The organism is Amycolatopsis sp. ATCC 39116 (assembly GCF_000231075.2).
Lineage (GTDB): Bacteria > Actinomycetota > Actinomycetes > Mycobacteriales > Pseudonocardiaceae > Amycolatopsis_E > Amycolatopsis_E tucumanensis.
The window spans coordinates 165887-281229 of the sequence record NZ_AFWY03000003.1; the positions used below are offsets into that span (position 1 = coordinate 165887).

Consider the following 115343-nt stretch of genomic DNA (forward strand, 5'->3'; position numbering starts at 1 on the left):
TCGTCGACGAACTTCCCCGCACGCCCACCGGCAAATTGGTGAAGCGGCGGCTCAAGGAACGTTACGCGGCTCCGGCCGCGGCCAAGTAGGAGGAGGAGCCGTGCGAGACGCGGTGATCGTGGAAGCGGTGCGCACCCCCGTGGGCAAGCGTGAGGGCGGCCTGTCCGGCGTGCACCCGGTGGACTTGTCGGCGCACGTGCTGCGCGGCCTCGCCGAGCGGGCCGGGATCGACCCGGCCGCCGTCGACGACGTCGTGTGGGGGTGCGTGAGCCAAGCCGGTGAGCAGACCGGCGACATCGGCCGCAACGCCGTGCTGGCGGCGGGCTGGCCGGAGAGCGTGACCGGCGTGACCGTCGACCGGCAGTGCGGCTCGTCCCAGCAGAGCGTGCACTTCGCCGCCGCAGGGCTGATCGCGGGCCACTACGACGTGGTGGTGGCCGGTGGCGTCGAGTCGATGAGCCGGGTGCCGATGGGTTTCTCGGCGCAGGGCAAGAACCCGCTGGGCGACCAGGTGCTGGCCCGCTACGGCGGGGTGCGGCCCAACCAGGGCATCGGCGCGGAGATGATCGTCGAGCGGTGGGGCTTCAGCCGCACCCAGGTCGACGAGTTCTCCCTCGCCTCGCACGAAAAGGCCGCCGCCGCGCAGGACGCGGGCGCGTTCGACGAGCAGCTGCTGCCGGTCGCGGACGTCACCGCGGACGAGGGCGTGCGGCGGGGCGGGTCGCTGGAGAAGCTGGCCGGACTCAAGCCCGCGTTCCGCGAGGACGGCGTCATCACCGCGGGCAACAGCTCGCAGATCAGCGACGGCGCCGCCGCCCTGCTGATGACGACCAGCGAGAAGGCCGCCGAGCTCGGCCTGCGGCCGATCGCACGCGTGCACACCGCGGTGCTCGCGGGCGACGATCCGGTGATCATGCTGACCGCGCCCATCCCGGCCACGCGGAAAGCCTTGCAGCGCAGCGGGTTGTCGATCTCCGACATCGGCGTGTTCGAGGTCAACGAGGCGTTCGCCCCGGTGCCGATGGCCTGGCTGGCCGAGACCGGCGCCGACGCCAAGACCCTCAACCCGCACGGCGGCGCGATCGCGCTCGGCCACCCGCTCGGCGCGAGCGGCGCGCGCATCATGACCACCCTCGTGCACCACATGCGCGCCACGGGCATCCGCTACGGCCTGCAGACCATGTGCGAGGGCGGCGGGCAGGCCAACGCCACGATCCTGGAGCTGATCGCATGACCGAGTTCCGCGAGAAGGTCCGCGCCTGGCTCGCCGAGAACGTGCCGGGCGACGAGGAGCTGGCGACCGCCAAGCGGTTCCAGGCCGCGTTGTACGACGCCGGGCTGGCCGGAATCACCTGGCCGAACGAGTTCGGCGGGCAGGGCCTCACCGCGGCCGAGCAGCAGGTCTTCGACCAGGAGTCGGCCCGCTACGACCTGCCCAACTCGGTGTTCCGGATCGGCATGGGCATGTGCGGGCCGACGATCCTCGACCTGGGCACGCCGGAGCAGAAGGCCCGCTACATCCCGCCGCTGCTGCGTGGCGACGAGATCTGGTGCCAGCTGTTCTCCGAGCCGGGCGCCGGGTCCGACGTCGCGAGCCTGCAGACCCGCGCGGTGCGCGACGGGGACCAGTGGGTGATCAACGGGCAGAAGGTGTGGACGACGGTCGCGCACCTGGCCGACTTCGGCGCGCTGCTCGCCCGCACCGACCCGGACGTGCCCAAGCACCAGGGCCTGACCATGTTCCTCATCGACATGCACGACCCGGCGGTCACCGTGCGGCCGCTGAAGGACATGACCGGGCGGGCGCCGTTCAACGAGGTGTACTTCGAGAACCTGCGCCTGCCCGCGGACGCGGTGCTCGGCCAGGTCGGCCAGGGCTGGCTCGCCGCGGTCACCATGCTCGGCCACGAGCGCGTGTCGATCGGCGGGTTCGTGCGCAAGCGGCACGACCCGCTGGCGCACGCGAACCTCGCCGAGACCGCCCGCCGCCACGGCCGCGACGCCGATCCCGTGGTGCGCGCCGAACTCGCGAAGCTCTACGCGGCGGAACGGGCGCTGGCCCTGTTCAACGTGCGGCTGCGGCAAGAGGCCGAGGCCGGGTCGCCGCCGGGCGCGCGCGGGTCGGTCGCCAAGCTCGCCGGCGCCCAGCTGCAGCAGCAGGCCGTCGCCGTCGCCGGGCTGATCGCCGGGCCGCGCGCGACGGCGTGGGAACCGGGCGACCCGGCAGGCGAGGAACTGGCGCTGGCGATCAACCAGACGCCGTCGTCGAGCATCGCGGGCGGCACCGACCAGATCCAGCGCACCATCATCGGGGACCGGATCCTCGGACTGCCCCGCGAACCCGTCGTCGACCGCGACGTGCCCTTCCGCGAGCTGCGGGTGGGCACGCAGCGACCCGCCTGAGAGGAGAGGGATCGTGCAGCTGGTGCTCGACACCGAACAGCAGCAACTGCGGTCGACGGTGCGCAAACTGCTCGCCGACCACAACAACGTCCGGTCCGTCGTGGACGGTGACGACGCTTACGACGCCGCGCTGTGGCGGCACCTGGCGGAGCTCGGCCTGACCGGGCTCGTCGTGCCCGAGGAGCTCGGCGGCGCGGGTGCGGGTCACGTGGAACGGGCCGTGGTGCTCGAAGAGCTGGGCCGCGCGCTCGCGCCGGTGCCGTTCTTCGCCTCCGCGGTGCTGGCGGTCGACGCGCTGGTGGCGCTGGGGGACACCGAGGTGCTGCCCGCGCTGGCGGCGGGGGAGAAGATCGGCGCGCTGGCGGTTTCGACGGAGTGGGGGCCCGCCCCGGTGAGCGCCACCGAACGTGACGGCGGCTGGGTGCTCGACGGGCACGCGCCGTTCGTCATCTCCGGTGACGTCGCCGACGTCTTCGTCGTCTACACCGCCGACGGGTGGTTCGTGGCCAAGGACGCGCAGCGGACGGCACTGACCACTTTGGACCCCACGCGCGGGCAGGCGAAGCTGGAGTTCGCCGCGACCCCGGCCCGCAGGCTGGACACCGCGGACCCGGCCGCCGTGCTGGAGGAGGTGCGGGACCTCGCGTCCGTGGCGCTGGCCGCCGAGCAGGTCGGCGGCATCGCGAAGGTGCTGGAAACCACGGTCGAGTACGCGAAGGTGCGGGTGCAGTTCGGCCGCGCGATCGGCTCGTACCAGGCGGTCAAGCACGCCTGCGCGGACCTCTACAGCACCAGCGAACGCGCGGAATCCCTGCTGCGCCACGCCGCGTGGGCCGCGGACCACGACCGGGAGGCGCTGCCGCTGGCCGCGGCCACCACGCAGGTGTTCACCGGGCCGGCCTACTTCGGGGCGGCGGCGTCCGGCCTGCAGCTGCACGGCGGCATCGGCTACACGTGGGAGCACGACGCGCACCTCTACTACAAGCGGGCCAAGAGCAGCGAGCTGTTGTTCGGCGGCCAGGACGTGCAGCTGGCTCGCCTCGCCGGGCGACTGGACGGTGCTCAGTGACGGACCAGCCGGTGCTGCTCGACCGGGCGGGGGCGGTGCTGACCGTGACCCTGAACCGGCCGCACCGCAAGAACGCGATCGACCAGCCGATGTGGGACGGGTTGTACGACGCGTTCCGCGACGCCGAACGGGACGACGACGTGCGCGTGGTCGTCGTCACCGGCGCGGGCGGCGACTTCTGCGCGGGCGCCGACCTGTCCGCGGCTCGGAAGGACCACCCGCTGACGCGGATGCACCGGGTCAACGACGTCGCGCTGGCCCTGAACGAGATCTCCAAGCCGACGATCGCGAAGGTCGACGGCGTCGCGGTCGGCGCGGGCTGGAACCTCGCGCTCGGCTGCGACCTCGTCGTGGCCACCGAACGGGCGCGGTTCAGTCAGATCTTCGCCAGGCGTGGGCTGTCGCTGGACTTCGGCGGCTCGTGGCTGCTGCCCCGGCTCGTCGGGCTGCAGCAGGCGAAACGGCTCGCGCTGCGCGCCGAGATGATCGGCGCGGCCGAGGCACTCGACCTCGGTCTGGTCACCTGGATCAAGCCGGCCGCCGAGCTGGATTCCTTTGTGGACGAGCTGACCGCCGAGCTGGCCGCGGCGCCGCCGGTCGCGCTGGCGCTGAGCAAGCGGCTGCTCGAAGAGGGCGCGAGCCGGACGCTGCGCGAGGCGCTGGAGGGCGAGGCGCGGGCGCAGACGGTGAACTTCGCGACCGAGGACGCGCCCGCCGCGTTCGAGGCGTTCCTCACCAAGACGGAAGCGGAATACACGGGACGATGGGCGGTGCGGTGAGCTACGACGAAATCACCTACGAGGTCTCCGACGGGATCGCCACGATCACGTTGAACCGGCCGGCGCGGCTGAACGCGTTCACGCTGGAGATGGCGCACGAGCTGGTCGCGGCGTTCGACGAGGTGGACGCCGACGACTCGGTGCGGGTGGTCGTGGTGACCGGCGCCGGGCGCGGGTTCTGCGCGGGCGCGGACCTCGAACGCGGCGCGGGCACGTTCGACAAGAACGCGATCGGCGACGTGAAGGGGTTCGGCGAGATCGACGGCGTGCCGCGCGACGCCGGCGGCGCGGTGGCGCTGCGGATCGCGGCGTGCAAGAAGGTCGTCATCGGCGCGTTCAACGGGCCCGCGGTCGGCGTCGGCGTGACCATGTCGCTGCCGATGGACATCCGGATCGCCAGTGAGAACGCCAAGTTCGGGTTCGTGTTCGCGCGGCGCGGGATCCTGCTGGAGGCCGCCTCCTCGTGGTTCCTGCCGCGGGTCGTCGGCATCTCGCAGGCGATGGAGTGGGTCGCGACCGGGCGGGTGTTCGACGCCGCCGAGGCCCGCGCGGGCGGGCTGGTCTCGCGGGTCGTGCCGCCGGACGAGCTGATCCCCGCGGCGACGGCGATCGCCCGTGAGGTCGCGGACAACACGTCGGCGGTGTCGGTCGCGGTGTCCCGGCAGCTGCTGTGGGGCATGCTCGGCTCGCCGACGCCGTGGGACGCCCACCGCGCGGACTCCAGCGTGCTGCTGCAGCTCGGTGCGGGCAAGGACGCGATGGAGGGCGTGATGGCGTTCCTGGAGAAGCGGGCGCCGGACTTCCCCGGCCGCGTCAGCACCGACTACCCGGACGGGGTCCCGCCCTTCCCCGGGACCCCGTGAGCCGGTGGCCCGGTCAGAAGCTGAGGTAACCGCCGTCGACGGTGATCGTGTCGGCGGTGTGGAACGCGCTGGCCGGGCTCGCCAGGTACACGGCGAGCGCGCCGAAGTCGTCGGGTTTGCCCCAGCGGCCGACCGGCATCCGCGGCAGCACCCGGCGCTGGAACCCTTCCGAGTCGAGCGCCGGGGCCGCCAGCGGCGTGTGCACCCAGCCGGGCAGGACCGCGTTGGCGCGGATGCCATGCCGGGCCAGCTCGACCGCGATCGACTTGATCATCGCGGTGAGCCCGGCCTTGCTCGCCGCGTACGCCTGCCCGCGCGGCTGGCCCTGCACCGCCGCGACGCTCGACGTGCCGACCAGGCTCCCGCCGGTGCCCTGCGCCAGCATCACCCTTGCCGCGGCGCGCAGGGTCAGGAACGCGCCGTCCAGGTCGACGCGGGTGACGCGGCGGAACTCCGCCAGCGACGTCTCGGTGAACCGGCTGCCGACCCCGCCGACACCGGCGTTGACGAAGCAGGAATCCAGGCGCCCCAGCGCTTCCACGCTGCGCGCCATAGCGGACTCCACCTGGTCCTCGTCGCCGACGTCGCAGCGCACGGCGAGGACCTTGATGCCGTGCCGGGACAGCTCGGCGACGGCTTCCTCGTTGCGCTCGGTGTTGGTGCCCCAGATCGCGACGTCGGCCCCGGCGGCGGCGAGCGCGCCGGCCATCGCGAGGCCGATCCCCGAATTGCCGCCGGTGATGACGGATGCGTGCCCGGTGAGGTCGAACGGGTTGGTCATCCGCGGATAGTGCCCCAGTTTTCCCCCGCCACGCAAGGAGTTGCCCCATGGACTTCGAGTTGCCCGCGGCGTTGCGGCAGCTGCTCGCCGACCTGGACCGGTTCCTCGAAGACGAGATCTGGCCGCTGCAACGGGAAGACGACAACGAGCGCTTCTTCGACCACCGCCGCGAGTTCGCCCGCACCGACTTCGAGGCGGGCGGCACCCCGCGCCGCGAATGGGAGGAGCTGCTGAGGGAGATGTTCCGGCGCGCCGACCGCGCGGGCTGGCTCCGGTATGGGCTGCCGAAGTCCGTCGGCGGCAGCGACGGCAGCAACCTCGACATGGCCGTGATCCGCGAGCACCTTGCCGCGAAGGGCCTCGGCCTGCACAACGACCTGCAGAACGAGTCCTCGGTCGTCGGCAACTTCCCGTTCGTGCACATGTTCCTCGCCGCGGGCACGCCGGAGCAGCAGAGCGAGTTCGTCGAGGACATGATCACCGGCCGCAAACGGGTCGCGTTCGGACTGACCGAACCGGACCACGGCAGCGACGCGACCTGGCTGGAGACCACTGCCGTGCCGGACGGCGACGGCTGGATCCTCAACGGCGCCAAGCGGTTCAACTCCGGCCTGCACTCGGCGACCCACGACGTGATCTTCGCCCGCACCTCCGGCGACGGCGGCGATCCCCGCGGCATCACCGCGTTCATCGTGCCCACCGACACGCCCGGATTCTCCGTCGACTTCCACTGGTGGACGTTCAACATGCCCACCGACCACGCCGAGGTCACGCTGTCCGACGTCCGCGTGCCCGCCACCGCGGTGTTCGGCGAGGTGGGCAAGGGCCTCGCGCTGGCACAGCACTTCGTGCACGAGAACCGGATCCGGCAGGCCGCCTCCGGCGTCGGCGCGGCGCAGTACTGCATCGACCGCAGCGTGGCGTACGCGCGGGAACGGCGGACGTTCGGCCGCCCGCTCGCCGAACGGCAGGCCATCCAGTGGCCCCTGGTCGAGCTGCAGACCGAGGCCGAGCTGGTGCGCACCCTCGTGCGCAAGACGGCGTGGGAGCTCGACCGCACCGACCACATGCTGATCAGCGACAAGGTGTCGATGTGCAACTACCGCGCGAACCGGCTGGTGTGCGACGCCGCCGACCGCGCGATGCAGGTGCACGGCGGGCTCGGCTACACGCGGCACACGCCGTTCGAGCACATCTACCGGCACCACCGCCGCTATCGGATCACCGAGGGCGCCGAGGAGATCCAGATGCGCAAGATCGCCGGCTACCTGTTCGGGTTCGCGGGGCCGGACAAGCGATGAGCGAGCTGGCGGAGGCGCTCGGACGGCGGCTGGGCGCGGCGATCACCGGACTGCGGCGGCTGAGCGGCGGGGCGAGCCGGGAGACCTGGGCGTTCACCGCCGAGCCGGGCGGGCGGCTGGTGCTGCGGCGGGACCCGCCGGGGGAGTGCCGCCCGGCGGAGATGGCGCGGGAGGCCGCGTTGATCCGGGCCGCGCGCGAGGCCGGGGTGCCGGTGCCGCGGCTGGTGGACCACGGGCCGGACGTGCTCGGCTCGCCGTACCTGATCACCGAGCACGTCGACGGCGAGACGATCCCCCGGCGGTTGCTGCGGGACCCGGAGTTCGCGGACGTGCGACCGAAGCTCGCCGCGGAGCTGGGGCGGGTCGCGGCGCGCATCCACACCATGCCCGACGTGCCCGGGCTGCCCGCGGCGGACCCGCTGGAGTCGCTGGTGGAGCTCTACGACGAGCTGGACCAGCCGTTGCCGTCGCTGGAGATCGGGTTGCGCTGGTTGCGGGACCACCGCCCGGAGCCGGCGGGGGACACCGTGGTGCACGGCGACTTCCGCACCGGCAATCTGATCATCGGCCCGGACGGGCTCGCCGCGGTGCTGGACTGGGAACTGGCGCACCGCGGCGACCCGCTGGAGGACCTCGGCTGGTTGTGCGTCAAGGCGTGGCGGTTCTCCTCGCCGCTGCCCGCGGGCGGGTTCGGCACGCGGGAGGAGCTGCTCGACGGGTACGCCGAGGTCGCCGGGTTCCGCCCGGATCCCGCGGCGGTGCACTGGTGGGAGGTGTTCGGGACGTTCCGGTGGGCGGTGCTCTGCCTGCGGCAGGCCGAGCGGCACCTGAGCGGGCGGATCCGGTCGGTGGAGCTGGCGGCGGTCGGGCGGCGGGTGTGCGAGCAGGAGCACGACCTGCTGACGGCGCTCGGCACGCCTGCCGTCCCGGTGGACGCGGTGCCGGATACGGCGCCGGACCTGCACGGCAGGCCGACCGCGGCGGAGCTGGTGGAGGCGGTGGCGGAGTTCCTGCGGGCCGACGTCATGCCGGGCACCGAGGGGCGGGTGTCGTTCCAGGCGCGGGTGGCGGCGAACGTGCTGGGCATCGTGTCGCGCGAGTTGCGCTTGGGCGCTGGGCAGGAGCGGCGGCACGTGGACCGGCTCGCGGCGCTGGGGTTCGCGACGCACGCGGAGCTGGCGCGGGCGGTGCGGTCGGGCGTCGTGGCGGTGGCGGACGTGGTCGCCGCGGTGCGGGCCGACGTGACGGACCGGTTGCTGGTGGCGAACCCGAAGTACCTGGAGACGGCGTGAAGGAGATCGCGAGCGGGCTGCGGTTCCCGGAGGGGCCGGTCGCGCTGGACGACGGTTCGGTGCTCGTGGTGGAGGTCGAGCGCGGCACGGTGTCGCGGGTGTGGCCGGACGGGTCGGTCACGGTGGTCGCCGACTGCGGTGGCGGTCCGAACGGCGCGGCGATCGGGCCGGACGGGGTGATCTATGTCTGCAACAACGGCGGCTTCACCTGGCACCGGCGCGACGGGCTGACGATGCCCGGCGGTCAGCCGCCGGACTACCGCGGCGGGAGCATCCAGCGCGTGTCCTGGGACGGCTCGGTGACGGTGCTGTACAAGTCGGTGGACGGCAGGCCGTTGCGCGGGCCGAACGACCTGGTGTTCGACGCGCACGGCGGGTTCTACTTCACCGACCTGGGCAAACAGCGGGAGCGGGACAGCGACCGCGGCGGGCTGTACTACGCGCGGGCGGACGGCTCGCTGGTCGAGGAGATCGCGTATGGCTTCACCGGGCTCAACGGGGTGGGCCTGTCACCGGACGGTTCGCGGGTGTACGCGGCGGAGACCGTGACCGGCCGGGTGTGGTTCTGGAACGTGGACGGGCCGGGCCGGATCTCGCGTGCGCGGGGCGGGGTGCGCGGTCCGGCGGGTGGGGTGCGCGGCCTGGCGGGTGGGGTGCGCGGCCTGGCGGGTGGGGTGCGCGGTCCGGCGGGTGGGGTGCGCGGTCCGGCGGGCGCCACGCTGCTGCATGGCTTCGGCGGCTACCAGTTGCTGGACTCGCTCGCGGTGGATTCGGCGGGCAACATCTGCGTGGCGACGATCATGACGGGCGGGATCAGCGTGCTCAGCGCGTCGGGTGAGCTGCTGGACGTGGTGCGCCCACCGGAGCCGGACCCGTTCGTGACGAACATCTGCTTCGGCGGCCCCGACCTGCGGACGGCGTACATCACCGCGTCCGGCACCGGCAAGCTCTGGGCCGCGGACTGGCCCCGCCCCGGCCTGCGGCCCAACTACGCGGGCGCCGCGCCGCGGTGACGGCCACGCGCAGCCACTCGCCCGGGTGGCCTTTTCCGAGCACCGGCGCGGGACAGCCGTTCCGGAGCCGCCTGGGGTGCTGTCCCGGAGCCACCTGGCTTGGGTCGCGGCTCGACTGCGTGCGCGTCGGGCGGCGTGGGACGGTGTGAGCCTCGCCGAGGGTGGTCTTTCCGGGTTCACCCACTCGGTTTGCGGCTCGACTACGCCGGTGCCGCGCCGCAGTGACGGCCCGGGACAGTGCGCAAGCCCTTCGCCCGGGGCGGCCTTCCCGGGGTCACCCACTGGGTTGTGTCTCAACAGGCGGGCGCCGCGCCGCGGTGACGGCCCAGGACAGGGCGCATGCGCCTCGCTCGGAGGTGGCCGTTCCGAGCCAGTCGCGCGGGTTGCGGCTCGACTGCGCATGCGTCGCGCTGCGGTGCCGCCGGGACGGTGCGCGCCCCTCGGCGGGGGTGGCCTTTTCCGGGTTCACCCACTCGGTCGCGGCTCAACTACGCGGGCGCCGCGCCGGGGTGACGGCCACGCGCAAGCCACTCGCCCGGGTGGCCTTTTCCGAGCACCGGCGCGGGACAGCCGTTCCGGAGCCACCCGCCTGGGGTGCTGTCCCGGAGCCACCTGGCCTGGGTTGCGGCTCGACTGCGTGCGCGTCGCGCAGCGGTGGCGGCCCGGGACGGCGCGCAAGCCCTCCGCCCGAGGGTGGCCGTTGCGAGGCCACCCGCCCCGGGCTGCGGCTCAACTGCCCTTCGTGAGCTTGTCCAGCTGGGTCTGCAGCTCGTCGAGCCGCGCGTGCAGCAGCGCGACCTCCGCCGACAGCAGCGGCACCAGCTCCGGCGCCGACGTCGTCGCGCCGGTCGTGAAGGCGACCGCCCGGTCGTCCCGGTGCACCGGCACCCCGGCCAGGCGGCTGAAGTGCTCCAGCGTGAGCGGCGGGCGGTTGCCCGCACACGTCGAGCACACCGGCAGCAGCTTGCGCCACCCCACGACCCCGGTGCCGGTCGCCACGAACACCTGCGCCGGCCACCCGCACGCGCACAACCCGGCGTGCACGGCCGTCACCGTCTGCTTCGAGTACCGCACGCCCCGCTCGTACAGGAAGTAGCGCCCCGCGGCGTCCACCTCCAGCAGCACGCTCTGCTGGTACTGCGGATCGCAGGCCAGTGCGCGGGCGTCGGCGAGTTCGTGGAAGCAGTAGAACCCGCAGTCGCACAGGCGGGACGGGCTCTGGTGACGGCTGCTCTGCGCGCACTTCGCCTCGGCTGTCACCCGGTAGGCGTGCGTGCGTCCGAGCGACACCCCGGTGAACCCGGCTTCGGTGCCGTCGGCGGAGAGCATCGGGTAGGCGAGCTTGTAGCCGCGCAGCGGGACGTCGCGCCGTTCCTGGGGCGTGCGGCGCAACGACAGCCTGCCCGCCATGGCTCAGCGGTCGGCGGTGACGGGGGCGGGGCGCTCCGGTTCGGGGGTTTCGGCGGTTTCGCGCGGCTCCTCGACCGGGATGACCTCTTCGGCCTTGGATTCCTCGACGACGCCCACGGCAAGCTTCCGGCCCAGTCTCATCGCAGCCTCCTCGCGGATCACGGGTGCGTTTTTCCAGCGTGACCCGTGAACGCGGCGATGTCCAGAGCTATTCGAACCGCGAGGTGTCTCCAGCACCCTTTCGGACGATCTCCGGCTCGCCGCTGGAGAAGTCGATCACCGTGGTGGGCTCGGTGCCGCAGTCGCCGGAGTCGACCACCCCGTCGACCATGTGGTCCAGCTCGTCCTTGATCTCCCAGCCCTGGGTGAGCGGCTCCTCGTGGTCGGGCAGCAGCAGGGTGCTGGAGACCAGTGGCTCGCCCAGCTCGTCGAGCAGCGCCTGCGCGACGACGTGGTCCGGGATGCGCACGCCGACGGTCTTCTTCTTCGGGTGCAGCAGCCGGCGCGGCACCTCTTTCGTGGCGGGCAGGATGAACGTGTAGCTGCCCGGGGTGGCGGCCTTGATCGCGCGGAAGACGGTGTTGTCGACGTGCGCGAACTGGCCGAGCTGGGCGAAGTCGCGGCAGACGAGCGTGAAGTGGTGCCGGTCGTCGAGGTGCCGGATGGCGCGGATGCGGTCCAGCCCGTCGCGGTTGCCGAGCTGGCAGCCCAGGGCGTAGGCGGAGTCGGTCGGGTAGACGATCAGGCCGTCCTGCCGCAGCAGGTCGACGATCTGGCCGATCGACCGGCGCTGGGGGTTGTCCGGGTGCACGTCGAAGTACTTCGCCATGGGTAGAGCTTAGGATCACGCCGCCGCCGCGGCTGCCTGGGTGCGCTGCGCCCAGGAACGTCGCGGCCTGGTCGCCGTCCGGCCGTCTCCCGAAACTGATTGTGACGGAAGGGAGAACACCATGTCGGTTGTGGTCATCACCGGGGCGAGCAGCGGGATCGGCGCGGCCACCGCGGAGGCGCTGGCGGCGGCGGGGCACCAGGTCGTGCTGGGCGCGCGCCGGGAAGAGCGGTTGAAGGAGCTGGCCGCGCGCATCGGCGGCTCGTACCGGAGGCTGGACGTGACGGATGCGGAGGACGTGCGGTCCTTCGTGGACTGGGCGGTGGCCGAGCACGGCCGGGTCGACGTGATCGTCAACAACGCCGGCGTGATGCCACTGTCCGCTTTGGACCGGCTGAAACTCGACGAGTGGAACCGGATGATCGATGTGAACATCCGGGGCGTGCTGCACGGCATCGCGGCGGGGCTGCCGGTGATGCGGCGGCAGGGTGGCGGCCACTTCGTGAACGTGGCGTCGATCGGGGCGCACGAGGTGGTGCCGACGGCGGCGGTCTACTGCGCGACGAAGTACGCGGTGTGGGCGCTGTCGGAGGGGCTGCGCCAGGAGACGGGCCCGGACATCCGGGTGACGACGATCTCGCCCGGCGTGACGGAGTCGGAGTTGGCGGACAGCATCACGGACGCGGAGGCCGCCGAGGGAATGCGGACGTACCGCGCGGGGGCGATACCGGCCGCGGCGATCGCCCGGGCGATCACGTTCGCGATCGAGCAGCCCGCGGAGGTGGACGTGAACGAGATCATCGTCCGCCCGGCGGCTTAGGCGAGCCGAGTCGCGTCGAGAAGTCGGCGAACTCGGGAACAGTCCGGCGACCGGCCGGGCGGTCATGGAGCGTGCTCGCCGTCCGCGGGGACACCCCACGACCATCGCGGACTTGGTCCGCGCTGTGCACGAAGCTCAGCGTCGGCGCCGAGCCCGCAACGGCGGTAACTGGCCCGCTGCGCCGACGCCGCGGCTTCAACGAATTGAACCAGCCACCGCAGCGCGTCAGCCGCGCCCGGTGGCTGGTTCACGTACCGGCACTTTCCCTACCGCAGCAGGGAACCCAGTCGCTGGGCCGCCTCGACCACCGTGCGGCCCAGCGACTCCTCGTCGGGTGCGGAGAACAGTGACAGGCCGATGCTGACCTCCCGCCCGGGCACCACCGCGGAAATCCCGATGATCGACGGCGCGATTTCCCCGTAGGACACGGCGAAACCACGCTTCCGGGCCAGCGCGACCTCCTCCCGCTCGCCCTCCGCCGCCGGGGCCGCGGCCAGCAGCGCCAAGCCTGCCGAACCGCGGTCGATCGGGTCCACCTGGCCGGGCCGGAAGCTCACGTGCATCCGCGCCTGCCGCGGCTCGACGATCATCAGCATCCGCACCTCGTCCGCGCCCTCCCGCACCACCAGGTGCGCCGTCGCCTGGGTGACGTCCGTCAGCTCCTCCAGCACGGGCCGCGCGAGCGTCCGCAGGTCCTGCTCCACCGGCTCGGCCAGCCGCACCAGGCCCGTCCCCAGCGAGATCCGCTTGAACCGGTCCCGCCGGCACAACCGGTGCGCCTCCAGTGTCCGCACCAGCCGGTGCGCCACCGTCCGGTGCACGCCCACCCCTTCGGCGATCTCCGTCAGCGTCATCCCCTGCGGGTGCGCGACGAGCAGCTCGAGGATCTGCAACCCGTTGTGCAGCGTTTTCGACATCCCCGAGTCGACTTCGGACACGCGGGCACCCCCTTGACGACGAACCGGACCGCGACCTACTGTTTCCGTAGTTCGCACGCTGAGTGCGATAATAGCACGCGAATCGCAGCGCGCAAGCCCCCGGAGGAGGTCGTCGTGGACGTGGAGACGCTCGTTCTCGTGCACCAGCTGTACGGCGCGCAGAGCCACTACATCGACGAGGGCCGGGCCCGCGAGTGGGCGCACACCTTCACCCCGGACGGCGAGTTCCACTCACCGAGCTATCCGGCTCCGGTGACCGGCACCGCCGAGCTCACCAGGTTCGCCGAGGACTTCGCCGCGCACCAAGGCGTCACCCGGCACGTCCTCACCAACCTGCACGTCACGCCCGCGGACGACGGCCTCACCGCGCGCGCCTACCTGCAGATCGTGCGCACCCTCCCGGACAGCCCGCCCGAACTCCTCCGCCTGACCACGATCACCGACCACCTGGTCCGCCACGCGGGCACGTGGCGCATCCGCCGCCGGACGGTGCGCCGCGACGACACGAAGGAGAACCGATGACCGACACACGCGCCCAGCACGAGCCGACGACGGCCGTCTACCCGGAATTCGCGGGCAAGGTCGCGGTCGTCACCGGCGCGGCCCGCGGCATGGGCGCGCGCTTCACCGCCGCCCTGGCCACCCGCGGCGTGCACGTCGTCGGCGCCGACATCAACGAAGAGCAGATGCTGGAGACCGCGAACGAACTCACCGCGGAAGTCGCGAGCAGCGACAAGCCCGGCCAGATCATCGGCGCCCGCATCGACGTCACCAAGCCCGAGGACCACGAAACCGTGGCACAGCTGGCGCTGGAGCGGTTCGGGCGCATCGACTTCTGGGTCAACAACGCCGGCATCTTCCCGTTCGCCCTCGCCGACGAGATCACGCCGGAGCAGATCAACGCGACCCTGTCGGTCAACGTCGAGGGCGTCCTCTACGGTGCGCAGACCGCCGCCCGGCACATGGAGCCCGGCAGCGCGATCGTGAACATGTCGTCGGTGTCCGCCGTGCGCGTCCGCCGCGGCCGGGCCGCCTACTGCACCTCCAAGGCCGCCGTCGCGCACCTCACCGAATCGCTCGCCGTCGAGTTCGGCGACCGCGGCATCCGGGTCAACGCGATCGCCCCCGGCTACATCGACACCGAGATGACCCGCTGGGTCAAGGAGGACCCGGCCGCGCTGCGGCACGCGCTCGACGTCGTGCCGCTGCACCGGCTCGGCTCGCCCGAGGAGGTCGTCGGCCCGCTGCTGTTCCTGCTCTCCGACAGCGCCCGCTACGTGACCGGCCACAGCATCGCCGTCGACGGCGGGTCGCGGCATGTCTGAGTACCCGGACACGGTGCTCGTCACCGGCGCCGCCGCCGGCATGGGCGCCAGCCACGCCCGGGCCCTGGCGAAACACGGCACGCACGTGTGCCTGGCCGACATCGCCGACGCCACCCCGGTCGTCGAGGAGATCGAGAACGACGGCGGCTCGGCGTCCGCGCACGCACTGGACGTCACCGACCCACGGGCGTGGGCCCGCGTCGTCGAGGAAATCCGGAAAACTCGCGGCCGTCTCACCGGCCTCGTCAACAACGCCGGCATCTCGCGCCGCCTGGAGTTCCTGGACACCACCGACGAGGTCTGGGAACAGGTCCTCCACATCAACCTGTCCGGCCCGTTCTACGGCATGAAAGCCGTCGCCGGACTGATGCGCGACTCCGGCGGCGGCTCGATCGTCAACATCTCCTCGATCTCCGGTCAGATCGGCTACTTCTCGCCCGCCTACAGCTCCAGCAAGTGGGGGCTGACCGGACTGTCCAAATCGGCCGCGGGCAACTTCGCCAAGTGGGGCATCCGGGTCAACTCCGTCCACCCCGGACTCGTCGAGACCGCGCTGCTCGCCGGTGCGGACTCGTTCGTCGAATCCGCGGTGGCCAGCATCCCGGCCGGGCGCATGGCGCAGCCCGCGGAGATCACCGAGGCCGTGTTGTTCCTGCTCTCGGACAGGTCCAGCTACATGACCGGCAGCGAGGTCACCGTGGACGGCGGCCTGGTGTCCAACGGCCTGTACCACCGCATTCTCGCCGAGACCGGAGGAGACCTGGCATGAACGACGACTGGGACGTGGTGGTCGTCGGCGGTGGCGGCGCCGGGCTCGCCGCGGCCACCTCCGCAGCCGAGCGGGGTGCGTCGGTGCTGTTGTTCGAGTCCGAGACCGAGCTCGGCGGCTCGACGCAGCTGTCCGCCGGCATGTTCACCGCCGCCGGCACGAGCGTGCAGGCCGCGCTGGGCGTCGAGGACTCCGCCGATCGGTTCTTCCAGCACTACATGGACCTCAACTCCTGGCAGCTCAACCCCGGGCTGATCGAGGCGTTCTGCCGCCACTCGGGCCCGACGCTGGAGTGGCTGATCGGCCTCGGTGTGGAGATCCCGGCGAAGGTTTCCGGCAACGCGCACACGCCGGGCCTGTGCCAGGCCGGGGTCGAGGACGTGTGGCGCGGCCACGTGCCGAAGGACCAGGGCTACGGCGTCGTGCAGGTGCTCGCCAAGGCCGCCCGCGCCCGGGGCGTCGAGATCGTCCTCAACACCCGTGTCGAGCGGCTCGTCGAAGACGACGGCCGGGTCCGCGGCGTCGTCGCCGACGGCATCGAGGTGCGGGCGGGCGCGGTGGTGGTCGCCAGCGGCGGGTTCGCCCGGGACCCGGAGCTGCTGGCCCGCTACTACCCGGCGGCGCTGCGGGCGGGCGAGGACCTGTTCGTCGTCGCCGCTGACGGTAGCCGCGGCGACCACCTGCGCTTCGGTGAGCAGGTCGGCGCGGGGGTCACCGGCGACGGCTGGGGCCTGCTGCTGCCCACCGCCTACTTCCAGCGGCTGCACCACTGGCAGTCCGGGTTCCCGCCGAAGTCGCGGATCTACGTCAACGCCGCAGGCCGCCGGTTCATGGACGAGGACGCCTCCTACGCGGTGTCCAGCGGCATCATCGAGCGGCAGGGCGGCGCCGCGTGGGTGATCTTCGACGAGCGCGCCCGCCGCAGCCTGCCCGCCGGGTACGCGCACTGGGACGCCGGCCACGTGCTGGCCGAGGCGGAAGCCGGGCGCACGCTGCGCGCCGGTAGCCTCGAAGAACTGGCCGGCAAGGCCGGGATCCCCGCCGACGCGCTGGTCGCGACCGTGCGCCGGTGGAACGAGCAGCTGCCGTCCGGCCACGACCCGGAGTTCCTGCGGCACCGCACGCTCGCCAACAAGGGCTCGGCCGGCCACCCGGACCCCATCGGCGAACCTCCGTTCTACGCGGCGCGCCTGCTGCCCGCGGAGCTGGTGTGCACGCACGCCGGACTGGAGATCGACGCGCGCGCCGCGGTGCGCGACGAACGCGGCGAGGCCATCGCGGGCCTGTTCGCCGCGGGCGAGGCCGGAGCCGGCGTACTCGGGCAGCGCTACGTCGGCGGCGGCAACGCGGTCGCCAACGCCCTGACCATGGGCCGCCTCGCCGGCGTCAACGCCGCGGCCTGACTTCGCGAGACACTCAACGAGGAGAGACATGAGCGAAACCACCGCTGCCGGGGAACTCGGCAGCCGGACGATCCGCAAGGTCAGCAAGAGAGTCCTGCCGCTGGTCGCGCTGCTGTACGTGTTCAACTACATGGACCGGTCGAACATCAGCTACGCTCAGCTGGGCATGCAGCACGAGCTGCTGATCACCACGGCCGTGTTCGGCACCGCGTCGGCGATCTTCTTCCTCGCCTACGTGGTGTTCGAGATCCCCAGCAACATGATCATGAAGAAGATCGGCGCGCGGATCTGGCTCGCGCGCATCGCGATCAGCTGGGGCATCGTCACCGCCGTCACCGGGTTCGTGCAGAACATCCCGCAGCTCTACATCGCGCGGATCGTGCTCGGCGTCGCCGAGGCCGGGCTCTACCCGGGCCTGCTGCTGTACCTGACGCTGTGGTTCCGCCCGAAGGAACGCGGCCGCGCCATCGCGACGCTGGCGATCGCGCAGCCGATCGCGATGATCCTCGGCAGCCTCACCGGCGGCCTGATCCTCGACCACATCAGCTGGTTCGGCCTGTCCGGCTGGCGCTGGGTGTTCATCCTGCAGGGCCTGCCCGCGGTGCTGGTCGGCCTGATCGTCCTGGTCTACCTGCCGAACAAGCCCAGCCAGGCGCGTTTCCTCTCGCGCGAGGAGAGCGAGTGGCTGGAGACCGAGATCAACTCCGACTACGCACCCGAGCAGAAGGAGACCTTCCTCGGCCAGCTGCGGGTCATGAAGGACCGCAAGGTGCTCTACATGGCCTTCGCGAACCTGTTCGCCGCGTGCGGCCTGTACGGGTTCACCTTCTTCCTGCCGCAGATCGTCAAGCAGATGGACCCGTCCTACTCGGCGACCAACATCGGGTTCCTCGGCGTGATCCCGTGGATCGTCGGCGCGGCCGGCATGCTGCTGGTGGCCCGCAACTCCGACCGGACGGGGGAGCGGCGCGGGCACGTCGTCGCGATGATGCTGCTGGCCGCGATCGGCCTGTTCGGCACGATCCAGTTCCGGCACACCCCGGTGGCGGCGCTGATCTGCCTGTCGCTGGTCGCGATCGGCGTGCTCGGCTACCTCGCGCCGTACTGGGCGCTGGCGTCGCGGGTGCTGTCCAAGGAGCACACCGCGGTCGGGCTGGCCGCGATCAACTCGATCGCCGCGCTGGGCGGTTTCTTCGGGCCGTACGTGATCGGCAAGAACGCCACCGCCGACGACGTGTCGGTGGGCCTGTACTTCCCGATCGCGTGCCTGGTCGTCTGCGCGGTGATGCTGTCCTTCCTCAAGGTGACGAGGGAACGGCGTGGCGCCGCGGCGGCCCGCGAGGTAGTTTAGATATTAACTACTTCCTCCGGCGATAGGGTTGCGGTCATGGCGGACGGTGGTGTTGGCGAGCTCGACTTCTGGTCCTTCGTCGAGCTCGCCAACCGCAGGCTCGCCGAGGAGTTCGGCTTCCGGCACCAGCTCGCCACCGAGGTGCTGCTGACGCTGAACCGGGCCTCCAACATCGTCACCTACGACCTGGAGGCCAGCGTCCACCGGCCGCGCGGCCAGTCCTGGTCCGGGTTCCGGCTGCTGTTCGTCACCTGGCTGGCCGGCCCGCTGGAGGCGAAGAAGGCCGCCGAGCTGACCGGCATGAGCCGCGCGGCGGTGTCCAACCTGTCGAAGACACTGGTGGCCGACGGGCTGCTGGAGCGCACGCCCGGCGAGCACGACGGCCGCTCGGTGCTGCTGTCGCTGTCCGAGCGCGGCCGCGCCGAGATGGTCGAGGTGTTCCGCGAGCACAACGAGCGCGAGCACGAGTGGACCAGCGTGCTCACCGAGGCCGAGCAGCGCATTCTCGTGATGCTGCTGGACAAGCTGATCACCAACCGCGACCAGTTCGACGTGCGCGGCCGCAACTGACCCTTGCGCGTCGGCGAAGTAGTACATACATTTACTACATCGGACCGGCAAGGAGGCGAGGTCATGGCGTACTACCGGCAGGTCGGTGCGGTTCCGCCGAAGCGGCACACGCAGCACCGCACGCCCGAGGGTGGCCTGTACTACGAGGAGCTGATGGGGGAGGAGGGCTTCTCCAGCGACTCGTCGCTGCTCTACCACCGCAACATCCCGTCGGCGATCGTCGACTCGACGGTCTGGGAGCTCCCGGACCTGACCACCGAGGCCAACCACCCGCTCCGGCCGCGGCACCTCAAGCTGCACGAGCTGTTCCCCGGCGAGGAGTGGAAGTCCAACGACGTCGTCACCGGGCGCCGGCTCGTGCTCGGCAACGGCGACGTGCGCATCTCCTACGTCGTGGCGGGTGAGGCCTCCCCGCTGTACCGCAACTCGATCGGTGACGAGTGCGTCTACATCGAGTCCGGTGAGGGCGTCGTCGAGACCGTGTTCGGCGTGCTGCCGTTCCGCCAGGGCGACTACGTGATCCTGCCGCGCGCCACCACCCACCGCTGGGTGCCGGACGGCCCGGTGCGGGCGTACGCGATCGAGGCGAACTCGCACATCACGCCGCCGAAGCGGTACCTGTCCAAGTACGGGCAGCTGCTGGAGCACTCGCCCTACTGCGAGCGCGACCTGCACGGGCCTACCGAGCCGCTGCTGGTCGAGGGCACCGACGTCGAGGTGCTGATCAAGCACCGCGGCAGCAGTGGGATCGTCGGCACCCGGTTCGTGTACCCGCAGCACCCGTTCGACGTGGTCGGCTGGGACGGCTGCCTGTACCCGTACACGTTCAACGTCAGCGACTTCGAGCCGATCACCGGCCGCGTGCACCAGCCGCCGCCGGTGCACCAGGTGTTCGAGGGCGACAACTTCGTCATCTGCAACTTCGTGCCGCGCAAGGTGGACTACCACCCGCTGTCCATCCCGGTGCCGTACTACCACTCCAATGTGGACTCCGACGAGGTCATGTTCTACTGCGGGGGCGACTACGAGGCGCGCAAGGGCTCGGGCATCGGGCAGGGCTCGATCTCGCTGCACCCGGGCGGGCACTCGCACGGCCCGCAGCCGGGCGCCTACGAGCGCAGCATCGGCGTGGAGTACTTCGACGAGCTCGCCGTCATGGTCGACACGTTCCGCCCGCTGGAGCTGGGTGAGGGCGGCCGCGCGGCCGAGGACCCGAACTACGCGTGGACCTGGGCCGGGCGGGGGCCGAAGTGAGCCTGTTCGCCGGGTTCCTCGACGACGCGGCGGTGTTCCCGCCCGGTCTGAAGCCCCTGCCGCGGGCGGTGCCGGACCACGCCGCGCACCTCGCGTCGGGCTACGGCGACCTGGTCGGCCCGCTGGTCCTGGCCGCGCCCGCGCTCGCGGAGCTCGGCGCGGTCGCTGCGGAGCCGCTCGACCTGTCGGTGACCGCGCCGGGCGGCCCGGCCCAGCTGCCGGACGCTCTGGGCCGGGCCGCCGACCTGCCGGTGCGGCTGGCCGGGTTCGAGGTCGCGGTGCCCGCGGAGTCATCGGTGCCGGAGTTCTTCCGCGCGCTGGAGGTGGCCGGTGACGTGCCGGTGTTCGTCGAGGTGCCGCGGGACTCCCGCCGCGCCGAGGTGATCGCGACCTGCGCGAAGACCGGGCACGCCGCGAAGTTCCGGACCGGCGGGGTGAAAGCGGAGCTGTACCCGGACGAGGCGGAGCTGGCCGCAGCCGTGCACGCCGTGGTGCGGGCGGGGGTGCCGTTCAAGGCGACCGCCGGGCTGCACCACGCGGTGCGGAACACGGACCCGTCGACCGGGTTCGAGCAGCACGGGTTCCTGAACCTGCTGCTGGCGACGGCGGCGGCCCGCTCCGGTGCGGGCGAGGACGAGCTGGTCGCGTTGCTCGCGGAGCGGGACGGCGCGCGGGTGGCCGAACTGGTGTCCGAAGTGGATTTCTCGGCGCGGGAGTCGTTCCGGTCGTTCGGGACCTGCAGCATCGACGAACCGGTGGCCGAGCTGGTGGACCTCGAACTGGTCCCGGCTTCGGTGCTGGAAGGAGGAGTGACGGCATGACCACGATCGACATCCCCGAGGGGTCGCTGTTCGGGCTGCACAACCTGCCCTACGGCGTGTTCTCCACGCCGGGGACGCAGCCCCGGGTCGGCGTGCGGGTGGGCGACTCGGTGGTCGACCTGGCGGTGGCGCTGGGCGACGACGTGTTCGCGCGGCCGTCGTTGAACGCGTTCATGGCGCAGGGCTACGACCGGTGGGTCGAGGTCCGGGCGCGTGTTTCGGACCTCGTGCGGGGAGAGGTGCCCGCCGATGCGGTCTTCCCGGTGTCCGAAGTGGAGCTGCACCTGCCCGTCGAGGTCGCGGACTACGTGGACTTCTACGCCTCCGAGCACCACGCGTCCAACCTGGGACGGCTGTTCCGGCCGGACGCCGAGCCGCTGATGCCGAACTGGAAGCACCTGCCGGTGGGCTACCACGGGCGGTCCGGGACGGTCGTGGTGTCCGGGACGGACATCGTGCGGCCGTGCGGGCAGCGCAAGGCGCCGGACGAGGCCGCGCCGACGTTCGGCGAGTGCCGCAGGCTGGACATCGAGGCCGAGCTGGGGTTCATCGTCGGGGTGCCGTCGCCGCTCGGTTCCCCGGTGTCCACCGAGGACTTCCCGCGGCACGTGTTCGGCGCGGTGCTGGTGAACGACTGGTCGGCGCGGGACATCCAGGCCTGGGAGTACGTGCCGCTGGGCCCGTTCCTCGGCAAGAGCTTCGCGACGTCGATCTCGCCGTGGGTGGTGCCACTGCTGGCGCTGGAGGCCGCGCGGGTCCCGACGCCGGAGCAGTCGCCGGAGCCGTTGCCGTACCTGCGGGAGTCGTCGCCGTGGGGACTGGACATCGCGTTGTCGGTTTCGTGGAACGGGCAGGAGGTCAGCCGCCCGCCGTACCGGGAGATGTACTGGTCGCCGGCGCAGATGCTGGCGCACATGACGGTCAACGGGGCGTCCTCGCGCACGGGCGACCTGTACGCGTCCGGCACGATCTCCGGCCCGGAGAAGAACCAGCGCGGCGCGTTCATCGAGCTGACCTGGGGCGGCAAGGAGCCGATCGAGGTCAACGGCGAGCCACGAACGTTCCTCCTGGACGGCGACGAGGTGGTCATCTCGGCGACCGCCCCGGGCACGGAAGGCCGCATCGGTTTCGGCGAGGTGCGGGGGAGGATCCTGCCGGCCACCGAAGCCAAGCGCTGAGCCCTCCGGCTCCGGCCTGGTGCGGGTCGCCAGGCCGGAGCCGGCGGTGTCACAAGACCCGCCGTCGCACCCGCCACAGGCCCGCCGCCAGGAGCAGAGCGCCCAGCACCACGTGGATCCCGCTCTCGATCCCCTGGAAACGCCAGAACCGGTCGGCCGGGTGGAACGCGGCCCGCTGCGCCGCCACCCCCTGATTCTCCAGGCAACTCCGCGCGGTGTCGGCGGACGTGCAGGCGGACGGTTCGAAGGCGACCTCGTGGCCGCTTGCGTCGTAGTACGCCGCCCCGAGCCGCCACCCGTCGTACGGGACGGGGTTCTCCGCGGTGACGGGGGCCGTGGCCAGGGCGGGCGCGGCGTAATCGGCCCTCGCGAGGTTCGCGACCCCGATCACGACCACCAGGTAGACGAGCAGCGTCGCGGCCATCGCGGCGAGCGTGCTGCGGAAGAACAGCCCAGCCGTCGCGCCGATGGCGAACGCGAGTGCGGTGTAGGCGCCCAGGACCGGTCCCTGCGTTTCGAAACCCGGTGTCATGATCGCTCCGCGGGTCACGTAGTGCAGCGGTTCGAAGGCCCACGCGCTCACCAGGCCGAGCGCGAACATGCCGAGCAGGACCGGCGTGCCCACCACGAGCACCTTGCTCGCCCACCAGCGGAACCGGCTCACCGACTGCGTCAGCCCGAGGATGTGGGTCCCCTGCTCGAACTCGCGCGCGAACAGTGGCGCACCGGTGAACATGCCGAGCAGCACGGGGAGGCCGAGCAGCACCATCGGGAAGTTGCGCGCGAAGCTCTGGAACTCGTCCTCGAACGCCGCCATCGCCGGGGCGGTGCACCGTCCACTGTCGACCACATGGCACCCCTCGATGCCGTGGGCCGCCAGGTAACCGGTCGCTTGCGTGTGCGCGACGACCAGCACCGCCGCGACGGCAGCGATCAGCCCGAGACCGAGCAGCAGCTGGAGGCGGTGCAGCCGCCAGGTCACCCAGGTCACGCGGCCACCTCCCGCGCGCGTGCCGCGGCGCTGCCCGCCCGCAGGTGCGCCATCACCAGTTCCTCCAACGTGGGTTCGTGTGATTCCCAGCCGGGAGCGGGCGAGTGCCCCCGCACCAGGGCCGTGACCTGGCGTGCCGTCGTGCGCCGCTCGACCACCGTGTCCGCGGCGAGGTCGCCGTCCGCGGGGCCGACCAGCAGCCGGTGCCCGGCGAGCAGGTCCGCCACGTCGCCGCACAGCCGTGTCCGCCCGTCGGCGAGCAGCACCAGGTGATCGCACACGTTTTCCAGGTCCGACAGCACGTGCGAGGAGAGCAGCACGGTCATTCCGGTGTCGGCGGCTTCGGCCATCAAGGTCCGCATCACCTCGTCCCTGGCGATCGGGTCCAGATCCGCGAGCGGTTCGTCGAGCATGAGCACGCGCGGCCGCCGGCCGAGTGCCACCGCGAGCGCCACCCGCGTGCGCTGGCCGCCCGACAACGTGCCGATGCGCGCCGTGCGCGGGACACCGGCCTCGGAGACGAGCCGCTCCGCGTACGCCTGGTCCCACGTGGTGTTGAGCGCCCGGCCCGCGCGCAGCATGTCCGCGACCGTGAATCCGCGGTACAACGGCTTGTCCTGAGCCAGGAAGGCCAGGTCCGCGGGAATCCCGCGCCTGTCCGGCGCTCGGCCCATCACCCGCACCTGCCCCTCGGTCGGCTCCAGCAGGCCGGCGGCGAGCGCCATCAACGTCGTCTTGCCCGCGCCGTTGGGGCCGACCAGCGCGCTGATCCGGCCGTGTGGCACGGAAAAGTCGCAGTCCCGTAGCGCCCAGCCCCGGCGGTAGCGCTTGCCGAGGCCGGTCGCCGTCAACGCGTCACTGCTCGCCATGCCCCCTCCTTCACGTCCAGTGGTGTTCGTCGAGTACCGACTTGACCAGCGCTTCGACGTCCTCCCGCTCCAGCCCGGCCGCGCGGGACTCCCGGATCCAGCTCTCCAGCTTCTGGCGCAGCACGGCGCCGTCCACCGCGTCGCCGTGCCCGAGCGAACGCCGGACGAAGGTGCCGAGCCCGCGCCGCGCTTCGACGAGCCCTTCGCGTTCGAGTTCGCGGTACGCCTTGAGCACCGTGTTCGGGTTGATGGCGATGCTGCTCACCACCTCCTTGGCGGTGGGCAACCGGTCGCCCGGCCGGAGCCGGCCGAGCCGCAACGCCTGTTCGACCTGCTGCACCAACTGCAGGTAGGTGGCCACGCCGCTGCGCCGGTCGATCCGGAACTCGATCACAAGAACCCTTTCACTAATCAAGTAGTGAAAGGGTAGTACACGACGGCTCCGCCGAGCCACCGGTGTGCCCGGTCAGCGACCGGTGAACTTCGCTTTCCCCGGACCTTCCTCCAGGAACGACCGCACCGCGTTGCGCAGGTCCTCTGTGCGGTACAGGTCCGCCGCGATGGACGTGATGTGCTTGTTCGCCTCGGCGACGCCGCCGTTCGCGAAGTGTGACAGCACCTTCTTCGTCGCCGCGTGGGCGCGTGTCGGGCCCTCCGCCAACGATGCCGCGAAAGCGCGCGCCGCCTCGTCGAAACCGGCGTCCGGCAGCACCCGGTTCACCACGCCCCACCGCGCCAGCTCCGCCGCAGGGTAGCGGTCGCCCGTCATCACGAACTCCGCGGCCCGCCCGACGCCGGCCCGCGCGGCCAGGCGCTGTGTGCCGCCCATCGTCGGGGTCAGGCCGACGACCTTCTCGACCAGCCCGAACGACGCCCGCTCCGCCGCGAGGATCAGGTCGCACGCCACCGCGACCTCGAACGCCCAGGTCAGGCACAACGCGTGCGCCGCAAACACCGTCGGGATCTCCAGCGCCGCGATCCGATCCGGCAGCGCCAGCATCCGGTCGAACAGCTCCTTCGCCTGCTCGGGCGTCTCCTGCGCGGCGAACAGCGACACGTCGACGCCGCCGCTGACGACCTTGCCCTCGGCGCGGATCAGCAGCGCCCGCGCGTCCCCGAGGCGGTCCAGCGCGGCGTCGAAGTCCGCGTGCAGCTCCAGCGTGTACAGGTTGAGCGGCCCGGCGTCGACCGTCAGGACGGCCAGTCCGGTGGGCTCGAGGTCCAGGCGCACAGTCACAAGGCCGCAGACTAGACGGCCGCGCCCGGACGCACAGTGATCACCGCCGCATTGCCGACCGCCGCGCGCGGCACCGCGGCCCCCGACAGCGGGTCCACCCCGGCCGTCGCCACCCGGATCGGGCCGCCGTGCGTCACCACGACCAGCTCCTCCCCGGCATGCCGCGCCGCCAGCCTGCCCAGCGTCCGCCGCACCCGCAGGTGCAGGTCGGCCACGCTCTCCCCGCCTCCGGGCGGCAGCCGCAGCGGATGCGCCCACAGGCCGTCGATCACCGGCCGCACCTCGGCGAACCGCCTGCCCTCCAGCGCGCCCAGCCGCTGCTCCCGCAACCCGGCGTCGACCAGCACCGGCAGCCCCAGCCGGGCCGCGATGATCTCCGCCGTCTCCCGCGCCCTGGGCAGATCGCTCGACACGAGCACCGTCCCGGTCACGTCCAGCGCGGCCGCCTGCGCCCGCCCCGCCGCGGTCAGCGAACCCGCCCGCGGCGATTGCCCCTGGACGCGGCCGGCGACGTTCCACGCGCTCTGCCCGTGCCGCACCAGGTGCACGGCCATCAGTACTGCAACCGCGGGTCGTCGTAGTTCTTGAACTCCAGCACGTTGTTCGACGGGTCCACCAGGAACAACGTGCGGTGCTGCTCGGCCGTCCCCTCGAACCGCAGCGACGGCCCGGACAGCACCTTCAGCTTCCGGTGCTCGACGACCCGCACCAGCCGGTCGAAGTCCTCGGCCCGCGCGAAGCTCACCCCGAAGTGCCGCGGGTACGCCACCGCTTCCGCCGGCACGTTCTCCGACAGGTGGCAGACGAGCTGGTCGCCGAAGAAGTCGAACGTCACACGGTCTTCGTAGCGGCGGGCCAGTTTCGCGCCGAGGCCGAACACGTAGAACTCGACGGCCTCGTCGAGGTCGCGGGCGGGAATGGCGACGTGGCAGGCGTCCCTGGGGTCACGCATGGACGGTCCTTTCGAGAGTGGGGGTGAGCTGGATCAGGGTGTCGGCGCGCAGCCCGCGCCGCAGGGTTTCCACGCCGAGCACGTCGGTGGTGGCGATGTTGCCGAGGTTCACCGACGGCCCGAGCGCCTGGATCAGTTCGACCTGCAGGTCCTTGGTCGGCGCCTCGAACAGCAGGCGCCGGTGGTCGACCGCGGAGATCACCGCGTGCAGCACGTCCTCGCGCACGTGCCCGTCCGGCCGGGCCAGGCCGCTGCGGCCGCTCTCGCGCGTCTCGGTGATCACGAAGTCCGCGCCCGCGGCGAGGTCCTCGGCGATCGCGGCGACCCAGTCGCCCGGCCCGAGGCTCGCCGAACGGCCCGCGTCCTTGTAACCGACCTCGGCGAGCACCGGCCGGTACCGGGTCATCCGCTCGACGTAGAACGCCTTGTCGTGCTGCGACAACGGGATCGTGCCGTTGGACACCTCGATGTGGGTCGCCCCGGCGTCGTCGACGAACGCCAGGTAGTCGTCCAGCCGGTCGCGCACCAGGTAGTGCTCGAACAGCGTGCCGCCGAAGTAGCAGCCGATCCCGGCTTCGCGCAGCACGGCGATCTTGCGGTGCAGGTCCCTGGTCACCAGCGCGGTGCCCCAGCCGAACTTGAGCAGGCCGATGTGGTCGCCGTGGCTGGCCACCAGGTCGGTGAACGCGCCGGTCGGCAGACCGGGGTCGATCACCATGGTCACACCGGTGTTCATCGGGTTCCTCCTGTGGGGACGAGGGCGGGCGCGGGCACGCGAGCGCGCAGCCGGGGCCGCCCGGTGAGGGCGAGGCTGGCCGGGGTGCGCCGCGCCAGTGCGGTGACCAGGCCGGATGCGGAGTAGACGAGCGGGACGACCACCAGCACCAGCACGGGCAGCAGTACCGCGTCCGGCGGCTGCGCGGGTCCGGCGGCGACGACCGCGAGGAGCAGGCCCTGCAGCAGCAGCGGGTGGACCAGGTAGACGCCGAACGACGCGTCGGAGGCCGCCCGGACCAGACCGCGCCACGGCGTTCCGCGCTCCGCCCACACCAGACCGAGCGCGAGGAACGCCAAGGCCACGGCGAAACTCTCCACCACGACGACGGGCTGGAACACGATGCTGGCCACCAGCGGCGGTGTCCCGGCCGAGTAGACCTGTCCCAAGTAGACACCCACACCGAGCGCCAGCGCCGCCACGCAGCCGCCGAGGACCAGCGGAACGTGCGCGCGGGTCCACGCCACGAGCCGTTCCCGGTGCGTCCCGGCCAGCGCGCCGGCCAGCACGTAGCCGAGGTAGCTGGGCAGCCAGGCGTCCGGCGCGTGCACCCACCCGGACAGCCCGCCGAGGTCCCACTGCTGCTGCACGGCGAGCGAGAACACCAGCTGGAACGCCACCGCGAAGGCCAGCAGCGCCCAGTGGTACCGCCGGGTCACCGCGATCAGCGCCCGGACGAGGGGCCACACCAGGTAGATCTGCATCGACACGAGCAGGAAGTACAGGTGGTAGCGCGCGGTGCCGGTGAGCAGCTCGGGGACGAACGCCGTCGCCGAGTACGGTCCGCCGTTCGCCAGGAAGTAGACGACCGTCCACAGCAGATACGGCACGACCACGAACAGGTAGCGCCGTCGCCAGAACTCGCGCCACCGCGGCTTGCGGACCGTGCTGTAGGTGAGCACGAACGCGGTCAGCAGGAAGAACACCTCGCGGCTGACGTGGAAGACGATGATCAGCCCGCCGATCGGCACCCCCGGCGCGAACGGCGCCAGCGCCAGCACGTGCAGGCCGATCACCAGCCCGACGGTCAGGACCCGCACCAGGTCGACGTAGTGCAGGTGCGCGCCGCCCCGGCTCACCGGCCGCCCGCCGCGGCGCGCAGTTCACGGCGCAGCACCTTCCCGGTCGGGCCGAGCGGCAGGGCCGTCGTCACCTCGATCACCGACGGCCGCTTGTAGCGGGCCAGCCGCTGTTCGCACCAGCCGTGCAAAGCCCGCGCCAGCCCGGGTTCCGGCCGTCCGGTCACGAACGCGACGGGAACCTGGCCGAGGCGCTCGTCCGGCGCGCCGACGACCGCGACCGCGGTGACCGCCGGGTGCGCGAGCAGCACGTCCTCGATCTCGTGCGGGTAGATCTTCTCGCCGCCGCGGTTGATGACGTCGTCCACGCGCCCGGCGAGCGTCAGGTACCCGTGCTCGTCGAGCACGCCCACGTCACCGGTCGGCAGCCACCCGTCCGGCGTCCGGGCCGGGCGGATCCGTTCGCCGAGACCGTCCAGTTCGAGGTACCGGCTCACCACTTGACGACCGCGCAGCCGAACCTCGCCGCGTTCGCCCGGCGGCAGCACCGCGCCGTCCGGCCCGGCCACCACGAGACCGACCCCGACGGGCAGGCCGACCGAGCCGGCGCGGCGCAGCCGGGGTTCGAGCGGGTTCGCGGTGATCTGCCCGGCGGCCTCGGACATCCCGTAGGTCTCCAGCACGCCGATGCCGGTGCGCTCCGTGAAGCGCCGCGCGATCTCCGGTGACAACGGCGCCGACGCCGACCGCGCGAACCGGATGCGGCGGACGACGTGGTCCGGCGGCGCGGGCTGCCCGGCGAGCGAGGCGAGGATCGCGGGGACGGTGTTGAGCCAGGTCGGCGACCAGCGCTCGACGCGGTCCCAGTGGTCGACGGCGCTGAACCTCCGGTCGAGGACCAGCGAGCCGCCGCTGACCACGGTCGCCAGCAGGCCCATCACCTGCGCGTTCACGTGGAAGAGGGGGAGTGGCGTGTACCCGCGCTCGCCGGGGCCGAACCGGTGGTGCCGGGCGACGCGGCGAGCGGCGCGCACGAGCTGCCACTCGCTGAGCGGGATCCCCTTGGGCGCGCCGGTGGTGCCGGAACTGGTGAGCAGCACCGCGGGTCGCAACGCGGTGCCGTCGGCGCGGATGCGACCGGTCCGGACGGGACGCGGGCCGTCGCGGTCGAGTGCCCAGGTCGGGTGTCCGGGCACCAGGTCCGGCTGGTCGGTCGCGACGACCGCGGCGCGCAGCCGGTCGAGGGCGGTGCCCAGTTCGGCGGCGGTGAGCCGGGGATCGACCGGCGCGGCGGTCAGGCCCGCGGCGAGGCAGCCGAGGTAGGCGGCGGTGAACGCCAGCGGATCCGCTGCCACCAGGCCGATCCGGGTGCGGGGCGGCAGATCGCGGGCGAGTTCGCGCCAGCGCCGCGCGGTGGCCGCGACCGAACGCCAGGTCAGCTCGCGCCCGTCCGCGCCGTCGAGGAAGGCCACCTCGTCCGGCCGGTCCTGGGCGCGCACCTCCAGCATCCGGGAAATCACGGCCATCTGCACTCCTCTGGTTCGGCGAACGACCCGGCCGAGTGTCGTCCCCCTTTCTGGGCGGCCGGTGAGAACCGCCTGAGAAAACGCTGTGCTCACCCGCGCCCCACGGAATTCCGGTCAAACTGATTCCGTGCGGTGGTGGAAAGCGTTCCTGGTGAGCGTCCTGTGCGTGCTGCTCGTCGGCGGTTCGGTTTCCGCTGTGGCGCAAGGAGTTTCGATGACGACCCGGGTGGTGGCGGGGCGGACTTATCTGGCGGTGCGGGCGGAATCCGCCCATTCCGGACTGCCGTTGCTGGTGGTGTTGCACGGTCGTGGAATGGATGTCCGGAATATGGCGACCCGGACCGGTTTTCTGCGGTTCGCGGAAAACGGGCTCGCCGATGTCGTGTATCCGGCGGGAATCGGGCAGTCGTGGAACGCGGGCAGCGGTTGCTGTGGTCTGGCCGCCCGTCGGCACGTCGACGACACGGCGTTCGTGCAGGCGGTGGTCGCGGACGCCACGCGGGCGTTCGGCACCGATCCGCGGCGGATCTACCTCGTCGGTTACAGCAACGGCGGGCGGCTCGCGTTCCACCTCGCGTGCGTCTCGCCGGCCACCTTCGCCGCGTTCGCGACCTACGGCGCCGCCCCGCCCACGACGTGCGCGAACCGCGCCGCGGCCGGGTTGTCCGCGCTCGTCGCCGCCGGGACCGCGGACCGGATCCTCCAGCACGGCGCCCAGGTGGTGCAGCACGCGACCACGACCTGGCGGGCACTGAACTCCTGTCCGGCGCACTCCTCGACGCGGCGGACCGGCCCGGCGGTGGTGACGACGTGGCGCGGCTGCCACGGCGGAGCCGCCGTGCAGTCGATCGTGTTCCCCGGCCTCACCCACGCCTGGCCGTCCTCCGTGGCCGGGCTGATGTGGAACTTCCTGTCCCGTCAGGTCGGGCACGGCACCGGTGTCAGCGCGGTGTCAGCGCGGTGACCGGTCGCCCGGCGACGGTGGACGCATCGGATTCCGGGACACGGAACAACACGGAGGAGATGTGTCATGCCTGCTTCCACCTCACCGGAGCACGGGCGCCTGACGCGCCGGACCGTTCTGCAGGGCGCCGGTGGCGCCGCCGCGCTCACCCTCGCCGGGGCCGGAACCGCCTCCGCGGAAAGCCACGAAGGCGACCGCGGTGAGCGTGGCGTCGCCCGCGGCTGGGGGAAGGTCGCCGACGCGTTCCGCGCGAACTTCGACGGCCCTGGCGAGGTCGGCGCGGCGTGCAGCGTCTACGTGGACGGCCGCCTCGTGGTCGACCTCTGGGACGGCCTCGCCGATCGCGAGGCGAACCGGCCGTGGCGCGCGAACACCATCGCGCAGGTCGCCTCGACGACGAAGGGCGCCACCGCGATCTGCGCGCACCTGCTGGTGCAGCGCGGTCTGCTGGACCTGGACGCGCCGGTGGTCCGGTACTGGCCGGAGTTCGGCGCGCGCGGCAAGGACACGATCCCGGTGCGCCGGCTGCTGTCCCACCAGGCCGGCCTGCCGGTTGTGGACGGGCCGCTGACCTTCGCGGACGCGTGCGCCTGGCACCCGGTCATCCGGGCGCTCGAAGCGCAGCCGCCGCTGTGGCAGCCCGGCACCGAGCACATCTACCACGCCCACACCTTCGGGTTCCTGGTCGGCGAGGTGGTGCGCCGGATCACCGGCAAGTCGCTCGGCACCTTCTTCGCCGAGGAGGTGGCCCGCCCGCTCGGGCTCGACGCGTGGATCGGCCTGCCGGAGAAGCACGAACGGCGGGTCGCGCGGATCCACGACGCCGCCCCGTTCACCGTGGACGAGCTGCTCGCCGGGTTGATCAAGGTGACCGGGCTCGACGCCGACACGGTCACCGCGTGGGTGAACGCTCAGTACAGCCCGGGTTCCGTCGCCATCCGCGCGGGCGAGCTCGGCGGCGCCTTCGACAACACGACCAGCTACTTCACCACGCGTGCTTGGCGTGCGGCGGAGTTCCCGGCCGCGAACATGGTCGCCGACGCGCACTCGATCGCCCGGATGTACGCCGCCACCGTCAGCCGCGTCGACGGTGTGCGGCTGCTCAAGCCGTCGACCGTCGGCACGGCGACCGAGATCCAGACCGACCGCACGCGCATGCATGGGCTGCCGCCGGGGCTGAGCCTCCCGGCTGACCGCTCCTTCAACATGTCGCTGGGGTTCTGGCGGGCCTGCCCGCCGTACCCGATGCTCGGACCGCGGTCGTTCGGCCACCCGGGCTCGGGTGGATCGGTGGGTTTCGCCGACCCCGACGCCCGTGTCGGGTTCGGCTACGTCCCCAACCTGTGGAACTACCGCCCGGACGACCCGCGGGCGACGAACCTGGCCGACGCGGTCCGGGCCTGCCTCGGGTGACGCTCCTGCCGTCCGGGTGCTCGGCCGGTCAGGCGCACGGCTGCAGGGCCGGCGCGGGCACCCGGCGGCGCAGCAGTTCGGGCAGCACGGTCAGCAGCCCGAGCGCCGCGAGGCCGGCGCCGAGCCACAGCGGCGCGCGCAGCCCGGACGTCTCGATCACCAGCCCGCCGAGCGACGACCCGAGGATGACGCCGAGCGTGATGAACGACGAGTGCACGGTGTTGACCAGCGGCCGGGCGTTGCCGGCGCGCTGCACGCGGGTCACCATCGCCGGGTTCATCGTGACGCCGACCAGCCCGACGCCGAGCATCGCAATCACCGCGGGCGCGGGCAGGTCGGCGAGCACGGCGAACGCGGCGAGGAAGACCAGGTTCAGCGCGAGGCCGGCCACCAGGACGGGCAGGGTGTGCCGGTCGGCGAGACGCCCGACGACGACGTTGCCCACGACCGTGGCCGCGCCGTAGGCGACGAGCAGCAGCGGCACCGTGCCGCCGTCGAACCCGGTGACCTCGGTGAGGATCGGCGTGAAGTAGCTGAACGCGGAGAACGTGGCGCCGATGATGAGCGTGCTGGTCGACAGCGCCAGCCACAACCGCGGGGCGCGGAACACGCCCAGTTCTTCGCGGAAAGTGCCGCCCTCGGTGGACGTGGCGAGCGCGGGCACGCCGGCGAGCGTGGCCAGCGCCGCGACCACGGCCAGCACGCCGATCACCCAGAACGCCGCGCGCCAGCCGAGGTTCTCGCCGACGACCGTGGCGAGCGGCAGGCCGAGCAGGGTGCCGAGCATCAGGCCGTTCATCACCACGGCGATCGCGCGGCCGCGGACCTCCGGGCGGGTGAGCTGCGCGGTCAGCGAGATGCCGATGCCGAAGAACGCCTGCGCGGCGACGCCGGTGACGACGCGGGCGACCAGCATCGTGCCGTAACCGCTCGCGGTCGCGGCCAGGACGTTGCCCGCCAGGAAGACCGCGAACAACAGCATCAGCGCGGTCTTCGGGGCGAGCCGCATCAGGGCGACGGTGAGCACCGGGCCGCCCGCCGCCATCGCGACCGCGAACGCGGTGATCAGGTAGCCGATCTGCGGCACCGTGACGCCGAGCCCGTCGGCCAGCTGGGGCATGAGCCCGGCGACGACGAACTCGCTCGTGACCATCGCGAACACGCCGAGGCTCAGCACGTAGATCGCGCGTGGCATGCGCACTCCTCTCATAGACAACCGTACGTTCCAAAATCGGGTCAAGCCGCGAGGGCTTTCAGGCGAGCAGCGACAAGGCCTGGTCGACGGCTTCGTCCAGGCGGCGGATGTCGTCGGTCTTGCCGACCACGCGGATGCCCTGGATGAACGTGACGAGGAAGCGGGCCAGCGCCCGCGGGTCCTTGTCCGGCGGGAGGTCGCCCTCCTGCTGGGCACGGGAGAGGGTGCCGGCCAGTGCGGCCTCCAGCTCCCCGAAGGCGATGTCCACCCGTCGGGCCGCCTTCGCGTCCCGTGGTAGCAGTTCGGTCGCGGTGTTGGTGACCAGGCAGCCCTTGCGCTCCGCGTCCTCGCGGCACTCGGTAACGTAGGAGTGGACGAAGTCGCGGACCGCGTCGAGCGCGGGGCCAGGCCGGTTGAGCGCGGTCATCGTCTCGGTGCCGCGCAGTTCGCAGTACCGGTCCAGCGCGCGCAGGTACAGGTCGTGCTTGCTGCCGTAGGTGGCGTACAGGCTGGCGCGGTTGACGCCGACGTGGTCGACCAGGTCCTGCATCGAGGTGGCCTCGTAGCCCTGTCGCCAGAACAGCTCCAGCGCCGCGTGCAACGCGGCGTCCGGATCGAACTCCTTGGTCCTCGCCATGATCGGCAGCGTAGCGCATTGCCAACCGATCGTTCCAATAACCCTGGTCTGTCTGCGCTCCTGCTGCCCGATTATCGAGTTGATCGTCAACCAAGGGAGGCGGGAATGTTGCACAATCGAATGGTGGATCCGCCCGGGTGGGCGGTGACCGGAAGTCATCGGGAGGCGTGAACTGATGAGCCGCACGGGGCAGGCCGCGCGCGAAGCGGTACCGCCCGAAGCGGTGCTGACCCCTGCCGCGGTGGCGAGCAGGCTCGGTGTCGCGGTCGCGACACTGCGCAGCTGGGACCGCAGGCACGGGCTGGGGCCGAGCTCCCGCGAACCGGGGCGGCACCGCCGGTACACGGTCGGCGACCTGCGACGGCTGGAGCGCGTGGTGCACCTGGTGCGCCAGGGCGTGCCGGTGGCGAGCGCGGCCGCGAGCGTGAGCGCGGGTGCGGCGCCGCCGATCGCCCCACCCGGTCAGGTGCCCGACCGGGTGGCGAGCCGCCGGCGGCGGTCACTGCGCGGAGCCGCCGAGAAGCTCGACCCGGACGCGTTCCGCCGCATCGTGGTCGGCTTCCTCGACCGGCACGGCACCGTCGAAACCTGGCAGAAGCTGCTCGTCCCGTTCCTGCAGGAGCTGGGCGAGCGGTGCGCCGAGCCGGGCGGGCCCGTCGAGGTCGAGCACCTCGCCACCGACGGGATCATCGCCGCGCTGCACGCGGTCCCGCCGGGCAACACCGGTTCGGCTTCCGTGCTGCTGGCGTGCGCGCCGGACGAACAGCACTCGCTGCCGCTGGAGGTCCTGCGGCACGCGCTCGCCGAACGCGGCCGCGGCACCATCTCGCTCGGCGCGCGCGTGCCGCCGCGGTCGCTGCTCACGACCGTGACGGTGCGCAAACCGGCGGCGACGGTCGTGTGGGCGCACACGCCCGAGCTGGCCAGCCAGGTCCCGGCGGACGAGCTGACCGGCACGCGGCTGTTCGTGGCCGGCCCCGGCTGGGACGGCCTCGCCCTCCCCGACGGGACGCGACACCTGCGCGATCTGGCCGAGGCGGTCGAGGCCCTGGCCTGAGCGTCAGGGGTTGACGCCGGTCAGCGCGAAGAACTCCTGGCGGGACCGGGCGTCTTCGCGCAGCGTGCCGAGCAGCGTCGAGGTGACGGTGCTCGAACCCGCGGCCTGCACGCCCCGCAGCGTCATGCAGGTGTGCTCGGCCTCGATCACCACCCCCACGCCCTTCGGGTGGACGTGTTCGGCGAGCCAGTCCGCCACCTGCTTGGTGAGCCGTTCCTGCACCTGCGGGCGCCGCGCGAAGTGCTCGACGATGCGGGCCAGTTTGGACAGTCCCAGGATGCGCTCGCCGGGCAGGTACCCGACGTGCGCGACGCCGACGAACGGCAGCAGGTGGTGCTCGCACACCGACCGCACCGGGATTCCCCGCGCCAGCACCAGTTCGTCGTACCCCTCGTCGTTGGGGAACGTGGTCAGGTCGAACGGCCGCGGCGAGAACAGCTCGGCGTAGGCGCGGGCCATCCGGCCGGGCGTCCCGCGGAGGCTTTCCGACTCCAGCGACACCCCCAGTGCTTCGAGGAACTGGGCGGCGTGGAGCTCGGCGGCGGCGAGGTCCACTCCCTCGGCGGGCTCGTGGACGACTCGCAGGGCGGTTTCGGACTGCACGTGCTGCCTTTCGATCGGGTGGGTCAGTGGGCTGGGCGGGTGCGGTGGGCCGGCGGCGAGCGGTACCCCTCGGCCTGCACGTCCTCGGCGGCGACGCGGACGCCGAAGCGGTAGGCGAGCTTGCCGCCGAGGTAGCCGGACACCGCCAGGGCGGCGAGCGCGGCCGCGGACAGCACCAGCGGGCCGATGCCGACCCGCCCGTCGAGCTCGCCCTGCCGCCAGAAGAAACCGGCGGCGAACGCGCCCGTGACGGTGAGGTTGAGCCCCATGTGCGTGAGCCCGGTCCGGAAGGCCCGGGTGCCGCGCGGCACCGCCAGCAGGTCGAGCGCGCCGGTGGCCGCGGCCAGCACCGCGCCGATGACCCCGATGGCGATGAGCCAGACCGATCCCCGCGTCAGGAACCCCGGCCCGGCGACGATCCGGGACCCGATGTCGAACACCAGGCTGCTCACCCACGCCCCGATCGGCACCGTCACCAGGATCGGGTGGAACGGGTGACCGTAGGGCCCGGCGAGCACGGCGCTCGCCGGCCGTTTCGCGTCTGCCATGACGACCTCCGGCTACTCGGTTTTCGCCAATGAAGTTTGGTCTTATCGCTCCGGAACGTCAAGAGTGCGCAATTGCGCATGTGAGATTGGGTGATATCGTGATCCGATGAGCGAGGGGCCGATCCGGGCGCTGGCCGCGCTCGACGACGAGCTGCGGCGCAGCATGTACGCCTTCATCCGCCAGGCCCGGCGCCCGGTCACGCGGGACGAGGCCGCCGCGTCCGCCGGCATCTCCCGCAAGCTCGCCGCGTTCCACCTCGACAAGCTCGTGGCGGCCGGGTTGCTGCGGGCGCGCTACGAGTTCGTCGGCGAGCGCCGGGGCGCGGGCCGCACCCCCAAGGTCTACGAGCCCTCCGGCGAGGAGGTGCGGGTCAGCATCCCACCCCGCCACCACGACCTGCTCGCGGACATCCTCCTCGGCGCGGTGCTGGACGAAGGCGAACACGAGACCGCCCGCGACGCCGCGCTTCGCGTCGCCCGTGAGCGGGGCCGCGCGGTCGGGACCGCCGAGCGCGAGCGGACGCGGCCGGGCCGCCTCGGCGCCGAGCGGGCGCTGACCGTCGCCGCGGAAGTCGTGGAACGGCACGGTTTCGAACCCAGCCGCGAGTCCCCGGTCTGCGTGCGGCTGCGCAACTGCCCGTTCCACCCGCTGGCCGCGCGCGAGCCGGCCGTGGTGTGCGGCATCAACCAGTCCTTCCTCGGCGGCCTGCTGGACGGCCTCGACGCGACGAGCGTGGAGGCGGCTTTGGAACCACGGGCGGGGGAGTGCTGCGTGGAACTGCGCGCCAGGTCCTGAGCACCGAGCCGGCGCCCCGCCGGTGACGAACCACCCGGTGATTCGGCGTGGTGTCCTGTTGGTCATGGCAGTTTGGCGGGCGCTGCGCCGGGTGCTCCACGCCAGGAATCCTGTGTTCACGCGGCGCCGGATGTTGTTCATCGTCGCGGTGCACGCGTGCTTGCTGACCGCGTTCCAGCGGCTGACCCCGGCGAGCGGCCGCTTCCTGCGGCACGTGCCGCTGTGCGGGGCGGGTGGCGCTGGCATGGTGATCGTCGTCGTCGCGGTCGGTCTGCGCCTGGCCCGCGGTGCCCGGCAGGCGCGCGTGACGCTCGGCTGAGTGACAACTCCGGGGTGTTGTGACAGCGTGTCGGCATGGTCGAACCTGCCGTCCGGGTCGAGCGCAGCGGCCCCGTCTGCACCGTGATCCTGTCGCGCCCGCACGCGCGCAACGCCGTCGACGGCCCGACCGCGCAGGCGCTGCTGGAGGCCTTCGAGGCGTTCGACGCCGACGACTCCGCCGCGGTCGCCGTGCTGTGGGGCGAGGGCGGCACGTTCTGCGCGGGCGCCGACCTCAAGGCGATCGGCACCGAGCGCGGCAACCGGCTGGGCGAGGACGGCCCCGGCCCGATGGGACCGACGCGGCTGCGGCTGGGCAAGCCGGTGATCGCCGCGATCGCCGGGCACGCCGTCGCGGGCGGGCTGGAACTCGCGCTGTGGTGCGATCTGCGGGTCGCGGCCGAGGACGCGGTGTTCGGGGTGTTCTGCCGGCGCTGGGGAGTGCCGCTGATCGACGGCGGCACCGTGCGGCTGCCGCGGCTGATCGGGGTCAGCCAGGCGATGGACCTGGTGCTGACCGGCCGCCCGGTGCCCGCGGAGGAGGCGCTGCGGATGGGCCTGGCGAACCGGGTCGTCCCGGCGGGCACTGAACGCGCCGCCGCGGAGGAACTGGCCGCGGCGATCGCCGGTTTCCCGCAGACGTGCCTCCGCGAGGACCGGCTGTCACTGCTGGAGCAGGACGGCATGGACGAGCAGGCCGCGATGGCGAACGAATGGCGGCACGGCCTTACCTCACTGGCCGCCGACGCGGTGCGGGGAGCACAACGCTTCGCGGCGGGCGCCGGGCGGGGTGGCTCGTTCGACTAGCGCTGCCGCCCGGAGCACCACCAGCGCGCCGGCCCCGGCGGCTCGATCGGCTAGCCGTTCTCGTTGTTCTCGTTGATCGCGTTGTTCGTGCCGGTCACGAGCCAGCGCGCGACCTCGTGCAGCTTCCGGTTCGTGTTCTGCGAGGCGCGGACCAGCAGGTCGAACGCCTGGTCGTCGGTCACCTGGTGGCGTTCCATCAGGATGCCCTTGGCCATCGAGATGACGTCGCGCGACTCCAGCGCGCTGCGCAGCTGCGCCTGGGCCCGCGACCCGGCCAGCGCGACGGCCGCGTGCGCGGCGAACAGGCCGCACACGTGCTCGGCGGATTCGTCGAACGCGTCCCGCTGGGTGGAGAACAGGTTGAGCGCGCCGAGCAGCGTCTTGCCGGTGAACAGGCGCACCGCGAGCATCGAGTTGATCCCCAGCTCGGCGGCGGCGTAGCCGAACTTGGGCCAGCGCTCGTCGGCGGCGATGTCGGCGGTGCGGTACACGATGTCGGTGTACACCGCGTCCACGCAGGGGCCCTCGCCCAGCTTGTGCTGCAGCTCGTCGAGGCGCGCGACCCGCTCGCTGGACGGTGCGACGGACTTCAGGCTGCCCGACTCCAGCAGGGAGACGCCGGCGTCCTCGGTGCCCGGGACCGTCGCCGCGACGGCCTGCACGATGTTCGCGACCGTCTGCTCGACGTCCGGCTCCGGTTCGAGCGTGCGCACGACCGCGCTGAGCGCGTCCGCGAGCTCGAGGTCGGCCGGCTTGATGAGTTCGTCCGTCACCTGGACAGTCTTATCCATGGGGCTGGGGCGGCGACAGGGGCTGCCCCCGCGTTTCAGATTCCCGGGTCCCTCGGTCGGCTGACGCGGTCCCGCCGGAAGGCCGCCGCGACGCAGGCCGCGGAGGCGAGCACGAGCAGCCCGGCCAGCACCCACGCCCAGGCCGCGCCCATGGTGACGGCCAGGTAGACCTCGGCGGCGGCGGTGCCCGCGAACGCGAGCGCCACGAGCAGCCAGAACCACCGGATGGCGGATGCGCGCATGGGAACCACTCCTTGCCGGGTTGCTTCGCCTATCGCGCCCGGGCGGTGTGGGGTTACCCGCGTCGCTATTCGCAGTACTTGAGCAGCGGCAGGATCGCCCGTTCCGGCAGCTCCGCCGGTTCCGCGCAGGCCGCCAGCCGTGCCAGCAGGTCGTCCTCGTCGAGACCGGTCCCGATCAGCACCAGCCGCGTCGCCGGGGCCTCCGCACCCCACGGCGACCGGTGGAACCGCAGGTACGGGCCGACGGTCTGCAGCAGGAACCGGTCGTCGTAGCCGGGCACGGCGAACCGCACCGGCCCCTTCATCCGGTACAGCCCGGCCGGCCGCTCGGTCAGGAACGCCAGCAGGCGCCGCGGGTGGAGCGGCGTGTCGGACGAGAACTCGACGCTGCGGTAGGCGTCGTGCAGGTGCTCGTGGACCTCGCTGTCGGAGTGCCGCAGGTCGTCGAACGACAGCTGCCGCGCCACCGGCCCCCGCTCCCGCGCGTCGAACAGCAGCCCGGGGTCGATCGCGCCGAACGCGGACCGCACCACTGGGCGGCCGTCGCTCACCTTGCGCACCAGCTCGACCAGGCCGGGATCGTCGCGCCGGTCGGTCTTGTTCAGCACCACCAGGTCGGCGAAGCGCAGGTGCTCGTCCAGCTCGGGGTGGCGCACCCGGTTGGCCTCGAACTCGACCGCGTCGACCACCTCGACGAGCCCGCCGTAGGCGACGCGCGGGTTCTCGCTGGACAGCAGCATCCGCACCAGGTCGCGCGGCTCGGCGAGGCCGCTGGCCTCGATGACGATCGCGTCGATGCCCAGCTCCGGCTCGGCGAGCCGCTCCAGCATCCGGTCCAGGCCCGCGGTGTCGACCGCGCAGCACAGGCAGCCGTTGCCCATCGGCAGCATGGCGTCGACCTGCCCGGCGACGGCCAGCGCGTCCACGTTGACGCGGCCGAAGTCGTTGACGATCACGCCGATGCGGTGGTCGCGGGCGTGCGTCAGGAGGTGGTTGACCAGTGTCGTCTTGCCCGAGCCCAGGTAACCGGCGACCAGGACCACGGGAATCGCCTCGGAAGTGCTCACCGCGCGACACCCTAGCGCGCGGTGGGCCACGCCAGTGGGAGCGCCGCCCCGGCCGGTCGCGGTGTGGTGGGTGGGCGGTCGTGGGGGTGTGTTGTGGTTGAGCAGGCGGGTGGGGATTGGCCGCGCGGGTGGTGCTGCCGCACCGGAACGGCGCGGCCGAGCAGGCGGGGTGCGGCGGGGGCTCAAACCGCGCCACCGGTCTGCGTCTCCAGGCGGCCCGCCCGCCGTGGCGGGTGTCGTCGGCGGGTTCCCTGGACCTCAACCGCGCCAGTGGTACTGCCTCTCCGGCCGCCCGGTGCCGCCGTAGCGCAGCCGTACCTCGGCCCGTCCGGCGGCCACGAAGTGCTCCAGATACCGCCGCGCGCTCGGCCTCGACAGGTCCGTCACCCCGGCGCACTCGCTCGCCGACAGCCCGTCCGGGTGGGCCTGCAGAGCCTGCCGCACCAGCTCGGCCGTCTGCTCGGTCAGCCCCTTCGGCAGCGCTTTCGGCGTGCGGGCCCCGAAGACCGCGTCCACGTCCTCCTGCCCGGCCGTGCTGCGCTGCGCCAGCCGGTGCAGTTTCCGCCGCAGCGTGGCGAACTCCTCCAGCTGCGCCTGCAGCGCCGACGACGGGAACGGCTTGATCAGGTAGTGCAGCGCGCCACCACGCAGGGCGCCCCGCACGGTCTCAACGTCCCGCGCGGCCGTGATGATCAGGACGTCGATGTCCTGCGTCGCCGGGTCGGCCCGCAGCTGCCGCAGCACCGACAGGCCGTCCACGTCGGGCAGGTAGATGTCCAGCAGCACCAGGTCCGGGTGCAGCTCCCGCGCCGCGCGCAGCGCCTCGGCCCCGGTGTGCGCCACCCCGGCGACGGTGAATCCCGGCGCGCGCGACACGTATCCACTGTGGACCTTCGCGACCATGAAGTCGTCGTCCACCACCAGAACCCGCATCACCGGGACACCTCCGCTCGCGTCGGCAGGACGGCGGTGAACACCGCGCCGTCGGCGTTGTGCACGGCCACCGAACCGCCGCGGCGCAGGCAGGTCTGCCGCGTCAGCGCCAGCCCGAGCCCGCGCCTGCCGCCGTGCTCGGCGGCCTTCGTGGTGAACCCGTGGGTGAACACCTCGGTCGCGATCTCCGGCGCCACCCCCGGCCCGGAGTCCCGGACCACCACCGAAACCGCGTCCGCGTCCTGCCGGATCTCCACCTCGATCCAGTCGCCGTCCCGGCCGGCCAGCGCGTCCAGGGCGTTGTCGACGAGGTTGCCGACCACGGTCACCAGGTCCGCCGACAGCCGGTCGTCCACATCGTCCAGACCGGTCCCGGGCGCGAGCCGCAGGCCGACGCCCCGCTCGGCGGCCAGGCTGGCCTTCGCGATGAGCAGCGCCGCGACCGCCGAGTCGGCGATGTGCGCGGTGACCTCCTCCTGCCACTTCGTCTGGGCCTCGCTGACCAGGTCGACGTAGTGCCGCACCTCGTCGTACTCGCCCAGCTCGATCAGCCCGGCGATGGTGTGCAGGCGGTTGCTGAACTCGTGGGCCTGCGCCCGCAGCGTGTCCGTGGCCCGCGACGTGGCCTCCAGCTCCTCGCGCAACGCGGCCAGCTCGGTGCGGTCCCGCAGCGTCACGACGGCGCCGCGCGCGATCGGCATCCGGTTGAGCGCCAGCACCCGCCCCGCTCGCAGGCCGATCTGGTCGACGCCGTGCGCGCGTCCGGTGAGCACGTCGGTGAGCCGCTCGTTGAGCCCGAGCTCCGCGACCGGCCGCCCGACGCAGTCCGCGGGCAGCGCCAGCAGGTCGCGGGCCTGGTCGTTGACGAGCGTCACCCGGTGCTGGGAGTCCAGGCCGAGCACGCCCTCCTTGATGCCGTGCAGCAGCGCTTCCCGGTGCTCGGCCAGCGCGGTGATCTCCCGCGGCTCCATGCCCAGCGTCTGCCGCTTCACGCGCCAGGTGAGCAGCAGCGACCCGGCGACCCCGACCACGGTCGCGATGCCCAGCATCGTCAGCGCCGCGCCGGGCGAGTTCGCCACGCCCTCGAAGAAACCAGGCGTCTCGGTGCCTGCCGCGACGATCCCGACGATCTGCCCGGCGTCCCCGATCACCGGCACGTGCGCCACCAGCTGCCCGGAGATCTCGCCGACCCAGGCGCGCCCCTGCAGCACGGTGCTCGCGCCCAGCGGCAGCTCCGTGCGCAGCTGGTTCGGGTCGGGGGAGGTGAGCACGATCCCGTCGGGCGCGGCGATGATCACCGAGTCCGCACCGGAGAGGGTCCGCGCGGACTCGGCGAAGGCGGGCAGCGCGTCCCGCCGGATCGGATCGGCCAGGCTCGCCCGCACCCCGGCGGTCGCCGCGACCTGCTCGGCGACGGCGAGCAGCTTGCGGCCCTGCGTGTCGGTGAACGTCCGGTCGGACTGCACGGCGGAGTAGCCGAACACGCACGCGAGCAGGGCGAACACGATGATCAGCTGCCAGCCCAGCAGCTGGCGGGCCAGCGATCCTTGCGCACCCACGCCCCTCACTATCGCATCCGCGACGCCCGATCGTGCCGTGACCACAATGACCACAACGACCGATAGGTGCCTAACGGGTGACAGCGGCGCGGCCCCGGTGCACGATGCCGGGCAACGAAGGTCCACAACGAGGTGCGCTGATGAAGAATCGCAAGGGCTGGCTCGCCGTTCTCGGCGCGGCCGTGGCTCTCCTCCTCGTCCCCCCGCTGGTGTCCGCGGGCGGCGAGGAGACCGGGCCCCAGATCAGGGGCCTGCGGATGATGGTCCCCAACTCGCCCGGCGGCGGCTACGACATCACGGCCCGCACGGCCGTGAAGGCGGTCGAGGACGCCGGGCTCAACGGCAACATCGAAGTGTTCAACCTGCCCGGCGCGGGCGGCACGGTCGGCCTCGGCCGTCTGGTGAACGAGCGCGGCAACGGCAAGCTCGCCATGTCCATGGGGCTCGGCGTGGTCGGGTCGGTCTACACCAACAAGTCGCCGTCGTCGCTGCAGGACACCACCGCGATCGCGAAGCTGACCGAAGAGGCCGACATCGTCGTGGTCAGCAAGGACTCGCCGTACCAGACGATCCAGCAGCTGGTCGAGGCGTGGCGCGCGGACCCGGGCAGCGTCCCGGTCGGCGGCGGCTCGGCGCCCGGCGGGCCGGACCACCTCGCGCCGATGCTGATGGCGCAGGCGGCCGGGATCCCGCCGACGCGGGTCAACTACATCCCGTTCGACGGCGGTGGCGAGCTGATGGCGTCCGTGCTGGGCGGCAAGGTCGGGTTCGGCGTCTCCGGCATCGGCGAGACCCGCGACCAGATCGCCTCCGGCGCGCTGCGGGCGCTGGCGGTGACCAGCCCGCAACGGGTGCCGGGCATCGACGCGCCGACGCTCCAGGAGTCCGGTGTGGACGTGTCGTTCACCAACTGGCGCGGCATCGTCGCGCCGCCGGGCCTGTCCGACAGCGACCGGGAACGGCTCATCGGGTTGTTCACGCGGCTGCAGGACACGCCGCAGTGGCGGGAAGCGTTGCAGCGCAACGGGTGGACTCCGGCGTTCCAGCCGGGTGACGACTTCGCCGCGTTCCTCAAGACGGAGAACGACCGGGTCGCCGCGGTGCTGAAGGAGCTGGGGCTGGCATGAGCGTGATCGAGGAGAAGACGGCGTCCGCGCCGAAGTCCTGGTGGCGCACGCACTCCGAGCTGGGTGTCTGCGTCTTCCTGTTCGCCGTCGGCGTGCTCGTGCTCGTCGACGCGCTGAGCATCCCGACCGACTTCACGCAGCGCGGGCCGGTCGGCCCGAAGGCGGTGCCGATCCTCGTCGGCTCGTTGCTGCTGCTCGTGTCGCTGCTGCTGGCGCGCGACGTGCTGCGCGGCGGCCGCGGCGAGGCGGAGGCGGGGGAGGACGTCGACCTGGACGCCCCCGCGGACTGGCGCACGGTGCTGTTGTTGTCGGGCGCGTTCCTGGCGAACGCCGCGCTGATCGACACGCTCGGGTTCCCGCTGTCGTCGGCGATCATGTTCTGGGGTGCTGCCTACGCGTTGGGCAGCAGGCACCTGGTGCGGGATCCGCTGATCGCGGCCGGCGTCTCGCTGGTCACCTGGTTCGTGTTCACGGTGCTGCTGGGCGTTCCGCTGCCCGGCGGCCCGCTGATGGGGGTGCTGTAGCTCATGGACCTGTCCAACCTGTGGGCGGGCTTCGGCACCGCGCTGACCCCGTCGCACCTGATGTTCGCCGCGATCGGTGTCCTGCTGGGCACCGCGATCGGCGTGCTGCCGGGCATCGGCCCGGCGATGGCGGTGGCACTGCTGCTGCCGGTGACCTACGGTCTCGACCCGACGGCGGCGTTCATCATGTTCGCCGGCATCTACTACGGCGGCATGTTCGGCGGCTCGACGACGTCGATCCTGCTCAACACGCCGGGGGAGAGCGCGGCGGTGGTCACCGCGATCGAGGGCAATCCCATGGCGCGCAAGGGCCGCGGCCCGCAGGCGCTGGCCGCGGCGGCGATCGGGCACTTCACCGGCGGCATCATCGGCACGATCGCGCTGGTGCTGCTCGCGCCGCTGATCGCCGACCTGGCCGTGGACATCGGGGCGCCGGACTACTTCGCGATCATGGTGCTGTCCTTCGTCGCGGTGACCTCGGTGCTGGGCAAGTCCCGCGTCCGCGGCTACGCGTCGCTGCTGATCGGGCTGACGATCGGCCTGGTCGGGCTCGACGAAATGACCGGCCAGTCGCGGCTGACGTTCGGCGCGCTGCACCTGGCGGACGGCATCGACGTGGTGATCGTCGCGGTCGGCCTGTTCGCCGTGGGCGAGTCGCTGTGGGTGGCCGCGCACCTGCGGCACAACCAGTCCGAGGCGATCCCGGTGGGGCGGCCCTGGCTGTCCCGGTCGGACCTGCGGCGGACGTGGAAGCCGTGGCTGCGCGGGCCGGTGATCGGGTTCCCGTTCGGCGCGATCCCCGCCGGTGGCGCGGAAATCCCGACGTTCCTGTCGTACGTGACCGAGAAGCGGTTGTCGCGCAGGCAGGACGAGTTCGGCAAGGGCGCGATCGAGGGCGTCGCCGGCCCGGAGTCGACGGCGAGCGCGTCGGCGGCGGGCACGCTGGTGTCGATGCTGACGCTGGGCCTGCCGACCACGGCGGTCGCCGCGGTGATGCTGGCGGCGTTCCAGCAGTACGGCATCCAGCCGGGGCCGCTGCTGTTCCAGCGCGAGTCCGCGCTGGTGTGGGCGCTGATCGCGAGCCTGTTCATCGGGCTGGTGCTGTTGCTGCTGATCAACCTGCCGATGGCGCCGGTGTGGGCGAAGCTGCTGCGAATCCCGCGGCCGTACCTGTACGCCGGGATCCTGTTCTTCGCCAGCGTCGGGGCCTACGCGGTCAGCGGCTCGGTGATCGACCTGATCCTGCTGTACGTGATCGGTGTGATCGGGTTCGCCATGCGGCGCTTCGGGTTGCCGGTGCTGCCGGCGATTATCGGGGTCATCCTCGGCCCGGCGGCGGAGCAGCAGATGCGGCGGGCGCTGCAGATCAGCGACGGCGACCTCACCGGGCTGGTGAACTCGCCGCTCGCGATCGGCGTGTACGTGCTGGTCGCGGTGCTGCTGGCGTGGCCGCTGGTGCGGAAGCTGGTGCGCCGCCGGGAACCGGCGAAGGTGTGAGTACCGGGAGGGCGGCCGCGGGTGCGGCCGCCCTCCTCTTTTCAGCTGTAGTTTTCACCCGGTGGCGCGCCGGGGATCGGCTTGGCGATGAGCGCGACCGGGACGAAGAAGCAGATCTGGGCGATCACCAGGGTGAGCGTCCACAGTTCCCGCTCGTCGTAGTGCGCGGCGGCCCTGGCGAACAGCTCGTCGGGAACGCGCTCGCCGGACGGGTTCGGGGTGAGCACGGCCTCGGTCAGCTCCAGCGCGACCCGCTCCCCGTCGGTGAAGTACGGCGCGTTCCGCCACGACGCCACCGCGGTGATGCGCTCCTCGGTCTCCCCGGCTTTGCGCAGCTCCTCGGTCTGCCGGACGGTTTGGTAGGTGCTGCCGACCAGCTGACCGGCGCGCAGTTGCACCAGGTGGATGGTGGTGTCCGGGACGGCCCCGTTGTGGATGGCCTGCTGGGTGGCGCCGGCGATCGTGCCCACTTCGGGGATGTAGCGGGCGGGGTCGGGCAGGCGCGAGCGAAGAGTGGTCATCGGCTTCCTTTCTCGATGGTTGCTGGAAGTCCGACGACGCGGTGGCCGTGGATGTGAGGTGTTACGGGCGCAGGCGGGCCACCTTGCCGTTCTCGAGCGCGACCCACACCTTGCCGTCCAGGACGGTCAGGCCGTGTGGCTCGGAGCCCGGTGTCGGCAGCGGGTAGTGGTCGAACTCGCCGTCGGCGGTGATGTGCCCGACGCGGTTCGCGCCCCATTCGGTGAACCAGCAACCGCTTTCGCCGTCCGGGACGATCGCGTGCGGGCGCGCTTCGCGGTCGGGCAGCGGGAATTCGGTGACCTCGCCGTCGGGCGTGACGCGGCCGACCTGCCCGGCGCCGATCTCGACGAACCAGACCGCCTGGTCGTCCGCGGTGATGCCGACCGGGGCGGCCTTCTCGGTGGGCAGGGCGAAGTGGGTGACCGCGCCCCCGGTGGTGACGCGCGTGATGGTGTCCGCCTGGTTCAGCGTCACCCACAGCGCGCCGTCCGGCCCAGTGACTATTGTGGACGGATAGGAACCCTTGACGCCCAGGGGAAATTCCTCGATGGCGCCGTCGTCGAGGCGGCCGACGCGGTCGGTGTTCATCTCGGTGAACCACATCGCGCCGTCCGGGCCCGCGGTGATCCCGTACGGGCCGCACTCCGGCGGGAGTTCGACGGAGGTCGCCGTGCCGTCGGTGGTGATCCGGCCGATGCGGTGGTCGTGCAGGCGGCTGAACCAGAGCGCGTCGTCCGGCCCCGGGGTGATCACGGCCGGGCCGCAGCCCGGGTCGAGGTCGAAAACCGTTGTGCCGCCGGAGATCCGCGCGATCTGGCCACTGTGGACGAGGGTGACCCACGCGGCGCCGTCCGGGCCCGCGGTGATCCCGTAGGGGCCCTTGCCCGGGACGGTGAGTTCGTCGATCTGCACGTGCTGCCTCCCTAATGCGACGATTGTCGCGCTAAGATGATGGCATGAGCGACTCGGCGCCCGCAACCGGATTGCGCAGGCCCGGCGGCCGCACCGCCCGCACCCGTGCGCTCGTGCTCGACGCCGTCACGTCTCTGCTGGTGGAGGCCGGGTACGACGGGCTGAGCATCGACGCGGTGGCGGAGCGCTCGGGCGTGCACCGGGCCACGGTCTACCGGCGGTGGCGGGATGTCGGCGGGCTGCTGGCGGACGTGTTCGACGCGGCCGCGGGGGACGACTGGGTCCCGGCCGACACGGGTTCGCTGGTCGGCGACCTCATCGCGCTCAACCAGGAGGTTTTCGAGTCGTTGCGGGACGAGTCTTCGGTGACGCGGGCGCTGATCGCGGCGTCGTTCCGGTCCGCGCAAGCCGCGGCTGCGTTGCGCGGGTTCTGGCGGGACCGGTACCGGCGGTGCGAAGTGGTGGTCTCGCGGGCCCGTCGGCGCGGCGAAATCGCGGGAGAGGTGGACGCGCACCGGTTGCTGGTGGCCGCGACGGCGCCGCTTTATCACCGGCTCGTCCTGATGGGTGAACCGCCGCACGCGGAAATGGCCGAACAGGCCGCGCGGGACGCGGCCTGTTCGGTTGTGCCGGTTGTCGGTGGGCGCGGTTACCAGGCCCGTCCGACGGAGTAGGAACTGGTCCAGATGTTCTGCAGCCGGACCACGTCGCCGGATTCGGGGGCGGCCCAGATCTTGTTGTTCCCGGCGTAGATCCCCACGTGGTAGACGCTGCCACCGCTGGAGAAGAACACCAGGTCACCGGGTCGCATGTCCGACTTGGACACGCTGCGCACGGCGGCCCGCTGGTCGCGGGCGGTGCGCGGCAGGTCGATCCCGACCTGCTTGTGGGCGTACTGCGTCAGGCCTGAGCAGTCGAAGCCGCTGGGGGTCTCGCCGCCCGATCGGTAGGGCGTCCCGGCCTGCGCAGCGGCCGCGTTCACGATGCGATCGCCGGTGGAGAGCTGGGTCGCGCCGGCCGGCGCGGTGAGCCCCAGCAGGGCGGCGGTCGCGATGGCACAGGTGATCGGAATGGCGATCATCCTGCGTATTCGAGTGGGCACGGTGTGAACCCCTCCTTCAGTCCTTGAAGGCATTTCGGTTCTTCTTTCCGGAACTGACCCACCGGCCGGAGTCAGAACCAGCGACCGAATTCCCAGGGCGCCGATCACGAAACGGTATACACCCGGAATGGTGAATTAGAACACCATCGGCTTGCGTTCTCGTAGCAGGGGTTTCACCGTCGGTCTTGGTGGCCTGCCGACGCTCGCGTCCGCGCTGGCAGTCGCGCACCCGCGCTGGCTTCCGCGTGTGCTCACACCAACAGCCGCTACCCGCCAGCCGAAAACCGGCCCCGGCCGCAAAAACCCACCCCCGCCGCCGAGCGCGGCAGACCTGCTCAAACCCGCGCCGGCTCCGCCAGGTCGAACCGCACCTGCAAGCCCGGCCTCGCCTGTGCCGCTTTGTCGACGTCCTCCGCCACCACCACCGCGATCACCGGGTAGCCGCCGGTCACCGGGTGGTCGGCCAGGAACAGCGTCGGCTTCCCGGACGGCGGCACCTGCAGCGCCCCGGTCACCATGCCCTCGCTCACCAGCTCGCCGTGCCGCGCCCGCGGCAGCACCGGGCCCTCCAAGCGAATGCCGATCCGGTTGCTCTCCGACGTCACCGCGTACGGCTGGGCCAGCAGCGTCCGCAACGCCGACTCCGTGAACCAGTCGTCCCGCGGCCCGGGCAGGATCCGCAGCGCCAACTCGTCCGACGGGGGTGCCGTAACGGGCGTGAAACGCGGCGGCGACACCGGCGCGACAGCCGAGCCCAACGGCAGCAACACCCCGCGTCGCAACGGGTCTGGGCCCAAGCCGGACAACAGGTCAGTCGCCCGGGAGCCGAGCACCGGCTCCACCGCGATGCCGCCCCGCACGGCCACGTAACTGCGCAACCCGGTCGCCGGCCAGCCCAGCCTGAACTCTGAACCAGCCGGGACCCGCACGGCCGCGTTCATCGGCGCGCCCATCCGGTCGATCGTGATCGGGCACGGCGCGCCGGTCACCGCGATCGTCACGTCGGCGGTCGCGCGCGCCGCGAACCCGCCGAAGGTCACCTCGATCCCGGCGGCGCCTTCGTCGTTGCCCGCCAAGCGGTTCGCCAACCGCAGCGAGGCCCGGTCAGCGGCGCCGGACTCCGTCACGCCGATGTCGGCGTACCCGGGCCGGCCCAGGTCCTGCACGGTCGACAACGGCCCGCTGTCGACGACCTCGAGCACGGCGGCCATGACAACTCCGATTCGTTTCGGGTGTCGTGACCGTACAGATTGTTGAACGATCCTGCAAGAGGAATCTGTGACAGATGGACCCGAAACGTCAAAAACCGAAGGGGTCGTCCTGCCTCCGCGAGGCCGGCCGGCACCGGGGGCACGGCGCCTCGCGCGAAGTGATCAGACCGGTCACCGGATCGACGTCGGTCTCCAGGATCCAGCCACCCGAGTCCCCGCACGTCCGGCAGAGGGTGCTCGTGTCAGCCATGGTCAGCCTGCCCATCTTCCCCCTCGATGGTCGTTGCCCGATCGAGTGTGCGCCGCCGCGCTGGCGGATCGAGCGCACCGGCCTGACCGCCCGCGAAGATCGAAACCGCAGGTCAGCCACTCCGGTACGGCGGGACCACGGCGGGACTGCGGTTGTCCACGACGGACTCAGGAGACGTAGGCCTGCAGCCGGGCGGTGCGCGATTCCTCCCGTAGCTTGCCCAGCGTGCGCCGCTCGATCTGGCGGATCCGCTCCCGCGTCACGCCCAGCTCGCGGCCGACCTCCTCGAGCGTGCGCTGACGGCCGTCGTCCAGGCCGCAGCGCAGCCGGATCACCTGCTGCTCCCGCGGTTTCAGCGTCGACAGCAGCTCGTCGATCTCCCGGCGCAGCACGTGGTAGGACGCCGGCACGCCGGGCCGGTCCGGGTGGCACAACAGGTCCGCGAGAACGCTGCTGCCGTCCGTGCCGACGGTCTGGTCGAGGCTGATCGGCTCCTCGTTGTAGGAGAGCAGCTCGATCACCTGGAACGGCGTCAGGCTCAGCTCCGCGGCGATGTCCTCGTGACCCGGCTCCCGGCCCAGCCGCGCGGCCAGTTCCCGGCGCGCGGCCAGCACGCGGTTGACCTGCTCGGCCAGGTGCACCGGGATGCGGATGGTGCGGGACTGGTCGGCCAGCGCGCGGCTGATCGCCTGCCGGATCCACCACGTCGCGTAGGTGGAGAACTTGAAACCGGGCGTGTAGTCGTACTTCTCCACGGCGCGGATCAGCCCGAGGTTGCCCTCCTGGATGAGGTCCAGCAGCGACATGCCGCGGCCGGTGTAGCGCTTGGCGATGCTCACCACCAGGCGCAGGTTCGCCTCCAGCAGCCGGTTCTTCGCCTCCCGGCCCTCCTCGGCGATCGTGAGCAGGTCGGCGCGCCGCTGCGGGTCGAGCACCCGCGTGGTCGCGAGCAGGTGCTGGGCGTAGAGCCCGGCCTCGATCCGTTTGGCGAGCGTGACCTCCTCCTCGATGGTCAGGAGGCCGGCGCGGCTGATGCCGGTGAGGTACGCGCGGACCGGATCGGCCGGCTCGAAGAGCGGTGGAGTCACCTGCCGTTGCCTCCGACAAGCCAGGGGGAGTCTGCTACGCCTGACAGAGTGGCCGAACGCGCTGGCACGGAACCGACAGCCGGTCGACGTGCGTCGAAGCGGAAAAGGCCAGGTCATGGGAAACCCGGTCGCGCCGGAGTGCGGTACGGTGCGGGTCGGCTACGGGACCGCCGTGCGCGCCGCGGATTTTCGCCGGGTGATCACGGCCGGGTCCGGGGATATCGTTGGCTGGTGGAAGGGGCTCCGCAGGTGATCACGACTGGCCAGCAGCCGCAGGCAGCCGCGCAGTTCGACGCGCGCGGCGGCGGCTCCGCCGAGCTGCGCGCCCAGGCCAGGGGGCAGGCGTGGTTCCGGCCGGTCCGTGGCCGTGGGCGGCTCGGTGTGGTGAGCCTCGCCCGGCTGCTGGCGTTCGAGATCGTGCTCATGGTCGTCGCCGCGGTCGGCGTGCAGGAACTGTGGGCGATGATCGCCGCCGGCGTGATCGGGCTCGCGGTGATCATCGGCATGTTCGGCCGCTCGAAGGGCCGCTGGTGGACCGAAAGCCTGATGCTGTGGATGGGTTTCCGGTCGCGCCGAGGCACCTCGGGGGAGAAGCGGGACGACCCGCGGCTGACCGCGTTGTGCGAGCTGGCGCCGGACCTCGTCGTCGAGGACATCGACGGGCCGGGGGAGACCAAGCTCGGCATGGGCAGCGACGAGGCGGGCTGGTTCGCCGTGCTCGAGGTGTCCGGCGGCGCGGACGTGGCGACCCCGCCGGTGCCGCTGGCCGCGCTGGCCCGCACCGCCGCCGACGCCGAGCAGGCCGGTGTCGTGATGCAGGTCGTCACGCACTCCGTGCCGGGCCGCGAACCCGGGACGCGGGACCGCGCACTGTGGGTCGCGGTGCGGCTGGACGCGCGGGCCGTCGCCGAGTCCATGATCGATTCGCCGGGCGGGCGTCTCGACGTGCCCGCCGTGCTGGCCGAGATCACCCGCCGCGCTGAGCGCGTGCTGCGCCGGCGCGGGCTGCGGGCGCGGATGCTCACCGCGGACGAGGTCGTCGACGCGCTCGCCCGCTCCTGCGACCTGCTGCCCGGCGGCGGCCCGGCGCGGGTGCACGAGGCCTGGGAGTCGTGGCACTCCACGCGCCTGACCCACGGGTGCTTCTGGATCCAGTCCTGGCCCGACCCCGACCGCGGCACCGGGCTGCTCGCCGCGCTGGCCGAGCTGCCCGCGGACCTGGTCAGCATCGCGCTGCTGCTGGAGCCGTCGTTCGACGGGACCACGCTGCGCTGCCTGGTCCGGGTCGGCGCGACCGCGCAGCGGTACCCGCAGGTGTGCGACCTGGTCAAGAAGCTGGCCGAGCGCAACGGCGCCCGGGTGTCGCGTTTGGACGGTCAGCACGGCCCGGCCGTGTATGCTTCGGCACCGAGCGGGGGAGGTGCACGATGAACGCGGGACAGTACCCACCGTCGCGGCCGCAGCCGCCGGCGCAGGCGATGCCGCGGCCCATGCCGCCGGCACAGGCCCAGCCCGGGCCGCCGCCCGCGCAGCAGCAACAACAGCACCAGCCCATGCCGCCCGGTCAGGCCGTGCTCGGGGCGCCCGCGATGCCGCAGGCGCCCGCCGTCGTCAACGTCGCGGCGCCCGCGCCGCAGACCCAGCAGGCAGGCTCGGCCGAGGCGGCCGCCGCGACGACGGTCGAGGTCGCCCGTCCCGCGCTCGCCATCGGTGTGCCGACGCCGATGCCGCCGCAACCGCCCGGTCCCGGCCCCGTCGGTCCGGTCGTTGGCGCGCCACGCGAGCACCGCGACTGGCGCACCCGGCGGCACCGCTCGATCCCGCGGCTGCGCATCGGGGCGCACCACGCGTCTGATGCCGCTCTGGAGTTGCTGCAGGTGTCCGCGTCGTCGGTGGGGCTGCCGCTCGGGCGGGACCAGAACGGGTTCCCGGTGGCGCTGACGTTGTTCCGCCCGGAGCCGGTGTCGGTGAGCCTGATCGGCGGCGCCTGGGCGGCGCGGCTGATGGCGTACCGCGCGTTGCGGGCCGGCGCGCGGCTGCTGGTGTTCTCGCAGCACCCGGCCGACTGGGTCCAGCTGGGACAGTCGGCGACCGGCCGCACCGACCGGGTCGCCGTGGTGGCGCCGGGTTCGCCGCCCGCGGTCACCGCCAGCGCCGACGCGCCCGTGCTGTGCCTGCACGACGCGCCCCAGTCGCAGAGCGAGCCCGAGGCGTGGCAGACGCGGGTGCTGCTGCACCGGCGGCTCACGCCCGAGCGGGTGGGCGCCGTGCCGGGCTCGGACCTGGTGCTCATGCAGCGGCTCACGCCCAACGAGGCGTCGCTGCTCGCCCCGGCGCTCCGGCTGGCCCAGCGGACCACCCAGCAGTTGCAGATGCTGCGGGACGACATGCTGGCCGTGCTCGCGGGGGAGACCAACCACTACGTGTGGGTGGACCCGGCGCCGGCCGAGCGAGCGCGCCTGGGACGGCCCGGGCGGTACTGACTCCGGGCGGGGAAGGCCGACCCGCCTGCCGGTCTTCCCCGCCCGGTCCCTTGTAGCTTCGGGTGACGATCTCCCCGGCCCGGTCCCGGTGGCTGGGTCCGACCACCCCCGCCCCCGATGCCTGATTGTGTTTCAGTCGCCGAGCAGCCGTGTCAAGGCGGGAAAGCGTGCCTTGACACGGCTGGTCGGCGACTAAAGATCGGCTGTGGATCGGGGGCGGGGGAGGTCTGGTTGGGATGGTCGGCTTGCTTCCGTTGCCGACTTGCCGATCCCGGGCAAAGCAGCGCGGGCCGCACTCACCCCCAGGAGAGTGCGAACCGCGCTGCCCGGACTGGCTACTTGGTCCAGATCAGCGGGGCGTCGCTGTACTCGTCGTCGTCGAATTCGGCTCCGGCGATCTGCGCGCCGTCCTGGGTGGCGGACAGGTCGCAGGCCTCGTACTTGGCGCCGGCCGTCGTGAAGTCCTCCGGGGCGCCGTCGTCGGTGCAGCTGCCCAGCTCGCCCGTGATCACCACGCCGGTCGGGCCGCCGTCGGCCATGGCGAGGCCGAAGTTCGGCGACGAGGCGAAGGCGTGGTCCGCGCCGTCGACGTTCTCCACGGTGTACCGGATGTAGTACGGCGTCAGCCCCTTGGCGCGGTCGCCGTACTGGCGCTCCATCGCGGCCTTGACACCGGCCTCGACGGCGGTGACGGTGACCGCCGCGGTGCCCTTGTCCCACGAGATGACCGCGCGGTCGCCGACCTTGAGCTTGGTGCCCGGGGCGGTCTTCTCGGCCGCACCGGCGGGAGCCGCCTGCGCCGACGAGCTCGGCGCCGCCGAGGACGACGAAGCCACCGCGGTGGTGGTGGCCGGGCTGCTCGGCTCCTCGTCGCCACCACAGGCCGACAGCGCCAGCACGGCGGCGGCGAGAACGGGCAAGGCGGCGATACGGGTGCTCTTCATGAAGGGGTACAACTCGCTTTCCGGTGCGTCAGTCCACTGAGGACGCGGTCAACGTCTTCTGTGGATCCGACGCACCGGAAAGCGGATCAGTTCCTTCCGTCCAGAGCGGACGGTTCGGCCGGCCGGTACCGCTTGTCCGGCTCCCCGCCCGCGACGACCGGCCCACCAGGGGTTTCCACCTCGAAGACCGACTCGTCGGTGACGGGCGCCTTCTCGTCCTTGCGGGCGACCCGCTTGGCCTGATCGGCGTGCACGACCGGCTTGGCGTGCCGGTCCGGAACCGCGACCACGGGCGCCGGGCCCTGCAGGCCGAGCGGGATCTCCCCGAAGGAGGTGACGACCCGCTCCTCGGCGGACAGCCGCCCGTCGAACACCGGGCTCGTGCCTGCCGGGAGGTTCGCCGCGAACTCGGCTCCCGGCATTCCGGGCAGGACACGGCGCCTGGCGCGCTCACGCTGCTTCTCGGTGAACGTCTTCTCCGGCGGCTTGCGGTGCGGATTGGACAGCACTGGCGGGGCGCCGAGGCCGAGCCCACCAGGCGGGGTTGCCGGCGCCTCGGCACTGCTGCCACCACGCCGGGCTTGCTTGGCGTTGTTGTTCAGCACCGGGGGCGTGGTGGTCGGCGGCGGCGTGAAGGCAGGCGCCTGCTCGGTGTAGCCGCCATCGGCGAACGCCGATGCGGGTGCGGCCTTGTCCACCTCGCGTGTGTTCGGCATGGACGTGCCCGGCGGCAATGGTGGCGGCGGGGTGGCGGCGGCCGCCTCTTGGGCGATGGCCTTCGCCTCCATGTCCAGGTGGTCCGTGAACGACTGCGAGCCGTACGACGGGATCCCTGGCTGGTTCTCGCCAGGGGCCTTCTCCTGCGGGGTCTGCGGCGCCTGCCCGCCGGGCGGCGGCGTGATCGTCCCCGGCGGATAGAGGCTGCTCTGGTTGAACGACGGCGGAAGACCGCCAGGTGGCGCGCCCAGAGCCTTGTTCAGCGACGTGTCGCCCAGCGTCGGCGGTGTCGTGGCCGGCGTCCGTGAGCCGTCGAACAGCCCAGGCGCCAACGTGTTCGCCGAGAACGCGTTCGGCGCGACCTTGCCCCCGCCGCCGTTGAACGCGAACGGCGTCACCATGGGCGGCACCCCGCCAAAGGCGGCCGGCGGCACGCTTGTCGCGTCCGGCGGAGTGGCGCCGGGTGGCGTGGCCGGTGGTGCGCCGGGCGGAGTCCCGGGCGGGGTGACTTCGGGCGCGCCCGGCGGCGTGGCCCCCGGCGGCGTGGCGGTGGTCGTGGGCGGGTTGACCGCGGGATCACCGGGTGGGGTGCCGGGCGGCTGGGTGGTCAGGGCGTTGGGGGTGTTCGGGTTGGGCGCGCCCGGTGGCGTCGCGCCGGGCGGCGTGGCGCCGGGCGCGCCCGGTGGCGTCCCGCCGGGAGCACCCGGCGGAGCCACCGGCGGCATCTTCGGGATGTCCTGGCCCAGCGCGGTGGGGTGGGCGATCGCGTCGAGCGGCGGGCTGAGCGCCTTCGCCCGCCCGGCCTGCAGCTTCGCGAGGTATGGCGCGTACTCCCCGATGTACCGGTTCGCGAGGGCACGCGCCTCCTTGTCGTACTTCTCCTTCTCCTCGTCGACCTTGCGCTGGGGCATGGCCTTCGCCACGCCGACCGGGGTGCCGACCGGCGGCAGGTCGGCCAAGTACTGCAGCCCGCCCACGACGTAGGAGTACTCGAGGTACAGCTTCCTCATCTCGGCCTGGGCCTCGTACATGACGTTCGACAGGCCGTACAACGCGACCGAGTTCTTGATCGCCGCGTCCTGCCACACCCGCAAGTACGCCAGCGTCTCGCCGACCTTGCTCAGGAACACGTCCTTCGCGCCTGGCGACTCCCAGTTCTCCGCGAGGGCCTGGGTCTGCTCGCGCAGGGTGTCGGCGGTGTTCTGCAGCAGCTGTGCGATGTTGGTCCACTGCTGGGAGCGCTCGGCGGTGGTGCCGGGCTGCTCACCCATGATCCACTTGTTGATGACCTCGATGTCGGCCCCGTCGACCTGAGCGCTCGCATCCCCGCCGCCGTCGTCGCCCTGGGCGCCGGTCTGGCCGTTCTGGCTGTTCTCGATGTCGGAGTAGTAGAAGTTGCTGCCGAGGAGCGGGCCCTGCGGTGGCTGGTAGCCGGGGGCGTACGGGACGGGCATGTAGCCCGGCTCGAGCGAGTTCGTGTTGAACCCGAAGTACGGGTCGTTTTCGTCCGCCATCCCGCGTCACATCCCCCCGGTGGCCCGCCGCGTGGCCTCCATCCGCTTCTGTGCCAGCTCCGTCCAGTCCTGGCCGGTGACCGGATCGCCCTGCACCCCGATGTGCCGCGTCTCCGACTTGTTCCCCTTGTCGTCGACCGAGTAGTAGTCCCGCGTGTGCGTCCCGTCCTGGAACGTCGTGGTGACCGCGTGGTCGTACGTGGTGCTCACGACGTCGCCGTCCGCGTCGTACTCGGTGTTCGTCGTGACCTCGTCGGTCATCCCCCGCGCCCGTTGCACCGTCTGCGTGCTGGTCACGGTCTTGCCGACCGGCTTGCCGTCCCGGTAGTTGACGGTGGTCGTCTGCCCGCTCGGCGTGGTCGTCGAGGTGTAGACGGTGTTGTTGTCCTTGTCTGTCACGGTCTCGGTGATGCCGTCGGCCGTCCTCGTGATGCTGCGGGTGCCGCCGTCGCCGGTCCGGTAGAGCTCGACGTGCACGCCGGGCATGTTGTACGAGCCGATCAGCTCGTCCTCGCCCGGTTCGGCGGTCTTCTTGTCCTGCTCGGCGGCGAGGCTCTGGAGGGTGTTCTTCGGATCCAGGTAGGCCGGAGCGTTGTCCGGCCTCTTGGCGCCCGGCATGCCCAGCGCCCACTGGATCGCGTTGAGCATCTCGGCGTTGTCGCCGTCCATGCCCTCGAACACGTCGCCCATGATGCAGGCGACCGAGGAGATCGCCATGCAGTTCTGGCCGATGTTCGGCAGGAACTGCGCCACCTCACCGGCGTTGCGCGCGGCCAGCTGCGCCATCTGGGTGCCAGGGGGGAAGCCACCGGTGCTCATCGACGTGTCCTTGCCGACGCCCTGCAGCGAGGTCGAGGCGGGCAGCATGTCGCTCTGGAGGTTGCTCTGCAGCGTCGCGATGTTCTTGCCGTACCCGCGGAACGAGTTCGGCTCCATCTTCAGCGGCTTGCCCTCGGTGACCCACTTCGCGAGAGGGGTGCCCTCGCCCTCGTCGGGAATAGCCATCGTGTCCCTCCCTGACCTCGTGCTGCCTGACGAGCCTGGCAGCGGGTGCCGACCGGGGGTAGGGGTCGGACGGCACCCGCCTCTCTCAGGTAACCATCCGATGTCAACCCCGGTGGAAAACTGTCCTATTCATCCGCGGGCAGGTGCGCGAGCTGGACCAGCCGGGCGCCCGCGCCGCGGGTGATGAACCAGCCGCGGCCCGGTGGCAGCTTCTGCGGCTTGATGTTGCCCAGCAGCGGCCCCTCCTCGCGGCTGCCCGACATCAGGATCCCCGGCGAGGCCAGGTCCCGGATCCGGGCGATCACCGGGTCGTACATCGCCCGCGCGGCGCCACCGATGCGCCGGGTGACGATCAGGTGGAGCCCGATGTCCCGGCCCTGCGTCATGAACTCCAGCAGCTGGGTCAGCGGGTTGTCGTGCGGGTTCGGTGCGACCAGGTCGTAGTCGTCGACCAGGATGAACAGCTCCGGGCCGCTCCACCAGCTGCGGGAGCGGAGCTGCTCCGGCGTGATGTCACCCCCCGGAAGTCGTTTCTGCATCGCGTCGATGGTCAGACGCGTCATTTCCTGAACGGTTCCGCTCGTCGTCGCGTAACCGATCAAGTACTCGTCCGGAACCAGGCCGAGCATGCTGCGCCGGAAGTCGATCAGCGCGATCTGGGCCTCGTCGGGGGTGTAGCGAGCCATGATGCTCTTGGCCAGCGCCCGCAGGAACGTGCTCTTGCCGGACTCGACGTCGCCGAAGAGGACCAGGTGGGGTTCGGTGACGAAGTCCAGGTGGACCGGCTGCAGGTCGGTCTCGGAGATCCCGATCGGGATTCCCCTCTTCTCGTCCGGCGCGGGCAGCTCGGCGTACGGCAGCACGTCCGGGAGCAGGCGCACCCTGGGGGCGGGCTTGCCGGTCCAGACGCCGCTGATGGTCTCCACCAAGTGCTGGACGCCGTCGGCGAGCCCGTCGGCGGTCTCCTGCCCGTCGATGCGGGGCACCCCGGACAGGAAGTGCATGGCGTCCGGCGACAGGCCGCGTCCCGGGGACTGCTCCGGCACACCGGCGGCCTGGCGGCGGCCGATGACCGAGTCGACCGGGTCGCCGAGGCGCAGCTCGATACGGCTGCCGAACATGTCGCGCACGTTCATCCGCAGGTCCAGCCAGCGGTTGGAGCTGGCGATGACGTGGATGCCGAACGCCAGGCCACGGTTGAGCAGCTCGGTCACGCCCGGTTCCAGGTCCTCGAACTCCGCGCGCACCGTGGCCCAGCCGTCGATGACCAGGAACAGGTCGCCGAACCGGTCCTCGGGGAACCGGCCTTCGCGCAGCAGCTTGCGATAGGTCGCCATGCCGTCGATGCCGTGCTCGGCGAACCGCTGCTCGCGCTCGGCGAGCAGCGTCCTGGCCTCGGCGATGCTGCGCCGGACCCGGTCGACGTCGCGCCGCGTCGCCACCCCGCCGACGTGGGCGAGGTCGCGCATGGCGGTCAATCCACCGCCGCCGAAGTCGAGGCAGAAGAACTGCACCTCCGCGGGGGTGTGGGTGAGCGCGAGGCTGCCGATGATCGTGCGGATCACCGTGCTCTTGCCGCTCTGCGGGCCGCCGACGACGGCGATGTTGCCGCCCGCGCCGGACAGGTCGAGCCAGCACACGTCGCGGCGCTGATCCGCGGGCCGGTCGATGATGCCCGCCGCCGCGTGCAGCGCGCCGCGGTACTGCTCCTGGCCGGTCGTGATCCCGCGCTGCGGGTCGTGCACCAGTGGTTCCAGCAGCTTGTCCAGCGACGGGGGCTCCGCCAGCGGCGGCAGCCACACCTGGTGCGCCGGCACGCCCTGGCCTTCGAGCCGCTCCACCAGCACGTCCATCAGCGTCTCGCCCAGGTCGTCGGACTCGGCGGGCTGCGGCTGCTCCACCGGCTTCTCCGCCAGCCGCGGGCGCAGGTAGGCCGTCGAGTAGTCCTGCACCGGGTCGATCTGGCGGCCCTCGTCGTCGGTGCGCTGGATCGTGCCGCGCCGGTGCACCCCCGACACGTACGCGGCCTTGAACCGGGTCAGCTCGTCGACCCCGGTCTTGAGGAAGCCGTTGCCGGGGGAGCGGGGCAGCTGGAACGCGTCCGGCGTGCCGAGCACGACCCGGCTCTCCATCGCCGAGAACGTCCGCAACGCGATGCGATAGGACAGGTGCGAGTCCAGCCCGCGCAGCCTGCCCTCCTCCAGCCGCTGCGAGGCGAGCAGCAGGTGAACACCGAGCGAACGGCCGACGCGTCCAATCTGGACGAACATGTCGATGAAGTCCGGCCGCGCGGTGAGCAGCTCGGAGAACTCGTCGACGACGATCAGCAGCGCGGGCAGCGGGTCGAGCGGGGCGCCCGCGATGCGCGCCTTTTCGTAGTCGCGTTGCGAACCGTAGTTGCCCGCCTTGCGCAGCAGTTCCTGCCTGCGCACCAGCTCGCCGCCGATCGCGTCGAGCATGCGGTCCACCAGGTGCAGCTCGTCGGCCAGGTTGGTGATCACCGCGCTGGTGTGCGGCAGCCGGTCGAGCTTGGTGAACGTGGCGCCACCCTTGAAGTCCACCAGCACGAAGTTGAGGATCTCCGAGTCGTGGGTGACGGCCAGCGCCAGCACCAGCGTGCGCAGCAGCTCGGACTTGCCCGAGCCGGTGGCGCCGACGAGCAGGCCGTGCGGGCCCATGCCGTCCTGCGCGGATTCCTTGAGGTCCAGCTCCATCGGGCGGCCGTCGGCGGTGATGCCGATCGGCACGCGGAGCCGGTCCCGGTTGGACCGCGTCTCCCAGCTCTTCGCCAGGTCGAACTCGTACGGGTCGCCCAGGCCGAGCAGGTCGGTCAGCTCCAGCGACCCGGACAGCGGCTGCTCGCTCGCGGTCAGCGCGGACAGCCGCAGCGGCGCGAGCGTGCGCACCAGGCCGCGCATCTCCTCGACGCCCAGCCCGTCGGCGGTGCCGATGTTGCCGGCGCCGTCCATGGTGCGGCTGGTCAGGTTGCCGTCGGGCGAGATGTCCAGGACCAGGGTGGCGGCGTCCAGCAGGCGCGGCGGCTCGCCGGAGAGGTCGATGACGGTGACGCCCTCGACGCCGCCCTCGATCATCAGGTGCTCGGACCCGCCGGTGTCGCCGCCGTCGACGAACACGACCACGTGCGTGGAGCCCTCGATCGGCTGTGTGCCCGGGTTGAAGCGCGGCCGGTTGGCCACCACGTCGTCGAGCATCGCCTCCAGCGCCGTCACGCTCGGCGCCACCAGCCGGATCTGGCCGACCGCGTCGGTCTTGGTCGGGTGCAGCGCGTGCGGCAGCCACTTGGCCCAGTCCCACAGCTCGCGCTCGCGCACGCAGAACGCGGTCAGCACGTCGCCCGGCGCGTGGAAGGTGCCCAGCTGCGCGACCAGCGCGCGGGCCATCGCGCGCTTGCGGTCGTCGTCGCCGGTCAGGTAGATCCGGGAGAACCCGCGCAGGGCGACCGCGACCGGCAGGTCGGGCACCGTCGAATAGGTGGTGACGAACTTCCGCAGCGCCATCGCGCACAGCGGTTCCAGCTCGTCGATCGGCTTGGTCTCCGGCGGCACGAGCGGGGTGGCGAGCTCCTGCGAGCCGAGGCCGATCCGGATGACGGTGAAGTCCCAGTCGCCGGGACGGCGTTCCCACACGCGCGCGCTCTGCGCCGTCGACCACAGCCGCGACGGGTCCGGGTGGCGGTAGAACATCGCCTTGCGCTGCTGGTCGATCGTGTCCCGCACCTGCGCGCGCAGCTGCGACAGCCGCCGCATGTACCGGCGGCGGTTCGCGATCATCTCCTGTTTGCTCGGCCCCTGCCCGTTCTGGCTGATGATCTGGAACAGGATCATGCCGAGCACCGCGACGCCGTACAGACCGCCGGCGACGTACATCAGGGGACCGGACCGGCCGGCGCCGATCAGCAGCGCCATGCCGCCGGTGCCGGCGAGCATGGGCAGGATCATCAGCACCCGCGTCCAGCTCTTGCCCGCGGGCGGCGGATTTTCCGGCGGGGGATCGAGCACCACGTCGCCTGAGGGCAGGTCAGGCGCGGGCCGCCGCAGTGGCCGCTTGACTATGATCGTTCCCAAGACCGAAAACCTCCCGAGCGCCCGGGTGCGCCAGCATAGAGCTTTCCGCCAGCCTAGTGTCGCGCTTTAATTGATACTCTCCCAGCCGGTCTCGGGGTCCAATTTGGAGGTAGGGGCAGCATGACGTCGGCGATGGGCACGACCCTCGCGAAGGTGAGCATCACCACGCCCAAGCGCGGGATCGACGTCGCGCTCCCGGAGAACGTGCCGGTCGCGGAACTGCTCCCCTACATCCTGCGCCACGCGGGCGAGGACGCGCCGGACACCGGCGAGCAGCACGGCGGCTGGTCGCTGCGGCGGCCCACCGGCGAGCGCCTCGACGGGCAGCAGACGCTCGCCGCGCAGCAGGTGCGCGACGGCGAGATCCTGCACCTGGTCCCCGGCCCGGTCGACTGGCCCGAGATCGAGTACGACGACCTGGTCGAGGCCATCGCCAGCGGGGCCCGGCGCTACGGCCGCAGCTGGGGTCGCGCGGCCACTCGGCGGGCCGGGCTGGTGATCGCGGCCGTGCTGCTGTGCGCGGGCAGCCTCGCCGCCCTGTTGTTCGAACCACCGTGGCTGAGCGCCGGCCTGATCACGCTGGGGGCCGCGGTGGTCCTGACCGCGCTGGGCATCGTGGTGGCGCGCGCGGTGCCGGACGCCTACGCGGGGGCGGTGTTCGCCGGATCGGCGCTGCCGTACGCCTTCCTCGGCGGTTACCTGCCGACCGCGCCGGACCACCTGGGACTGTTCTCCTTCGGGTCCGCGCAGCTGCTGCTGGGGACCATTTCACTGCTGGTCTTCGGCATCGTCGGCTACCTCGGCGTGGGCGCGATGAGCCGCGTGTTCGTCGCCGCGATCAGCACCGGATTCCTCGGCGCGCTGGGCGCGTTGTTCGGCGGCTGGATGGACCCGGACGCGGCCGGCGCGCTGGTCCTGACCATCGCGATCGGCCTGCTGCCCGGGTACCCGTGGCTGGCGCTGCGGCTGGGCCGGGTCCCGCTGCCCGCGCTGCCGCAGCGCTCGGCCGACCTGCTCAACGACGAACCGCACCCGGCGACCCCGGCCGTGTTCGACGCCGCCGCCCGTGCCGACGAACTGCTCACCGGCTTCCTCACCGGCGCCGCGCTGATCAGCGCGTTGTCGTCGATCCCCCTCGCCGCGCACGGCGGCGGATCGCGGCTGATCATGCTGATCCTCGCGTGCGCGGCGCTGCTCCTGCGGGCCCGGCTGTTCCCGGTGCCGCGCCAGCGGATCCCGCTGCTGGTCGCCGGGCTGTGGGTGTTCGCGCTGCTGGCCGACTGGTGTTTTTCCACCGCCTCCGGCAACGGCGGGATCGGGCTGTTCCTGCTGGCGCTGGTGGTGCTCGCGCTGCTGGTCGCGGCCGCCGGGCTGGTCTATTCCCGCAAGAACCCGTCGCCGTGGTTCGGCCGGATCGCGGACATCGTGGACGTCATGGCTATCGTGGCCCTGATCCCGTTCGCGGGGTTCATCACCGGATTCTTCGCATACGTCCAGGGCCTGATGGCCTCGATCGGCTGAGGGATAGGCGTGCCCACTCGTCGCGACCAGCTGCAGGCCTACCAGTTCATGATGCAGCGGGTCACCTCCGCGCTCATCGTGCACGAGACCGATCCGGAGCTGACCCCGTTGCGGCGCGGAGTGGGCGCGGTGTTCGCCGGGGTGATGATCGCGGTGCTGGTCGCCGCGGGCTTCGGTGTTTACGGGGTGTTCACCGGAGTCGGTGGCACGTCCTGGAAAGCCGACGGCGCGGTGGTGATCGAACGCGAGACGGGCGCGACGTTCGTGTACCAGTCCGGTGAGCTGCAGCCGACCCTGAACTACGCCTCGGCACGGCTGCTGACCAGCGCGGACAAGGCCGGACCGCACCGCGTGTCCGGCAAGGACCTCGCCGGGCTGCCGCGCAGGCCCGCCGTGGGCATCCCCGGCGCGCCTGCCTCGCTGCCGCCCGCGAACCGCGCGACCGCGACGCCGTGGACGATGTGCTCGCTGCTGGGGCAGAACCTGGCCGGCGCCCCGCTGACCACGACGACGCTGATGGTCGGGCAATCGATGCCGGGCGGCGCCCCGCTCGGCCAGCGCGCGATCCTGGCCCGCGACTCCACCGACGGCACCGTCTACCTGGTGTGGAACAACCACCGCTACCGGATCACCGACGCCGCCGTGATCCGCTCGGTGTTCGGCGCGCAGGCCGCCGCGGTGGACGCGGGGACGGCGTGGCTGAACGGGCTGCCGGTGGGGCAGGACATCGGCCGCATCGACGTGCCCGGCCAGGGATCGCCGTCCACAGTGCTGAGTGGGTTCGCCGTCGGCGACGTCGTCTACTACCCGTTGTCCCGCGGCGTGCAGTACTACCTAGTCCGGCAGGAGGGGCTGGCCCCGCTGACCGAGCTGCAGGTGCGGATCATCTCCGGCCAGTACTCCATGCAGCCCAAGGAGATCCCCGCGGCGGCCGCCAACGCGGCCCCGACCAGCAACGCGCTGGCACCCGCGGAGGGTGAGGCGGCCCCGCCGTCGCTGCCGCCGGAGCTCGCCACCGTGCCGGACGAAGGCCGCGCCGCCCTGTGCTCGGAGACCCACGACGCGCGCACCGACCCGGTGATCTCGATCGGCGGTGACCCGAACGCGATGACGGCCGCCATCGACACCACTGTGGAGAGCGGCACCGGCACGAAGCTTGCCGACCGCGTCCTGGTCCCGCCGGGCAGCGTCGCCGTGGTGCGGGTGCTGCCGTCGGCCACGGCGACCACGGGCGCGTACACGCTGGTCACCGACACCGGCCTGCGGTACCCGGTGCCGTCGCAGGACGTGCTGGCCCAGCTCGGGTACTCAACGTCGTCGGCCGTCGACATGCCCGCCGCGCTCGTGCAGCGCATCCCGGAGGGCCCGACGCTGAACCCGTCCGCGGCGATGGTGTCGGCGGTCCCGTAGTCGGCCCGCACCGGGCGTCCGTGAATCTCTGGCAGAAAGTCTTGACCAGCGGTTTTGCTTCGTGCCAGGGTGGTACGGGGCGACGGGGGGATGTCAGCCGCGCCGCCTATTCTGCTGATAAATGTCCCGTGATATGGGGGTGATCAGGCGTGGTCCTGAAACTCGATGAGACACAGACCCAGCACCTGAGGACGCTGCTCAGCGATGCCAAGGACCAGGGTGAGCAGCTCTGCTCGAGCATCCACAGCGACTACGCCGGCGTGGTCGGCGCCAGCTGGCTGGGCGGCGCTTCGACCGCCGCTCTCGGCAAGCAGGACGAGATGCTGAACTTCTGGAAGAGCCAGCTGGCTCCCATCCTCGACAACCTGGTGAACGGCATCCTCAGCACCACCAACCTGCTGACCAACCAGGACCAGGACAGCCAGAACGTCATCAACGCCATCGCGCCGGGCTCCGGCGGCATGAACTTCGGCCGGCTCGGCGGAACCGCCTCCGCCTGACGGCGCAGCAGCTTCGGAAGGGGACAGACATGGTTCTGCGTTACGACGGCACGGTCGGTGACACCGGCACCACGAACATCACGAAATCCGGCGAGCTGATCCAGCTGTTCGAACAGTTCAAGCAGAAGGCCAAGAACATCCTGGCCGAAGACTGGAACGGTGCGGCCGCCACGGCGTTCGACGAGGCCCAGGAGATCTGGAACCAGCGCGTCAACAACTTCGGCAGCACCCACCAGGACATGGGTAACGCCGTCATCAGGGCAGCCGAGAACGCGTTCGACAAGGACATGCAGGCGAGGGGCTACTTCAACATCTGAGAGCTCGACCGCCGAAGCCGGTCCCGGAGCGCGAACACGCTCCGGGACCGGCTTGTCTCACGCTGGGAACACCGGGGAGGGAATCGTTGTGCAGCAGGGGATCAGGACCGCTTGGGGCGGTCGCTGAACAGTTCGACGGGCGGCTCCGGACGCTCGTCCTCGGGCCGGTCCTGCGGAACCGGGGCGAGTCCGGCGCGCCAGCGGCGGCGGCGGCCAAGCGGTCCGAACACGACGATCGCGGTCACCAGCAGCACGAGCGCGAAACCGGCGGCCGCCAGGATGAACGCCCAGTCGTCACTGCGGTTTTCGGCGGCCTGTCGCGCGGCGACCTCGGGGTCGACGGTGACCGGGGTGAGCGGTGGCAGCGTCACCGGGTTGCCGGCGGCGATGTCGTCGGACACGGCCTGGTACGGGTTCACGACACCGAAGCCGTAGTACGCGCTGCCCGTGCCTTCGGGAGCCGGGGACGCGGTGGCGTACAGCCGCTGCACGACGTCCGTGTTGGACAGTTGCGGCCGGTAGGAACGGACGAGCGCGACCGTGGCCGCCACGTACGCGGTGGCGAACTGTGTGCCAGAAGCGGTGCCAAGGCCGGCGTTCGGGAAGGTCGTCACCACGTTCGCGCCCGGCGCCACCAGATCCACGGCCGTGGGGCGCGAGTTCTGGGTCACGACGCCGTTTTCGGCGATCGCGCCCACACCGACGACGCCGTCGTAAGCCGCCGGGTAGGGGACCAGGCCGGGCGGTTCGTTGCTCGCGGTTTCGCCGACGGCAGCCACGACCACGATGCCGCGGGAGAGCGCCCGCTGCACGGCGCCGCGCAGGGCGGCGTTGTCGTCGTAGGTGATGGTCGGGACCGCGATCACCGTCGCGCCGCGGTCGACGGCCCAGTTGATCGCCGCGGTCAGCGTTTCCGGTGCGACGGTCTCGCGCGGGTTTCGGTTGGACGGGTACTGGTCGGCGACGACCTTCGCGGACAGGACCTGCGCTCCCGGCGCAATGCCGTGGAACCCCACCGCGCCGCTCGGCTGTGCGGCGATGATGCCGCTGACCCCGGTGCCGTTGCCCAGGCAGTCGGGCAGGCCGCTGGGCTGACCGGTGCCGGCCGGAGCGAAGTTCGCGCGCTCCGCGATGTGCCCGGCCAGGAGCGGGTTGTCGCTGATGCCGGTGCTGAGGACCGCCACACGTTGCCCGGCCCCCGTGCTCAGCGGCCACACCCGATCGGGTGCGAGCATTTTCTGGGACCACGGAACGGGAACCAGGAGCTCCCCCGAAACGACACAGTTCTGCTGGGCCTGCGCGGCCTGCGGGGTCACCGTGACGACGGCGAGCCCGGTGACCGCGGCGGCCAGTGCCGATCGAAGACGCTTGGCTTGCACGCGCCGAATGCTATCGGAGTGCCCGCCGCATGTGGCAATGTCGCCGCTGTGCCGGGGGGACGAACGGATGGGAGACGGGCTTGAACTTCTCTTCCGACCGGGTGGACCCGGTTTTCGAGGAAATGCTGGACGAACTGCGGCAGGCGACCGCGAACCTCCCGGCGGCGCAGGAGCGGATGCTCGGCATGACCGGGGTCGCCTGGTCGCCGGACCGCACGGTCAAGGTGGTCGTGGGGCTGCGCGGCCAGCTCGTCGACCTGGAGATCGACCCGCGGGTGTTCCGCAAGCCGGACGCCGCCGCGCTTCAGGCCGCGATCCTGGAGGCGTCCGCCGAGGCCGTGGCCCAGGTGCAGGCTCAGATCAAGGAAGTGATGGCCGAGAACTTCTCGCCCGTGTTCACCGAGCTGCAGAACCAGGTGCAGCCCGAACGCGCCGGCGCCATGGACTACCTCCAGCGCACCGACGCCGAAATCTACGCCGAGCGGAAGGCAGAGCAATGAGCGGTGGTTTCGTCTCCATCAACACCAGCGCCCACGAGATCGCGTCCATGGGCGGTCAGCTGAGCGGCATCGGCACCGAGTTCAGCGGACAGGCCGCGGCCGCGAAGGCCGAACACGCGAAACTGGCCACACTCGACACCTTCGGCAACGACCGCATGGGAGAGGGCTTCTTCGCCAAGTACGGCGAGAACGACAACCCCGAAAAGGTCCTCAAGGCGCAGGGCACTCTCGGTGATCAACTGGCCGAGATCGGCGGTATGGTCAAGAAGGCTGCGATGACGCAGTACGAGGGGGAGCTGGAGAACCTCAAGATGGTGAACGACGTTCAGACCTAGTTCTTCCGCGCCAGCAACGTTTTTTTTCGTGTCGTCGAGTCGGGGAGGTGATCGGTGAGCAGTCCCACGGATGACTGGACCGAAGCCTTCGCGAACGCGATGATGGATTTCGCCGGGCAGGTCGACGCCTACATCGACGCCTGGGAGAAGTTCCTCGGGGTCACCCTCGTCCCGGTCAAGACCACCACGCTCATCCGCGGGTTGTTCGGCGAGTACCCGAAGGGCGACCCGGACAAGATCGTCGAGGTCGTCAAGTTCTGGGCGGACCAGCAGCAGGCGACCTACGACTTCCAGATCGACGCGTCGAAGCTCACCGAGCGGATCCAGCAGCAGTACCACGGAGCCGCGCCGGCCGAGTTCGGCATGATGATGTCGCAGTTCAACACCACGGTGCTGCAGCTGGCCGAGGGCAGCCGTCAGATGATGGAGGCCAGCCAGCAGTTCCTGCAGACCGTGGTGCTGACGAAGAACAGCTACCAGCTCAACCTGGCGATGATGGCGTTCGAGCTGGGGCGAGCGCTGTTCCAGGCGCTGGCGACGTGGGGCGTCTCGCTGATCGAGATCCCGATCATCATCACCACGGTGTCGATCACCCTCCGGCGCCTGATCATGGAGGCGCTGGACGCGATCCGCAACATCGCGATCCGGGTCGCCCTCCGCGAGTTCACCTGGGCGGGTGCCCGGAGTGCGGCGATCCACGGGCTGATCGAGGGGCTCGAGCGCCTGGGCAGCGGCCTCGTCCACCTCGGGGCGGCGGCGGGACGGCGCGGGCTGGAAATCGTCACCCATCTCCCGCAGAACCTCAGGTTCACCAACATCGCCGGACGCCAGGCCGCCCGCGAGGTCCAGCAGAAGATCATCCGCCAGGCGCTGGAGAACGCGGCCGGCCGCCAGCTCGGTTTCCAGGAGCTCCGGCAGCTCGGCGGCGGCGCGGTGCAGCGGGAGATCGCCATCCAGCTCGGCCGCGGGTTCCGCGGCGAGGCGATCGCGGCGGGCGCCCGGGTGCCTGCCGCGATGCGCGGCGTGATCGACGACGCCGTCCGGCACACGCTCCGGGTCGAGGGCCTGACGGCCAGGCGGGTCGTCGGCGGCCGGGTGGTCGGTTACGGCCTGCGCAGCGCGGCGATCTACGGCGTCATCCCCGATGTGGTCGGGCAAGCCAAGACTTACTTCCAGCTGAAGGAGTACGGCAAGTTCGACAACGGCAAGCCGGTCAGCGGCGACTTCTCGTACAACGGCATGAGCACCCTGGGGGCGTTCGCCGGTGCCGCTCTCGGTGGTGCGCCACTGGGCCTGTCGACGAAACTGCCCGGCTACCTGGCCGCCGGCGCCCTCGGCGGGGCGGCCGGCCAGTTCGGCTCCGTGGCGTTCACCAACCCGGAAGCCTTCAAGGGGTTCGGCAAGAGCCTCGTGGAGTTCGCGAAGACCGGCGAGTGGAACGAATACGGGGTCGACAGCAAAGGGGACGTGGTGCCCGTCGGCGCGCAGCGCGGTGGCGCCGACAACCCGCTCGGCTGGGAGGCGATCAAACAGGCCGCGTGGGGTGGTGCGGTCGGTGGCGCCTGGGAGAAGTACATCGGCGAGGCGAGCTGGAAGGAAGCGGGGCTCAACCTCCAGGTCCTCAACACGAGTTTCCAGCACCTGACGACCCCCGACTTCACCCGGTTCGTCGCGCCGTCCCCCACGGCGACACCGTCGACGGTCGGCGCCTGGGGCGGGTACAGCGATCCCGGTGGCGCGGGCTCGGCCGGGGGTTCTGGTGGTTCCGGTTCCGCGGGGTCGCAGGGCGGCGGGAACACGGGCGCACGCGGCGGCGACACCGGGACGCGTGCGCAGACGTCGGGCCAGAGCGGCGGCACCACCCGGGGAGATTCCGGCAGTGGTCCGGGACGGCAGACCGACGGCGGCAACACGGCGCAGCGTTCCGGCGGTGCGGGTGCCGATGGCGGGCAACGTTCCGCGGGCGCGGGTGCCGACGGCGGGCGACGTTCCGGAGGCGAGGGTGCCGATGGCGGGCAGCGTTCCGGCGAGGCAGACAGCGGCCGCACCGCCAGTACCGCTGCGGACAACGGTTCCCAGGCGCAGCCAGGACGGCAGGTCGCCGCGGGCGCGGGCCCCGGCACGACGGCGCCCGAAGGCGCTTCCGGCGCGAACGCCAACGGTGACGGCCGTCCGGCGGACGCCGGCAGCCAGGGCGCGGATGCCGGCGGGCGGTCCGCCGACACCGGCGACCAGGCTGCGAACGCCGGCGGCCGGGACGGTGGGTCCGCGGATGCCGGCGGCCAGGGTTCCGGTGGCCGGGACGGCGGGTCAGCCGACAGCGGCAGTCAGGGCGCGAACGCCGGTGGTGAGGGCAGCGGGCCCGCGGGCGCCGGCCGCCAGGGCGCGGACACGGGCGGTCAGAACGACGGCCGGTCCGGCGACAGTCAGGGCGTGAACACCGGCGGCCAGGACGAAACCGGCCGCCAGGGCGACGACCGCACCGCTCCGGATCACGGCCGCACCACTGACGACCACCGCACGGCCGGCGAGGAGGAGACCGGCCTCAAGGTCACCGACCGGCGCGGGGCTGGTGACCACGTCCCCGGTCTGGACGAGCAGCGCCACCGCACGCCGGACGACCAGATCCCGGACAGCGAGCGCGAGCCCACCGGCCCCAAGACCAGCGACACCCGTGCGGCCCCGGACGAGGTTCCTGGCCTCGACGAGCACCGGACCCGGACGCCGGACGACCATATCCCCGACAGCGAACGGGAACCGGCGGCCGGCCTCAGGACCACCGACCACCGGTCCGAAGCGGCGGGCGTCCAGCGCTTCGCGAGTCCGCAGACGCCGGAGTCCACCACGGAGTGGCCCGACGCCGCGAAGTCCGTCGTGGCCCGGTTCCTGGAGGGGTTCCGGCCCGACGGTCACATCGAGCTGGACAAGAACACCGGCGTGTTCACCCTCACGTCGTCCGACGGCCAGGTCGTCCAGGTGCGGGTGGTGCTCGACAGCACCCTGCCCGCCGAGACGGTCGAGGTCCACGCGGGCCGGTTCGAGGGCGCCGTCCAGGTCGCTCCCGCGGTGCTCCACGTCTCTTCGCACGTCTCGCTCGACCGCGGGCAAGTGGTCAAGCGGCGGCTCATCCCGAAGTTCCGCCAGCCGCGCGAGTACGTCGAGGAGGTGTCGACCCTCGGCCGGAATGCCCACTTCGCGCTGAACCAGGCGATGGACCACCTGTTCGCGCAGTCGCCGGTGGTGCGGCCGGACTCGGTGTCCGCCGCGCACGGGCGGTCGGTTCCGCGCGGCGGTATGACTCGGCACCCCGAGGGGACGCACTGGCGCGCGCTGCCCCGCTCGCTGAGCGCCGGTGAGCCCCGGAGCGACGAGGTGACGACCGAGGACACCCTCGCCGGCGCGCTCCGCCACCGCCAGGAAAGCGCGTCCGTCCCCGGCTCCACCGCCTTGCCCGACCGCGGCCGCCTGCACGCCCTCACCGGGGACCCCGGCGAGGGCACCATGCTCGCCCACTTCGACGGCGGCACCCGCGTCGCGTTCGACGTCGGGCTGGACGGGCGTGTCCCGGCCGGCACGGTGCGTGTCGACCCCGGCTCCTGGCTGGTCGGCGCGGACGGCACGGCCCAGCAGGTGACCGAGGGGACCATCCTGATCGGCGAGGGCACCACGGCCGATCAGCTGGATTCCCTGCTGGACAACGGTTTGCGCACGCTCGCGCAGGGCGTGCCCGGGCTGGAGCAGCCGCACCGGGCGGTCGGCCTGCGGCAGATCCAGCAGGTGCCGACCGAACCGGTGCAGCGGACCGTGGGCACCCTACGCTCGGAGACGGCCGACCACAGCGCCGAGGTCGGCAACCGCATCGAGGACTACCTCCGCGGCCTCGGGCAAGCCGCCGCACCGACCACGGTGCTGACCCCGACCGCGCCGTCCCTCGGTGACGCGATGCCGGTGCGGCTCGACGGCGACCAGCCCGTCCTGCCCGGCAGGGCGGAGATCGGCGCCCGCACCGCGCGGGTGTTCTACGACGACGTCAACCTCGACGTCGCTCCGGTGGTGGACTCCCAGTTGCCGCCAGGCACCTACGTCGTCGTCCCGCCGCGCGTGTCCGCCGAAGGCGTGCAGGTGAGCCCCGCGCAGATCCGCATCTCCGGCCAGGCCCCCGGCGACACCGCGCAGCAGCGGTTCGTGGTGAACATGCTGATGCGCCAGGCGCTCGGCACTTTGCACGGCATGGTGCGCGGCCTCGGCGACCTCTCCGACGGCTCCGTCGCCGCGCACATGGATCCCGCGCTACGGCCGGTGGCGCACGCGGTGGCGACCTCGGTGCGGGGTGCGCGGCTCGTGCCGGATCCGCTGGCGCCGGAACCCGGTCCCGGTGAGGCGGTGCGGTATTCGGTGCGGATGCCCGAGCCCGCGACGTTCGCGCACGACACCACGGCGGTGCTGCAAGCGCTTTCCGACACCGGGCTCCGCCTCGACACCACCCGGCTCGCGTGGGACGGCGACGATCCCGGGGTGACGACCGAGTGGACCCGCACCGAGTCGGGGGAGCGGATCGTCCTCCGGTTCGAGACGCCCGATTCCGTGGCCGCGCGCGCCCACCTCGCCCGGCTGGACGACGCCTCGCCGCAGCAGCGGCAGGAGATCCTGGGCGCCGCGATCGCGCCGCACGGCGTCGACGAGATCGCGCTTCCGCAGGGAGCGGGAACCCGGCCCAACGCCTGGGACGCCCCGGACGTGGCCGATCACCCGAAGCGCCCGGACCTGGTCGCGATCAGCCTGTCCGCCGACGTCCGCGACCAGCTCGCGGACGACCACGGCCCGGCGGCGACGGATCCGCGCCGCCTGCGGGTCGCGGCCCGCTGGTTCGCCGAGGGCGCGGATCCGCGGACGGAGCTCGGCGCCCTCGCACGCGACGTGGCGCGACGGCCGGACTGGGTGCGCTGGAACGCCGACGAGAAACGCTGGTTCGTGCGGGGCGAGCGGGACGGCGTCGTTCTCAACCTCATTCTGGACGAGCACGGCAACATCCTGCGTGGCCAGCCCTCGCCGGGCCCGCACACCGAGGCGGGACGCCCGGCTCCCGGTGACGCGGGCCGCTGGCTCTCGCCGCTGGTGGCGGCGGTCGGCGCGGCCGAGGGCGCACTGCTCCTGCCCGAGGCCGCCGCGTCGCTGGCCGACCTGACAGCCGGACGCCCCATCCGGTACGTGGTGCACGTCAACGAGGCCGGCGACAGCCGGACGGTGCTCGACGCCTTGCAGGACAACGGTTTCCGCCGAACGGGGATGACGCCGGACGGCCGCGTCGCGATCACGCACCAGGACTCCGGTCAGGTCCTGCACCTGCGCTTCGAGGAGCCGGCGACCGCTTCCCCCGACGCGCGTGACACGGACGTGCCCGCGGTCGGCGAAGCGGTGCGGGCGGTGCCGGGCGCGGCGGTGACGACGGACGAGCCGCTGAGCTACACGATCACCCTCGCCGAGGACTCCTTCGCCGACGGCGCGCAAACGGTGATCGACGACCTCGCGCGGCGCGGGCTCACCCTGCGGGACGCCGACATCGCGTGGGGCCGCCGCGGTGACCACGGCTGGCGCACCACCTGGCGTACCCTGGGTGGCCGCTCGCTCACGATCCGCTTCACGACGCCCGAGGCGGTGGCGCACGCCGGGCGGGTGGCCGAGATCGACCGCCGGATCGCCGAACTCGGCCGCGCCGACGCCCTCCAGCGCCGGTGGCTCGCCGCGCGCAGGCTGGAGATCCTGCGGACCGCGCCGGTGCCCTCCGGCGCCGACCAGCTGCGTCTGCCGGAGAACCGGAGCGCCGGGGTCGTCGTGCACCAGAACCCCGGTCAGCCGGCGGTCGTCGTCCTCGACGGCGAGGGCAGGTCGGCACCGGACGAGCTGGCGCGGCGGGCCGCGGAACAGTTGCGTGCCGAGGACAGCCCGTGGTCCGGCGAGGACGTGCTCGTCACGGTCGCGGCCGACGTCCCGCGCGACGCGCTGACCGGCGACCCCCGGGTCTTCGCCCGCACGCTCGCCGACGAACTCGGCGCCGTGCTCGACGGGCCGGACGTGGCCGGCTCGCCGCGGATCCACGGGGTGACCCCCGAGGGCTGGTCCGACGTCGCCTATCCCGGAACGGTCTCCGTCGCGGACGACGTGGTCGCCGCCGTGGCGGCGGAAGTGGGTGATGACGCCGCGGACCGGGTGCGGGAGGCGCTGCTGTCGGTCGCCAGGGAGCCCGAAGAGATCCTCGCCACCGCCCGGGGTCTGTTCGGCGCCTTCGAGGTCCGGGGCGCCCACGACGGATTGCCGCTCACCGTCGTCGTCCGCGCCGACGGCTCGATCGAGTCCGCGCGGATGGTCACCGCGGCGCCGGCGCCGTCGTCCGAACTGGCCGGTGTGCTGCGGTGGTCCGCCGGCCTGGACGGTCACGTCGTCCGCGCTGACGCCCTGCGCGATCTCGTCGGCTCGCTGGAGCCGGAGCAGCAGGTCGAAGTGCTGCGCGCCGGGATCACCGGGCAGCAGCTGTTCGAGACCGGCCGTTACCAGCGTCACTGGGAGGGCAAGGGCTGGCCGTACACCGACTCGGCGCTGCTGCGGGTTGCCGAGAACGACGCGAAGGTCCTCAACGCTGCGGTCGCCGGACAGTCGTTGCCCGGGCTCGACGACCTGAACCACGTGGGGGGCAGGCAGGGGTCGTTGCGCGGCGGCGTGTTCGAAGGCCCCGACGGCCGCTGGTACGTGAAGGCGCCGGTCACCGTCGAACAGGCGGAGGTGGAGGTGCTCGCCGCATCCTTCTACCGCATGGTGGCGGACGAGGTGCGCACCGCGACCGGGATCGACGCCCCGGTGCCGGAGACCAGGCTCGTGCGACTGGACGGCCGCTTCGGGGAGAGCCGGCCCGTCGGTGTCGCGAGCCGCTGGGTGGACAACACCGGAGCGCTGACCGACTTCGCCGCCTTGGACGAGCAGCAGCAGCGGGTGTTCTGGGCGCTGTTCGGCGCGGATGCCTGGCTCGGCCACTCCGATCTGCGTGGCTTCGAGGGCAGCAACATCGTGATGACCGCGAAGGGGCCCATGCGGGTCGAGTTCGGCGGCACGATGACGCACGCCAACACCGGTGACCCGAAGAGCTCGATCGCCGGTCACCTCCCGTTCGGCGCAGTGGTGACCGAGGCGGAGCACCTCCGCTCGCCGGTGCGCAGCCCACAGACGGCCGAACTGTTCCGCGACATGCCCGCCGACCTGGAACGCGCCTCGGTGCGTGCGGTCACGTCGATCAGCGACGACGCGATCCGCCGGACCGTCCGTGGCATCATTTCGGACCCCGTCCTGGCCGGGCAGCTGGCCGAGATGGCGATCGCCCGCCGCGACGACCTCGCCGCCAGGTACCCGGACGGCACGACCGAGCCCGCGCGCGCCCCCGACACCGTGCGCGACGACCGGGAACCCGTCGACGTCGGTTTCCTGGAGCGCCTGGTCGTGGCCGAACGGGACGGTGGCGACTCAGCAGGGCCGATGCGCCAGTTCGCCGCCGGGAAGGTCGCCGCGTTCGCGGCCGCTAGCCTGGGCGTGCAGGGGCAGGTGACCCTCGTCCGGGTCGACGGTGAGCAGACCGGTGCGGTGCCCGCGCACTTCACGCTGCGGCGGGCCGACGGCACCGATGTCGCGGTGGTGCGGCTGCACGGCGACCTCGCGGCACTGCGTGCCGAGCTCGAAGTCGTGGGCCCCACCCTGCCGGTCGCACTCGTCGGGAAGGCGGCGCTGGGCGACGCCGTCGTCGGCATGGCCGTCGCGCCGCTCGTGGACGGCCGCACCGTGGCGGAGACGGTGGCCGCCTTCGCCGACGGCACCCGCCCGAACGGCTGGAACTCGCCCGAGGTGGCCAAGCATCCGCAGCGCCCTGACCTGTCCACGCTGCGCGTCGAGGAGGACCGGCGCCGACACATCTTCGAAGGCGACGAGACCGGCGGCGGGCACCGCTCTGGTCAGGGCGTGCCCAACAAGTCCGAGTTCCCGGCGCGGTGGGGCGAGGACCCGGCTGTCCTGGACATCATCCGGGCGATCGCCCGCCACCCCGACCGCGTCGAGTGGGACCCTGACCGGGGGCCGGCGTGGCGGCTCGAGGCCGAGCGGGACGGGGTGCTCGTCCGGGTCGTGGTGCTGCCGGGCGGGCAGATCAAGACCGCCTACCCGATCGACGGCCGCGGTGTCGTCAAGAACCCGGCGGGGCCGCCGCGGCACGCCACACCGGCCAGCATCCTGCCCAAGACGCTCGACAAGCTCCTGAAGCGGCGCGGGCCGGCGAGCCGGGCGCCGGGAGTGACCCTGTTCCCCGAGGCCTGGACCCGGGAACCGGGCGGTATCGAGGGCGTCCTGACGCGGATCACCGACGAGGCGCTCCTGGCGGGGAACTTCGAACCGGCGCCGGGATCGGATGACCGGGACGTCGTGCACGCGCACTACGCTGGCGTCGACGTCGAGATCTTCATCGACCAGCAGAACAGGATCCGCGACGCCGTGCCGGACGCCGACGCGCCGGGCGTCCGGACGAATCCGCCGAGGGGAGAGGGTGGAAGCGGTGGCGCTGTCCGAGGACGAGGTGGCCGCGCTGATGGCGAAGCTGCCGGAACGGCTGGCCGACCGGATTCCGCCGGACAGGCTGCGGACGGTGCGGCAGGACCGCGACGCGGGGGAGTGGCTGGAGACCGCACAGGTGCTGATCGGGACGCTGGCGCGGACGGACAGGCCGGTGTCGACCCGGGAACGGGCACAGCTGCGGGAACTGCTGCGGACGTTCGCGAAGCCGGGACAGCCGGAGTGGCTGGCGACGACGCTGGACGGGTTGCGCAGGGCGCTGACCGGGCTGCCCGAGGTGACCAGCCTGAGCGAGCCGCAGATCGCGGAGAAGGCGAAGACCCTACGGGCGACGTTCGGCGAGCGGATTCCGGAGACGGACCGCTGGGAACTGGAGGACGCCGAGGACGAACAGGACTGGGAGGACCTGACGCAGGCGACGGTACGGTTGCTGTCGCGGCACCGGATCCCGGTGACGGCGGCGGAACGCCGGACCCTGTGGCTGCTGCTGGACGCGATGGATCTGTCCCGGGAGGGACTGCTGGCGATCCCGGAGCGCTGATCGCGGACGCCCGTGCCGTCACCGACCTCGCCGACGGCACGCGGCAGGCGCTGGCCGACTTCGGCAAGCCCGGCGCCCAGGCGATCGCCGACGCGCTTGGCGTGCCGCTGTCCACAGTGGAGGCCCGGTTCGACGAGCTGGCGGCGACGGCGTTCGCACTGGGGGAGCAGGGCATCGCCCGCGCGTTCCCCGGAGATGACGCCGCTCGGGAGCGGCTAGCACCGTACGTGACCGCGGCGAGCGTGTACGACGCGGAGGCCGGCCGCGTCGGTGTCCGGCTCGGCGTACCGGCGGCTGACGTGGTCACCGAACTCGCCCGGGGTGTCATCGCCTCGCTGAGACCGACGACCCTGGCCGAGGACGTCCGCGGTCTCGACTCCCGCGACCCAACCGAGGTCCGGCGATTGACGGCCCGGCGCCGGGCGGCGGAGCACCGTGTCGTGATGGCCTGGCTCGACAGTTTCGACGGTCCGCGGCGCGAGGTGCTCGCGGACGTGCGGGCCCGGGAAGGTCGAGTGCTCGGCGCCGCGCCCCAGCTCGGATTCCATGACCGGATCGACCACGTCGGCGAGGTGCTGTCGGCGGCGGACGGCAGACGCGCGATGCCCGAGCCGAACCTGGGTGCCGAGCAGCGCGCCGGGCGCGTGCTGCAGGTGGCGCTGCCGCGCTCCTCGTCGATCTTCGTGACGGCACCCGACCAGAACGGGATGGCCGATGCGGTCGAACGAGCGCTCGCCGGCGCCGGCGTGCACGCCGACCGCGAGGCCCATGGCGCGACCACGACCTGGACGCTGACGGACCGAGGCGTCTCGTGGCGGTTGGCGGTTCGCGTGGACCCGGACGCCACCGAGCCCGCGGTGACGGTGCCGCCGCCACGGTTCGATGGTGCGCGCTGGGTCCAGGACCCGGTGACGGTTCTGGTCCCTCAGGTGCCGGTGCATCCGATGTGGCAGGCCGAGGTGGCCGAAGCGCTGGTCCAGGCGCTCCTGACGCGGGTGCCTCCCGCCATCCGCGGGCTCGCTAAAAACGTGGCGTCCACCGGGTGGCCGGCGCTGGCCACCCGGGAGATCACCGCGCCCGAATCCGGCACGGCCGCGGCCGACCCGTCCGTGGTGCTGGCGGTCGACCCGGCACTGGTGTTCCACACCCTGGACGGCACCGTGGCACTCGATGTCGCCCCGGTGTTGCCTTGGCTGACCACGTCGGCCGACCCGGCGCTCGTGGCCGCCATTATCAACGGCACACTGGACGACACCGGCGCCCGCGACGTCACCTTCGACGGCACCACGGTGTCCGGGGTCTTCGGTCCAGAGGGGTTCGGGTTCACCGTCCGGGTCGACCCCCGGGCAACCCACCCGTCCGTGACGCTGCCGGTCGTCCGGTTGCGCGTCGATCCAGCCGCGGACCCGGCGACCCGGCTGCGGGACGGCCGCTGGGAGCAGTCACACGCCGTCGAGATCGTGCTGCCCCCGGTTGCGGTGGATCCGGTCTCCCGGCACCCGATGGTGGTGTCCGCGCTGCGGGACGCGCAGTCCAAGGCCGGTCAGCCCGTGAAGCGGGTCATCGAGAACCTGCGGCAGGATGACCTGCCGTCCCTGACGGACCTTTCCTCGAACGCCCATTCCCGCGCCGCCGTGGCGGTCGAGCCGCCCCGGGGTGAGCAGACCGTCGTGACGCTGCCGGGACGCGAGCGGGACGTGCCGGTGCGGCTGGATGGCGGGTCGTGGCGCACCAGCACCACGGACGTGCACCGGATCGAGAGCACGCTCCTGGACATGCTCACCGGCGCGTACTGGGCCGGCGATGTCCGCCCCGACCCGGACGGTGACGGGACGACGTGGCTGCTCGTGGCTCGCGACGCCGGACCGGTGATCCGGTTCCGCGTGCGGGTCGATCCGGCCGCCACCGCTGCCCGGGTCGTGCAGCCGGGCCTGGAGCTTCGCGCCGACGTCACAGCCGCGGCGGAGGGCGGTTCGTGGGCGCGGCTGGCCGGCGGACGCTGGGTGCAGGACGGCGTCGCCGAGGTCGTGGTGCCCCCCATGCCCGTCGAACCGTCCTGGCAGCGCCGCGCGCTGGTCCCCGTCGCCGTCGCCCTGGGCGTCACCCTGCCGGAAGCCCTGCGCTCCTCCGTAGAGGACCTCCGGGGGCGGTGGGCGGTGACTCTGCCCGACCTCGCCCACCTCGCCACCGAACCTCTCGCCGGCACGGCGACGGTCGCGCCGCCGGCACCGGCCTCGACCGCTGTGCTGGCGACCGGGCCGTCGGAGATGGGGCTGCCGTCCTCCGCCGTGGATCCCACCGCCGATCCGGACGGGGTCGTCCGTGCCGTGCACGAGGCGTTCGCCGCCGTCGGCGTCGGCACATCTGTCGACGGTGTGGCGATCGGCATCGTGCGTGCCGACGGGTTGCGCTGGCAGTACCAGGTGCGTGTCGATCCGGACGCGTCCGCGCCGCGGGTGCACGTCCCGGCCATCGAACTGCACCTCGGCCACAGCTCGATGGCCGGCCACGGCCGTTCCGGCAGCCGCGTCGCGGACGGCCGCTGGATCCAAGCGGCCCCCGTGGAGCTCGCCGTGCCGCCGACGACGGACGCGGCGGCGCTCACCGAACTGGCCACTGCGACGGTCGAACTGGTGAACGGCCACATCCGCGGCGACGTGCGGTTCCTGGACAGCGCGCTGACCGGGGAACCGCCACTCCCGCACCCCGGTGACCTCGTCCCGTCCCCGTACCCGGTCGTGACGTCCCCGACCGCGTTGCGCGCGGAAATCGGGGCCTTCGCCAAGCAGGGCAGTGAGGCGGTCGCCGAAGCCCTCGGGGTGACAGTGGTCGAGGTCGAGCGCCGCATCGACGAGAAGCTCGCGTCGGTCTTCGACCTCACGCCGCGCGGAATCGTCCGCGCGTTCGGCGGTGACCGGGAGGCCTGGGACCGCCTCACGCCGTACCTCGACTCGGCGGCGGTCTACGACTGGGCGTCGGGCCGGGTCGGCCTCGCGGCCGGCGCGGCGCTGGACGTCGTCGCGGCCGGCCTGGTGAAGGAAGTCGTCACCTCGTTCCGCGAATCCCCCGCCGAAGCCGCCCACAATTCCGCCGGCTCCCCGGCCGACCTGCTGCTCGACCGTGAGATCGCCGACCACCAGGCGGTGCTGGCCTGGATCCGGTCCCTCGACGCACCGCTCAGCGCCGAGCTGGCGGAGGTGCGGACCTGGACGCCGGAGCTGCTGACGGAGGTCCTGCGATGGCGGTATCCGTCCACAGTGGACCACGTCGACCGGTTCACCACGGCGATCCGCGAGGGCAAGCCCGTGGTCGAGCCGAGCCTGGGCGGGGAACGCACGACGAGGCAGGCGCTCGCCGAAGCCGTCCACGATCGGCTGCCCGGCGCTGTCGCCGAAGTAGAGGCTCACCCGTCGGGCGTGACGATCCGGGTGTCGACGGCCGACCGTGACACCACCATCGTCGTCCGGGAGGGCTCCGGCAGGGTCGATCTCCCGGCGCTGCGGGCTCGGCTGGCCGACGCCGGGGCGGACCGCGGCGAGGTCGCACTGGAGCTGCCGCTGGCTCGGCTGGGAGACCTGGTCGTGCCGGTTCTCGGCGACATCGCCGCCACTCTCGCCGGCCCAGAGGCGTCAGCCGGGGAGTCCGGTGCCGCGGCGACCACGGCCGCCGGCATCGCGGCCCAGGGCATCGGCCAGGCCGATCTCGAAGAGATCGTCCGTCGCGGGATTTCGCGCGCCGGGCTGTCCGAATACGTCCCGGACCTCGTCCTCATGCCCATCGCTCCGCATGGCGTCGCAGTGGCGGGAACGGACGCCGCGGGTCGGAGGTTCCGGTTGGTCATCACCGCCCCGTTCGGGAATGACCCGGCGCTGCGGCTGCACACGGGCGATCCCGCAGTCCACCGGCTCGAGCTGTCACCGTTGTTGCTGGCTCCGGGCAGGCGGGAGCGCGAGGTCGCGCTGGCCCTGCACGCGGTGGTCGCGTACCGGGCGCTGCTGACCGGCGAGGGTGGTTTTCCGGCACCGGGCGAGCGAGGCCCGCAAGTCCCCGCCGGGTGGATTTCCGCGTGGGATCTGGGGCAGGTTCTCGAGGAGGCGGCACAGAACATCGCGGCGGCGGCGCAGTTCTTCCGCACAATCAAACAAATCGGGGGACGCCAGTCGCCGACCGACCGCTGGTCTGCGCGCTACCTCGCTCGCGCGATCGAGAACACGAGCTCGACGCTGATGGCGCCGACCCACGAGAAGGATCTCGTGAGCTTGACCGAGGAAGTCCAAAGCACGCACAGCAACATGGTGTTCCTCGACGAGTGGCTGCACCACGAGGAGCCGAACCTCGTCACACGGGCGCACCCGGCTCCGGCTTCGTCGTTGCTCGAGACCCTGCGCGGACAGCAGGCCTTCACCACCTGGATGCGCGAGATCGGCGGGCCCCTCGACCGCCGCTACCTGAGCCGGTTGCCGGCACGGGGCACGTTCGCGCAGGCGCACCTGGTCGCCGCGCTAGGACGGCACATCGGCCCCGAGGAGAACGCCCGTTGGATCCCGGCGGCGCAGAAGCTCCTGCCGGTGGGTCCGGGCACACCGTCCTACGAGGACGGTGTGTCGGTCGTTGACCTGGTGGACCTCGCCACTGCCGTGTACGGGCCCGGCACCGAAGTGGCTCTCGTGTCCAGGATCCTGACTGCGGTCGACGACGCGTTGCGCGTGACGGGGTTGACGGATGCGGAGCGCGAGGCACTGACGGAAGTCGCGAAACGGGTGGAGCGGCTCGACGACGCGGTGCACGACGCCGAGCGTGGCCAGATCGATCCGGTCGCGAACGCGTTGTCGGACCTGCGCGAGAGTCTGCGGCACCTCGCCGTCTTCGGCATCGATGTCTCGTCGCCGACCTGGACCTCGCCGGCCGCGCACAGCACGGGCGCCGAAGTTTTCCTGCCTCCCGCGCCACCGAAGCCCGCCATGGGCGAGAACCTCATGGGCGGCGGTTCCGGTCAATGGGGCTCGGAGCGGCCCACTGTGTGGTCCCAGGGGTTCAAGGCACTCGGAAGGGCCATCGTGCTCGGCGGTCTGGCGCGGGGAATGCCTGCCGCCGCCGGGATGTTGCGTCACTACCTCAGCAACTCCGGGCAGGACTTCGTGGTCCAGCCCGATGTCCTGTTGCGCGAGATCCCTGGTTTGCGTGAGCGCGTGACGCAGCGCGTGCGGTTCGAGGCGCTCCGGCTCGCCCAGGCCGCCGAAGCGCGTGATGAGGGCGGGACGTACACGTTCTCGACGCGCTGGTGGCGCTACGAGCCTGGATCGACCGGAGCCAGCAATGACTGGTTCCACGCGGTCGGCACGTTCTACTACGCCGTCACCGGAGTCGTGACCGTCGGCCCGAGCCCCACGGGCGGACGCCCCCAGGTGCAGGTGGAGTACCAGGTCCACGTGTACGACCGGTACAGCTGGCACGCCGGACCGGGTCTCACCCTCACCAAGTTCAACATTCCGCCCGCGTTGTGGGGTCGCGTCGCAGGCACCAAACTGGGACGGCTGCTCGAACGAGCGAACGATCCTGGTCGCCTGTTCCAGGTCGGGCCCTTCCCGCAGGGGCTGGTCCACGTTCAAGACGAGGCGTGGCAAACCCTGCATCGCGCGGGCCTGGCGCGGGAGTTCGACATCGTCGGCTCGACGGGGCGAAAGGTCCACCACGGGACGATGGCGTCGCTGTACGACCTGGAGGTGCCTGCCGGACGCGTGCCCTCCCGCTGGGACCGCCTGCTGGACGGCGTGCTGCGCCCCGTCCTGCCCCACGCCCTCGAGCCGGAGAAGGTCGAGCAGGTCGCAGGCACGTGGATCCACTACGCCGCTTCCGAAGACGGAACCGCGGCCACGTGGATCCGGTTCGACGCGCCGTCGCGATCCGTGCTCGTCAGCCGTCCCGGTGACGACCCGGACGGCGAATGGACCGCACGGCTGCACTGGGACGAGGCAGAGCGAGCGTACGTCGGCGACGCCGGCCGGATCGAGCTGCTCCTCGACGGCACGCGGACGAACGGCCTCGACGGAGTGGCAGACACCTTGCGGGTCCGGTTCGCGGACGGGTTGCGGGGCACTCTCGCGTTCCAGGGCGTCCACACCCCTGATCAGCTCCGGGTGAACGGGCATCCGGCGCACTCGGGAATCGTCGGCGTGCGTGACGCCGTCACCGAAGACGTGGTCGCCCGGTACGAGATTCGCGACGATTGGCGACGGCAGGAGCCGGTGCGCATCCCGGGGCGCGACGTCGCGCTGACGTCCGAGCTGCCCGGTGGCGCTCCCACCACCAGCGATGCCGGGGCCGTCGAAGTCACGGTCGCCGAGTTGTTCGGGGAGGGTGTGCCGGATGTCGAAAGCGCACGCCGGATCCCGGATCCCTCCGGTTCCGGTGTGCTCTGGCTCGTCCGGCTGACCGGCGGTTCCGAGTTCGCGCTGCGCGTCACGTCCGAGACAACGCATACCGGCGCCTGGCTGCACGTCGCTCCGCTGAGCGTGTCCAAGCGGGTGGAGCAGCTCATTCCGATGGAACTCGCCGTTCCCGCACTCCCCGCCGACGGCGGCGCACGGCGCGCCGTGCTCGGGCGGATCCTGCAACAGGCGGTGGACTTGCTGCCGCAGGCCCTCGATTCGATGCTCGCGGCGGTCGCCGAAGCCAAGGGACCGGAGTTGGCGGAGCCCGGTGACCTCGTCCCGGAGGTGATCCGCGAACAAGACGGCGAGCGGACGGGCCTCCGCGAGTGGACGCTCCGGCGGTGGCGGCTCGACGAGATCTTGATCGGGCAGGCACGTGGGCGGAAGCAACCGCCGCAAGACCTCGAGATCGTCTACGCCGGGACCCGGCCGCGCACTCCGCTCTACGTCGCCACCACTGACCTGAGCCCGCGTGCACTGGACTCCCACCGAACTCTGCTGACCAAGTCCCCGCTCGTGTCGACCGCCGACCTCGCGAACGCTGTGGCGGTCGCGACGGCCGATGAGGTGGAGACGGTTTGGATCTACGAGCACCACGCCGGCGGGGGCGAGGCGGAAACCGATGACGCGACGGGGGAGACGCGCATCCGGCACGACCGGGTCCCGATCGAGGAGATCGCCGGCTGGTGGGAGATCACCCGGCGATCCGGCCGGTTCCTGGAACAGGTCACCTGGTACGAGAATCCCCGCTTCCGGGGGGTGCCCGGTCCCGCTGAAGCCGTGGTGGACACCCTCGACTACGGCGCCCGGCGAGACTTGTCCACGTTCGCGAAGCAGAACGTCGAGAAGCTGGCCGACGCACTGGGCATACCGGCCGAGGAGGTCGAGCGGCGGATCGACGAGAAGCTTGCTTCGTCGTTCGAGTTGAGCGAAAGCGGGTTGGCGGAAGCGTTCCCGGACGACGAGGCCGCACGGACCCGTCTGTCGCCCTACCTGGACTCGGCGGCGGTGTACGACTGGGGGACGGGCCGCGTCGGTCTGCGGCCGGGGACCCCGCTCGCCGTGATGGCGACGGGTCTGGTGAAGGAAGTCGTCACCTCGTTCCGGACGGTGCCGACGGCTCTGGACGGTTCACCCGCGGACGTGCTGATGCGGCGGGAGGTCCAGGATCACCTGGTCGTGCTGCGCTGGGTCAAGGCACTGAAGGGAGCGTTGCCGGACGAGCTGGCGGAGGTGCGGACCTGGACGCCGGAGCTGCTGACCGAGGTGCTGCAGTGGCGGTATCCGTCCACCGTCGACCATGTCGACCGGTTCACCACCGCGATCCGGGAAGGTTCTCCGGTCGTCGAGCCGAGTCTCGGACGGGATCGGAGCGTCGCGCAGGCTGTCGCCGCAGCCGTCACCGACGGCATGGCCGGCGTCCGCGCGCGCGTGTTCGATCTGGTGGACAAGCCGGCGGTCGGCCTGCTCCTCGACGTCGCGATGGGCGACGTGAGCTTCACCATGGTCGTGCGCGACGGAATCGCGGCCAGGCCATCCCGGTCTGCTGACGCGACGAACACCTTCGAGGCCTCGTTGCCGCTCGCGAAGCTCGGCGAGCTGTCGTCGCCGCTGTTGGGCGAGATGATCGCCGACCTCATGAAGATCGAGTTCGGGCAGGACCAGACGAGCGGCGCTCCGGTTGCCGCCGAGCGGACACGGGGAGCGGAACCGGGGCAGACCCGCGAGTCGTGGGACGGGGTGGTCCGGAGCGGCCTGGGCAAGGCTCGCCTCGACGGGTTCCTCCGCGGCGTCGAGATCGTGCACAGCCCGCCCACGGTCACGATCACCGGTGTCGACCGGGCCGGTCGTGAGTTCGCACTGCGGATCAGCTCGGAAGCGGAACTCGCTGAGCCGCGGTTGCGGTTGTCGACCGGCGACCCGTCGACCCACCTGCTCGACCTGCCGACCGCGATGGACCGTGCGGACCAGGAGCGGGCGATCGCGGACGCCTTGCGGGCGATGACCGCGTACCGGGCGCTGACCGCCGGGACCGAGGACATTCCGCCACCGGGACGGGACAGTGCGCGGGGCTGGATCGACAACGACGACTTCGAACAGCTTCTGCGGGACGTCGCGGATGCCGTCGAGCGGTCCTACGGCTACCTGGACCGGACCAGGGACCCGTCGGACGCGCTGCACATCTCCGAGCAGTACCGGACGCATTCGGGCGCGGTGGCGCTCGCGCGTGGCTGGCCCGAGCTGCACGGGCCGCGACGGTCCTTCGCGCCGGCCGAGGGAATCTCGGCCCTGCACGACAACATGGTGCGGGCCGCGGAGTGGTTCCTCCGCTACGCGCCGGAACTGACCGTGCGCGCGAACGCGTTCCCGGGCGTTTCGATGCTCGAGCACCTGCGCACCCAGCGCGCTCTGATGTCCTGGATGGACACGACCGGCGGTCCGCTCGACCGGCGGTTCCTGGACCGTGTTCCCGCTCGCGGCGAACTCGCGCGGCTGCACCTGGTTGCCGCACTGGGCAGGCACATCGGCCCCGAGCTGTCCGCCAAGTGGCACCTCGTCGCGATGCAGCTGTTGCCCACGGGAACGTCGGCTCCGGCGTTCCTCGACGGGGTTTCGCTGGGCGACCTCCTCGACATCACCGCTGCGGTGCATGGAGCGGGCGGGGGAACGGACCTGACGGGCAGGGTGCTCACCGCCGCCGCACGTGCGGCGGAGCAGCCCGGCCGCACCACCGAAGCGCGCGCGGCGCTGGACGCGGTCGTGGCGGACGCCCGTGCTCTCGACAATGCGCTCGCCGAGGCTGAGCCCGGCGAAATCGGCACGGTGGCCCATGCGCTCGCACGGCTGCGCGACAGCCTGCTCACGCTCGGGATGCACGGCGTGGACGTGTCGACCCCGGATTGGGTGGCACCGGCACAAGGGGACGGTAGTGCCGGCCCCGTCCTGCCCGGCCGCCCCGCCAAGCCCGCGCCGGGTGCCAACATGATGGGCGGCGGCTCGGGCCTTTGGAACAGTGAGACGCCGAGTCTTCGGGCGTACCGGACCAAGGCCCTCGGGTACGCCATCGTCCTTGGCGGGTTGCTGACCGGCAGGCCAGTCGCCGCGGGGATGATGCGTCACTTCCTCGGCAACACCGGCGAGGATTTCATCGTCGAGCCCGACCGTCTCCTCCGGGACATCCCGCAACTGCGCGAGAACGCGGCGGCCCAAGTGCGCTACGAGGCGCTCCGCCTCGCCCAGGCCGCGGAGGCACGAGGCGAGACAGGCAGGTTCACGTTCTCGTCGGGGTGGCAGCGGTTCGACACGGTCACCGTCGCGGAGCAGAGCCAGGACTGGTACCTGGGTGTCGGCACGTTCTACTACGCGGTGAGCGGGTCCGTCACCGTCGTGCCGGGTGCCGACGGTGCTCGCCCGGACGTCCGGGTTGACTACCAGGTGCACGTCTACGACCGGTACAACTGGCATCCGGGGCCGGGGCTTCCGGTCGGTCCGTTCGTGATCCCCGACGCCAGCTGGCAGGTCCTCCACCGCAGTGGTCTGGCCCGGGAGTTCGACATCGTCGGCTCCACCCCGCGGAAGGTCCACACGGGATCGATCGCGTCGCTGTACGACCTCGAGGTGCCCACGCCCGGAAAGCGCCTGTGGGAGCGGATGCTCGACGGCGCCACCACGCTCGCCGTGCACCACGTGCCTGAACCGGTGGCGGTGGACCGGTTGTCCGGGCGGTGGTTGTACTACTCGTCCCCTGGCCACGACGCCGGTATCGTCTGGATTCAGCCGGATCCCACGACCGGGTCGCTCGTGGTCAGTGTGCCCGGGGCCGAGGACGGCGCCCCCGGCTGGGACGCGCGGCTGACGTGGAACACCGCGGAGGGCGCCTACGTCGGTGATCACGGTCGAGTCGAGCTCTTGATCGACGGCGTGAGGACGGACGGGCGCTCCGGTGTCGCCGACGCGGTGCGCGTGACCCGTCCTGACGGCACGATCGACACCCTCGGGTTCCAGGGTCTCTACTCACCGGAGGCCGACACCAGGAGCGAGCACCCGGTGCGGTCCGCCCTCGTCCCTGAGATGGGCAGGGCGGCCAGGACCGCGGTGATGCGGTTCGCGAGCAACGGCTCGGTGCGGCTGCCCGGGCGCGCTCTCGCGTTGTCGGAGGTCTGGCCGCGAGGCGAGAGCACCGCGGACCCGGCGGCGATCGACTCGACCCTCGCGGAGTTGTTCGCCGAGGGGGTGGCGGGCGTGGAGTCGGTGCGTACCGTGCCGGACCCCGGTGACGACGGCGTTCTCTGGCTCGTCACGACTACGGGCGGTCTCGAATTCGCGCTGCGGTTCCGGGCCGACGACCAGCTGACCGGGCCGTGGCTGCAGGTCGGCGCGCTCCGGGTCGGCGACCGGATCGAGCAGGAAGCACCGATCGAGGTCGTCACGCCGGGTGTGCCAGTCGACGGCGCCGCCCGGCGGATCGCATTGGAACTCGTGCTCCGCCAGGGGCTCGACATGGTGCCGCGCACCATCGACGCGATGACCGGTCCCGTCATCGCCGCGGTCCCCGAGCACCGCCGACCGGTTCCCGGCCGGCTCGTGCCGGACGAGATCGCCGGCGAGAGCCGCCGCGGGTCCCGAGCGCGGGTGTGGGAACTGAACCGCGCACTGGCCCAGCACGAACAAGGCGCGACGCGTGAGCGCGGTACCGTCGCTCCTCGCCCCGGCGATCCGTTGCCAGCCAACCTGCGGACGGTGCCGCTGAGCGATCCCGGTGGTGAGCCGGTCCCGGGCGCCCAGCGCACCCGGCTGCATCCCCAGGCTCCGGTCTATCACGTGAGTACGCTCAGCCCCGCCGAAGTGGCGGCCCGCGGTGGAATCACCGCTGTGAACCGCGGCCGGACGCCCACCGCTGCGGACGTCCGCGGGCTGGATGGCGGCGAGACGCCGTGGCACCTGGTCGTGTCCGGCGGCGACCTCGTGGCCGCGCTGCGGATCCTGGGTTCGCGAAGCGGGTGGATCTACGAACATCACGCTCCGGGTGGTCTCGACGTCGACGCCACCAACGCCCTCCAGGGGAACGAAGCGACGGAGCAGAACCTCGTTCTGCACTCCGGTGTTCCGCTGAGCGAGATCTCCGGCTGGTGGCAGGTCAGCCGGGACCTCGCGGACGAGATCGAATCCGTCACGTGGTTGCCGAACCCGGACTTCCACGGCGTGCGGACACCGGCCGAGACCGTGGTCGGGACCCTGGACGCGGGGGCGCGCCAGGACATCGCCGACTTCGCGAAGCGGGATCTCCGGGCGCTGGCCGACGTGCTGGGTGTGTCGATCGCCGAGCTGGAGCGGCGGATCGAGGAGAAGGCCGTTTCGGCGTTCGAGCTGACCGATGACGGTCTGGCTGCGGAGTTCGTCTCCGACGGCGCGGCGTACGAGCGGTTGTCGCCGTACGTCGGTGCGGCGGCGGTGTACGACTGGGCATCGGGCCGGGTGGGGTTGCGACCGGGCGACCCGCTCGCGGTGATGGCGACGGGCTTGGTGAAGGAGGTCATCACCTCCTTCCGCCCCGACCCCGCAGTGGCCGCGGCGGAGTTCGAGGGATCGCCGGCGGACTTGATGTTGCAGCGCGAGATCGAGGACCACCTCGCTCTGCTGGAGTGGGTGCGGGGGTTGCAGGGAGCGTTGCCTGCGGAGCTGGCGGAGGTGCGGACCTGGACGCCGGAGCTGTTGACCGAGGTCCTGCGGTGGCGGTACCCGTCCACAACGGACCACGTCGATCGCTTCACACTCGCCCTGAGCCGGGGAGAGCCGATCGTCGAGCCGAGTCTGGGGCGTGACGAGGACCTCTGGCTGCTGCGGATGGCGGAGAACCGTCTGCCGGCGGAGCTCGGAGCCCCGGTCCACGTGAGTGCGCACGTCGACGGGGATCGCGTGGCGGTGCGAGTGCACTACCGCGGGCAGCGCACCGCGACGGTGTTCCTGCAGCCCATCGCGCCCGCCGAAGAGCTGGCTGAGCAGGTCCGGCTTGTCGAGGAGCGGTTCGGGACCGAGCCACCGGCAACCGGAGTCGTCGAGGACGTGACGACTGCTCTCGCCCGGCTGGGAGTGCGGGACGGCTCGTTCATGCTGACCGAACACACCGACGGGGCCGACCTGACGGTGCGCGACCGCGCCGGCGGGACGCACCGGGTCGAGATCCGGTCCGGGGACGACGCCGACGTCTTCGCCATCTCCTCACCCGGTGGATCGAACCAGGTGGTGGTCTCGGAGTGGGCCGGGGACGGCAGCCGGGCGGACCGGATCGCGGACGCGCTGCGCCAGATCGTGGAGTCGACCGCGCGTGTCGTCGACGTGGATGAGGTGGTGCCCCCGGCCGAAGGGAACGCGGATGACCAGTGGCTGTTGACGATGGCCCTGGACGGTGCCCCGGCCGGCCGGGGCACTCCGGTGCACGTGATGGCGCGGGTCCGCAACGGCCTGGTGCTGGTCCAGCTGTACTACGCCGACGGCTCGATCCAGTCCGTCCACCTGTCGCCCCGCGCGCCGGCGGAGGACATCACGGAGCAGGTCCGGCGCATCGAGGAGCGGTTTGGCACGAACCTGCCTTCCGGACTCACCGCGGCGCCCGAGCTGGTGAGCACCGGCGAGATCGCGGCCGCGATGCGCGAGCTGGGGTGGAGCGACTCCGAGTTCACCGTGGTGCGAGAAGCGGACGGCATCACCGTGAGCGCGGCCGGTCGGGAGCGGTCCGTCGAGATCCGGACGGCGATCTACCCGTACATCGCCACACTGCCCAACCGGGACGACGGCGTCGAACGGATGGCGATTCCCGCGTTCACCGACGAGGACGGTCGGGCGCGCGACCTGAACAGGCTCCTCCGCTCGGTTGTCGGAGCGCGGTCCCAGGAGCCGGAGATCCTGCTGCCGAGCATCGGGCACACCATCCCGAGTCCGACGCCGGCGGAGCTGGCTCAGCGAGCGCTGGACAGGCTGCTGCCGACGGCGGCGCCGGAACCCGCCGCGGCGCCGGACGAGGCCCAGCAGGCCGCCATCGCCGCGCTGCACGCCTCCGTCGAACGCGCCGTCGTCGACGCCGGCCTGCGGAGCCATGGCGGCCAGGCCGCCAGCGTGCGCGAGGCCGACCACGTCGAGGTCGTGGTGATCGACCGCGCCGGCCGCTCGTTCCGCGCTCGGATCAGCCTCGGCGACGGGCACTTCGTGGAGCCGGAGGGCCGCTGGGTCGGGACGGCCCGGTTCACGGTGCCGCGCGACGCCACCGACGAGATCCGCACTCAGATGATCACCGCCGAGCTGCGCAGCCTCGCCGCCGAATGGGCGCTCGCCGAGGCCGAGCCGTTGCGGCCCGGCCCGCAGGAGATCCAGTCGCCGGCGCCGGCCGAGATCCGGTCCCGTCCCGCGCCCGTCGTGGAACCCGTTGCTCCCGCCTGGATCCGCCAGGGCGACGGCAGCGACGGTCCGATGCGGACACTCGCCGAAACCGTCGTCGCCCGGATGGCCGGGCACCCCGTTCAGGTCACCGCGACGCGCGTCGACGCGGGCGAGGTCCACCTCCAGATCGCCTACGGCGACCAGCGGCCCTTCACCGTCGTGGTCCGCGAAGGCAGCGAGGTGTGGCCGTACTTCCAGGACCTGCGCGACGGCGTCCCACCGCGCGACGACACGTTCGGGCTGCTGACCGGCAACACTTACGACATCCAGCTGCCCCTGGCGGCGCTCGGTGACACGCTGCCCGCGGTCGTCGCCGACGCGGTCCTGCAGATCACGCTGTCCCGTTTCCGCGCCCAGCTCAACACGCCGGACGCGGTCCGGTTCTCGCACGAGCGGGGCGAAGCCATCCCGGCCGCGGTGGCCGAGCGCGGGGTGGCGCGGGCGAGTCTGGGGAGCTCGGCTCGCGACCTGCTCGTCACGGCGGGCCCGGAAACCGGCACGGTCACCGTCCGGGCCACCGACTCCGGCGGGAGGCCCTTCCGCGTCGAGTTCCGGACCGTCGAGGGCATCGACGCCCCGCGGCTGCGGGTCGCGGTCGGCGACCACCGGCCCTACGTCGTCGAGGTGCCGCCGGGCGCCACGCAGGCGACCCAGGTCCGCATGGTCGCCGACGGGCTGCGAAACGTCCTCGGGTACCGGCACGCCGCGCTCGGGCTGGGGGACCCGCCGCCGCCCCGCGCGGCGACCGCGCCGGACAGCCAGGCGGACCTGCTGCCCGCGATCCCCGCCGACCCGGCGCTGCCTGCGGAGTTCGGCATCCGGTCGATGGACCTCACCGCGCTGTTCCCGCAGGCAGAGCCGCTGCGCACCGCGGTGGACGGGATCGCCGACCGGGTCGGCGAGGCGCACGCGGAATTCCTCCGCGCGCAGCAGGCGCACCTGGCCGCGCTGAACGCGATCGAGGACGACGAGTCCTACCTGCCGTGGGTCGCGCAGCGGCTGTCCGACCTGCTCGGCGTCCCGCTCAACGACGGCCGGGTGCTCGACGCCCTGGAGACGGCGTACGACCTTCCCCGCGCGGAGATCGAGGCGCGCATCGTCGAACCGGCGAAGGTGCTCCCGAACGCGCGCGTGGTCGAGCCGCCGCCGAAGATCGCGCGCGAGATCATCGGGCAGGACGCCGCGGACACCGTGCGGCTGGTCGCCGACCACCGTGATCGCCTCCTGGTGGCGGCCGAGAACGCCGGCAACCGCAAGGTCGAGGCCGAGCAGCGGTGGACCCGGGAGCGCGACGGCGGCGTCCGCGAACTGGAACGGGTCCGCCAGGACGCGATCGACGACGGCCTGCCGGACTGGGCCGCGCGGAACGCGACTTCCCAGGCGCTCGCTCGCATCCTCGACGCGAGCAGGCGGCCCGGCTTCACACCGCGGGAGTTCGACCACCGCACGAACAAGATCACCTACGGGGTGCGCCGGTTCCGCGCGAGCGACCTGGTGGGCACCCGCCGCGATCTCTCCCGTGCCGTGCGGGCCAACGAACCGGCTCGCCGCGCCGCGGAGCGGCGATACCGCGCGGCCGCGGCGGACCTGCGCCAGGCGCGGTCGCGGCTCAACGAACGCCGTGGCTGGGTGCCGGGCCTGCTGCGCAACGAGGGCGACTCGCCCGGCGCCGCGCAGGTGGTGGCCAACGCCCTCAACCTCCCGGTGCGGTACGTCACCGCGAGCCAGGCCGCCGACGCCGAGCTGCCGTTCCGGGGCAACCGGGCCGAAGTGCTGCGCCAGGCCGCGAACTCCGTCCGCGCCGCGCAGGCCGAGCTGGACCGGGCGATCGACGCCTACCTGGCCGCCGAGCGTGAGCGGGACGCCGCGCACGAGCAATACGTGAACGCACTGCGCCCGGCGGTCAACGCCGCCGCCGACGACGGGGTCCGGCTCGTCGAGATCGCGCACCGCACCGGCCTGACCGACGCCGAGGTCAGCGAGATCACCGGGCGAGTGGTCGCCTCCGGCCGAGCCGAGACGGAGTCGCGATACAGCCTGCCGTACGTCGACCGCTACCTCGAGGGCCGCGGCCTGCTGGCCAAGCTCGGCCGCCGGTTCCTCGGCACGCAGGCGCTGATCGACATCGACGGGCTCATCGCGCAGGTCGAGGCGATCGACCCGAACTCGCCGGACGCCCTGCAGCAGCTGCTCGACCTGGGCACGTCGATGGACACGGCGCTGGCGATGTTCACCAACCGCCTGTCCACCCGCGACATCAGCGACGTGCACCACCACCTGCTCAGCTACGCGCTGGACAACCAGTACCTGGGGGCGGGCCGGGAGAACACCGAAGAAGCCAAGACCCGGATGAAGCAGCTGCTCGAGTGGCTCAAGCAGGAGCCGAAGATGAGCCTCGCCGAGCGGCAGTTGCGCTACCGGGCGGCGCGCGGCGACCTCGGGCGGATCCTGTACTCGGCGATCCGCGAGCGGGCGTTCGGTCTCGCCGCGGCCAGTGGCGCGACCTACTACGGCCTGGTCCACTCGCTGCGCGCGGGCCTGATCGACAAGAAGAACGTCCTGGAACTGCAGGGCAAGCTCGCCGACGCGCTGATGCTCAAGATGTACCGCGAGATGTCCGAGGACGTGCGGTGGCGGGCCGACGTGGGCCTGGTCGGCACCCGCTGGGATATCACCGGCGCCGAGGGCTACGACCTGACCATGCTGATGGCCGAGTTCGCCTACCTCGGCGCCGAGCAGACCGACGACAAGGAGGCCATCAAGCAGCTCCTCGGCGACGAGGCCAACACCACCTACAACCCCCGGTGGATCAACCAGCTGAAGCTGACCGTCGCCGCCGCCGTGCAGGTCAAGAAGGACCTGGCCGAGGGCAGGCTGACCGGCACCGCGGCCGAGGAGGCCCGGGCGCTGGTCGGCGACTCCCAGTCCGTGACCTCGCCCGTGGACCAGGCCGACTACCTGGAGCACTTGGTGCGCAACGGTGACACCCTGCGGTACCTGCTGCGCGCGGCCGGGCATCCGGAGATGGCGGCGAGCCTGCCCGCGGAGGTGCCTGGAATGTTCAACCCGCACCTGCTGTCGAAGCTGCGCGGGAACCGGATGACGGGCCAGACCTTCCTGCTGCACAAGGACAACGGGTTCGCCACCGTCGACCTGAACGGGCTGTTCCGGGCGGGCGAGCCGGACGAGCGCGGCCTGATCCCGATGATGGCGCTGATGAAGCACCACCCCGAGTTCCGGGACAACCGGATCATCTGGGCGCACCTCGGCGTTGGGAACTGGACCCACCTGACCCCCGAGCACATCGACATGCTCGACCGGATGATGCAGCTGGTCCCCGGCCTGCACTACGACTTCTCGTGGACGCCGCTCGGCCAGTACATGCGCGACGACCCCGCGGTGTTCGAGCGGTTCATCGAGTTCGCGGTGAAGTACCAGGACCGGCTGATCTTCGGGTCGGACGGCATCAGCATGATGCCCAGCACCCAGCTGGACCGGCACTCCACCGAGATGGAGCCGGTCTACCGGGCGATCATGCAGCGCTTCCCGGACGGGGAGGCGATCGTCGCGAAGATGCGCGGCGGCAACTACGTCCGGGTGATGAACGAGGCCGAGCGGGACGCGAGCCAGCGGTTCGTCGACGAGTATTTCTCCCGGCACCACAACGCCTGGGTGGAGCTGCTGTCGAACTACCCGCAGCACGTCCAGGAGGGTTTCCACCGCAAGGCTGCCGAGCTCGTCGAAAAGGGGTTCGTGCCGCACCCCGACCAGGCCGTCGGCCCCGGTGTCGGCATGGGCGACGGGTCCGACGCGCGGCAGGCCGAAACCCCGGACGACCGCAGCCAGCGGTTCGTCGACGAGTACTACTCCGACCACCGCGACGCCTGGCTGGACACCATGGCCGACGCGCCCGAGGAGGTGCGGCAGGCCTTCCACGCCCGCGCGCAGGAGCTGTGGGACCAGGGCTTCCGCCCGCGCGAAGGCCAGGCGGCCGGTCCGGCCGGCACCCGGGATGGGATCTGGCGCGAGAACCCGCAGATCCAGTCGTCGATTCAGGCCTACCGGATCGCCTACGGCGACTTCCGGCGTACGGAGGCCGCCGGGCAGGTCGTGCGCGACATGCGCTCGCAGATCCGCCGGACGGTCGCCGAGCGCTGGGCCCAGCTGCGCAACCGCGACCGGCTCGAGCCCGTGGAGCGGGACGGTTCGAAAACGCCGGTGGAGGCGCTGATCGCCGCGCACTTCGCGTTGCAGGCGGCGGAAGACCTGAGCCCGGAGGACCGGCGGAAGTTCGTCGGCAAGGTGTTCGACGACGTCACCAGGACCGAGGAGCAGCGCCTCGCGACCGAGGAGACGCAGCGGAAGCTGCACAAGTACTGGCGCAACCGCGGCCTGGTCGGCTGGACGACCGTCACGGCAGGGACCGCGGCCGCGGCCACCGCCGTCGTGGTCGGTGCCGTGCCCGCGGCGATCGTCGGCTCGGCTACCGCGATCGCGGGCATGGCGTTCGTCACGCGGTCGCTGCTGTCGAACCTGAAGGTCGCGCACGGGCAGGACCTCCGCGTCACTGTCGAGTCGATGATGGAGCGGGAGCGCGTCGACGTCGAGTCGGTGCACCGGCTCATGAAGATGACCCGGCAGCTGATGGTCAACGACATCGCGCCGGGCGGGAAGAACCTCCGCGAGCAGTTCGCGCACATCGTCGAGCGCGTCGTCACGCAGTTCGAGCAGCGGGTCAAGCAGATGCTGATCGACTACATCGTGACCGTCCACTTCAGACTTCCGGACGGCGTGACCGCGCAGAGCAGGCGGGTCTGGGCGAACATGAAGTTCTCCCAGCTCAAGGATTACGTCAACCGGATCATCGGCGCCACGGCCGACTCGATGAACCGGATGAACCCGACCGCCGGCTTCTTCGGCCGCGGTTCGCACGTGGTCACGGCACTGACGTGGCTGGTGAACGGGCTGAACCAGCTGTACCAGGGGTTGCACACGGTGGGGCTGGCCGCGTGGGTGTCGCTGGCCTACGTGCCGTCCTCGCTGTTCTTCGCGATCACCGCGGTGCCCGGCATCTGGGCGCAGTACGACCCGGTGGCGCGGCCGGGTATGCGCAAGCTCCAGAACCTGTTGGCGTTCCCGTTGCTGACCCTGGGCAACGCGGCGCTCACCGTGCAGTACATCGCGGAAGGGAACTGGCTCAATGCCGTCGTCGCGACCAGCCTCACCGCGGCCACCGCGAAACTGACCCAGATCGGCTTCAAGATCGAGCGCAAGGAGGGCCGGGTCGGCGCCAAGCTCGGTCCCGGCGCGATGTTCTTCGCGCAGAGCGCCCTGACCGCGATCGGCGCGTCGATGATCACCACCAATCCGGTGGTGCTGGCGGCGACCGGGGCGTTCGCACTCGCCGGCCCGGCGATCTACCTCGCCCGCGGCGCGTGGGCGAGGTTCCGGGCGATCGAGCGGTTCAAGCCGGCCGTGCACACCCGGTACGAGGGCGACTCGCCGGAGCGGGCGGAGCGGCCGGAGATCGCCGCGACCGCGCTCGGCGACGGCACCCAGCTGTCGTGGGGACGGGTCCGGCGAGGCCTGGACGCTGTCAGCCGCCTCTCCCACCAGCCCGAGCCCGCCACCCCGGCCGAACGGTCCACGCTCGCCGCCAAGGTCGCGGAGAACCTTCGCGAGGGCGACGCGGAGAAGCTGGCCGAGCACGCCCGGCGCGCGTCGCGCGGCCCGGCGACCGGCCCGGGCACCCGTCGCGACCCGGCACAGGGCCCGGCCCGCCCGGCGCGGACCGTGCACCGCGGCGATAGTCCGGCGGAGGCCGGTGGTCCGGCTCGGACCGCGGACCGCGGGGATGGGCCGGCGCAGGGCCCGGCCCGCCCGGCGCGGACCGTGCACCGCGGTGACGACCCGTTCGGCACCGGGCGCGTCGACACCGACACCGCGCCGGTTCCGGCGCCGCGTACCGGCCGCGACCCCGGCGGCCTCGCTGGTGGCGCGTTCGCCTACCACTCCGCGCCGGGCGAGACCCCGGGTGAGGGAAACGTCTTCGGGGAACCCGAGGTCGTCCCGTTCCGGGAACGGCCGCACCACGTCCTGGGACGTCCCTGGAACGTCGACCAGGCGGCCGACCCGGAGGACGGATTCGCCGAGGCGCTGGGCGCCTGGATGCGCAACCGCCACGGTGAGCAGGACGAGCAGGGCGTGTGGCAGTTCACCGACTCGCAGGGCGACACCTTCCGCGCCCGGGTGACGGTCGATCCGGACGCGCCGCGGCCACGCCTGTACCCGCCAGGGGACGACGGTCTCGCCGAGGTGAAGCTGCCGTGGATGCCGGCCGATGCCGCCCACCGCACCGTGCTCCTGGGCAAGACGATGACCCACGCCCTGCGGCTGCTGCCCAACCTCGTGCAGCCCGTGGTGCCGGCGCCGGTGGGGATCGGTGACTTCGTTCCGCGCCCCGGCACGCCACTGTCCTCTGCGGACGCCGGTCGCGGGTTCGCCCGCCTGGTACGGGAAACCACCTTCGCCGGCGCGGAAGTGCACCTCGCGGACGCTCGCACCGATGAGAACTCGGTCCACCTGCGCTTCGCCTCCGCCGGCGAGGAGTTCGTCGCGCTGCGCACCTTCTTCTGGGACGGCGACACGCTCCGGGCGCGGCACGACCACCTCGCCGATTCGCCGGCCGCCACGGCTCTGGACGAGTTCCTGCGCGAGCGCTACCGCGAGTGGGGCGTGTCCTCTGTGGACGAGTTCGCCGCGGGCGAGACGGCCGTGGCCAGGGCGCTGGCGGGCCAGGACTGGGCACCGGGCGCCTCCGGGCGGAACGCCGCAGGCGAAGTCATCGGCGCACTCTCCGAGAAGCTCGGCACCCTGCGCGACAGTGCCGCACGGTTGGACCGCCAGCTCGCGCTCGGGGCGCGGGCAGGCGTCGAACAGACTCTCCGCCGTCACGGCGTGCCGGACGCCGGGGCGTTGCAGAGCCAAATCGCGGCCGTCGAGGACGTGCTGCGCCGCGCGGATGCGAACGAGTACGCGACGGCGGGTTACCCGACGCCGCGGGAGATCGCCGAGCTCGGCGCGCCCGGCCGGGCCGCCCTGACCGAGCCGGCGTCGCTCCGCTTCCGCGAGGACCTGACCGCGCCCGCGCGGGAACCGTCGTGGCGGCCGGGGCCGGTGGCCGTGCTGGAACTCGCGACCGGCGCGGACCTGGTGCTGCAGCGCCGCGACGTTGTGCACGACGAAATCGTCCTCGGCGAGCTGCCCCGGCACGAGCGGACCGGCGGGTTCGGCCGGACGGCCGGGGAGGCGTGGCACCTGCTCAGCGCCGAGGGCAGGCTCGTCGTGCGCATCCCGGACACAGCGGCGCCGGAGTACGTCAGCGAGCTGCGGGACAGCCTGGGCAAGTGGTTCGCCCGCACCCGCGAAGAGCGGGCTTCCGACGGCGCGCGGCAGATCGTCGCCTGGGTGCCGCGCGGCCGCCCGGTCCTGACCGCACCCGGACCCGGGCCGGTGTTCACCGCCGGGGCGGACATCGCGCGCACCGTGCCGGACGGCGAGTTCGCCCAGGTCTTGTTGGAGGACCTGCCGCCGGCGGCGTTCACCGGGCCGGCGATCGCGGCGGTGGCGAACGGGATGTCGGCTGTGCGCACGGACGGCACGCTGACGATCACGGGTGGCGTCCGGGTCGCTCCGCACCTGCCCGATCTGATGCGCGCGCTGATCGCTTCGGGGGCCGTCTCGATCACCGCGACCGGGGATGTGGGCGTTGCGATCACGGCCCGCAAGGGCGGCCCCGCCATCGAACAGCTGGACGGCCGACCCAGCCGGTTCGCCGAGGGCCAGGACCCCGATTACGCGCGGGTGTACACCGAAGCGGTGCGGCGCCTCGAAGCGGCAGGAGCGGCGAACGTGGACGCCCCGGCCGAGCTGCGGGACGCGCTGGCGCACGCGCGCGAGCGGCTCGCCGCCCACACCGCGACGGGACGGCGCCCTGGCCCGATCGAGCTGCGCCTGGACCACTGGAACCACCGGGACCTGACGAGCGAGACGCTCGCCCAGCTGGCTGAGGCACTGCCTGCGGGGTCGACCGTCCACATCAGCACGTCCGCCGCCGCTCCGGTGGCCGTGATCCGGACGATCCTGGACACCGCGGGTGTCCAGGTCACCCTGGAGACGAGCACCGACAAGGCCGTCCTCCGCGGATACACCCGGTCGCCGATGGACGTGCCGCTCCAGGGCGCCCCCGCGCCGGAGCCGGGTGAGCGGCCGGACGGCATCGCCGGGTTCTTCCCGCACCGCGGACAATGGGCGCCGGACATCGAGCAGACGGTGCGCGGCTGGTTCCCCTACATCGACCTGACCAGCCGGGAGGTCCGGCTCGCCGACTTGGCCACCGTCAGCGCCGCCGGCCGGGACACCGTCACGCTGACCTTCGCGATCGGCCGCGGCAACGCGGACGACGCGACGTTGCAGGTGCGCCTGCACCGCGAGCCGGACGGCCGGATGTGGGCCGAGCACCGCAACCCGGACTCTCCTGATGCTCGCCGGTACTCGGAGCGAACCTCGCAGGTGAACCAGATTCTGGTGGCGAACTACCGCGAGGCCGGTCTCACCCATCTCCTGCACGAGGTGAGCGGCCACCGTGGCGTCGACCTCGCCAAGGCCGGGTACGGCTGGCACCCGGGGGAGCGCGGCAGGCAGGACGCCGCGCGGGCACTGGCACACCTGCGCGAGCAGCGCGACGCGATGGCCCGAGCGCTCGGGCAGGGCAGCCCGTTCCAGACCGAGCACGGCCCGCTGCACGCCGACCGGCTGCGGCTCGCGGTACGGGATGCCGACACCGTGCTGCTCCGGGCAGCAGAGCACGAGTTCGGCACCACCGGATTCCCGTCTCCGAACGACGTCGTCGAGGTGGGTGCACCGGTCCTGCTGCACGGCTACACCGATCCCTGGCCGGGCGAGGACGTCCTGCGCGCCGCAGGCACGTGGGCCGCGTTCCAGGACCTGTCCCGGGACGACGGTGGTGACGATCCGGGCACCGCGCCGGGTCCGCGGCCGGCGCCGTCCGGACAGCTGGTGGTCGACGACGCCACCGCCGACGCCGTGCGATCGGCACGCGGGGAGCCCGCCCCGGAGATCGTGCTGCGCGGCGTCCGGCCGGAGCCGGCGACCGGTGGCGTCGCCGAGGTCGTCGGCGCGGCCTGGCGCTCGCTGCGCCACGACGGACGTCTCGTGGTCGAGGTCGAACGCGGCGCTCCCGTGGCGGAGATCCGCGCCGCCCTGGAGTGGTACTTCGGTGAGATCGGCGCCGAGATCGACGACTGGGGCGACGGACGTCTCGTCGGCTGGGCGAAGCGCGCACGGCCGGTGGACCCGGACATCCCGGCCGGAAACCGGCTTGTGATCGGGGGCGATCGCGCGCCCGGCACGCCGCCCCCGGGCCCCGGCGACCTCGCGGTGAACACCGACGCCGTGACCCAGCCTGATGCCGCGGCGAACCCGCTGCCCGTGGGTGAGTTCGACGCCGTCCACTTCGAGGGTGTGCAGATCGACGCCTTCACCGGCCCGGCGATCGGGGCGCTGCCCAACGCCTTCGAGGCCGTGCCGGAGGGCGGCCGGGTGTCGATGGTCACGAGTGCGGACCTCGCGCCGCACGCCGGCGACCTGGTCGCCGCCGCGGTCTCGCTCGGCGCGACCGACCTGACGTTCACCGGCCTCTGGACCGACACCGTCGCGGTGCACATGGTCAAGGGTCCCTCCGACGCGTCCGGCTACGCCCAGGTCTACGCCACGGCGATCGACCGGATCGAAGCGGAGCTTTCGCGGAGCGACGACGCGCGGCTGCGGGCGATGCTCGAGCACGCCCGCGCGGAGCACGCCCGGCACCAGGCGGCGGCCGCCGCGCAGACCGTGGAGCCGCGGCCGCCGGTGCGGCTGCGGATCGAACGGTGGGACCACGCGGACCTGACCGGTGAGGTCCTCCGCGCGGCAGGTGCGGCGCTGCCGGTCGGATCGACCGTGTCGATCACCACCGGCCGGAACGCCGACCGCGCCGTCATCGAGAACGCCCTGCGCGGCGCCGGCTTCGACCTCGACCACCTGCCCTCGCGTGCCATCACCGGCGTCAAGCGGTTCGAGCCGGGCGCCCATGGCTGGGCCGCCGACGACCAGGGCCGCCGGGACGCCGCGGAGGTCGTGGAGCTGCTGCGGGAACGGCGCGCCGTCGTGACAGACCTGCTCGCCCGCGTCGAGGGGGCCAAGCGCTGGGACACCGAGACGGTCAAGGACGTCGAGCGTCGCGTGCGGGGCCACCGGCTGACCCCTTCCGAGCTGCGGGGAGACCAGGACGCCGTACGCGCCCACCTGGCCGAGGTCCTGCGTGGTGAGGTCGCGCGGGCGGACGAGGTCCTCCGCCGCGCCGCCGAGCACCCGTTCGGCACGGAGCGCTTCCCGTCGCCCGCAGATATCGCGGCCGTGGGCGCCACCGGGCTGCTCGCGCTGGAGTTCGCCGCGGACGGGCGGTACGAGCAACCGCGGGCGCAGATGGCCGAACCCGGGCTGCCGTGGCACGCCGAGACCCCGTGGACAGGGACGCTCGACGCACGGCGCTTGGACGAGGTGGCGGACTCGGCGCAGTACGACGAGATCGTCCTGGACCGGCTCGCCCGCGATCCGGTCACCGGCGGCATGGGCGCGGCCGCGGCCCGCGTGGCACGTCTGCTGTACAGCGACGGCCGCGTCGTGGTCGCCTTCGGCCCGGACACCGACGCGGACCTCATCGTGGAGGCGCGTGCGGCGTTCGGCGAATGGTTCTTGCGCGTGCACGAGGAGACGTCGGATTCCGGCGAACGCCGGCTCGTCGCCGCGCTGCCGCGCGAGTTCCCCGCCGTGCCGCGAGCCGAGGGCCCGCGCCTGCTGGTCGGCGAGGCGTCCGCGTTGCCGGCCCCCGGCCCCGCCGATGTCGTCCTGTCCGCCCGGCATCTGACCTGGCCCGAGTCGCGACGGGACATCGCCCCCGCGGCCCCGGCACGCGGCTCCTTCGCCGAGGTCACGATCGACGGCCTGCAGGCGATCTCGCACCCACCGTCCACGGGCGAGATCGTGGCCGCGTTCGAAGCCCTCCGCGACGGCGGCCTGTTCCGGGCACGGGCCGCCGAGCAGAGCGCCGTGACCTTCCCGGCGAGCAAGGTGCGCAACGAGGCAGGCGATCTCGTCGACCTCCTCGTCACCCTCGGCGCCACCGAGATCGTGCTGACCGGCGAGCCGGGGGTGACGGTGACCGCGCGCAAGGGCGCCACCGACGCGGCGGCTTACATGGCGGCCTACACCGAGGCGGTCAAGCGTCTCTCCGCCCGGCCGAACGACCACACCTACGAGCTGCAGCACGCTCAGGAGCGGCTCGCGGTCCACCGGGCCGAGGCCGCCGGCGCCCCGGCCGCCACCCGTGACCCGGTGACCGTCCACATGGAACACTGGCCGACCCGGCAGCTCAGCTGGTACCAGCTGGAGAAGCTCGGCGCCACGCTGCCTCCGGGATCGGAGGTGCGGATCACCACCGGCACGCGCGACCTGGACCCGGCACCGCCCGCGCGGCGAGGGCGGCTGGAGATCACCACGTCACGTGAGGACGGCCGGGTCGTGATCTCCGCTCGCGTCGTGGACACGAGCGCCGGTGAAGTGCTGGCCCCCGCGATGCAGTCCGTGCGTGCCGGCCTGCCGCGCGTCAGGATCGACGAGGAGGGCAGCGGCCGCGTCCGGTTCCACGTCGGCAGCGTTCCGGCCGAGGTGGTCATCGGGGACGACGGCGAACTCGGCGGCGCCAGGTCCGCGTCGAGACTGGAATCAGGCGGCCGGGGTGGCCCCGCGATCCGGATCGCGGTCGCGGCGGGACTGACCCCGGAAGTGACCGCGCGGGAGATCGCCTTCCAGATCGGCAAGTCCCGTCACGAACTGGAGGAACTGCCCGCGGAGCGGCTGTTCCGCGGATTGCGGCGGCGCAAGCTCCCGGTTCCGTCGGCTGAGGTGGTCGGCCGGCTGGCCGTGCTCGAGGTCATGGCCCAGCAGCGTGCCGGCCGTCAGCTCACCACGCTGGCCGACATGCTCGCGCTCGAGGACGAGATCCGGCGGGCGTTGCCGGCGGGACTCGACTTCGAGCAGGTCAAGCTGGAGCGGCTGAGCACGCGGACCCGCGAGATGCTGGCCGAGCGGCCCGTGCCGCGGCCACCCGCGCCGACCGAGGTGGCCCCGTGGAACGTGCGGCGCGTCGAGCGCGGGTTCACCTTCAACCGGTTCGATCCGGCGTGGCAGGGCGCCGAAATCCCCGCCGTGCCGGCCCGCCCGACGCCGTCGGTGCCGTTCGACGTCCTGCGGGAGACCGTCGAGCACGCGGACAACGCCTACGCGCTGCTGGGCCGGGACCTCGACCTGCCCGCGCTGCACCGCACCTTCGATGACCTCCTGCCGCAGGCCGTGCGGGCCGCGCACATCCACGGCGCCGGGTACCTGACCCAGCTGGCGGAGCGCTGGCAGTGCGATCTGCGCACCGGGTTGAACGCCGCGCTGAGCGGCACCGCGCCGCGCACGACCCCGCGGACCCTCTCCGACGCCGCGCCCTGGTTCGGCTTCCGCGCCGACGCTCTCCCCGCCTTCACAGCCTGGCTGGAGCGGGCCGGCATCCCCGCCGACCTGACGCAGGCGGACCTGCTGCGGCTGCGGGAGGTCGCCGCGCTGATGGTGCTGGGCGACCACTTCGTCACTGCCGCGCAGCGCCGCCAGTTCGCGGAAGCCGACCCCACCGCCATCGGCGACGCGTTCCACAGCCTGCCCGACGGGCTGACCGCGCACGCGCTGCTCCCCGGCTCGGACGCCGACTTCGTGCCGGCCGCGCTCGCCGAGATCGAGCGCCTCCCGCGCGCTCGCCAGGCGGAACTCAGCCGCGACGCGGACGCCATGCTGCACCGCTTCTTCTCCGGCGGAAGCGGCGGCGCCGAGGTGTCCCCAGCGGTGCGCGACCGCATCCGGGCGGCGCTGCACGCCCACGGCGCGACCTTCGCCGCCTGGCTCACCGGGCAGATCCCGGGCGCCGCCGTCACCCACGGGTACGCGCAAATGGACGTGGCCGCCGAGCTGACCGCGCTCGTGCCCGCCACCCCCGCGGCGCCGGTGACCGAGCCGGACTTCCGCGACGACCGCCAGGTGCGGGCCCGGCTGCAGGACCTGCTCACGCTCGTCGACGCCCACCAGCGCGGATCCGGCGGGCTGGTGCAGGCGGAACAGCGGCTCCGGGAGGCCGCCGAGGAAGGGCCGGCCGCCGCGATCGCGCTCGCCGACGAACTCGCGGAACCGATGACGAAGCTGCTGGAAGCCATCGGGGAGCGCGTCAACGAGCTGCGGGGCCAGGTGGCCGAGCTGGCCCGGCGGCACGAACCGGGAGAGAGCCGCGCCGAAGTCGCCCTCACCCGCCGGTACCAGCGCCTGACCGGGGCCCTCGACCTGGTGCGGACGCGCTGGGAGGACCAGCAGGAGCAGCTGACCTTCGCGCACACCGCGCTCGACGGGCTCACGGCGTGGACCGAACTCGCCGAAGAGGCGCGGGCCGCGGAAGCCGCGAACGGGCCGCTGCCGGTGCTGGGCGGCGAAACGGTGACGCCGGCTCTCGCGGACCTGTACGCGCGCGAGGCCGCACGCGAACTGGAGACCGAGCTCCGGCGCGTCGACGAGCTGCGCAGGCCGTTCGAGGTCGCACTCGGCGAACTGGTCCGGGAAACCGAGTCCCTGGAGCAGATCCACGAGGAGCACCCCCGCCTCGCCGCGCACGGCGAGGACATCGACCCGGCCGAGGACCGGTCCAGGGTCTTCCGCGCGGACGTCGAAGGACTCGCGCGGCAGACGGCATCGACCGTGGCCGAGCGGGATCTGGCGGCCATCGAGCACCTGGTCGAACTGCTCGGCCAGCACGACGCGATGGTGCGGGCCCTGCGCGAGCAGGGCTACGAGGGCCGTCGCGCGGCGGACTTCGCCGAGCTGGCCCAGCACGCCGACCCGGCGCTCCGCCAGCTCGGGGCTGAGCTGGCGGCGGTCGAGGAGGAGCTCCGGCGCCTCGTGAGCGGCGACGCCGCCGCCACCGACCACGGGCTGGGCCTCAGCGTCGCGCTCGCCCGCAGCGACCACCGGTTCAAGCTGCTCGAAGAGGTCATGATCAGCCACCGCCGGTTCCGCGGCCGCGTGCGTCCCGCCGGGGTGCGGTTGCTCGCGCAGCTCGCCCAGGCGGACGAACACCCCGCGGGCGCCTGGGCCGCCGTCATGAAGGAGGTCCTGCAGGGCACCTTCGGCAACTCCGAGGTCAAGGGCGTCTTCGGCGACCGGCTCTACAACATCAAGCTGACGCAGGTCAACGAGTTCCCGATCAAGGGCCTGTACGTGCCGGTCGAGGAGCAGGCGCCGCCGGACATGGTGGCCGTCGGCGAGCCGTCGTTCCACAACATCGTCAAGGTCGTGTGGTACTCGGGCACGGACAAGACCCGCGGCGGCCGCGTCTTCCGGTCCGGCTTCACCATGCAGATCAACGTCGGTCCCACCGCCGAGCAGATTCGCGCCGGCGATCACCCGCTGGCGGAGCAGTTCCGCTTCCACGGCAAGGCGGCCTGGATCGAGCAGAACCACCCCGGTGAACGCATCGAGAGCGAAGCCGACCTCGCGAAGTTCATCAGCCGGCTCGGGCACGACCCGACGGCGGGCCTCGACCTACCGCTGCCAGCGCTGATCCCGGTCTACTGGGTCGAGGGCGGGCAGCTGGTCGTCGCCGTCCGGCCGGACGCCGACCCGGAGGCGGCCAAGAAGGCCCTTCACCGGCTGGTGTTGCGGGAGGTCGCCGCCTTCCGGTCGCAGAACCCGTCGGCGGGCATCGAGGCGCGGACCACGATGCTGGCGCAGGGCGGCAACCTCATCGGCATCGTGGTCGGCACCGCCGCGGGGCTGCTCTCCGGTCTGGGCGTGAGCGCGCTGTACCTGCTGGGCCGGTTGTTCTACTTCGCGTGGGCCGGGTTGTTCGCCCCGTGGTCCTACGTCACGGCGACGGGCAAGCAGACCGAGGCCGCCAACGAGATGCGGCGGCAGCGCGCGTTCATGATGCGCGGTGGCATCGGCCCGACCGCCGACTCGCTCGAGGAGGGCAAGCACGAGGCCGCCGAGGAGCTGCGCCCGATGGCCGACCTGGCCGCCGTCCGCAGCGTCCCGGAGACCGCCCCGCCGAGCAAGCCGGAGCCGCTCACCGGGAACGAGGCGGCCGACTTCCAGAACAAGCTCAGCACCGTCGGTGGCGAGATCGCCCAGCAGCTCGTGGACGACGACTTCCCGCGGACTCACCTGCGCGGCCGGGAAGATCTGATCGAGACGTTCGCGAAGCTGACCGACGTGCGCTGGTCCGACGAGCGCATCGCCCACCGCGACGCCGGCACCGTGGCCGTGCAGGACGCCGGCACGCTGATGTTCACGATGCCGACCGGCGAGCACGTCAAGGTCTCGCTCGAGGTCGGCCGGTTCGACCGGTCGTACCAGCTGCTCAAGGGCGGCGACGTGCCCTCCACCGAGCTGCGGTACTGGATCGGCATCTCGCCGGACGTCTACCGCGCCGGCGACGCCGCGATCCGCGCGGCGGTCTCCGAGCAGCTGGTCGACGTGGTCATCAAGGCGGGACAGCTGTGGCTCCAGCCGCCGCTGCGGTCCCTGATCACTGAGCTGTACGGGACCTACCCCCTGGAAGTCCTGATCACCGCCGGGTTCGCCGCCGCGACGGGCGGCTGGAACATGCTCGGGTCCTCGATCGGCTCCAGCGCCGGTGGCCGCGGCGGCATGGTGAGCTCGCGCTACCTGAACTTCAAGTACCTGGCGCTGGCCCGGAAGCTGTGGGAGGACGCGGTCCGGGAACGCCAGGGCTTCAAGGCGCTGGTCGGCACGGGCGCGCGGACGGCGATGGCCGAGGATTCCCTGCGGCTCATGGGTTCCGCGGCCGAGCTGAACCGGAAGCTCGGCGCGGAGATCCGCCGCTTCCTGCCCGCCAGTCAGGCGGATCCCGAGTACGTGCCCGACGATCCGGGGCGGATGCTCCACGAGGGCGCCATCCAGATGCGGGACCGCATCCGCACCCGGCCGGGGGTCGAAGAAGCCCGGCTGCTCACCGCCGACGAAGTCCGCGCGGAACAGGCCGTCGCCGCGCACAAGAGCGCCGTCGAGGCCGCCGCCAAGGCCAAGACCGCCGCGGAGAAGGCCGCCAAGGCCGTGAAGGAGGCCGCCGCGGACGAGGTCGCGGAGAAGACCGCGGCGGCCGAGCGGGCCCGGGCCGCCCAGCGGGACGCCGAAGAGGCAGTCAAGACCACGAAGGCCGCGTCCGAGGAGGCGACCAGGGTCGCGGAGGCGGCCAGGCGCGCGTCGGTTGAGCGGGAACGGCGGGTGACCGAGCTGGCCGAGACGATCGTGGCCGGCCGCGCTACGCCCGAGGACGAGCAGGCCGCGGCGGAGCTGGCCGGGGAAATCAGGTCCGAGCAGGCCGAGGCGCTGGAGGCCGGCGGCGGGTCGTTCACGCTCGTCGCGCTGGCGAAGGGCCGGATGCGGACCCCGAAGATCCCCGCGGAGATCCGGCTCCGGATCGGGGTCAGCGCCGAACTGCCCGTGCCGACCATGCCCGCGGTCACCCGCGCGGGCCTCTACAAGCGCGGCCGGACCGACGTCCGCGAGTTCACCGTGCTGCTGCCCGCCCAGTGGTCCAGGGGCGACACCCGGCTGCCCGCCGCCGAGCTCACGGAGTGGATGCACCGGGAGGCCGACGACCTCGTCGAGCGGGAGCGCTTCCTGCACCCGCGGTCGATGGGACAGCTGGGCAGCGCGGCCGGCGGCAAGGCGGCGGGCAGCGGCGGGATGAGCGTCGCTCTGAGCCTGCAGCAGGACAACATCCCCGCCGCGGGCCAGACCGTCACCGACGTCATCCAGAAAACGCTCGACGGAATCATGCGGATGGTCACCGGCCGCAGCGGGTTCGAGCGCCTGTCGATCCGGATGCAGAAGGAGGTCAGCCCGCTCATCGCGACCCCGCGGGCGATGGACGACCTCGCCTGGATGACGGCCCGCGAAATCCGCCGGGAGGAGGAGAACCTGCGGGAGGTGCTGGCGTCCTACGCCGACCACCCCGAGTTCGGGGCCAAGGCACGGGAGATCCTGGCGCGCCGGGACGCCGAGTTCGCGGAGCCCGAGTCGCTGATCGGGAAGCTGGACGAGATGATCGAGAGCGGCGAGCTCACCCGCCGCATCGAGCACCTGGCCATGGCGCGCCGGATGGGCCGCGGCGAACTCGTGCTCTACATCGACAAGGTCCGCCATCCCGGGCCGTGGGAGCTGGGCGCCAAGGCACAGGGCGCGCACCGCCAGCAACTGATCTTCCGGTTCCAGGCCGGCGTGCCCGGCGCCCCCACGCACCTCGTGGTCAACAGCTACGACTCCGCCTACCTGATCAAGGGCGAGGACCCGGAGACCGCGGTCCAGCTGATGGCCCTCCTCGTCAAGGCCGCGCACCTGGGGTACACGGGTGTGCCCGGGATGCTCGACCTGATGTACGGCGACCTGGCCACCGGCAACGTCCCGAACCTCCTCGCCCGGCTGCTCACCGCGTGGATCGGGCCGGCGACGAACCTCTTCCACGCCGCCATGCAGGTGCTGACCGCGAAGGTGTCGGTCCTGTTCAACGTCCTGTCGGCAGGCTGGAACCGCCGAGGCGAGTTCCTGACGCTGGAGCAGAACCGGTTGCGCTACGGCTACGACGGCGCCGTGATGGGCGAGGACCGCAACCAGCTCGCTCACTACGCGACCCGGCAGATCACCGATCACCTGCGCCGCCGCCAGCTCGACTTCCTTGAGTTCGCGGAGGTGGCCGGCTTCTACAGCCCGAAGACGATCGAGATCATGCGCGACGTCTTCGCCGAGGGCGCGCGCCCGCTCGCCGAGGTGTTCGTGCACCACGGCGTCCGGGCCGACCAGCTGCCCGACGGCTGGACGTGGGCGGACCTCGACCAGCACGTGCGCGACAACCAGCCGCCCGCGCTCGCCGAGCGCGAAGCTGCTGAGCTGCTGGCGCTGATCGAGGACGAGATGCGGGAGCAGGGCGTGCACCCGGCCGACCGCGATCGCGCGCACCAGGAGCTGCGGGAGAAGTGGGGCGAGACGGTCATCGCCCTGGCCATGGCCAAGGCCCAGGACGGCGCCGGCCTCGCGGGGAACTACAACACCAACGTCATGGTCCGGACCGGTTTCGGGAAGGTGATCGTCCGCGTCCCGGCCGCCGACGCGACCTACATGGACCTCCGGATCTGGCACGAGGCGGACCTGTACCAGGCGATGGCCCCGGCCGCCCGGAACGCGTTCGTGTCGAACGCCGCTCGCATGTGGCAGTCGCTCGGCGGCAGTCAGGTCCACGCGTTCGAAGACGGTCGGCTCCTCGCTACGGACGAGGCCGCACCCGATCACCTGCTCGACGGCATCGCGGCGCTGCTCGCCGAGGCCAGCCACGCCGTGGCCGCCGAGCTGCCGATGCTTCCGGCCGGCTGGCCGGCCAGCGGGGACACGGCGGGCTTCGCGCGCCGGCTGTCCGACATGACCGAGACGGTGCACGACCAGGTTGCCGACGAGCACGGCGCCTTGCTGGACGCGTTCGGCGTGCCGGACGATCCGCTCGCGGTGGTGCGCGACAGCTGGCAGGAGCTGACTCGGCGCCGGTTCGGCCTGGTGCACATGGACCTGCACCGGGGCAACATCCTCGTCCGCGAGAACGACATCGCCGTGCTGGACTGGGAACTGGCGCTGTACGGCGACCCGGTCGCCGACCTCGCGAACCACCTCTACTACATGGGCTACTCCGACGCCGAACACGCGAAGCTGATGGAGCGCTGGACCCGGTTGATGCCCGCCGAGGCCATCGCCGGGTGGGAGGAGGACCTGCCGCGCTACCAGAACCACGCCTGGATCAAGTCGGCCCTCGTTGACACCGCGCGGGTCGCGGAGGCCTTCGCCGACACGGCGACCACCGACGCGCGCAAGGACGTGCTGGTCGCCGACCTCACGGCGAAACTGAACAAGGCGCACGAGCTGTGGGGCACCGGTCGCCGGTTCAGCGAACCCGCGGTGCGTGCGCTCATCGAGGAGCACACCGGCGGCACCACCGCGGTCACCGAGCTGCCGGAGCTGCCGTCCGGCCCGCTGGAGGTCTCGCCGGAGACGGTTCGCTGGGTCGCCGCGCGGGCGGGTCTCGACGCGACCGGTGTCGAAATCGGGATGGTGCAGGACGCCGAGCTGGCCCGGACGATGCGGGAGGAGGGCCAGAAGGGTGTCACGCCGACGCACCTGAACGGCAGGGCGATCTGGCTGATGCCGGAGGCGTTCGAGTCGGTCGAGACGCTGGTCCGAGTGCTGGCCCACGAGCTGGCGCACGCCGCGCAGCTGCGCGCGGGGGTCGTGCCCACCAAGCCGCTGGTCGACGCGCTGGAGCGCAATGCCGAGGCGCACGCGGATGCCGCCGTGGACCGCCTGCACGGCCGCCCGTCGCGGCCGCCGGTCGCCGAGCCGGACCAGCTGCCCGATCCGGGCGACGGCGAGCCGGTGAAGTACCTGTTCCACGGCGGGCGTCCCGCGCCGTCGGAGGACTTCGCGGCCGACCGGTCGGTGCGGGCGCAGCTCGACGAGATGATCACGCTCGCCGAGGCGCACCAGCGCGGGTGGGCAGCGCTGGCCGCGGTTCCCGCACGGGCGGACGACCCGATCGCGGCGATGCAGCGCGCCGAGGAACTGGCGGCCCCGATGATCGGCCTGCTGGACTCGATCGGTGCGCGCGCCGAGCGGTTGTCGCGCGAGGTCGCCGAGCTGGTGGCGCGGCGCGAGACCGGTGCGAGCGAGGCCGACCTCGCGCTCACCGAGCGGTACCGGCGGCTCGCCGGCCTGCTGGAGCAGATCCGAACCGCCCGGGACGACCACCAGGCGCAACTGGAACGCGCCGCGGTCGCGCTGGCGCAGCACACGTTGTGGAGCCAGGTCGTCGAGCAGGAGCGGGCGAGCGGCCGGCCGCAGCCGGACGGCGCCTCGGCGACCATTGCCGAGCAGCGCGCCGAAGCCGCGCGGTCGCGCCTGGAACGCGAGCTCCAGCGCGCCGAGGAGCTGCACGTCCCGTTCGCCGCCGCCCTGTCGGAACTCGCCGGGGAAAACCAGGCGCTCGACCGGGTGTACGCGGAACACCCGCGTCTCGTCGCGCACGGCGAGGACATCGACCCGGACCAGGACGCGCCCCGGGCGCTGCGCCCCGACCCTGTCGGCACCAGCGGCAAGCTGACGGTGGCGGGACTGTCCGAACGCGACCTCGCCGCCGTCCAGCGGTTGTTCGACCTCGCCGAGCACCACCAGCGGATCGTGCGGTCCCTGACCGCGCAGGATCTGTCCGGCGCGAGGGCTCGCGACTTCGCGGACAACCCCGACCCGGCGGTGCGGCAGGCGGCAGCCGAGCTCCGAACCCTGGAGGACGAGCTCAAGCGCCTGGTGAGCGGTGACGCGGCGGGCCAGGACCACGGTCTCGGGCTGAACAAGGCGATCAGCCGCAGCGACGCGAGATTCAACCTCCTCGAGGACGTCCTGCTGACGCACCCCCGCTTCCGCGGCCGGAGCACCGACGCCTTCGCGATGCTCAAACTGCTCGCGCAGTTGCGCACCGCGGAGGAGCACCCCGCGCCTGGGTTCGCGCACTGGCTGTCCAGCCTGCGCGAGAAGGGCCTCGGGTTCCCGGGCGCCAAGGGCGTGCTGGACGACCGGATCTACCACGTGTCGGTGACGCAGACCGACCAGTTCCCGGTCACGTCGCTGTACACCCCCGTGCACGAGCAGGAACCGCCCGACCGGCTCGCCGCCGTCGAGCGGTACTACCACAACGTCGACAAGGTCGACTGGTGGTCGGGCACCGAAGAGTCGCGGGGCGGCCGGCTGCCCCGCGCCGGGTTCACCCTGCAGTCCATCGTGGGGCCCTCGCTCGCCGAGATCGAGGCGGGGACGCACCCGCTGGCCGCCGAGTTCCGGTTGCGCAGGAAGGCCGACTGGATCGAGGACCGGTTCGGGGTGACCATCTCCACCGCGGAGGACCTCGAGGAGTACATCCGGGAGCACGGTGATCCCACCGAGGGTGTGGACCTGCCGATGCCGGCGGCGGTGCCGGTGCGGTGGGTCCACGCGGCCCAGTCGGTCGTCGCGGTGCGGCCGGACGCCACCCGCGGTGAAGCCGACGACGCCCGGGACCGGATCCTGGAGGCACAGGTCTCCGCCTACCGGTCGGAGCTGCCCGACGCCGTGGTGCAGATCCGCGCCGCGCTCATGGCGCAGCTCGGCGGTGGTGCGGGTGTGGCCGCCGGGACGCTCGCGTCCCTGCTGGCCGGCCAGGGGCTCAGCACCGTGTTCCTCGTCGGTCGCGGGGTCTACCTCGGCTGGTCCGTCGTCCTCGGCCCGGTCGCGGACTACATCGCGTACGCCAACCTGATCAACGCGCTGATGGACTTCGCGCTCCAGGACGCGGCCCTCATGCGCGGCGGCATCGGCCCCACCGCGACTTCGATCGCCGAGGGTGCACGCGAAGCCGCCACGGCGCTGCAGCCTCTGGCCGAACTCACCGGCAACCGGATGCCGGACGTGCCCCCGGCCGAGCTGCCCGCCCGGCTGACCACCGCGGAACTCGCCGAGTTCCAGGAACTGATCGGGCGCGCCGGCGCGGAGATCGCGGCGCAGCTGGCGGTGGGCGAGTTCCCGCGGACCTACCTGTACAGCACCGATCTGCAGCGGACGTTCGAGCGGATGCGGTCGGCGCGCTGGGAGGACGAGCGGATCGCCGCGCGGGACGCGGGCAAGCAGTCCGTCCGGGACGCCGGCACGCTCGTGCTGGAACTGCCGAGCGGCGAGACGCTGAAGGTCTCGCTGGTGGTGGGAGGTCTCGAGCGCTCGTACCAGATCCTCAAGGGCGGGCACGTGCCCACGCTGGAGCAGCGCTACTGGATCGGCGTCTCGCCCAACACCTACTCCGCCGGGCCCGACGCCATCCGGGCCGCCGTGTCCGAGCAGCTGGTCGACGTCGTGGTCAAGGGCGAGCAGATGTGGATCCAGCCCAGCCTGGCGACCCTGGCGAAGGAGCACTTCGCGACGTTGCCGATGGAAGCCGCGATCACCACCGCCTTCAACCTCGCCGCGGGCAGCCCGGAGCTGATCGCACCGCTGGTCGCGGGCAGCGGCGGAGCCCGCGGCGGCGTGGTGAAGGCACGGCACCGCAACTGGCTGGACCTGATGCTCGCGTACAAGCTGTGGGAGGACGGCGTCCGGGCGCAGCAGGGGTTCCAGGAGATCATCGGCGTCGGCGCCAAGATCCAGGCGGCGGACACGGCGCTGCGGTTGATGGACGCTGCGCACGGGATCGTCCGGGGCGTGCGCGCGGAGATCGACGCGCACCTGCCCACGGAAGCCGCGCGGCCACTGGCGCCCGCTGAGCCGGCCGCGCTGATCGCACAGGCGGCCGGGGAGATGGTCCTCCGTGCCGCGAGCCACCCCGGGGTGAAGGCTGTCCGGTTCCTGACCGCGGAGGAGATCGCGGCCGAAAAGGCGGCAGCCGCGCACGAGGCGGCCAAGAACGCGGTCGCCGCCGCGGAGGAGGCCGGCGAGGCGGAGCTCGCCGCGGCCCGGGCGGAGGCGGCAGCGGCGGAGCGCGTCGCCCGCGAGACGGCGGTGGCAGCGGCGGAACAGGCGAAGCGGAAGGCCGCGGGCGAAGCGTTCACCGAGGAGGAGATCGCCGCGGCGATCCGCGAGGGTGACGGGCTGACGGTGATCATCACTGCCAAACCGCGCCCGCACACCCCCAAGCTGCCGGGCGAGCTGCGGATCACGATCGGTGTCTCCGACGAGCTGCCCACCACGGCCGCGCCGATGACGAGCCACACCGGCATCTACAAGCGGGGCTCGACCGACGTCCGGGAGTTCCTCACGTACCTGCCCGCGCAGTGGGCGGGCACCCTGCCCGCGGACGACCTGGCGCGGTTGGTCCACCGGCAGATCGACGACCTCCTCATGCGCGAGCGCTACCTGCATCGCAGGAGCAGCAGGCAGCTCGCCGCCGCCGCGTTTGGGCAGGCCGCGGGCAGTGGCGCGGTGAACGCCGCGGTCAGCCTCGAACAGGGCAACACCGCGGCCGCCGGGCAGTCGGCCGCGGAGGCCGCCCAGCGGACCGCGGACGGCGCCATGAGGTTCGTGACCACCCGCGCCACCGTCGAGCGGTTCGCGGTCAAGGTGCGCAAGGAAATGCCCGGCGCCGGTGCCACGCCGCGGGCGATGGACGACGTGGCGTGGGCGACCGCCACCGAGGCGCAGGCGGCGGAAACCCGCCTCCGGGCACTGCTCACCGCCCACCTCGACGACGCGGTCCTGGGCGCGAAGGCGCGGGAGATCCTCGACCGGCGCGGCCCCGAACCGGTCCCGCCCGGGACGTTGCTCGAAGAGATCCGCCGGATGCGCGAGACCGGTGAGCTGACGCGCCGCGTCCGGCACCTGGCCGACGCGGAGGACCGGGGCGACAACCAGCTGCTCCTGAAGGTCGACCGGCTGTCGCGGCCGGGCCCCAAGGAGCTGTTCGCCAAGCTGCGCGGCGCGCACCGGCAGCACCTGTTGTTCCAGTTCGTGCCCGGCGAGCCCGGCGGCGCGACGCGCGTGATCCGCAACTCCGTCGACTCGAGCTTCGTCGTCATCGGCGAGGACGTGGACGCCGCGCTGGACCTGATCTCCCGGATCACCGAGGTGTTCCACCGCGGCGCGTTCGGCATGCCGAGCGGGCGTGCGCTGCTGGTCAACGAGCTGGGACCGGGCAACCTCGGCAGCGCGATCAGCCGCGGCACCACCGAAGGGATGCGCCCGGACCCGAGGCCGCGCAACTTCGCCCTGCACGTGCTGGCGGGCGGCCTGTCCAGCTGGGCGAACCAGCTGGTGAACAAGTGGTTCGGGCGCGGGGATTTCATCGCACTCGACCTGTTCCGCCGCGGCTACGCCTACGACGGCGTGGTGATGTCGGCGGACCGCGACCAGCTCGCGCACTACCTCGCGCAGCGGATGGCCGAGTACAGCCGGCGCCAGGTGCTCGACCTGCTGGAGTTCGCCGAGGAGGCGGGCTGGCACGCGCCGCAGACGGTGGCGCAGCTGCGCGAAGTCCTGGAGGACGGCACGCCGGCGGCCGAGGTGTTCGCGCGCCACGGTGTCAGCGCCGAGCAGCTGGAGGAGGGCTGGCGGTGGTCCGACCTCGACCGGCACGTGCGCGAGGCCGGGTCATCGGCAGCGGAGGGGCACCAGGACGGGGAAGGAGACGGCGATGACGACGCTGCAGGTGACCAAGGTGGACGATCTGGCGGCGTTCCCGGGGATCCGGCTACTGGGGCCGGAGGACGGGGATCCGATCGAACCGGGGCTGACGCTGACCGACTCGGCGACTGGTCGCGTCTGGACGGTCCTGTCCGTGGAGTTCCCGACACCGCTGGCGCGCCGCAACGGGTGGACGACGGTGCTGCTGCGACGGACGGGGGAACCGGCGCCGGCCGTGGGGACGATGTTGAGCAACGAGTCCGGCACGACCGCGAACAGCTCCACCTCGCACTGACCGCTCTCGCGCGGCTGCTGCCCGAGTTGCACCTGTCCCGGACGGACGGGGAGCTGCAAGCCCACCTGTCGGGCGTGCCGATCGTGGTGGACTACAGCGATGCCAGGAGCCGGCGCGGTCCACGTCTCATGCCGGCGTTCGCCGGAAGTCCCGCCGGGCCGTCCCGCACCATCCGGCTCGAGCTGGACCCCGGCACCAGGCGGGATCAGGCCATGCTGGAGCTCGCCGGCC

Annotated in this window: 71 protein-coding genes (2 of these 71 running past the window's edge); 38 read left to right on the forward strand and 33 right to left on the reverse strand. The window is 72.3% G+C overall.

Features of this window, described 5'->3' with window-relative positions; translation table 11 throughout:
• The 6 genes in view from AMY39116_RS0305610 to AMY39116_RS0305635 are tightly spaced (at most 13 nt apart) and all read left to right on the forward strand, a layout consistent with a single transcriptional unit that may run on beyond the window.
• Positions 1-89, forward strand: the end of a protein-coding gene (locus AMY39116_RS0305610) for an acyl-CoA synthetase (protein WP_020416715.1). It extends 1459 nt beyond the left edge of the window; only the last 89 of its 1548 coding nucleotides appear in the window; the start codon falls outside the window, past its left edge; the stop codon is at positions 87-89.
• Positions 90-100: 11 nt separating this feature from the next.
• The gene (locus AMY39116_RS0305615; protein ID WP_020416716.1) at positions 101-1234 is read left to right on the forward strand and encodes an acetyl-CoA C-acyltransferase; all 1134 of its coding nucleotides are present in this window, start codon (positions 101-103) and stop codon (positions 1232-1234) included.
• Positions 1231-2403, forward strand: coding sequence for an acyl-CoA dehydrogenase family protein (locus tag AMY39116_RS0305620; RefSeq protein WP_020416717.1), 1173 nt, complete (start codon positions 1231-1233; stop codon positions 2401-2403). The genes AMY39116_RS0305615 and AMY39116_RS0305620 overlap by 4 nt, the downstream gene beginning before the upstream one ends.
• Before the next feature lie 13 nt (positions 2404-2416).
• A complete protein-coding gene (locus tag AMY39116_RS0305625) occupies positions 2417-3472 on the forward strand; it encodes an acyl-CoA dehydrogenase family protein (protein WP_020416718.1) in 1056 nt (351 codons plus the stop codon).
• The gene (locus AMY39116_RS0305630; RefSeq protein ID WP_020416719.1) at positions 3469-4251 is read left to right on the forward strand and encodes an enoyl-CoA hydratase/isomerase family protein; all 783 of its coding nucleotides are present in this window, start codon (positions 3469-3471) and stop codon (positions 4249-4251) included. The genes AMY39116_RS0305625 and AMY39116_RS0305630 overlap by 4 nt, the downstream gene beginning before the upstream one ends.
• Positions 4236-5114, forward strand: coding sequence for a crotonase/enoyl-CoA hydratase family protein (locus tag AMY39116_RS0305635; protein ID WP_020416720.1), 879 nt, complete (start codon positions 4236-4238; stop codon positions 5112-5114). Before AMY39116_RS0305630 ends, AMY39116_RS0305635 begins: the two co-directional genes overlap by 16 nt.
• Positions 5115-5127: 13 nt before the next feature.
• On the opposite strand, the gene AMY39116_RS0305640 is transcribed toward AMY39116_RS0305635, so the two are convergent.
• On the reverse strand, positions 5128-5895 hold the full coding sequence (locus AMY39116_RS0305640; protein ID WP_020416721.1) for an SDR family NAD(P)-dependent oxidoreductase: 768 nt from the start codon (positions 5893-5895) through the stop codon (positions 5128-5130).
• Positions 5896-5942: 47 nt separating this feature from the next.
• Between AMY39116_RS0305640 and AMY39116_RS0305645 the strand changes: the two genes are divergently transcribed.
• The 3 genes from AMY39116_RS0305645 to AMY39116_RS0305655 are packed head-to-tail and all read left to right on the forward strand — an operon-like array spanning position 5943 to position 9501.
• Positions 5943-7196, forward strand: coding sequence for an acyl-CoA dehydrogenase family protein (locus AMY39116_RS0305645; RefSeq protein WP_020416722.1), 1254 nt, complete (start codon positions 5943-5945; stop codon positions 7194-7196).
• On the forward strand, positions 7193-8488 hold the full coding sequence (locus AMY39116_RS0305650) for a phosphotransferase family protein (RefSeq protein WP_020416723.1): 1296 nt from the start codon (positions 7193-7195) through the stop codon (positions 8486-8488). The genes AMY39116_RS0305645 and AMY39116_RS0305650 overlap by 4 nt, the downstream gene beginning before the upstream one ends.
• Entirely contained in the window at positions 8485-9501 is a 1017-nt protein-coding gene (locus AMY39116_RS0305655) for an SMP-30/gluconolactonase/LRE family protein (protein ID WP_020416724.1), read from the forward strand. Before AMY39116_RS0305650 ends, AMY39116_RS0305655 begins: the two co-directional genes overlap by 4 nt.
• 729 nt (positions 9502-10230) lie before the next feature.
• On the opposite strand, the gene AMY39116_RS0305660 is transcribed toward AMY39116_RS0305655, so the two are convergent.
• The 3 genes from AMY39116_RS0305660 to AMY39116_RS0305670 form a co-directional block, all read right to left on the reverse strand.
• Complete coding sequence (locus AMY39116_RS0305660; RefSeq protein WP_020416725.1) at positions 10231-10911, reverse strand: hypothetical protein; 681 nt, start codon at positions 10909-10911, stop codon at positions 10231-10233.
• A 3-nt stretch (positions 10912-10914) separates the two neighbouring features.
• A complete protein-coding gene (locus tag AMY39116_RS45965) occupies positions 10915-11052 on the reverse strand; it encodes a hypothetical protein (RefSeq protein WP_157358430.1) in 138 nt (45 codons plus the stop codon).
• Between the two features lie 67 nt (positions 11053-11119).
• Positions 11120-11740 (reverse strand): L-threonylcarbamoyladenylate synthase, encoded by a 621-nt coding sequence (locus AMY39116_RS0305670; RefSeq protein ID WP_020416727.1) that lies wholly within the window; start codon positions 11738-11740, stop codon positions 11120-11122.
• 121 nt (positions 11741-11861) lie between these two features.
• On the opposite strand from AMY39116_RS0305670, the gene AMY39116_RS0305675 reads away from it, so the two are divergent.
• On the forward strand, positions 11862-12560 hold the full coding sequence (locus AMY39116_RS0305675) for an SDR family oxidoreductase (protein WP_027935665.1): 699 nt from the start codon (positions 11862-11864) through the stop codon (positions 12558-12560).
• Positions 12561-12826: 266 nt separating this feature from the next.
• Here AMY39116_RS0305675 and AMY39116_RS47960 read toward each other — a convergent pair whose 3' ends face one another.
• Positions 12827-13498 carry an IclR family transcriptional regulator gene (locus tag AMY39116_RS47960; protein WP_020416729.1) on the reverse strand — a complete coding sequence of 224 codons (672 nt, stop codon included), beginning with the start codon at positions 13496-13498 and terminating at the stop codon, positions 12827-12829.
• Positions 13499-13612: 114 nt separating this feature from the next.
• Between AMY39116_RS47960 and AMY39116_RS0305685 the strand changes: the two genes are divergently transcribed.
• The 9 genes from AMY39116_RS0305685 to fahA all read left to right on the forward strand — a co-directional run bounded on the left by AMY39116_RS0305685 (position 13613) and on the right by fahA (position 22169).
• Positions 13613-14020, forward strand: coding sequence for a nuclear transport factor 2 family protein (locus tag AMY39116_RS0305685; RefSeq protein WP_020416730.1), 408 nt, complete (start codon positions 13613-13615; stop codon positions 14018-14020).
• Positions 14017-14823, forward strand: a complete 807-nt coding sequence (locus AMY39116_RS0305690; protein ID WP_020416731.1) for an SDR family NAD(P)-dependent oxidoreductase — start codon at positions 14017-14019, stop codon at positions 14821-14823. Before AMY39116_RS0305685 ends, AMY39116_RS0305690 begins: the two co-directional genes overlap by 4 nt.
• Positions 14816-15592 (forward strand): SDR family NAD(P)-dependent oxidoreductase, encoded by a 777-nt coding sequence (locus AMY39116_RS0305695; RefSeq protein WP_020416732.1) that lies wholly within the window; start codon positions 14816-14818, stop codon positions 15590-15592. The genes AMY39116_RS0305690 and AMY39116_RS0305695 overlap by 8 nt, the downstream gene beginning before the upstream one ends.
• On the forward strand, positions 15589-16995 hold the full coding sequence (locus AMY39116_RS0305700) for an FAD-dependent oxidoreductase (protein WP_020416733.1): 1407 nt from the start codon (positions 15589-15591) through the stop codon (positions 16993-16995). The genes AMY39116_RS0305695 and AMY39116_RS0305700 overlap by 4 nt, the downstream gene beginning before the upstream one ends.
• A gap of 28 nt (positions 16996-17023) precedes the next feature.
• Complete coding sequence (locus tag AMY39116_RS0305705) at positions 17024-18346, forward strand: MFS transporter (RefSeq protein ID WP_020416734.1); 1323 nt, start codon at positions 17024-17026, stop codon at positions 18344-18346.
• 36 nt (positions 18347-18382) lie between these two features.
• Positions 18383-18916 carry a MarR family winged helix-turn-helix transcriptional regulator gene (locus AMY39116_RS0305710; RefSeq protein WP_020416735.1) on the forward strand — a complete coding sequence of 178 codons (534 nt, stop codon included), beginning with the start codon at positions 18383-18385 and terminating at the stop codon, positions 18914-18916.
• A 63-nt stretch (positions 18917-18979) separates the two neighbouring features.
• The gene (locus tag AMY39116_RS0305715) at positions 18980-20170 is read left to right on the forward strand and encodes a homogentisate 1,2-dioxygenase (RefSeq protein ID WP_020416736.1); all 1191 of its coding nucleotides are present in this window, start codon (positions 18980-18982) and stop codon (positions 20168-20170) included.
• A complete protein-coding gene (locus tag AMY39116_RS0305720; RefSeq protein ID WP_020416737.1) occupies positions 20140-20991 on the forward strand; it encodes a hypothetical protein in 852 nt (283 codons plus the stop codon). Before AMY39116_RS0305715 ends, AMY39116_RS0305720 begins: the two co-directional genes overlap by 31 nt.
• Positions 20988-22169 (forward strand): fumarylacetoacetase, encoded by a 1182-nt coding sequence (gene fahA, locus AMY39116_RS0305725; RefSeq protein WP_020416738.1) that lies wholly within the window; start codon positions 20988-20990, stop codon positions 22167-22169. Before AMY39116_RS0305720 ends, fahA begins: the two co-directional genes overlap by 4 nt.
• Before the next feature lie 49 nt (positions 22170-22218).
• Here the strand turns inward: fahA and AMY39116_RS0305730 are convergent, their stop codons facing one another.
• From AMY39116_RS0305730 to AMY39116_RS42295, 9 genes are all read right to left on the reverse strand, one after another.
• Positions 22219-23160 (reverse strand): ABC transporter permease, encoded by a 942-nt coding sequence (locus AMY39116_RS0305730; RefSeq protein WP_020416739.1) that lies wholly within the window; start codon positions 23158-23160, stop codon positions 22219-22221.
• A complete protein-coding gene (locus AMY39116_RS0305735) occupies positions 23157-24029 on the reverse strand; it encodes an ABC transporter ATP-binding protein (RefSeq protein WP_020416740.1) in 873 nt (290 codons plus the stop codon). Before AMY39116_RS0305735 ends, AMY39116_RS0305730 begins: the two co-directional genes overlap by 4 nt.
• A gap of 10 nt (positions 24030-24039) precedes the next feature.
• On the reverse strand, positions 24040-24423 hold the full coding sequence (locus tag AMY39116_RS0305740; RefSeq protein WP_020416741.1) for a GntR family transcriptional regulator: 384 nt from the start codon (positions 24421-24423) through the stop codon (positions 24040-24042).
• Between the two features lie 72 nt (positions 24424-24495).
• Complete coding sequence (locus AMY39116_RS0305745) at positions 24496-25260, reverse strand: enoyl-CoA hydratase/isomerase family protein (RefSeq protein ID WP_020416742.1); 765 nt, start codon at positions 25258-25260, stop codon at positions 24496-24498.
• Positions 25261-25277: 17 nt separating this feature from the next.
• A complete protein-coding gene (locus tag AMY39116_RS0305750; RefSeq protein ID WP_020416743.1) occupies positions 25278-25820 on the reverse strand; it encodes a histidine phosphatase family protein in 543 nt (180 codons plus the stop codon).
• Positions 25820-26218: a VOC family protein gene (locus AMY39116_RS0305755; RefSeq protein ID WP_020416744.1), complete on the reverse strand. Its 399-nt coding sequence runs from the start codon at positions 26216-26218 to the stop codon at positions 25820-25822. The genes AMY39116_RS0305750 and AMY39116_RS0305755 overlap by 1 nt, the downstream gene beginning before the upstream one ends.
• Positions 26211-26954 carry a phosphosulfolactate synthase gene (locus AMY39116_RS0305760; protein WP_020416745.1) on the reverse strand — a complete coding sequence of 248 codons (744 nt, stop codon included), beginning with the start codon at positions 26952-26954 and terminating at the stop codon, positions 26211-26213. The genes AMY39116_RS0305755 and AMY39116_RS0305760 overlap by 8 nt, the downstream gene beginning before the upstream one ends.
• A complete protein-coding gene (locus AMY39116_RS0305765) occupies positions 26951-28072 on the reverse strand; it encodes an acyltransferase (RefSeq protein ID WP_020416746.1) in 1122 nt (373 codons plus the stop codon). Before AMY39116_RS0305765 ends, AMY39116_RS0305760 begins: the two co-directional genes overlap by 4 nt.
• Positions 28069-29538 carry a class I adenylate-forming enzyme family protein gene (locus AMY39116_RS42295; RefSeq protein ID WP_020416747.1) on the reverse strand — a complete coding sequence of 490 codons (1470 nt, stop codon included), beginning with the start codon at positions 29536-29538 and terminating at the stop codon, positions 28069-28071. The genes AMY39116_RS0305765 and AMY39116_RS42295 overlap by 4 nt, the downstream gene beginning before the upstream one ends.
• A 214-nt stretch (positions 29539-29752) precedes the next feature.
• On the opposite strand from AMY39116_RS42295, the gene AMY39116_RS44600 reads away from it, so the two are divergent.
• Entirely contained in the window at positions 29753-30502 is a 750-nt protein-coding gene (locus AMY39116_RS44600) for a PHB depolymerase family esterase (RefSeq protein ID WP_084506017.1), read from the forward strand.
• Positions 30503-30568: 66 nt separating this feature from the next.
• The gene (locus AMY39116_RS0305780) at positions 30569-31915 is read left to right on the forward strand and encodes a serine hydrolase (protein WP_020416749.1); all 1347 of its coding nucleotides are present in this window, start codon (positions 30569-30571) and stop codon (positions 31913-31915) included.
• Between the two features lie 28 nt (positions 31916-31943).
• Here AMY39116_RS0305780 and AMY39116_RS0305785 read toward each other — a convergent pair whose 3' ends face one another.
• Both AMY39116_RS0305785 and AMY39116_RS0305790 read right to left on the reverse strand, forming a co-directional pair.
• Positions 31944-33110, reverse strand: a complete 1167-nt coding sequence (locus AMY39116_RS0305785) for an MFS transporter (protein WP_020416750.1) — start codon at positions 33108-33110, stop codon at positions 31944-31946.
• Between the two features lie 58 nt (positions 33111-33168).
• A complete protein-coding gene (locus AMY39116_RS0305790; protein ID WP_020416751.1) occupies positions 33169-33747 on the reverse strand; it encodes a TetR/AcrR family transcriptional regulator in 579 nt (192 codons plus the stop codon).
• 175 nt (positions 33748-33922) lie between these two features.
• Here AMY39116_RS0305790 and AMY39116_RS0305795 point away from each other — a divergent pair, with 175 nt between their 5' ends.
• Complete coding sequence (locus tag AMY39116_RS0305795) at positions 33923-34804, forward strand: MerR family transcriptional regulator (RefSeq protein ID WP_020416752.1); 882 nt, start codon at positions 33923-33925, stop codon at positions 34802-34804.
• A gap of 3 nt (positions 34805-34807) precedes the next feature.
• Here the strand turns inward: AMY39116_RS0305795 and folE are convergent, their stop codons facing one another.
• Positions 34808-35407, reverse strand: a complete 600-nt coding sequence (gene folE / locus AMY39116_RS0305800; protein WP_020416753.1) for a GTP cyclohydrolase I FolE — start codon at positions 35405-35407, stop codon at positions 34808-34810.
• Between the two features lie 23 nt (positions 35408-35430).
• Positions 35431-35955, reverse strand: a complete 525-nt coding sequence (locus tag AMY39116_RS0305805) for a DUF2231 domain-containing protein (protein ID WP_020416754.1) — start codon at positions 35953-35955, stop codon at positions 35431-35433.
• Positions 35956-36061: 106 nt separating this feature from the next.
• Between AMY39116_RS0305805 and AMY39116_RS0305810 the strand changes: the two genes are divergently transcribed.
• The 3 genes from AMY39116_RS0305810 to AMY39116_RS0305820 all read left to right on the forward strand — a co-directional run bounded on the left by AMY39116_RS0305810 (position 36062) and on the right by AMY39116_RS0305820 (position 37876).
• Positions 36062-36751 carry a metalloregulator ArsR/SmtB family transcription factor gene (locus tag AMY39116_RS0305810; protein ID WP_020416755.1) on the forward strand — a complete coding sequence of 230 codons (690 nt, stop codon included), beginning with the start codon at positions 36062-36064 and terminating at the stop codon, positions 36749-36751.
• Positions 36752-36815: 64 nt separating this feature from the next.
• On the forward strand, positions 36816-37070 hold the full coding sequence (locus AMY39116_RS0305815; protein WP_157358432.1) for a hypothetical protein: 255 nt from the start codon (positions 36816-36818) through the stop codon (positions 37068-37070).
• A 35-nt stretch (positions 37071-37105) separates the two neighbouring features.
• Positions 37106-37876 (forward strand): crotonase/enoyl-CoA hydratase family protein, encoded by a 771-nt coding sequence (locus tag AMY39116_RS0305820; protein WP_020416757.1) that lies wholly within the window; start codon positions 37106-37108, stop codon positions 37874-37876.
• A 50-nt stretch (positions 37877-37926) separates the two neighbouring features.
• Here AMY39116_RS0305820 and AMY39116_RS0305825 read toward each other — a convergent pair whose 3' ends face one another.
• The 5 genes from AMY39116_RS0305825 to AMY39116_RS0305845 all read right to left on the reverse strand — a co-directional run bounded on the left by AMY39116_RS0305825 (position 37927) and on the right by AMY39116_RS0305845 (position 42468).
• Entirely contained in the window at positions 37927-38649 is a 723-nt protein-coding gene (locus AMY39116_RS0305825) for a GAF and ANTAR domain-containing protein (protein WP_020416758.1), read from the reverse strand.
• Positions 38650-38702: 53 nt separating this feature from the next.
• Complete coding sequence (locus AMY39116_RS0305830; protein ID WP_020416759.1) at positions 38703-38909, reverse strand: hypothetical protein; 207 nt, start codon at positions 38907-38909, stop codon at positions 38703-38705.
• A gap of 65 nt (positions 38910-38974) precedes the next feature.
• Entirely contained in the window at positions 38975-39952 is a 978-nt protein-coding gene (locus AMY39116_RS0305835) for a GTP-binding protein (protein WP_020416760.1), read from the reverse strand.
• 282 nt (positions 39953-40234) lie between these two features.
• Positions 40235-40912, reverse strand: a complete 678-nt coding sequence (locus AMY39116_RS0305840; protein WP_027935668.1) for a response regulator — start codon at positions 40910-40912, stop codon at positions 40235-40237.
• Complete coding sequence (locus tag AMY39116_RS0305845) at positions 40909-42468, reverse strand: sensor histidine kinase (RefSeq protein WP_020416762.1); 1560 nt, start codon at positions 42466-42468, stop codon at positions 40909-40911. Before AMY39116_RS0305845 ends, AMY39116_RS0305840 begins: the two co-directional genes overlap by 4 nt.
• Positions 42469-42608: 140 nt before the next feature.
• Between AMY39116_RS0305845 and AMY39116_RS0305850 the strand changes: the two genes are divergently transcribed.
• From AMY39116_RS0305850 to AMY39116_RS0305860, 3 genes are read left to right on the forward strand one after another with little or no spacing between them, the layout of a single operon-like run.
• The gene (locus AMY39116_RS0305850) at positions 42609-43595 is read left to right on the forward strand and encodes a tripartite tricarboxylate transporter substrate binding protein (RefSeq protein WP_020416763.1); all 987 of its coding nucleotides are present in this window, start codon (positions 42609-42611) and stop codon (positions 43593-43595) included.
• A complete protein-coding gene (locus AMY39116_RS0305855; RefSeq protein ID WP_020416764.1) occupies positions 43592-44119 on the forward strand; it encodes a tripartite tricarboxylate transporter TctB family protein in 528 nt (175 codons plus the stop codon). Before AMY39116_RS0305850 ends, AMY39116_RS0305855 begins: the two co-directional genes overlap by 4 nt.
• A 3-nt stretch (positions 44120-44122) precedes the next feature.
• A complete protein-coding gene (locus AMY39116_RS0305860; protein WP_020416765.1) occupies positions 44123-45616 on the forward strand; it encodes a tripartite tricarboxylate transporter permease in 1494 nt (497 codons plus the stop codon).
• 41 nt (positions 45617-45657) lie between these two features.
• Here AMY39116_RS0305860 and AMY39116_RS0305865 read toward each other — a convergent pair whose 3' ends face one another.
• A complete protein-coding gene (locus AMY39116_RS0305865; RefSeq protein ID WP_020416766.1) occupies positions 45658-46137 on the reverse strand; it encodes a carboxymuconolactone decarboxylase family protein in 480 nt (159 codons plus the stop codon).
• 61 nt (positions 46138-46198) lie between these two features.
• Complete coding sequence (locus AMY39116_RS0305870; RefSeq protein WP_020416767.1) at positions 46199-47050, reverse strand: virginiamycin B lyase; 852 nt, start codon at positions 47048-47050, stop codon at positions 46199-46201.
• Between the two features lie 44 nt (positions 47051-47094).
• Here AMY39116_RS0305870 and AMY39116_RS42305 point away from each other — a divergent pair, with 44 nt between their 5' ends.
• Positions 47095-47724: a TetR/AcrR family transcriptional regulator gene (locus AMY39116_RS42305; RefSeq protein ID WP_020416768.1), complete on the forward strand. Its 630-nt coding sequence runs from the start codon at positions 47095-47097 to the stop codon at positions 47722-47724.
• On the opposite strand, the gene AMY39116_RS42310 is transcribed toward AMY39116_RS42305, so the two are convergent.
• From AMY39116_RS42310 to AMY39116_RS0305895, 3 genes are all read right to left on the reverse strand, one after another.
• A complete protein-coding gene (locus AMY39116_RS42310) occupies positions 47700-48131 on the reverse strand; it encodes a C40 family peptidase (protein ID WP_051123479.1) in 432 nt (143 codons plus the stop codon). The genes AMY39116_RS42305 and AMY39116_RS42310 overlap by 25 nt on opposite strands.
• A gap of 356 nt (positions 48132-48487) precedes the next feature.
• A complete protein-coding gene (locus AMY39116_RS0305885; RefSeq protein WP_020416769.1) occupies positions 48488-49363 on the reverse strand; it encodes a biotin-dependent carboxyltransferase family protein in 876 nt (291 codons plus the stop codon).
• 417 nt (positions 49364-49780) lie between these two features.
• The gene (locus tag AMY39116_RS0305895) at positions 49781-50701 is read right to left on the reverse strand and encodes a sigma-70 family RNA polymerase sigma factor (protein WP_020416771.1); all 921 of its coding nucleotides are present in this window, start codon (positions 50699-50701) and stop codon (positions 49781-49783) included.
• Between the two features lie 231 nt (positions 50702-50932).
• Here AMY39116_RS0305895 and AMY39116_RS0305905 point away from each other — a divergent pair, with 231 nt between their 5' ends.
• Complete coding sequence (locus tag AMY39116_RS0305905; RefSeq protein ID WP_235716065.1) at positions 50933-52132, forward strand: type VII secretion protein EccE; 1200 nt, start codon at positions 50933-50935, stop codon at positions 52130-52132.
• On the forward strand, positions 52129-53184 hold the full coding sequence (locus AMY39116_RS0305910; protein ID WP_020416774.1) for a hypothetical protein: 1056 nt from the start codon (positions 52129-52131) through the stop codon (positions 53182-53184). The genes AMY39116_RS0305905 and AMY39116_RS0305910 overlap by 4 nt, the downstream gene beginning before the upstream one ends.
• 335 nt (positions 53185-53519) lie before the next feature.
• On the opposite strand, the gene AMY39116_RS0305915 is transcribed toward AMY39116_RS0305910, so the two are convergent.
• From AMY39116_RS0305915 to AMY39116_RS0305930, 4 genes are all read right to left on the reverse strand, one after another.
• Complete coding sequence (locus tag AMY39116_RS0305915; protein ID WP_020416775.1) at positions 53520-54128, reverse strand: hypothetical protein; 609 nt, start codon at positions 54126-54128, stop codon at positions 53520-53522.
• 86 nt (positions 54129-54214) lie between these two features.
• Positions 54215-56359 (reverse strand): hypothetical protein, encoded by a 2145-nt coding sequence (locus AMY39116_RS0305920; RefSeq protein WP_027935669.1) that lies wholly within the window; start codon positions 56357-56359, stop codon positions 54215-54217.
• A 6-nt stretch (positions 56360-56365) separates the two neighbouring features.
• Positions 56366-57364: a hypothetical protein gene (locus AMY39116_RS0305925; protein ID WP_020416776.1), complete on the reverse strand. Its 999-nt coding sequence runs from the start codon at positions 57362-57364 to the stop codon at positions 56366-56368.
• 125 nt (positions 57365-57489) lie between these two features.
• Positions 57490-61449: a type VII secretion protein EccC gene (locus tag AMY39116_RS0305930; protein WP_027935670.1), complete on the reverse strand. Its 3960-nt coding sequence runs from the start codon at positions 61447-61449 to the stop codon at positions 57490-57492.
• 120 nt (positions 61450-61569) lie between these two features.
• Between AMY39116_RS0305930 and eccD the strand changes: the two genes are divergently transcribed.
• From eccD to AMY39116_RS0305950, 4 genes are all read left to right on the forward strand, one after another.
• A complete protein-coding gene (gene eccD, locus AMY39116_RS0305935; protein ID WP_020416778.1) occupies positions 61570-62970 on the forward strand; it encodes a type VII secretion integral membrane protein EccD in 1401 nt (466 codons plus the stop codon).
• Between the two features lie 9 nt (positions 62971-62979).
• The gene (gene eccB, locus AMY39116_RS0305940) at positions 62980-64380 is read left to right on the forward strand and encodes a type VII secretion protein EccB (protein ID WP_020416779.1); all 1401 of its coding nucleotides are present in this window, start codon (positions 62980-62982) and stop codon (positions 64378-64380) included.
• Positions 64381-64529: 149 nt separating this feature from the next.
• A complete protein-coding gene (locus tag AMY39116_RS0305945; RefSeq protein ID WP_020416780.1) occupies positions 64530-64880 on the forward strand; it encodes a hypothetical protein in 351 nt (116 codons plus the stop codon).
• Positions 64881-64909: 29 nt separating this feature from the next.
• Positions 64910-65197, forward strand: coding sequence for a WXG100 family type VII secretion target (locus AMY39116_RS0305950; protein WP_020416781.1), 288 nt, complete (start codon positions 64910-64912; stop codon positions 65195-65197).
• A gap of 101 nt (positions 65198-65298) precedes the next feature.
• Here the strand turns inward: AMY39116_RS0305950 and AMY39116_RS0305955 are convergent, their stop codons facing one another.
• Positions 65299-66576, reverse strand: a complete 1278-nt coding sequence (locus AMY39116_RS0305955; RefSeq protein WP_235716066.1) for a S8 family serine peptidase — start codon at positions 66574-66576, stop codon at positions 65299-65301.
• Between the two features lie 80 nt (positions 66577-66656).
• Here AMY39116_RS0305955 and AMY39116_RS0305960 point away from each other — a divergent pair, with 80 nt between their 5' ends.
• The 3 genes in view from AMY39116_RS0305960 to AMY39116_RS0305970 are tightly spaced (at most 54 nt apart) and all read left to right on the forward strand, a layout consistent with a single transcriptional unit that may run on beyond the window.
• Complete coding sequence (locus AMY39116_RS0305960) at positions 66657-67076, forward strand: YbaB/EbfC family nucleoid-associated protein (protein ID WP_027935672.1); 420 nt, start codon at positions 66657-66659, stop codon at positions 67074-67076.
• Positions 67073-67411 (forward strand): hypothetical protein, encoded by a 339-nt coding sequence (locus AMY39116_RS0305965; RefSeq protein WP_020416784.1) that lies wholly within the window; start codon positions 67073-67075, stop codon positions 67409-67411. The genes AMY39116_RS0305960 and AMY39116_RS0305965 overlap by 4 nt, the downstream gene beginning before the upstream one ends.
• Before the next feature lie 54 nt (positions 67412-67465).
• Positions 67466-115343 carry the 5' portion of an EndoU domain-containing protein gene (locus AMY39116_RS0305970; protein ID WP_020416785.1) on the forward strand. It continues 5036 nt past the right edge of the window, so the window shows 47878 of its 52914 coding nt (coding positions 1-47878); the start codon lies at positions 67466-67468; its stop codon lies off the right edge, out of view.

What these genes read in the sequence shown, in the direction of transcription:
- eccD (WP_020416778.1), top strand. Translation starts at nt 61,570, where the DNA reads ATGACGTCGGCGATGGGCACGACCCTCGCGAAGGTGAGCATCACCACG.
- AMY39116_RS0305920 (WP_027935669.1), bottom strand. Translation starts at nt 56,359, where the DNA reads ATGGCGGACGAAAACGACCCGTACTTCGGGTTCAACACGAACTCGCTC.
- AMY39116_RS0305645 (WP_020416722.1), top strand. Translation starts at nt 5,943, where the DNA reads ATGGACTTCGAGTTGCCCGCGGCGTTGCGGCAGCTGCTCGCCGACCTG.
- AMY39116_RS0305710 (WP_020416735.1), top strand. Translation starts at nt 18,383, where the DNA reads ATGGCGGACGGTGGTGTTGGCGAGCTCGACTTCTGGTCCTTCGTCGAG.
- AMY39116_RS0305755 (WP_020416744.1), bottom strand. Translation starts at nt 26,218, where the DNA reads ATGCGTGACCCCAGGGACGCCTGCCACGTCGCCATTCCCGCCCGCGAC.
- AMY39116_RS0305715 (WP_020416736.1), top strand. Translation starts at nt 18,980, where the DNA reads ATGGCGTACTACCGGCAGGTCGGTGCGGTTCCGCCGAAGCGGCACACG.
- AMY39116_RS0305810 (WP_020416755.1), top strand. Translation starts at nt 36,062, where the DNA reads ATGAGCGAGGGGCCGATCCGGGCGCTGGCCGCGCTCGACGACGAGCTG.
- AMY39116_RS0305790 (WP_020416751.1), bottom strand. Translation starts at nt 33,747, where the DNA reads ATGGCGAGGACCAAGGAGTTCGATCCGGACGCCGCGTTGCACGCGGCG.
- AMY39116_RS0305705 (WP_020416734.1), top strand. Translation starts at nt 17,024, where the DNA reads ATGAGCGAAACCACCGCTGCCGGGGAACTCGGCAGCCGGACGATCCGC.
- AMY39116_RS0305675 (WP_027935665.1), top strand. Translation starts at nt 11,862, where the DNA reads ATGTCGGTTGTGGTCATCACCGGGGCGAGCAGCGGGATCGGCGCGGCC.
- AMY39116_RS0305660 (WP_020416725.1), bottom strand. Translation starts at nt 10,911, where the DNA reads ATGGCGGGCAGGCTGTCGTTGCGCCGCACGCCCCAGGAACGGCGCGAC.
- AMY39116_RS0305860 (WP_020416765.1), top strand. Translation starts at nt 44,123, where the DNA reads ATGGACCTGTCCAACCTGTGGGCGGGCTTCGGCACCGCGCTGACCCCG.
- AMY39116_RS0305640 (WP_020416721.1), bottom strand. Translation starts at nt 5,895, where the DNA reads ATGACCAACCCGTTCGACCTCACCGGGCACGCATCCGTCATCACCGGC.
- AMY39116_RS0305785 (WP_020416750.1), bottom strand. Translation starts at nt 33,110, where the DNA reads ATGCCACGCGCGATCTACGTGCTGAGCCTCGGCGTGTTCGCGATGGTC.
- AMY39116_RS0305690 (WP_020416731.1), top strand. Translation starts at nt 14,017, where the DNA reads ATGACCGACACACGCGCCCAGCACGAGCCGACGACGGCCGTCTACCCG.
- AMY39116_RS0305910 (WP_020416774.1), top strand. Translation starts at nt 52,129, where the DNA reads ATGAACGCGGGACAGTACCCACCGTCGCGGCCGCAGCCGCCGGCGCAG.
- AMY39116_RS0305885 (WP_020416769.1), bottom strand. Translation starts at nt 49,363, where the DNA reads ATGGCCGCCGTGCTCGAGGTCGTCGACAGCGGGCCGTTGTCGACCGTG.
- AMY39116_RS45965 (WP_157358430.1), bottom strand. Translation starts at nt 11,052, where the DNA reads ATGAGACTGGGCCGGAAGCTTGCCGTGGGCGTCGTCGAGGAATCCAAG.
- AMY39116_RS42305 (WP_020416768.1), top strand. Translation starts at nt 47,095, where the DNA reads ATGAGCGACTCGGCGCCCGCAACCGGATTGCGCAGGCCCGGCGGCCGC.
- AMY39116_RS0305855 (WP_020416764.1), top strand. Translation starts at nt 43,592, where the DNA reads ATGAGCGTGATCGAGGAGAAGACGGCGTCCGCGCCGAAGTCCTGGTGG.
- AMY39116_RS0305830 (WP_020416759.1), bottom strand. Translation starts at nt 38,909, where the DNA reads ATGCGCGCATCCGCCATCCGGTGGTTCTGGCTGCTCGTGGCGCTCGCG.
- AMY39116_RS0305780 (WP_020416749.1), top strand. Translation starts at nt 30,569, where the DNA reads ATGCCTGCTTCCACCTCACCGGAGCACGGGCGCCTGACGCGCCGGACC.
- AMY39116_RS42310 (WP_051123479.1), bottom strand. Translation starts at nt 48,131, where the DNA reads ATGATCGCCATTCCGATCACCTGTGCCATCGCGACCGCCGCCCTGCTG.
- AMY39116_RS0305735 (WP_020416740.1), bottom strand. Translation starts at nt 24,029, where the DNA reads ATGGCGAGCAGTGACGCGTTGACGGCGACCGGCCTCGGCAAGCGCTAC.
- AMY39116_RS0305650 (WP_020416723.1), top strand. Translation starts at nt 7,193, where the DNA reads ATGAGCGAGCTGGCGGAGGCGCTCGGACGGCGGCTGGGCGCGGCGATC.
- AMY39116_RS0305760 (WP_020416745.1), bottom strand. Translation starts at nt 26,954, where the DNA reads ATGAACACCGGTGTGACCATGGTGATCGACCCCGGTCTGCCGACCGGC.
- AMY39116_RS0305795 (WP_020416752.1), top strand. Translation starts at nt 33,923, where the DNA reads ATGAGCCGCACGGGGCAGGCCGCGCGCGAAGCGGTACCGCCCGAAGCG.
- AMY39116_RS44600 (WP_084506017.1), top strand. Translation starts at nt 29,753, where the DNA reads ATGACGACCCGGGTGGTGGCGGGGCGGACTTATCTGGCGGTGCGGGCG.
- fahA (WP_020416738.1), top strand. Translation starts at nt 20,988, where the DNA reads ATGACCACGATCGACATCCCCGAGGGGTCGCTGTTCGGGCTGCACAAC.
- AMY39116_RS42295 (WP_020416747.1), bottom strand. Translation starts at nt 29,538, where the DNA reads ATGGCCGTGATTTCCCGGATGCTGGAGGTGCGCGCCCAGGACCGGCCG.
- AMY39116_RS0305820 (WP_020416757.1), top strand. Translation starts at nt 37,106, where the DNA reads ATGGTCGAACCTGCCGTCCGGGTCGAGCGCAGCGGCCCCGTCTGCACC.
- AMY39116_RS0305695 (WP_020416732.1), top strand. Translation starts at nt 14,816, where the DNA reads ATGTCTGAGTACCCGGACACGGTGCTCGTCACCGGCGCCGCCGCCGGC.
- AMY39116_RS0305815 (WP_157358432.1), top strand. Translation starts at nt 36,816, where the DNA reads ATGGCAGTTTGGCGGGCGCTGCGCCGGGTGCTCCACGCCAGGAATCCT.
- AMY39116_RS0305865 (WP_020416766.1), bottom strand. Translation starts at nt 46,137, where the DNA reads ATGACCACTCTTCGCTCGCGCCTGCCCGACCCCGCCCGCTACATCCCC.
- AMY39116_RS0305950 (WP_020416781.1), top strand. Translation starts at nt 64,910, where the DNA reads ATGGTTCTGCGTTACGACGGCACGGTCGGTGACACCGGCACCACGAAC.
- AMY39116_RS0305925 (WP_020416776.1), bottom strand. Translation starts at nt 57,364, where the DNA reads ATGGCTATTCCCGACGAGGGCGAGGGCACCCCTCTCGCGAAGTGGGTC.
- AMY39116_RS0305635 (WP_020416720.1), top strand. Translation starts at nt 4,236, where the DNA reads ATGGGCGGTGCGGTGAGCTACGACGAAATCACCTACGAGGTCTCCGAC.
- AMY39116_RS0305965 (WP_020416784.1), top strand. Translation starts at nt 67,073, where the DNA reads ATGAGCGGTGGTTTCGTCTCCATCAACACCAGCGCCCACGAGATCGCG.
- AMY39116_RS0305850 (WP_020416763.1), top strand. Translation starts at nt 42,609, where the DNA reads ATGAAGAATCGCAAGGGCTGGCTCGCCGTTCTCGGCGCGGCCGTGGCT.
- AMY39116_RS0305805 (WP_020416754.1), bottom strand. Translation starts at nt 35,955, where the DNA reads ATGGCAGACGCGAAACGGCCGGCGAGCGCCGTGCTCGCCGGGCCCTAC.
- AMY39116_RS0305670 (WP_020416727.1), bottom strand. Translation starts at nt 11,740, where the DNA reads ATGGCGAAGTACTTCGACGTGCACCCGGACAACCCCCAGCGCCGGTCG.
- AMY39116_RS0305700 (WP_020416733.1), top strand. Translation starts at nt 15,589, where the DNA reads ATGAACGACGACTGGGACGTGGTGGTCGTCGGCGGTGGCGGCGCCGGG.
- AMY39116_RS0305750 (WP_020416743.1), bottom strand. Translation starts at nt 25,820, where the DNA reads ATGGCCGTGCACCTGGTGCGGCACGGGCAGAGCGCGTGGAACGTCGCC.
- AMY39116_RS0305620 (WP_020416717.1), top strand. Translation starts at nt 1,231, where the DNA reads ATGACCGAGTTCCGCGAGAAGGTCCGCGCCTGGCTCGCCGAGAACGTG.
- AMY39116_RS0305915 (WP_020416775.1), bottom strand. Translation starts at nt 54,128, where the DNA reads ATGAAGAGCACCCGTATCGCCGCCTTGCCCGTTCTCGCCGCCGCCGTG.